Here is a 110,341-nt window from a genome sequence, read left to right as displayed (position 1 = left end):
GTTTTGAGGCTAGACAGTTGGTACAGCCCCGCTGCGATCATAACGCACCCGGCCGCCGTCCGGGAGCGGATGGTCATCATCGGGCCATCGGACAGTCCAACAACTTCCAACAGCCGTTGTGCGCCGGTTGCCAGCACGCTGAACAAGGCCCAGGCCACCAGATAACCGGCCAGAAAAAACAGGCTTAGCCGCGCCGTATTGGCCTTATCCGGCCCTACCCGTTTCAACGCCATGAACAGCAGAACAGTAGGGGCGGCGCTGGGTGTCATCATCGCGATCATCATCACCCACCACATTAGGAAGATCAGCACGGCATAAGCCGCCGTCCAATGCACATCGGTCGCCATCTGCATTGGGTTGCCAATTGGGCGGGCCATCCGCGTCATGTCTACAGCGGTCATGTTCATGCCAACCCCGGCAATCGTGTACCACGATGCCGCCAAAATGATCAGCGCGACACAGACCAGAACAACGCCACGGTCATGCCGAAGCACCCGATCGACCAAATGGCTCGGTGGTGGGGATTCAGTCATTGGACATCCTGCCTAAGCGCCCAGAACCCCGTGTCCTGAGATGTTGAGATGCGCCAGATGCGCGTGCGTTGCATCAAAGGCCAGGCTGATCGCCGCGCCCGTGGTCTGGGCCGAGCCCGAGGCCGCCTCGGCGGTGCGATATTCGAACCCGTTGGGCAGATGGAACGCCGCACGATGCGGATCGCCTGTTACGATATTGGGGATCGGTCTGACTTTCACATCGAACACACCGGTCACTTTCGCATAGCCGGTCCGGTCTTCGCGGCTCCAGTCCAGTTCGATCGGAACGTACAGAGTTTCGTGTTTCTTGGGCGCCATTGCGCTGAAGACGTACCACATAGTCGCCATTTCATCGGTGTCTTCGCCAGTCATGATGGCCTGCAACGCGGCGCGCTGATCGGCAGATGCGCTTTCGTCGATGATCAACTGCATCTGACCATTGCCTTCATGTATCGGGCCAGGCCAGTGATACACCCCTGCTGCCCGCACACCGGCAAGGTCTGTGTCGCCGTAGTGGCCGGATTCAATATCGAAGACCACGACAGCTTCGCAATTGCCATGGGTGGGTAGAACACTGAACTGGCAAGGGCAGCCGAAGTTGCAGTTACAATTGGCCAGCTCTTCGGCCTGCAGTTTCCATTCTGTCATGTTTAACCCCCAAACACGCTTAAACGTAATCTGCCGTATTAGGGTCGAGCCTGATATGTATGCCTCGAAGGCCGGGCTTGGCGCCGGCTTCTGGGTCGTTCGAATTGCGCGACCATATCACGAAAGCGTGATTGCACCAAATCCGGTGCGAGCGTGCAACTCAGCTTTTGTGCGCCTCACTTGCGGAATCCGGTTGACTCGGGCGCGCGACGGGGTAAAAGCGCACGCTCATAGGAATTCAACCGGAAGGCCCTGCCTTTTCGGACGCAGGAGATAACCATGGCGAAGCCGACGACAATCAAGATCCGCCTGAACTCGACCGCGGGCACGGGCCACTTCTACGTGACCAAGAAAAACGCGCGTACGATGACCGAGAAAATGACCATTCGTAAATACGACCCGGTCGTTCGGAAACATGTCGAGTACAAGGAAGGCAAGATTAAGTAATCTGCCGTTCCAATTGGACATTTTGAAAAGGGCTCTGAGTTGTCAGAGCCCTTTTTCTTTTGGACGCGTACGCTGGTGCGGCCATGCGAAGGGAACAGGTCCGTTGCAGGGACGCATCAGCGCCAGGCCCCTTCGCACCTGCCGCGGCTTGCTTTTTACATCTCGCTACCGCTACGGTTTAGCAAATCGCCACAAAATGTTGACCGTCATGAAAAAAATCTTGCTACCGACAATCGCTGTTTTGACTCTCACGGCTTGTGAAGACCCCTTCAATCGCCAAGGTGTCGGGTTCACCGGGATTGATGGTGAACCGCGCACGGTGTCCGATGTTCCGGGAGCCGTTGCCTTCTTACCGCCAGCGACCAATGTCCCGGCCGAGCTTGCGGAATTGCCCACCGTCTCGGTCCTGTCCGACAAGGTCGGGATCGATAGGATTGCCGGTGTGGCGATCGACAATGGCGGTCAGTCGCCTGCAAACGCAGTGGAACTATCAGGAAGCAGTCAGAACCTGTATCTGAGCACGGTGAATGTGAACGGTACCCTGTTCGGAGTCGTTCGGACTCGCTCAAACAGCACTCGGGTCGATAACTCTGTGGGGGCGGCGTTTGGTAGAGAGACCGAACGCTTTACCGGTTGCCTGCCTGCAGGAGATGTCTACAGCAAGGGCTCATCCGATCGCAGCTCGGGCTTTGCGGTTCCGCTGAACTGCAGCTGATCCGGTCAAAGATCAGTTGACGTGAAAAAGGGCGGGGATTTACCCGCCCTGTTCATTTGCACCGATAGCTATTCGTCCCAATCAAGGCGGTGTTAGCCATCCTCAAGGATGCGGGCGAGGTCGGGCCGGCGGAAAGCCGGACCTTTCAGCACCTTGCCATCTTCGCGCAGAACCGGTTTCCCATCGGCGCCCAGCTTGGACATGTTCGAGGCGTGGACTTCCTCCATCGCCGCTTGTTTGACACTGTGTAGGCCGAATTCCAGAAAGGTGCCGTCCAGCACATATTGGATGTCACACAGGGCATCTAGCACTTCGACCAGATTGCCATCCTCCACCGCAGCGCGCAGCTCCGCGACTTCCTCTTCGAGGATCGCCAACCGCATCTGCGCACGCGTCTCGGGGATTGCTGGCGTCTCCACGACCGGCACGTCGAAGGCTTCGTGCCAGTCCCGAACGATGGTCAGAGTGTCCTTTGCCATCAGAAATCCCAGTCTTCGTCCTCGGTCGCAACCGCCTTGCCGATGACATAGGAGGATCCGGAGCCCGAGAAGAAGTCGTGGTTCTCGCTGTCCGGGCTGAGGGCCGCCAGAATCGCCGGGTTGACCTCGGAGACTTCGGGCGGGAACAGGGCCTCAAAGCCGAGGTTTTGCAGCGCTTTGTTGGCGTTGTAGTGGAGGAAGACCTTCACATCCTCGGTCAGGCCGAGCTCATCATAGAGTTCCTCGGTGTACTGGTTCTCGATCCCGTAAAGCTCGAACATCAGGCCAAAGGCATAGTCCTTCAACTCCTGTTGTTCCGCCTCGGAGAGCTTCTCGTAACCGCGCTGGAACTTGTAGCCGATGTAATAACCATGCACGGCCTCATCCCGGATGATCAGGCGGATCAGGTCTGCGGTATTGGTCAGCTTGGCGCGACTGGACCAGTACATTGGCAGGTAGAAGCCGGAATAGAACAGGAAACTTTCCAGAAACACCGACGCTATCTTGCGTTTCAGCGGATCGTTGCCCGGAGCGTATGTGTTCAGGATCGCCTCAGCCTTGGCCTGCAGATGGGGATTCTCTTCGGACCAGCGGAACGCCTCGTCGATCTCCTTGGTCGAACAGAGCGTCGAAAAGATCGAGGAATAGCTGCGCGCGTGCACCGCCTCCATAAAGGCGATGTTGGTCAGCACGGCCTCTTCATGCGGAGTGACGGCATCGGGCATCAAAGCAGGGGCACCGACCGTGTTCTGGATCGTGTCCAGCAGGGTCAGGCCGGTGAAGACGCGGATGGTCAACTGCTTTTCGTGATCCGTCAGCGTTGCCCAGCTTTGGATATCGTTGGACAGCGGCACTTTCTCGGGCAGCCAGAAATTGACCGTCAGTCGGTTCCAGACCTCAAGGTCCTTGTCATCCTCCAGCCGGTTCCAGTTGATGGCGCGGGGGATCTTGGTATGGATCATGTCTTTCATATCGTTTCCCCTTACAACGAACAGGATACGCAGCCCTGCACCTCAGTCCCTTCAAGGGCCTCCTGGCGCAGACGCACGTAATAAATGGTTTTGATACCTTTCTTCCACGCGTAGATCTGCGCGCGGTTGATATCGCGGGTCGTGGCCTCGGCCGGGAAGAACAGGGTTAGCGACAGTCCCTGATCCACATGTTCGGTGGCCGCCGCGTAGGTGTCGATCAGCGCCTCAGGGCCGATCTCATAGGCATCGCGGTAGTATTCGAGGTTTTCATTGCTCATGAAAGCCGCCGGATAGTAGACGCGGCCGATCTTGCCCTCTTTACGGATTTCGATCTTCGAGACGATGGGGTGGATCGAAGAAGTCGAGTTGTTGATATAGCTGATCGACCCGGTTGGTGGCACGGCCTGAAGGTTGCGGTTATAGAGGCCGTGTTTCATCACATCGGCCTTCAACGCTGCCCAGTCGTCGCGTGTGGGCAGGGTCATGCCGTCGAACAGAGCCTTCACCCGCTCGCTTTCGGGCAGCCAGTCACGGGTGGTGTATTTGTCGAAGAAGGTGCCTGAGGCATAGTCGGAGGCCTCGAACCCCTTGAACGACGCCTTACGCTCCTGCGCCAGATCGCAGGAGGTGCGGATCGCGTGATAGGCCATGGCCGCGAAGTACACGGATGTGAACTCGACACCCTCGGGAGAGCCATAGTGGATATGTTCGCGCGCCAGAAACCCGTGCAGGTTCATCTGCCCCAGACCAATCGCGTGGCTTTCATCATTGCCACGACGCACCGAGGGGACCGAGTCGATTGCCGACATCTCGGACACCGCCGTCAGCGCGCGGATCGCAGCGCCAACAGTGCGGCCCAGATCGCCACCATCCATCGTCTTGGCGATGTTCAGCGAGCCGAGGTTGCAGGAGATATCCGTGCCCAGATGCGAATAGCTGAGGTCATCGTTGAACTCGGACGCTTCATTGACCTGCAAAATCTCGGAACACAGGTTCGACATGTTGATCCGGCCCGCGATGGGGTTCATCCGGTTCACCGTGTCTTCGAACATCACGTAGGGGTAACCGGATTCGAATTGAATCTCGGCAATGGTCTGGAAAAACTCACGCGCATTGACCTTGGATTTTCGGATGCGCTTGTCATCGACCATCTCGTGATACTTCTCGCTTACCGAGATTTCCGAGAACGGCACGCCATAGACCTTTTCCACGTCATGCGGCGAGAACAGGTACATGTCGGCGTTCTTTTTCGCCAGCTCGAACGTGATGTCGGGGATGACCACGCCAAGGCTCAGCGTTTTGATACGGATTTTCTCATCCGCGTTTTCGCGCTTGGTGTCGAGAAAGCGCATGATGTCCGGGTGGTGCGCGTTCAGATAGACCGCACCCGCGCCTTGCCGCGCACCCAGTTGGTTGGCGTAAGAGAAGCTGTCCTCCAGCAGTTTCATCACCGGGATCACGCCGGAGGATTGGTTCTCAATGCCCTTGATCGGCGCGCCGTGCTCGCGGATGTTGGTCAGCAGCAGCGCTACACCTCCACCGCGTTTGGACAGTTGCAGGGCCGAGTTGATGCCGCGTCCGATGCTCTCCATGTTGTCCTCAAGCCGCAGCAGGAAGCACGAGATCAACTCCCCGCGTGAGGCTTTGCCCGCGTTCAGGAAGGTGGGCGTGGCGGGCTGGAAGCGGCCGTCGAGGATTTCTTCCATGAAGGACAGGGCCAGCGCCTCATCACCGCGTGCCAGCGCCAGCGCGGTCATGACGACGCGATCCTCATAGCGTTCCAGGAACCGCTGCCCGTCACGGGTTTTCAGCGTATAAGAGGTGTAATATTTGAACGCGCCCAGAAAGGTCGGGAACCGGAACTTCTTGGCATAGGCCGCATCCCAGATCTTACGCATGAAGTTCTTGGAATACTGGTCCAGAATGGCCTCTTCATAATAGCCCTCGGAAACCAGATACCCGAGCTTTTCGTCCAGCGAGTGGAAGAACACGGTGTTCTGGTTGACGTGCTGCAGGAAGTACTGCCGCGCGGCCATACGATCGGCATCGAACCGGATCTTTCCCTCACCATCGTAGAGGTTCAGCATCGCGTTCAACGCGTGGTAGTCCTGCTCGTTTACGCTGCTGTCGAGCATAGGTGTCTCCCTAGTTTTTCCAGCCCGGCGCGGACGCGGGCGATGTCGGTCTCTGTTCCGGCCAGCTCGAGCGTGTAGAGCAGCGGTACGTTGCATTTCTGGGCGATGATGCGACCGGCCAAAGCGTAGGTCGCACCGAAATTGCGGTTGCCTGTGCCGATCACCCCAACGATCCCGGCACGTCTGTCCGGGTTGTTCAGGAACCGGATCACCTGTTTCGGAACCGCCCCGCGCCCTTCGCCATCGGCATAGGTGGGGCTTATCAGCACGTAAGGGTGTCCGGGGTCAGGCAGCGGGTCCATTCCATTCGGAATGCGGAAAGAGGTCAGGCCCAGCCGCGAGACAAAGCGGTGGGTGTTTCCGGATTTCGATGAGAAATAGACCAGCGCCGGGATCGGCGCGGCCATGGGTCAGGCCAGTTGGGCGATCATGTCCGGGCGGAAACCCGACCAGTGATCACTACCTGCCACAACGACAGGGGCCTGACGATAGCCCAACTCGGTCACATGGGTCATGGCGCTGTCGTCCTGGGTCAGGTCGATGACGTCATAGGTGATGCCTTTTGCATCCAGCGCGCGGGTGGTGGCGGTGCATTGTACGCATGCGGGTTTGGAATATACGGTAATGCTCATGTCGTCCTCTGTCCTTTTAATGAATGCCGAGGACGCTGCGGGCAAAATGACCCCTGAACACGCCCCCGAACCCTCCGTTCGCGGTTCTCTTTCTTTGCTTACGGCAGGTCTCCTGGCTCGCGGATTGACGTTCGAACTGGCCTTCCCAAAAGCACGCTTTCAGTGGCGTATTCAGTCGAACTCTCCGCTTACAGTTGCGGGGGCAGCGCCGGTTTTTCACCGGTTTCCCTCTTAGCTTTCAACAGGAATCGAAAGAACCGAAGCAACACCATATTGGGGTTGGTGGTGGCATGTTGTCAATATATGGTGTGGCGAAGAAAATAAATTTCTTCGCTTGCACAACCAGCCACGTGCGCTAAGGCGGTCTACCTTTTCCGCTTGGGCATCGCGTTGCCACCCTTCATCGCAGCCGCCCGCGCGCGGTTTTTCTTGCTGCTTGGCTTGCCTTTGGGCGGAGGCGGGCCTTTCGGACGGCGCGCGGGTTTCTTATGCTGATCGCCCGAGGGCACCTCTTCCCGTTTGGGGCGCGTTTCGGGCTTGGGTTTCTCGGCCGGTTTCCGGTGTGGTTTTGCGGGTTGAGGCTCAGCCGCGCGGGCCTGGCGTTCAGCACGTTCGGGGCGCTTCTTGCCTTTGAAGTCGCGCTTGGGGCCTTTGCGGCCACCACCGGAAAGGGCGGGCGGCGCGTCCAGTTGCACGATGGTCTTGGTGCCTTCGACCGTCATTTTGGGGCCGATGGCCTTCAGGAAACCTTCGACACTGCTTTCGCGAATCTCGATATAGCTTTCTGTGTCAGCAATGCGGATCGCGCCGATATCGTCTTTGGTGATCTTGCCCGCCTTACACAACATGGGCAGCAAATAGCGAGGCGAGGCGTTTTCGTTGTGTCCCTCCGACAGCGAAAACCACACGCTTGGGCCAAAGGGCACGTTCGGTTTTGCCGCTGCATCCGGCGTGTCGCTCAGCTCTTCGGGGGCGGAGTGCTTGCGCCCGTATTGACGCAGATAGGCCGCCGCCAGCTGTTGCGGCGAAAAGCGCGAGACCAGATCGTCGACCAGAGCACTTTCCCCCTCGGTCACATCCACGGTCCAATCATCCGAGCTGAAAATCCGCTGCATATCCTGCGCCTGAACCTCGTCGGCCGAGGGCGCAGACCCCCACTCGGCGGTCAGCTTAGCGAATTTCAGCAGGCGTTGCGCCTTTTTGAACGATGCAGGCGGTACGATCAGCGCGCTGACGCCTTTCCGCCCGGCGCGTCCGGTTCGCCCCGAGCGGTGCAGCAGCGTTTCATGGCTGTTCGGCAGTTCCGCATGGATCACCAGATCAAGGTTCGGCAGGTCGATGCCGCGCGCGGCCACATCGGTCGCCACACAGACGCGGGCGCGTCCGTCGCGCATGGCTTGTAGCGCGTTCGAACGTTCGCTTTGCGTCAGCTCGCCGGACAGGGCCACGACCGAGAATCCACGATTCGACAGCCGCGCCGTCAGGCGGCTGACCATGGCGCGGGTGTTGCAGAAGATGATGGCGTTGGGGGCCTCGTAGAACCGCAACACGTTGATGATTGCATTCTCACCATCGCGCGGGGCCACGTTCATCGCGCGGTATTCGATATCGGCATGTTGTGTGCGCTCGCTGACGGTGCTGACCCGCTCGGCATCGTGCTGATACCGCGCGGCGAGGGAGGCGATGGCGCGGGGAACCGTCGCGGAAAACAGCAGTGTCTGACGCTCGGACGGTGTCTGTTCCAGAATGAACTCAAGATCTTCGCGGAAGCCCAGGTCGAGCATTTCATCGGCTTCATCCAGAACCACGGCGCGCACAGCAGTCAGGTCAATCGACTCGCGCATGATATGGTCGCGCAGGCGGCCCGGCGTTGCGACCACGATATGCGCGCCACGGGCCAGCGCCCGCCGCTCGTCTCGCATATCCATGCCGCCGACACAGGACGCGATGAACGCGCCTGCATCCGCATAAAGCCATGCCAATTCGCGTTTGACCTGCATCGCCAATTCACGCGTCGGCGCGATGACCAGCGCCAAAGGCGCGCCAGCCCCATCGAATACATCCACGTCGCCCAGTATGGTCGGGGCGATGGCAAGGCCGAAGCCAATGGTTTTCCCCGATCCGGTCTGTGCCGAAACCAACATGTCGCGACCTTCTAAGTCGGGCGCGGATACGGCGGTTTGGACAGGGGTCAGCGTGTCATACCCTTTGCGATCAAGGGCGTCTTGAAGTGTCTGATTCATGGCTCGGCTCTTTGGGATGCTGCGGTCACCCTCAGAGCGTCTATTACGCGGATGATCGTCGAAGGGCACTCCTTACCGAGTGAGGCGCCGGATGTATAGTGTGGAAAGCGACCTGTGCGATCAAACAGAGCATAAACGCTTGATGAAGGTTCCTTCAGGAAAGTTGTAATCCGTCGCACTCCTCCCAATCTGTTGAACACAGCCAAAGATGGCACCGATTTCAGGGAGAAAGAGACCATGACCAGATTTATGACTGCCGGAGCAGCCGCTCTGGCCACGAGCCTAGCCCTTGGCACTGCCGCTGCCGCTGAAACCACACCTGATCTGCGCGGTATTTGGACGGCCAGCCAGACCACGGTTTCGCCGTCGAATTCGGCTACCGGCGATGCGCCGCGATTTAACCAGTCGGAATGGGTGCTCGAAATTCAGGCTCAGAACGACAATGTCTTCTGGGGGCCGAGTATGTGGCGTCGCAATGCCATGGATGACTGGACGATGTACGAGGCCACCGGTTCCATCAGCCAGGATGGCTCGGGAAAAATCGGGATCGTCGAAAGCTCGGCCGAGCCGGCGATTGGCGTGAACGCTTTGATCGACGCGCGCTACGAGGACGGGCGAATTTATGCGGATTTCCGTAGCCTGCGGACTGGAACTACCTACAGCACCGTTCTGGAACGTCAGGTGAACTGAAGCGTTTCCGGCCCGGCCGGACTGTAGGGGGTACAGACTGTCGCCTGATTTTGACGACGACAGAATAGTAGGTAAACCGTCCGGGTCGGAACGCTTCTCAATATCGGAATACTCGTCTCCACAGGGAGGAGGCGGACCGGCCGGTGATTTCGCCGCGCGCGACAGGATCCAGTATATGCCGGGTTTACACGCGGTGTTCCTCGGCCCGGGTTATTCGGATCTCGCGAACCTTCAGCGCGGGGTCGCGCGTGGTGAAATTTCGCCGTCCGGTCCAAGCTCCATTTCAGAAGTATGGCATCTTGTCCGCCGAATGCCGCAGATTCTGCTGGGAGGATTTGTCCAGTCGATCTTTTGCGAACATATCTGCTCTGCCTCCGCGACCGACGTCAGCACAGTCGGCGTTTTTAAATGCGTCGGTTAAGAAACAGTACCGGGCGCAGGCCTCACTCTGAAACCGTCTTTTACATATGCTCGACAGCGCAGGTGAGTATGTAGGGAATTTAGCCCTGTTTCAGTCCGAACGATTCGGTTTTGCGGACGGTGCGGCGTTGCCAGTTTCTGCAATTTGCGATCAGTTTGTCGTAGGTTGCCGTTTGCACCTGCAGCAAATCACAATTTTCCGGTCAGAGTTTGGCGAAAAGAGTTTTGCAATTCTAAACCTGCGTGGTTCTCGAGAAATCCGGAGTTATCCACAGTACCCTCCCGGCAGATATCAACAACTTATCCCCGTCTGATTTCCATGCTGCGGTGCTATTTTCTTGCCCGATAACGGGTGCAATGCAAGATTGGTTTCACCGCTGGAGTTCGTCGGATCAGAAGGCGGGATGCAAAGGCCAAGGGGGTCTGCGCAGGGAAGGCTGATCTTAGGATTGACGTTCTATTGCAAGGGCTTACCGGTGGGTGGTGCATCGAGTTGGGGCTTCGTGCCTTGGGTCGACGGATCATCTTCTCAAATGGGCTTTGTGCGTCGCGGCGACTTTCGAGTTTGTGGCGGCGGCTGCGGTTCCTTCGGGGGCCGGGGCAACTGGATCGAAGTGGTCTTAGGACAAACTTCGTCCGGGTAAGGCGTCAGGGGTTGCCCGCAAGGGCGCATGCAAAGACCGCGTCTGCGCACCTGACGCCTTTTCCCCCGCTGGCTTCATGCAGGCTACCACCCACCCCTCGTCAGAATGGGAACGGGGCTCTTTCGCATGTGCAAAAGAGCCCCGTGTTAACGTCAGATGATGCAATGCCGCGTCTATGCACCTGTCCTTGCACAATAGCCAGTTCAGCCTACCGCATCAACAACATATTGCGTGCGTCATCCTGCGATCCGCAAGATGAAGGCGTAAATCAGAGGTTTTCCTGCACGTCCGAGGCTGCGTTTTGGATCGCATCGCCCGCTTTTTCGATGTCTTTGCCCGCGCCTTTGGCGGTTTCGCAGGCGGTCAATGCAAATAGGCTCAGGCCAATCAGAATTGCGCGGATCATGTTTTTCTCCTTCATGCTCGATCAGGCCTTCGGTAGCAGTATCTTACTGAGGAGGCTAGCACTTTTGCGGTTTACCGGGGGTCGCGCTGCGTCTACGCCTGCGGCCTGCCGGGCAAACTGTTAGTGCCCTGTGTTTTCGCTGCAGAACAGCTCATAGACGGTTTCCAGCATCCGACGGGGCTTGTCATCGGCCAGTCGGTAATAGATCGCTTTGCCGTCGCGGCGGGGCGTCACCAGCCCTTCCAACCGCAAGCGCGACAATTGCTGCGACACGGCGGCCTGGCGGGCGGACAACAGAGTCTCAAGCTCGGTGACAGATTTCTCGCCCGACGCCAGATGGCACAGGATCATCAGACGCCCTTCGTGGCTAATCGCCTTCAGAAAATTCGCCGCCCGCGACGCGTTTTCGACCATGTGGTCAAGCTCTGCCGAGGGGGTGTCCTGGGTTACTTGGGGGAGTGCCATCTAAACTTCGTTCCTTACTATCCCGCTGTGGGTGGAGCCAGAGATATACTTCTTTCCGGATAAGTACATCCAATTTACTTATTTTGCACTTTTACGCCCATATGCATGCATCAAAATACTGTGATCAAAGAAGCGGTGAACAAAAAAGCGCCGTTTTCGGCCCCTGTGAGGTGGGACCTGAAGACAAGGGCCGCCGTATCTTGCGAACAGTTTGCAAGGTCGTTCTTGCTGGCCCCCCTTGCAGCCCCCCAGTGGCGACACTAAGACTCGGGTAACTCTTGTTGGGATAATGTCCCGATCCATAGCAAAGCAGGCAGGTTCCGAATGTTCGATCCAGTAGATACCTATATGAATACGCTCGTGCCCATGGTCGTTGAGCAGACCAGCCGGGGGGAGCGCGCCTATGACATTTTCTCGCGCCTGCTCAAAGAACGGATTATCTTCATTAACGGTCCGATTCACGACGGTATGAGCCATCTGATCGTCGCGCAGTTGCTGCACCTTGAGGCGGAAAACCCGAACAAGGAAATCTCGATCTACATCAACTCGCCCGGCGGTGTGGTGACCAGCGGTTTGTCGATTTACGACACAATGCAGTACATCAAGCCGAAATGTTCCACATTGGTCATCGGTCAGGCGGCCTCGATGGGGTCGGTTTTGCTGGCTGGCGGCGAGGCGGGCATGCGCTTTTCGCTGCCCAACAGCCGGATCATGGTTCACCAGCCCAGCGGCGGATATCAGGGTCAGGCCAGCGATATCATGATCCATGCCGCTGAAACACAGAAGCTGAAAGATCGCTTGTATGACATCTACGTACGTCACACCGGTCAGACCAAGAAGTCCGTTGAAAAGGCTCTGGATCGTGACAATTTCATGAGTCCCGAAGAGGCCAAGGATTGGGGTCACATCGACGAGATCGTCGAAAACCGTGCCAAGATGGATACGGAAGAGGCCTAAGAAACGCGTCCCGCGCGCCAAGCGCAGGGCCATTTTGAGATTGTAGCCGCCAGAGCGCTGGCCTAAGCTGCACGAACATGCGCAAGCGTGCCCCACAGGTAGGGGCGCAGAGACGAAGCCCGAAAGGTAGATCATGGCGACGAATTCAGGCGGTGACGGCAAAAACACGCTCTACTGCAGCTTTTGTGGAAAAAGCCAGCATGAGGTGCGCAAGCTGATCGCAGGCCCGACCGTTTTCATCTGTGATGAATGCGTCGAGCTGTGCATGGACATCATTCGCGAGGAAACAAAGGCCAGCGGTCTGAAATCCTCGGACGGGGTACCGACACCTAAGGATATCTGTGAGGTTCTGGACGACTATGTGATCGGTCAGGCCACAGCCAAGCGGGTTCTGTCGGTTGCGGTCCACAACCACTACAAGCGTCTGAACCACGCCCAGAAAGCGGGTAGTGATATTGAACTGGCCAAGTCGAACATCCTGCTGATCGGTCCGACCGGTTGCGGCAAGACGCTGCTAGCCCAGACGCTGGCACGTATTCTGGATGTGCCGTTCACTATGGCCGACGCGACGACGCTGACCGAAGCTGGCTATGTGGGTGAGGATGTTGAGAACATCATCCTGAAGCTGCTTCAGGCCAGCGAATACAATGTGGAACGCGCACAGCGCGGCATCGTCTATATTGACGAGGTCGACAAGATCACCCGTAAGTCCGAAAACCCCTCGATCACCCGTGACGTCTCGGGTGAAGGTGTGCAGCAGGCGCTGCTGAAACTGATGGAAGGCACCGTCGCCTCGGTTCCACCTCAGGGTGGACGTAAACATCCGCAGCAGGAGTTCCTGCAGGTCGACACCACCAATATCCTGTTCATCTGTGGCGGCGCCTTTGCCGGTCTGGATCGGATCATTGCGCAACGCGGCAAGGGTTCGGCAATGGGCTTTGGCGCTGACGTGCGCGACAATGACGAGCGTGGCGTTGGCGAAATCTTCCAGGATCTCGAGCCGGAAGATCTGCTGAAATTCGGGTTGATCCCGGAATTCGTCGGTCGTCTGCCGGTTCTGGCGACGTTGGAGGATCTGGACGAGGACGCTCTGGTCACCATCCTGACCAAACCCAAGAATGCTCTGGTCAAACAATACCAGCGTTTGTTCGAGCTGGAAGATGCTGAACTTTCCTTTACCGATGAGGCGCTGAAATCGATCGCCAAGAAAGCGATCGAGCGAAAAACCGGCGCTCGGGGGCTGCGTTCGATCCTCGAAGATATCCTGCTGGATACGATGTTTGAACTTCCGGGCCTCAAAAATGTGACCGAAGTGGTGGTAAACGAAGAAGCCGTGACCTCTGACTCGCAACCCTTGATCATCTATGCGGATGCCGTGCCAGAGTCGGCGTCAGCTGGTTAAGGGGTAAGGGGGCGCTGCCCCCGCCGCCCTTCAGGCGCGTCCCCCGAGGTATTTCCAACCAGATGAACAGGGGATCCTTTACTTCATCTGGCCATAAATATCCCGGAGCGCGAGGTAGAGCCTCGCAAAACCTCATGACATTCAAATTCTCGGAGAAATGAGCCGTGTCCGCAATCAAGCGTATCTCTTCAGGTGGTGAATTTGAGGGCAAGGTTGGCTATTGCCGAGCAGTGGTGGCCGGAGGGTGGGTTCACGTTTCCGGCACTGTTGGGCAGGGTAGTGGCGTTGTCGATCAATGCAGATCAGCATTGGACGTCATCGGGAAAGCCTTGGATGAGGCGGGCGCAGGTTTCGCCGATGTTGTTCGTGTGACCTACATGCTGCCCGACCGGACCGAGTTCGAGCCTTGCTGGCCCGTGTTATCCGAGGTTTTTGGAGCCAATCCTCCAGCCGCGACGATGATTGAATGCGGTTTGATCGACCCCAAATACCGGATCGAGATCGAAGTGACCGCTTTATTGCCGCAGTGACGCAGTCACGCGGCGGGTACTGGACCTTGGCGCGCCTTTGGGTCATACCTTCTCGGGACCGAATTGCCGGAGGCGGATCATGGGCATCCTGAACACTTTTTTGCGGGCCGTAACCTGGTGGAACGGGGCAACCCTGAACACGCAGATTTTCACCGCACGTAAAGGTGTTAAAGTTGGTGAGGACAATGAAGGCAACGTCTTCTATAGAACCGCCGATGACAGCAAACGCTGGGTAATTTTCAATGGTGAGGCTGAAGCCAGCAGGGTTGATCCAGATTGGCATGGTTGGCTTCACCGCACCTGGGATGAGCCGCCGACAGACAAACCGCTGGCGCACAAGGCCTGGGAAAAACCGCATCAGGAGAACCTGACAGGCACCGCGCTTGCTTACACCCCTGCGGGGTCATTGCGCCGGGCAGAGCCTGTTGAGCGCAAGGACTACGAGGCCTGGAGCCCGGAATAAGACGAGGCGAGCAATGTCGACCCACAACTGGACCGAAGTATTCGTCGGCGGTGCCGTCTTGGCCTGCGCCGTCGCGTTTGGTGTTTATGCCAGCCAATCCACCGGCCTGTCACAAGGCAGTGCCGGATATGAGCTTGGGGCGTCCTTCCGGTCGCTGGAAGGGGTCAATGTCGGAACCGATGTGCGCCTCGCGGGTGTCAAAATCGGGACCGTTACCGACGTGACCCTGAACCCTGAGACCTACCGCGCTGATACGACCTTTTCGGTCGCGGATGGTGTCCTCGTGCCAGATGACAGCGCCATCGTGATTTCTTCCGAAGGGCTGTTGGGGGGCAATTTTGTTGAGGTGATGCCAGGCGGTTCTCCGTTCTATTTTGAGCCCGGCGATCAAATCGAAGATACACAGGGCGCGGTCAGCCTGATCTCGTTGCTTGTGAAGTTCGTCGCCGGAGACGGCAGCGAATGATGCGCGCTTTGGCATTTGCTTTGACGCTGGCCGCGACATCCGCGACAGCTCAGCAAACGGTTCAGTCCGGACCCGGCGCGATGTTGCGCGGCTTGGATAAGGTCAACGGTCAGACCGTGGATGTTGAGCTGCAGACTGGTCAGACACAGGCCGTCTTTGGTCTGGATGTCGCTTTGGGGGATTGCCGCTATCCCGTCGATAACCCGACCGGGGATGCGTTTGCCTTCCTGACCATATGGGAACAGGGCAAGGCGGAGCAGTTGTTCGACGGTTGGATGATCGCGACCTCTCCGGCACTGAACGCCTTGGACCATTCGCGTTACGACGTTTGGGTGATCCGCTGTATCACTCCGTCGGCGGACTGAGGCACCTCGGCCGCAAACTCGGCGCTATCGCCAATCGCTTCTTCCAGCGCTTTTCTATAGTCACTCCGGGGGATTTCGATCGCGCCGAGTGAGGCCAGATGGGCAGTCAGAAACTGAGTATCGAACAGCTGAAAACCGGTCTGTCGCAGGCGGTCCACCAGATAAGCCAGCGCGATTTTCGAGGCGTCGGTGCGACGTGAGAACATGCTCTCACCAAAGAAGGCAGCGCCCAAGGCCACTCCGAAAACGCCTCCGACAAGCTGGTCATCTTCCCATACTTCCAGAGAATGTGCTTGGCCTGCGTTGTACACCTGTCGATACAGGTCGCGCAGCTCGGCGTTAATCCATGTGTCCGCACGATCGGCACACCCATCGACGACGCCTTCAAAATCCTGATTGATCGAGATGGAAAAGCCGCATCTTCGTATCCGCCTTGCAAGGCTGCGCGAGATGTGGAAACCGTCCAGCGGGAAAACGCCGCGGAATTTGGGGTCGACCCAGAACAGGTCCGGGTCATCACGATGCTCGGCCATCGGGAAGATGCCGATCGAATAGCCATGCAGCAAAAGTTCTGGTGACAGACTCATGAGGAACATCCAAGGGCCGGGCGGCGCATGCCAACCGGCCCTGTGGGGTTAGTCGGCCATATTCTCCGCAAGCCAATGCTCCAGCCAGTGGATATTGTAGTCGCCGCTATGGATGTCCGGCTCCTGCAACAGCGCGTGGAACAGAGGCACTGTGGTGTCGATGCCGTCTACGATCAGCTCGCCCAAGGCGCGCTCAAGACGGGCCAGAGCCTCGGCGCGGTCGCGGCCCTGAACGATCAGCTTGGCAATCAGCGAGTCGTAGTAGGGCGGGATCGAATAACCATCGTAAAGCGCAGAGTCCATCCGCACGCCCAAACCACCCGGCGCGTGATAGGCCGTGATCTTACCCGGGCAGGGCGAGAAGTTGGGCAGTTTTTCTGCGTTGATCCGAACCTCGATGGCGTGGCCGTTGATCTCAAGATCATCCTGTCCGAACGACATCGGCAAGCCTGAGGCCACGCGGATTTGTTCGCGCACCAGATCGACGCCGAAGATACCCTCGGTCACCGGGTGTTCCACCTGCAGGCGGGTGTTCATCTCGATGAAGTAGAACTCGCCTTTTTCGTACAGGAACTCGATGGTGCCCGCTCCGATATAGTTGATTTTGGCCACCGCGTCGGCGCAAATCTTGCCGATCTTGGCGCGTTCTTCGGGGGTGATGCAGGGGCCGGGGGCCTCTTCGAACACCTTCTGGTGACGACGCTGTAGTGAACAGTCGCGCTCACCCAGATGAACAGCGTTGCCTTTGCCGTCACCGAAGACCTGAATCTCGATATGGCGCGGTGTGGTAAGGTATTTCTCGATATAGACCTCATCGTTGCCAAAGGCTGCTTTACCTTCGGCACGTGCGGTCATGAAGGCGCTTTCCATCTCATCCGCGCTCATCGCGACTTTCATGCCGCGTCCGCCGCCACCGGCGGTGGCTTTGATTATAACGGGATAGCCGAATTCTTCACCGATACGCTTGGCGTCTTCCAACGTCGGAACGCCACCGTCGGAGCCGGGAACACATGGCACACCCAGCGCTTTCATCGTATCTTTGGCGGTGATCTTGTCGCCCATCACGCGGATATGTTCCGCAGTGGGGCCGATGAAGGTGATGTCGTGGTCTTCGACGATCTGCACGAACTCGGCGTTCTCGGATAGGAAGCCATAGCCGGGGTGGATCGCCTGCGCGCCGGTGATCTCACAGGCGGAGATGATCGCGGGGACAGACAGATAGCTTTGCGGGCTGGGCGGGGGGCCGATGCAGACCGATTCGTCCGCCATGCGCACATGCATCGCGTCGCTGTCGGCGGTGGAGTGGACGGCGACCGTCTTAATCCCCATCTCGCGCGCGGCGCGGATGACGCGCAGGGCGATCTCGCCTCGGTTGGCAATCAGGATCTTGTCGAACATGGGCCCGCCTTACTCGATGATGACCAGAGGGGTGCCGAATTCCACAGCGTCGCCGTCGCCGACCAGAATGCGTTTCACGGTGCCCGATTTGGGCGCGTGGATGTGGTTCATCGTCTTCATCGCTTCGACGATCAGCAGCGTGTCTCCTTCGGAAACAGACGCACCGACCGAAACGAAAGAGGGCGCACCGGGCTCGGGTTGCATGTAAACCGTGCCGACCATAGGCGAGGTCACAGCGCCGGGATGGCTGGCCGGGTCTTCCACATCTGCGGCCGGGGCTGCGGGGGCTGTTGCAGGGGCCGGCGCGGCAGCGACAGGTGCTGCGGCTGCAGCCGGAACGGCAACCTGAACCGGAGCGGCAACCGCTTGCGTTGCGCGGCTGACGCGCACGTTCAGGCTGTCTTCCTCGCCATATTCGCGTTTGACCTGCAGCTCGGTCAGGTCATTTTCGCGCAGCAGTTCGGCCAAGGCTTTGATGAACGCCACATCCGCTTCGTGTTTGGTATCTGTCATGAGTATCCTCGAAGGTTCCCCTTTGGCCCGTCTGTATCTACGCGGGCTTCGATCTGATTACGCAGCGTTATAAGCCAAGCGAGCAGCCATGAAAAGCGCCGTTTAAGCCTGAAAACAGGGGGTTTGGATGGTTTATTACGGGCGGTTGTTCTTACAGCGGCATGCCAGAGAGCTTTGCAACCAGTTCCGGCAGTTTCCTAGCGCCGAATTTTTCCAGTAGCCGGGCGCGGTAGGCCTCGATCGTGCGGTAGCTCAGGCCCAGCTCCATCCCGATTTCCTTAGCCGACAGGCCGCGACAAGACAGGATCGCCACTTCGCGCTCGCGCACGGTCAGTTCCACCAGCGGGCGCTCCTCGGAGATGTCGGAAAAGCTCCAGATTCCATGGCGAAACGGATCGTCAGGGGTCAGCGAGCGTCCTCGCGCGCGGCACCAGAACAGGTCTCCGTTCCGACGTCGCATCACACGTTCATCGGTGTAGTAGCCGGTATCGCGCATCACCTGCAGGCTGCGTTGCCCGATTCTCTCCCAATCCGCGACCGAAGGGTAGAGATGCAGCAAGGGCATATTATTGTATTCGGCTTCATCCCCGCCAAAGGTGCGCGCAAATTGCAAGTTGCACCGTCGGATGATGCGGTTTTCCAATTCGACAAGGCCGATGGGTGCATATTCAAAAGCTGGATCGCTCATACTCATATGGTGGCGGTAAATGCAGGAAATGAGAAGGGGCGAAGCGCGTCTGACGGTGCCATCGAGGACCGGACGTTGTTAATCTTGTCAACTCAATGTGAAAACTGGTGCATAACATTAGGAAAATGATAGAATAAACTGAAAATACAACTGCCCAGATATAGCAATACGTGACTGAGGACCTTGATCATGCGGGATTTGCTGACCGGTAGCCGGATCCGCGAACGACGGCAGATTGCGGGTCTAAGGCAGGCGGAACTTGCGCGTCAAGTGGGGATCTCGGCCTCTTATCTGAACTTGATCGAGCACAACCGCCGCCGGATCGGGGGCAAATTGCTGGTCGATATTGCAGGGGCGCTGGCAGTTGAGCCCTCCGTGTTGACGCAAGGGATCGAAGCGACCTTGATATCGGCCTTGCGCGAAGCGGCGGCCGATGCAGTTGGCCAGCAGGCCGAAATTGAAACGCTTGAGGAGTTTGCAGGCCGCTTTCCTGGTTGGTCGGGGGTTTTGGCGCAGATGCACCGGCGTGTCGTGTCGCTGGAACGGACGGTTGCAACGCTTTCGGACCGATTGACCCATGACCCGCATCTGGCAGCCTCGATGCACGAAGTGCTGTCGACCGCAGCGGCGATTCGGTCGACCGCAGCGATTCTGGCCGACCCGCAGGATATCGACGCCGAGTGGCAGGATCGGTTCCACCAGAACCTTCATCAGGATGCCGAGCGACTGGCCGACAGTTCAAAGGCGCTGGTGACCTACCTAGACGAATGCGATACGTCGAAAGACCCGCGTGGCGCACCGCTGGAAGAGGTTGAGGTGTTTCTTGAAGCGCGCGGCTATAGCTTTCCAGAACTCGACGCCGGGGAAGGGGCAGAGGTCATAGATCTAGAGGGTCTAAATACCTCGGCTGCACGGAACCTTGCAGGGGAATGGCTAAAGCAGAGTGAGGCTGACGCCAAGGCCATGCCGCTTGATGCCCTCAAAACCACGCTTGCAGATGTTGATCCGAACCCTATGGAACTGGCCCAGCGATTCTCGGTCGATCTGCCGACAGTGTTCCGACGCCTAGCCAGCCTGCCCGAAAAGGTGCTGAACCGCCCAGTAGGGCTGGTGATCTGCGACGGCTCGGGCAGTATCCTGTTCCTGAAACCTGTCACCGGCCTGTCGCTGCCGCGCCATGGCGAGGCCTGCCCGCATTGGCCGCTGTTTTCTGCGCTGAATCGGCCTCTGGTTCCGATCAGACGGCAGGTCGCGCAGCAGGGGCGTGCCGCCGCAATGTTCGAATGTCACGCCTATGCCTGGCCGCATGGCTTGTCCGGATACGACCAGGAACCCTCGTATCGCGCGGCCATGCTGATATGGCCGCTGGTCGAGGCCGAACCGAACCCAGAGGCGACACGGGTCGGGCCAAGCTGCCGGATTTGCCCAAGCGGCGATTGCGGTTCTCGTCGCGAGCCGTCAATTCTCAGCGAAGGCTTTTGACAGGTTCCCGAACAACCGCTTAATCTGGCGAAGACCGGTTCCGGGGTGGAGGCCAGTCATCGGGAGGATATACACAAATGAGCCGTAAGGTTCTGTTGATTGAGGATGAGCCCAACATTGCCGAGGCCATCCGATTCTTGCTGACTCGTGAGGGGTGGCAGGTCGAGACACATGGCGATGGCGCGGATGCGCTTCAGGTGATTCAGGGCGCACAGCCCGATCTGGTGATTCTGGACGTGATGCTACCGGGCAAGAGCGGGATGGACATCCTGCGCGATCTGCGTGCCTTGGACGACATGCAGGACTTGCCGGTTCTGATGCTGACCGCTCGCGGGCAGTCCAGAGATCGTGAGATGGCCGAGAATGCGGGTGTTAGCCGCTTCATGACCAAACCTTTTTCCAACGCTGAGGTGCTGACCGCCGTGCGCGATCTGCATGCGCAGGCAACGCAGTTATGACGTCGCCCGAGGGTCAGGACCGCACGTCGCGCGGTGCGCGGCCCTCGTTGTTTCTGGAACGGCAAAGCTATCGCCGGCGTAGGTTGGCGGATTCGGCTCGGTTACTACCATTTCTAGGCGGAGCGCTGTTGGTGTTGCCGCTGCTGTGGCCGGACGCCTATTCTGAAACCGGCGGTGTGCCGCTGTCGTCGGCGATCTTCTACATCTTCGCCTGCTGGATCGGTCTGATTCTGGTCAGCCTGATTTTTGGCTTCGTCGCCCGGCGCACCGGCGTGGATGACAGCTCTGACGCGGACGCTGGCTGATGGCAACATTGAACGTCCTGATTCTGGTCTGTCTGGGCTATGTCGTTCTGCTGTTCGGCGTGGCATTTGCCGCAGACAGGATGGCGGCGGCCGGACGGGGCAAATGGCTGCGCTCCCCTTTGATCTACACGCTGTCCCTATCGATCTACTGCACGGCTTGGACCTTTTACGGCGCGGTTGGCAATGCGGCGCGGTCGGGGTTGGAGTTCGTGACAATCTACCTCGGGCCGACGCTGGTTATGATCAGTTGGTGGTGGGGGCTGCGCAAACTGGTGCGCGTCGGGCGCAGCCAGCGCGTGACCTCGATCGCGGACCTTTTGTCCTCGCGCTATGGCAAGTCGAACACGCTGGCGGTGTGCGTCACGATTCTGGCCGTGATTGGCGGCACGCCCTATATCGCGTTGCAATTGCAGTCGATTACCCTGTCTTTCTCGATCTTTGCCGAGGCCGACCCCTCGGGCCTCTACCGCGAAGGCTCCAGCGTGTTTTGGGTGGCGGCTGGGCTGGCGATGTTCGCGATCCTGTTCGGCACCCGCAATCTGGATGCCAATGAACGCCACCATGGCGTGGTAACTGCCATTGCGGTCGAGTCAGTCGTCAAGCTGTTTGCGCTGGTGGCTGTCGGCATCTTCGTCGTCTGGGGCATTGCCGGTGGTTTTGGCCCGATGATGGAGCGGATCGACGCCTCGGAAATTGGCACGTGGCAAGTGGATGCCGGGCGCTGGACGACCTTTATTTTCCTGTCTGCCGCCGCCTTTGTCTGCTTGCCGCGCATGTTCCAGGTGATGGTGGTCGAGAATGATGACGAGGGCCATCTACGTACCGCCGCGTGGGCCTTTCCTCTCTACCTGCTACTGATGAGCCTGTTTGTCGTCCCCATCGCCGTTATCGGGCTCGATATGTTGCCGGAAGGGTCCAACCCGGATCTGTTCGTGCTGACCGTGCCGTTGTCGCAGGGCAAGGACGGCCTGGCTATGCTGTCCTTCATCGGAGGGTTCTCGTCAGCGACCTCGATGGTGATCGTGACGGCAATGGCCCTGTCGACGATGGTGTCGAACCACGTCGTAATGCCGATTTGGCTGAACACGCATGAGCGGGTCGGGTCTGTCCCCGGAGACGTGCGCAACATCGTATTGATGGCGCGGCGTATCTCAATCGCTGCGATAATGGCGCTGGGCTATTTCTACTACAGTCTGTCTGGCGGCGGCGCGGCGTTGGCCTCGATCGGGTTGGTGGCCTTTAGCGGTATTTCGCAAATCCTGCCCGCGATGGTCGGCGGATTGTTCTGGCGCGGAGCCACCAGAACCGGTGCCCTGGCAGGTTTGACCGTGGGTTTTGTGCTGTGGATCTACACGCTGCTTCTTCCCGGAATGGGGGCTGCGTGGATGCCCGAGAGTGTGTTGCTGAACGGACCATTTGGTATTGCATGGCTGCGACCTCAGGCCCTGTTCGGGATCGAAGGTATCGATCCAATGGTGCATTCCGTGATGTGGTCAATTTCCCTGAATGCGGTTGTGTTCTGTGTTGCGTCCCTGCTGAGCTTTCCCAGCCCGTTGGAGCGGCTTCAGGGCGCGCAATTCGTCAATGTCTTTGACCACTCGGTCGCGCCGCGCGGTTGGACCGGGTCGGTTGCGCAAAGCGAAGACCTGATGATCATGACCCAGCGCATTCTGGGCACATCGCCCGCCCAGGAATTGTTCCAGCGCGAGGCCGAACTTCAGGGCGGACGCTCGCCCTTGCCCGAGCCGACACCCGGATTTCTGGCCCGGCTTGAGAGGGAGCTCAGCGGCTCAGTAGGGGCGGCGACGGCGCATGCGATGATCGGGCAGATCGTGGGAGGAGCCTCGGTTTCGGTCGAGGACCTCCTGGCCGTTGCCGACGAATCTGCGCAATTGCTGGAATACTCCAGCCAGTTGGAAGAAAAATCTGCCGAACTTAGCCGCACGGCACGCCAGTTGCGCGATGCCAACGCCAAGCTAACCCAAATATCCGAGCAGAAAGACAGCTTTCTCAGCCAGGTCAGTCATGAATTGCGCACGCCCATGACCTCGATCCGGGCGTTTTCCGAGATAATGCGCGACACCGAAGGGCTGAGCGGTGAAGAACAGACCCGCTATGCCGCCATCATTCACGACGAGGCGCTGCGCCTGACACGTTTGTTGGACGATCTGCTCGACCTAAGCGTTCTTGAGAACGGACAGGTCAGGCTGAACCTTGGCGATGATACGTTGCGTTCGGTTCTGGATCGGTCGATCTCCAGCGCACTGGCGGGCACGGATCAGCGGCTCGCTGTGCGGCGCAGCAAGGCATCCGAGCGTATCCCCTTGCAAACGGATCTCGACCGCTTGGGGCAGGTGTTTATCAACCTCATCTCCAACGCGCGGAAATACTGTGATGCCGATGAACCCGTACTGACGATCTCGGCTCATGATGTGGGCGGGCAGCTGGTTGTGGATTTCATCGACAACGGCAGCGGTGTCCCGCCCGAGGCGCGGTCGATGATCTTTGAGAAATTCGCGCGGGTCGGAGGGGACAAGGCTGGCGGCGCCGGGCTGGGTTTGGCGATCTGCCGCGAGATCATGCACCGTTTGGGCGGCGATATCACCTATCTGCCCGGGCAGGGCGGTGCGGCGTTCCGCGTCAGCCTGCCTTTGGCCTACCGACAAGCGGCGCAATAGTTCGGTTTAAAGAAGTTCGTAACCTCTGCCGGGTTACACTAAGACTCACGACAAGAAATCGGATGGTACCGAAGCCATGGCACAATCGGTCGGCGCCGCTCTGGCGCGTAAATTGTCATTGGGGCAGGGGGATTTGGGGGATCGACCCCGCTCGATCCTGCGGGCGTTGCGTCTGGGCTTTGCGCGGGCCGCAGGTGAGCGTTTGAATCTTCCGCTGGCTATTATTGGTGCAAAGCAGGCAGACCGGGCGCAGGCTGGCCTTGCGGCCACATTGGCCGAGGATTGGCTGCTTCTGAAATTTACGGGGCCAGAGGGGGTTGCCGCGGCCTGTCTGGATTTGAACTGCGTCTCGGCCATCGTTCAGACCCAAACAATTGGTGAGGTTACTTCGGACGCGCCCGCCGCGAGAGGCTTTACGGATACGGACGCCGCCATGGCAGCCCCGCTGGTCGAGGATGCATTGCGCCGTGCCGTCGGTCTGGTCGATGCGGCAGATCAGCAGGGTTTGACAGGGTATGAGTATACCTCACGGGCGGCGGATTTGCGTGGTCTGATCTTATCGCTGGAGGCAGACAGCTGCCGAGTTTTTGACCTGACCGTGGAACTTGGAGGCGGGTTGCGTCAGGGCCAGATCACGATCGTGCTGCCTGATCCGCTCGCGCCCGACGAAGCTGAGGTCGAGCTGGATATCGACACTGGCCCTCGGCTGGAGCAGTCATCAGGCGTCGTCCGAGCCGAGCTGAACGCCGTGGTGTGCCGGATGAGGTTGCCGTTGGCACATCTTTCCACGCTTGAGGTAGGCAGCCTGTTGCCGCTGACCGGCGCACGCTTGGACCGGACTGAGGTTCTGACGATCGAACGCACCCGCGCCTCGGTCGGGCGTCTGGGGCAGTCGGGCGGGATGCGCGCCGTTCGGCTGAACGAAAACGTACCGCTGCCCGCGCTGGATGCTTTGGAGTCCGCCGAATTCATAGAAAGCCGACCGGCCAGTGTCCGGGGCGATATGGCTGACACGGACGTAGATATCCTGTCCGACCCTCTCGATCTGGTCGCGAGCCCCTCAGTTGCCGATCCGGTCGACGACGACCTGAGCCTTGTTGAACCCGATCTAATGGCTGCAGAAATCTCGCAACTGGCGGGCCTCGATGGCCCGAAGTATGGGGAGGTCTGATCTAGTCTGACGTGTTGCGCAGTTGATCCAGAGTAGGGCGCAGCTGCTCCAACTGATACCCGGCATTGGTGGTGGCAGTCAGAATCTCATCCGTACTCATCTGGTCGCATTGACCCAGAGCCCAAACAACCGAACAACGCGTGCCGGACGCGCAATATGCCAGAACCGGGCCAGAGCAACTTTCGGCCATATCCCTCTGCCGGGCGACATTCTCGGGTGTCATTGTCTGGTGGGTCAGTTCCAGCACCTCGTATTCCAGCCCTGCTGCGCGGACCGCGTCTCCGATCGCATCCGATTGCATGATCTCGGGGACCTCAGCATTGGGTCGGTTGCAGATAACCTTGACGAAGCCGGCCTCGGCAATGGCGGGCACGTCCTCGACAGTGATCTGCGGGGACACGGCGTAGCGGGGGGTTATAGGTCGAATCTCCATGCCAATTGATTAGGCCGCGTTGGCCGCCCTGTCCAGTTGCGCGCGCAGCCCCGGCGCCAACCGCATCCCCGCCGCCATCGCAACCAGAAAGACGGCGCTGCTGGTCCCGCCATAGGACAGTGCCGCCATGGCTGGGCCTGGGCATAGGCCGACCAATCCCCAGCCTGCGCCAAACAGGACTGAGCCGAGGATCAGCCCTCGGTCAAGTTCGGGCCGAGCAGGTGCGGGAAATGTGCCGCCAGTCACCGGTTGGCGGGTCTTGGTCATGCGCCACGCGACCAACATGGGCAGAATCGCGCCTCCCATGACGAAGGCCAGTGTCGGGTCCCATGCACCGAAGATATCCAACCAGCCCTGAACCTTTTGGGTATCCGTCATTCCCGATAGCAACAGCCCCGCGCCAAACATCGCGCCCGATAACAAAGCGATCAACAACCGCATCAGATCACCCCCAAACCGTGGCGGAACAGGGCCAAAACCACCGCTCCGGCAGCGATATAGATTAGGGTTGCAACAATCCCGCGCAGCGAAAACCGAGAGATGCCGCAGACCCCATGACCCGAAGTGCACCCGTTTGCCAGCCGCGTGCCGATGCCAACCAAAAGCCCGGCCACGACCAGAAGGCCTAGATTTTCCGTCAGGTGCGTTTCAGGCCGTTCGCTCATCAGACGGCTCATGATCAGCGGCATACCGATCAGCCCCAAGACAAATACCAGTTTCTCGCGCCTCGCCGGGCCGTCGATTAAACCTCCCAGAATGCCACTGGCCCCCATGATCCGGCCATTGCCAAGCAGGTAAAGCGCAGCGCCGCAGCCGATCAAGATGCCGCCACACAGGCCCCATATCCAGTCCGGGTTCATTCTATGTCCATCCTATACTGTTGGCGCGGGTCACAGCTTGTTGATCGGCAACTTCAGGAAAACATCGCCCTGTTCGTCGGCCGGGGGCATCTGGCCCGCGCGCATATTGACCTGAAGCGACGGCAGAATCAGCCGGGGTTTGGAGAGTGTCGCGTCGCGCGCATCCCGCATTTCCACAAACTCTTCGATGCTGCGACCTTGCCCGATATGGATGTTCAGCGCCTTTTGCTCGCCCACCGTGGTCTCCCACGCATACTCATCCCGCCCCGGAGCCTTGTAGTCGTGCCCCACAAAAATGCGGGTCTCATCGGGCAGAGACAGGATCTTCTGGATCGAAGCAAAAAGCACCTCGGACGAGCCGCCTGGGAAATCGCATCGTGCGGTGCCGAAGTCGGGCATGAACAAGGTGTCGCCGACAAAAGCGGCATCGCCGATCACATAGGTCAGGCAGGCCGGCGTATGACCGGGTGTGTGCAGCACATCGCCTCGCATCTGTCCGATGTGGAAACTGTCGCCCTCGCGGAAGAGGGCATCAAACTGGCTGCCATCTCGCTGGAACTCGGTCCCTTCATTGAAGATTTTGCCAAAGGTCTCCTGCACCTCGACGATGTGATGTCCGATCCCGATTTTGCCGTCCAGTTCCTGCTGCAGATATGGCGCAGCCGAGAGGTGGTCTGCATGCACATGGCTTTCCAAAATCCACTCGGTCTTAAGGTCTTTGGCGTGTACATAAGCGATGATCTGGTCGGCAGAGCTTGTCCCCGTCCGGCCCGAGGCATGATCGAAATCCAGAACGCTATCGATAATCGCACAAGCGCGGCTGCTGTCTTCGTGGACGACGTACGAGACCGTAAAGGTCTGGTCGTCGAAGAACGCTTTCACTTTTGGCTTCATGGTTTCCTCCACTTAGACGACATATAGGAAAATCAGAATGTGATACAAGAGTCAGTTCGGGTTTTGATGTCCGTCAAGGCACGACATATGAAATTTGCCTAAACTTTAACCCAGACGCGCAGATTTGCCGAACAGGCTATTTTAGCGGGCAATAAACCGCCATCGTTTCCGGTAGCATCTTCGTGTCGTATCCGCGTTACCTATATCGGGGATACTGACAATTGGGAGGATCACAATGACGACAGATAACCTCTATTTCGAAGCGCAAGAGCTAGAGCAAAAACTTCAGAACGCGTGTCTGGATACCCGATTGGCGCTGCAGCCCAGTTTCAGCAAGATCGTGGATCGCATGCGTCAGCAGGGGATGCATGTTCCGTCGCGCATGCGCCGACTTGATGCGGCCCTGTGCGAGGACGCGATGGAAGCGCGGTTTGACAATTTGCCGATCTGATCGGTCGGGTTATCCCAGCGATATGCCGAGGATGACCAGCATCAGTCCCATGACCGACAGAAACAACGCCCCAAGGTTCCAGGGCAGAACACCCTGAACAACAGCGCGCAGTTCGTCATCTGAAAGGCCCGCTTTTCGGGCCTTCATCACGCGCAGAATGCACCAGATCAGACCGACAAGCCCGGCCACTGACAGGGCGGCGCCGCCCCAGGTGATGATTTCGAACATGGTTGCCTGCCTCTGCTGGTGCCGTGTTTTTGCGCTTAGCGGATCAGGCGCCTGCCGACAAGCCCGCCCATGGGATTGGGTGCTTGCGACCCGGGCACCAGCGATGTATCCGGCACCATGCCCGATGTCTCAGCATCGCAATTCAGCCTCTGGGAGAGACCTACATGGAAGACATGACCGAAGATCAGGCCGCCGCCAACTACCGCGTGACAGCAGGCGAGCTGCGCCAGTTCATCGAACGGATCGAGCGTCTGGATGCCGAAAAGAAAGATCTGGCCGAGCAGCAGAAAGAGGTCATGGCCGAAGCGAAAGCGCGCGGCTACGACACCAAGGTCATGCGCAAACTGGTCGCTCTGCGCAAGCGCGACAAGGATGATATCGCCGAAGAAGAGGCGGTTCTCGAAATGTATAAGGAAGCTCTGGGTATGTAATGCGATGCAGCCCGTTTCAGGGCTGCAGCACCCTTACGCCCGGCATGGCGCGTAGTGCCGCGAGATCCTGTTCGTAGATCTCGGAAAACGCGCTGACCACATCGGAATTCCAACCCGAAATCTCAAGCTCTTCTTCGATCTGCGCCGGGTCGGCATGTTCATCAAACAGATGGGTCAGACTATCCCGTAGCATGTCTCGATCCTGCCACGCTATTTGTTCCAACAGTTGCGTCAGCTCTGCACGGCCCGCGTCCGTCAGCACAGAAGCAAGGAACGCGTATTCATGTTGCAGGGCCGCCTTGTCGGGTAGTCTGGCAAGCGTTCTGAGGATATCGCCCCAGATAAGCGGAGTGTCCTCATTCGCCCAGAGCGTGATCTGAACGTTCGGAGCTTTTTCTCGCAGGTCGTGGACCATGGTCAGCCAGTTCAGGTTGCTCAGGTCGGTGTTCCCCAGAACGGCTTTCCGCCGCTCTGCGGGCAGTGACATCAGCAATTTCGAGATGAAGCTCGCCGGGTTCACCAGCGCGAAACACAGCTCGATTTGATCCGCCTCTAGAACACGGTCCAGGAACGCAATCCGCTCGGCCGCATTCGGATAAAACTGCCCGTGCAGAATCGCGGCGCGTCTGGGGCCAAAAACCTTGTCGTTCGACAGGACAACGCGATCGCAGGTGTTGCGGTCGGGAAGAACCTCATTCAAACCTATCAAGACATCTGGTAGAGGCACTCCGGTCGTCATGGAATCCGAGGCGACTTTCACGAACTGCCGCCCCTGCGCGAGGTCCAGAGGGATGACCCGCTGCTGGTTCAAAACCGACGCGTTCGCCATAAGGGTTTCGATCAACCGGTCATTGTCGGAAAAGGCCACGCCTGCGTGGATAACAACCTGCATCTTCGTCCTGTTTTTGCCGGGCTCCTTTCTCCGGTGTTACAGCCTGCGCCTTCATCGGTAAATGCCGTAACCGGCAAGCGGGTGGTTAGCTGCTAGAATCGTTATTGAGACATCGAGATTTGGCGCGCGTCCGCAGAGGTCAGCTTGGACCACGCCCGCGTCGAATGCGGTGCCTTCTTTTGGCAAATCCCGGCAAGACGAACTATCCAGTCAAAACCTGCCGCTCGTACATAGGAGAGGGGGCCTCGGCCAACGGATCATCCTCGGGCGGGCAGAGCAATACCGCGAAAACAATCAACGCCGCCAGCAGTGCCGTCTTCATTTCTACCAAAGCCCTTGATTTCATCACGCGTCCCTTCGCCTTGTAAGCCTCATTACCCATTCAACGCATCAGCTCCGAATTTCCGTCGAAAGATTTTTGCAGGTTTTTGTCTTTTTCCGCTTGCAGGCTCGCGCGGGAATTTATACATCCCTCCTCACTCAACGGCGCGGGCGTAGCTCAGGGGTAGAGCATAACCTTGCCAAGGTTAGGGTCGGGCGTTCGAATCGCCTCGCCCGCTCCATTGAGTTAAGGTCTTCGGACCAACATGTGTATCTGATGCGGGCGTAGCTCAGGGGTAGAGCATAACCTTGCCAAGGTTAGGGTCGGGCGTTCGAATCGCCTCGCCCGCTCCAGATGCAAACTTTCCCAACTGATCAATTTCGATGCGAACGCGGTGCCTGAGCGTCTGTGTTCAGCTGTGGCCCGGATGTCTTTCGCTACCGGGCCGATTCTGTCGCATCAAGAGTGCAGGTTCAGATCAGAACGCTTTGAACGTCATCGTGGTCAAGGATCGTTCGATGTTTGGAATCACCAGCAGGTGTTCGTTGATGAAATGGCCCACATCCTCGGTTTCGGGGATATAGAGCTTCAGCAGCAGGTCGTATTCGCCGCTGGTGGAATAAAGCTCTGAGTGAATCTCGCGCAGGGCGATCTCTTCGGCGACCTTGTAGGTGGTGCCGGGTTTGCAGCGGATCTGGATAAAAACGCAGGTGGACATGTGCCGGGCCTTTTGACTTGAGTTTCCGGCAGGCTGGCATGGCCCGGACCTGTGTGCAATCCCCTGCAACAGTTTGTACCGATTGCGCTGCGGGCACTGGATCAACCCGCCCAACCCCGTCTATAAGCGCGCCTGTAGCAAAAGGAATTCGCCCATGCGCAGCGCAAAGATCAGCCGTCAGACCGCCGAGACCGAGATCTCGGTCGAGGTCAATCTGGACGGCACCGGCCAGTATGACAACCAGACCGGCGTTGGCTTCTTTGATCACATGCTGGATCAGTTGGCGCGTCATTCGCTGATCGACATGACGATCCGCGCCAAGGGCGACTATCACATAGACGACCACCACACGGTCGAAGACACCGGCATCGCGCTGGGTCAGGCTCTGACGCAGGCACTGGGCGACAAGAAAGGCATCCGCCGCTACGGCGAGTGTCACTTGCCCATGGACGACGCTCAGGTGCGTTGTGCGCTGGACCTGTCAGCGCGCCCGTTCCTGATCTGGAACGTGGACCTGCCAACCCAGAAGATCGGTACCTTCGACACCGAGCTGGTGCGCGAGTTCTTTCAGGCGCTTAGCACCCATGGCGGCATCACGCTGCACATCGACCAGTTGCATGGTTTCAACAGTCACCACATCGCTGAGGCTGCCTTTAAGGCCGTTGCCCGCGCCCTGCGGGATGCGGTTGAAACCGACCCGCGCAAGGCGGATGCGATCCCGTCAACGAAGGGCGCGTTGTAAGCGTAACCCGAAAAGTGGGCACCGGTTTTCGGACAAGTTGCGCACAGAAAGGACTCAAATGCTCACCGCGATTATCGACTACGAGAGCGGCAATCTGCACTCGGCCGAAAAAGCCTTTCAGCGTATGGCGAAAGAACTGAACGCGGGTGAGGTCGTTGTGACCTCGGACGCGGGTGTCGTCGCGTGCGCAGACAGGCTGGTGCTACCCGGGGACGGAGCTTTTCCGGCCTGCGCCGCCGAGCTGCGTGGCCACAAGGGCATCTATGACGCGATGGTTGAGGCGGTTGAACAGAAAGGCCGCCCTTTCCTTGGTATCTGCGTTGGGATGCAGTTGATGGCCTCAAAAGGCCATGAATACACCGAAACCGATGGTTTGGATTGGGTCGCTGGGGACGTGCTGCGGATTGAGCCTTCGGACGCTTCGCTCAAGGTGCCGCATATGGGCTGGAACGATCTTGTTCTGGATAGCGATCACCCGGTGTTTAATGGTGTGAAATCCGGCGATCATGTCTATTTCGTCCACTCCTACCATTTCCGTGTCACGGATCCGGCGCAACGGCTGGCTTATGTGGACTATGGGCAGGACGTCACGGCCGTGATTGGCCGCGACACGATGCTTGGGATGCAATTCCACCCCGAGAAAAGTCAGGATGTTGGTTTGCGCATGATCGGCAACTTCCTGACTTGGGCGCCTTAGGGCGTTATTGAATGCGGGTCCAGGTCTGCCCCCGGCAGACCAAACCACCTGCGACGCAGCCTTTGACTGTCAGCTGGTTCTGGCTGTCCAGCGTCATCTTCGAGTTGTAGGTCTTGTCGCGATCCGGGGCCCAGATCTTGCCGTTGTCATAGCTGCCGCTGCCTTCTGCAACCATGTCCCAGATGATCTGTTTACCGAGGTTTTCATAGTCCAGAATCTGATCGCCATTGCCATCAAAGGCGCTGTCAATGGTGCCGCAAATTGCGCTGCCGCATTCGCTGATCGACACGTGCAGGTATCCACCTGTGTCGCCGGGTTGTGTTTTCCATAGCCCATCCGCCGGATCTGCCGCCATCGCGCCTGTGGCCAGCGATGCAAAAGCAATCGAAAGTGCAAGTTTCTTCATGATAACCTCCCTGATTTGGGTTCACTCTGGCCCGGTGTCGGGCTACGGGCAAGATTGACTTTGCGTCGCTAACCCGCTTGTGCGATACGCCGCCCGTGTAACATTCAGATAAGGCCGCCCGACATGATCCTGTATCCCGCCATCGACCTGAAAGACGGCAACGCTGTTCGCCTGCTGCGCGGTGAAATGGACAAAGCCACCGTTTTCAACGAGGACCCCGCCGCGCAGGCCCGTGCCTTTGTTGATGCAGGATGTGAGTGGCTGCACCTTGTCGACCTGAACGGTGCCTTCGCGGGCGAGCCGGTCAATGCCGCCCCGGTTGAGGCGATCCTGAAGGCCTGCGACGTGCCCGCTCAGCTGGGTGGCGGTATCCGGGACATGGCCACCATCGAGACTTGGATCGAAAAGGGTTTGGCGCGGGTCATTCTGGGCACCGTTGCGGTCGAAAACCCCGATCTGGTGCGTGAGGCTGCAAAAGCCTTCCCCGGTAAGGTCGCAGTGGGCATCGACGCACGCAACGGCATGGTCGCCACCAAAGGCTGGGCCGAGGAAACTGACGTACAGGTCACCGATCTGGCCCGCAGCTTCGAAGATGTTGGCGTCGCGGCAATCATCTATACCGACATCAACCGCGACGGCGCGATGCAGGGCCCGAATATCGAAGCCACAGCCGCGCTGGCCCAAGCCGTCTCCATTCCGGTCATTGCCTCGGGTGGCGTAAGTTCATTGGACGATCTCATCGCCCTGCGCGATTGCGGAGTTGAGCTGAACGGCGCGATCTCGGGTAGGGCGCTGTATGATGGCGCGATTGACCTGGCTGAGGCCATTCGCGCCCTGAGCTAAACGCCTTACTGCGCGGCAGCCGAGGTCAGTTTCTTCAACGCGCCGCGCATTTTCTCGATCACGGGCGAGTTTTCGACCTCGTCAAGTTCATCCATCGTCTCTTTCGGGTCTTCATAGGCCAGCCAGACCTGCCCGTTCGCGTCTTCATAGGCCTGCACTTGCAACGGCAGGAACAGGCCTGCACGCGGGTCGATCTGCATCGCAGGCGTCCCCAGCGCCGGGTTGCCGAAGATCAGCACCTGATTGGGCGGAATCGGCGTACCGACCTTTTCGGCTCCTGCGGCATGGTCGATGCGCGCAAAGACCGTCGCGCCTGCGTTCCCCACTGCGGCTTCCAGGGCGTCCAGCGCCTCGGGAACAGATTTTGTGGTTTCTACTTTGATGATATCGTCAGCCATTGCGGCAACTGCTCCTGCAAAAAGGAAAGTGGTGGTCAGAATAAGGTTTCGCATCTTATTGATCTCCTGATGAATTTGGGGACAGTTTTCACAGGTTTGAGAGGGGTGACAATCACAAGTCTGGCATCGGCGGGGCTTTGCCGGTAAGGGTGCGGGCAACAAAGGAAAGCGCATGCTGAAAACCCGTATCATTCCCTGCCTGGATGTCGCCGATGGCCGCGTGGTCAAAGGTGTGAATTTCGTGGGTCTGCGCGATGCAGGCGACCCAGTGGAATCGGCCAAGGCCTATGACGCCGCCGGCGCGGATGAGATCTGTTTTCTAGACATTCATGCAACGCATGAGAACCGTGGCACCATGTTCGATGTGGTTCAGCGCACGGCCGAGCAATGCTTTGTTCCCCTGACCGTGGGTGGTGGCGTCCGTACCAAGGATGACGTGCGTGCCTTGCTGCTGGCAGGGGCTGACAAGGTCAGCTTCAACTCGGCCGCTGTCGCCAACCCGGATGTCATTGCCGAGGCGGCAGACCAGTTCGGCAGCCAGTGCATCGTCTGCGCGATCGACGCCAAAACCGTCAGACCCGGAAAATGGGAGATCTTCACTCATGGTGGCCGCAAGCCTACCGGCATCGACGCAGTAGAATTCGCGAAAACCGTGGTCGCCAAAGGTGCCGGAGAAATCCTGCTAACCTCGATGGATCGGGACGGAACAAAATCAGGGTTCAACCTGCCACTGACCCGCGCAATCAGCGACGCGGTGGATGTGCCGGTGATCGCCTCGGGAGGGGTTGGCAATCTGGACCATCTAGTCGAAGGCGTCACCGAAGGCGGGGCGAGTGCCGTTCTGGCCGCCTCGATCTTCCATTTTGGCGAACACACCATCCGCGAGGCCAAGGAACACATGGCCGCCGCCGGTATCCCGATGAGGCTGACATGAGTATCCTGCACGATCTGGCCGCCACAATCGAGGCGCGCAAAGGGGCGGACCCGGAGAGCAGTTGGACGGCAAAGCTGCTGGCCAAGGGCCCAGAAAAATGCGCTGAGAAATTCGGCGAGGAGGCCGTTGAGGCCATCATCGAAGCTATCAAGAACGACAAAGTCGGGCTGACGGCCGAGGCCGCCGACGTGCTGTATCACCTTCTGGTCATGCTGGCCTCGCGCGACGTTGCGCTGGACGATGTGCTGGCGGAGTTGGCGCGGCGTCAGGGCCTTAGCGGTATCGCCGAAAAGGCCGCACGCCCAAAAAGCTAAGCTCAGTCTTCCGTCCGCGCCGAAGCGGTTCTATGATCATGTTTCACGGTCTATCGGTCGAGGGACATCACAATGATCAGAGCTTTGGCCTGCGTTCTGGCCCTCGTGACTTTGGGCGCCTGTGCGGCCCCGCCACCGTCCACCGGTGATGAAGTTCAGCGTCTTGCCTCGGAAATCCAAAGCCTCGGTCCCGATATCGACCCGGCTGAGGCCAACCGGGCCGCCCGCATTGCATATTCCTACACCGCGCAGCTGGTGCAGGAATACGAGATCACCGACCCTCCGTTGATCCACAATGCCAAGGTCAACAAGGGCCTGCGCCCGCGTGGGTTATGCTGGCACTGGGCCGAAGATATCGAGCGGCGGTTGAAGCAAGAGAACTTCCAAACGCTGGACATGCATCGCGCCATCGCCAATGCCGACAATCCACTGCGAATCGACCACAGCACAGCCATTATCAGCGCGCGGGGCGAGTCGCTCTATGACGGCGTGGTTTTGGACCCGTGGCGCTATGGCGGGGTTCTTTTCTGGTCTCCACTGCAGGAAGACACAAGATATGACTGGGTCCCGCGCGAGGTTGTTCTGGAAAAGCGCAGGCAAGAGCAGGTGGCCCGCCTCAAGCCCTACCAGGCGCAGTGACGTTATAGCTTGGAAGAAATGATGCCGGTGCTGAAGCCGCCCATGCGTAGCTCTCCGAACAGGCGCTGATATTCGATCTTGGGGCATCGATTCATCACCACATCCACGCCGCGCGCCTCAGCCTTGGCGGCAGCCTCTGCGTGTTCAACACCGATTTGCATCCAGATGGTGCGCAGGGATGGGAATACCTCCAGCGCCTCATCCACGATCGGAGGCACAGCCTCAGAGCGGCGGAAGATATCCACCATATCAACATCTTCTGTGATATCTGACAGGCTGGCGCGCACGGTTTGGCCGAAAAGTTGCTTTCCCGCATGGCCGGGATTGACCGGGATCACGGTAAAGCCTTTCAGCGACAGATAGCGGGCCACGTAGAAACTCGGCCGTACCTCGTTCATGGACACTCCGACCACGGCAACGGTCTTGGTGCGCTTCAGAATGGATCTCAGGAACTTATCAGAATATTCAGCCATACCGCTACCCTATGCGACGGCTGAAAAAGAAAAAAGCGCCCAAGAAACCTTGGGCGCCAGTTGTTGGAACGAGGGACAGTGAAATGACCCGCGGCAGTTCCGTTCCGCGGTCACTGTGACATTTAGGCATGTTTTGGTTAAAAAAAAGAGGGCGTGCGCATTTTTGTGATGACTTTTCACAAACGGCGGAAGGTTGCCTATTCTCGATACAGAATCTCAGGCCAGTTCCCTTCGGCCTGATGGATGTATTCCAACTGATCCTCACGCCATTTCCGCTCAATTTCAGGCGAAAACGTCAAGTAGAGGCGCCCATCCACAACCTGCCAGGCCCCCGGATCGGTTCCCTTAAGGATGCCCTGAGCCATCGCATAGGAACAATACCCCCCGAACTGAGGGGCAAAGGCCCGCGGATTCGACTCAAACATCGCGCGGTTTTCGAGGGACGCGAAATGCCATTCGGCTCCCTTCCACGTCACTGAAATCTCGGGACGGCCCTGCACGGGTATGTCACCCTGAAAATAGGACACGGGATCGTATCCCGCCATCGCAGCCCCCTCGGGCGCGAAATACACGGGCATGGGCTGCGCAACAGCGGCAGAAGCGATAAGAGTGGCGCTCAGCGCGCCAATGAGAGCGTGGCGGATTGGCATAGGTACACCGGAATCATGGACTCAGCGTCTCAATCTGCAACGTTTTGCGCTGCGAGACACCCCAGATGACGTGGTTGTGAACACCCCGAAAGCGCGAAGGTCAGTCAAAGATATCCTCGATCACATCCCAGGCCTCATCCATCACGCGCGAAAACAGGGTTTTCTTCTTTTTCTTGCGCTTGGATTTCGGCTGGGCGGTATGGGATACCGCATGTTTCTTGGGCGCGCTTTCGGTCACCTTGCGCTTGGGCAGCATCTTGAGGTCATGTAACGGCGCACCGCAACTGGAACAGCTCAACTCATGCCGCTGCTTTCCCTTCAGGACAAGCGCCGCTCGGGTCCCGCAATAACAGCAGGTGGCGATTTTCGATGGGCCAGAAATGACGCGCTCCTATCCTGTGTACCGTGAGGCATATAGGGCAATCGCCGCCGCGTTTGAAACGTTCAAAGATCCGAAACCACCGGCTGCGTCAATTTTAACCAGTTTGTCCACGGTTTCCTTGGTCTTTTGCCGCAATCCAGGGCCTTCTGCACCCAGCACCAGCGCCACTGGACGATCACGTTGATCCCCTATGGCGGCCTCGATCGTATCCTCGGCCTCACCATCGAGACCCAGCACCAGAAAGCCCATGCCCTGCAACTCGACAATCGCGTCGGCCAGATTGCGGACCCGCAAATAGGGCTGACGCTCCAAAGCGCCGCTCGCGGTTTTGGCCAGCGCTCCAGTCTCAGGCGCGGAATGGTGCCGAGTCCCGATCACAGCACTGGCGCCCAGCACCTCGGCCGAGCGCAGAATCGCCCCGACATTGTGCGGGTCTGTCACCCGATCCAACAAAATCACACGTGGGTGTTCGCGCCCGATACAGTTTTCGGCCAATCCGCCCCATTCCAGCGGCTTGACCTCAAGGGCGGCACCCTGATGGACTGATCCCTGATCAATTGGAGCGTTGAACTTCCGTGGATCGACCATCTCGGCCTCGGTGCCCGCAAAATCAATGGCTTCTGCCAGCTTGTCACGGGCATTTCGGGTCACAATCAGGCGCAATTTCTGCCGTTTTGGGTTCATCAAAGCATCGCGCACGGCGTGCAGACCAAACAGCCAAACCGTTTCCGCAGCCGCTGCTTTACGCGCCTGTTCCTTTTCCACGACCCACTTGGGTTTCTTCATTTTATTGGCCTCCGGGCCGGGCGTTCGATTTCCTGCGTCAAAGCGGTATTTTCCTGTTGACGCTCCTTTGGTGCGCTAGTAATCACGCCTCCACGTCAGGTGCAACGCCTGACAGTGGGCGACAGGCCGCAAGGTGTGGCAGGGGACTGTAACTCCCTCGCGGAGACGCACGCCTGGTTCGATTCCAGGGTCGCCCACCACTTTCTCTAGCAGAAAATTTTGGCAAATCTATCAGTGCAGAAATCTATTAGTGTAGACTGAGAAGAACTTCGATATCGCGGCGGCTCAACCGACGCAGAAGTGCCCTGTCTTCTGCCAGAAGAGACTCACCGCCTTCGATCTGTTTCTCAAGAAACGCGGCGATTTCGCTTATGGGCTGATAGTAGAGGTCGATCTGCTGTTTACTCAGATCTTCAACCAACTTCCGGAGGAGTTGTTTCTGCTTTTCCGAGTCAAGATCTTTGCGCTTGTCTTCCAACATGGCCATTCGCTTCGTTTGTTCACACCCAAATTGTAGGACAGTGCGGGCGTTTGACAACGTCGTACCGCGCGGCTTCTACGCAAGCCCGAGTTGGGTCGGTAAGCGTGACATCGTGCCAAAAAAGACGGGGCGCGCTGGAAACAAAGCGCGCCCCTATCTCAGGGAGGAGAAACCGATCTCGCGTTCGAAACACACCATGAACGCTAACTCGTTATAGGCATGACTATGGCGGTTTTCGGTTTTGGGTTCTGTAGTGTTGTTCACATAGCGCACAAAGTTTTCAGTTTATTCGAATGCGCCAAGCCTTGTTGTAACCAAGCGCGCTTGATCTTTGCTCCACAAGATAGATCGAAATCGACCATGAGCGTAGATTAGCATACTGTTTTTGCTTTAAAGTGGTGCCCCCACACGGACTCGAACCGCGGACCTACTGATTACAAATCAGTTGCTCTACCAGCTGAGCTATAGGGGCACTTTTTCAACTTGGTCCTTCAGTGCAAAGCCAGATCTTTTTGTTCAGATCAAGCCACGAAAGGCTAAGTTTCAAAAGTTAGGGCGCTACCTTGAACATTTTGGTCTATGTTCGTTGGGCAACGGCCAACTGGATGAGCAGGCGTATATGGCAAAATTTTTTGGCCCGCAACCTGCTAATTTACTCAGTTTGCAACGTTGTTCATACACTCCGATTTTAACTGGAGGCAGCCAATGGAACCGTTGGCATCCTTCCGTCGTAGCTTGATCGCATCGGCTCGAAAAATATAGGCGTTCGCCAAAAAACGGATGCTTGGCTCAAAGCGCCAACACGAGGTTCGCAATTGCCGCAACGAGGATAGCTGTGAAGGTCAGGACCATCCCGATCTGGCGCAGAATCACGATCTGCGGGCTGCGGCCAAAGCCGTAGGCGTGCGACAAGCGACCGCCCAGCAGGCAGAGGCCCAACAGGTTCAGCATCAGCGCTCCGGCACCCTGAAGCTCGACCATGGTGATCAGCAGAAGGGCAAAGGGCGTGTATTCGATGAAGTTGGAGTGCGTCCGGATCACCTTGAGCATGTCCGGCTTGCCACCATCGCCATAGGAGACCTTGTCACTGCGGCGCTGGCTGATGACCAGGAAGCTCAGAACAATGTAAAGGATCGCCAGCAACGAGGCGTAGATTGGGGTGATGGACAGCATCGTGTTCCTCCTGAGTAGAAAAAGGCCGCCCGGTTCCCCGAGCGGCCCTTGTGCTTTCGAAAACTAGACTGGTTATTCCAGTTCGACCAGCAGGTCCTTTGCGTCAATTTGGCCGCCGGGCTGTACATGGACGGTAGCGACCACCGCGTCGCGTTCGGCGTGGATGCCGGTTTCCATCTTCATCGCCTCGATTGTCAGCAGGAGATCGCCTTCCTTGACTTCTTGGCCAGCGGTGACCGCAACAGTAGCCACAACACCCGGCATCGGCGCGCCGATGTGGTTGATATTTCCGACTTCGGCCTTCGGGCGGGCCTGCGTGGTGGCTGTCACAAGACGGTTGGGCACTCGAATGACGCGGGGCTGGCCGTTGAGTTCGAAGAACACTTTGACCTCGCCTTTCTCGTCGGTCTCACCGATCGCCTGACAGCGGATTTCCAGCGTCTTGCCCGGATCGATCTCAGCCGTAATCTCTTCGCCCGGCTCCATGCCGTAGAAGAAGGTACGGGTCGGCAGGGTGCGCACCGGACCATAGGTGCGGTGACGACCCATGTAGTCAAGGAACACCTTCGGATACATCAGGTAGCCGTTCAGATCCTCGTCATCGACCTCTTTGCCATCCAGCTGCTTAGAGAGGTCGGCGCGGGTGGCCTCGAGATCGACGGCGGGTACGTTCTTGCCCGGACGCTCGGTATTGGGGGCCTCATCCTTGAGAACCTTTTGCAGGATCGCAGGCGGGAAGCCACCGGGAGGCTGGCCCAGATTGCCGCGCATCATGTCCACGACCGAGTCGGGGAAGGCCACATCGGTTGCAGGGCTTTCCACTTCCTCTCGTGTCAGGCCCTGGCTGACCATCATCAGCGCCATGTCACCGACAACCTTGGACGACGGCGTCACCTTCACGATGTCACCGAACATCTGGTTCACGTCAGCATAGGTTTGCGCGACCTCGTGCCAGCGCTCTTCAAGCCCCAGAGAGCGCGCTTGAGCCTTGAGGTTGGTGAACTGGCCGCCGGGCATCTCGTGCAGATACACCTCGGAGGCCGGGGCCTGCAGGCTGGATTCAAAGGCCGCGTACTGGCCACGCACGGCCTCGAAGTAATCGCTGATCTCTCGGATCGACTTGATGTCGAGGCCAGTGTCCCGCTCGGTATGGCGCAGCGCTTCAACCACGGTGCCCAGCGTCGCCTGAGACGTGTTGCCTGAGAAGCTGTCCATCGCGCAATCCACCGCGTCGACGCCGGCCTCAGACGCCGCCAGAATGGTGGCGCTGGCGATGCCTGCGGTGTCATGTGTGTGGAAGTGGATCGGCAGGCCGACCTCTTCCTTCAGCGCGCGGATCAGGATCTTGGCCGAGGCCGGTTTCAGAAGACCTGCCATGTCTTTCAAGCCCAGAATATGCGCCCCTGCATCGCGCAGCTCTTTCGCCATGCCGACATAGTATTTCAGATCGTATTTCGAGCGATCCGGGTCCAGAATATCGCCAGTATAGCAAACGGTGCCTTCGCAGATCTTGCCGCTTTCAACGACTGCATCCATCGCAACGCGCATGTTTTCAACCCAGTTGAGCGAGTCGAACACGCGGAACACGTCGATCCCTTGCGAGGCCTGGCGCACAAACTCCTGCACCACATTGTCAGGGTAGTTGGTATAGCCGACACCGTTTGCGCCGCGCAGCAGCATCTGGGTCATCAGGTTCGGCATCCCCTCGCGCAGGTCACGCAGGCGTTGCCACGGGCATTCCTGCAAGAAGCGATAGGCCACGTCGAATGTCGCGCCACCCCAGCATTCCACTGAGAACAGCTGCGGCAGGTTCGCGGCATAGCTGGGCGCGACCTTGATCATATCGATCGAGCGCATCCGTGTCGCCAGCAACGACTGGTGACCGTCCCGCATGGTGGTGTCGGTGATCAGTAGCTGACGCTGGGCCTTCATCCAGTCGGCCACGGCCTGCGGGCCCTTTTGCTCCAGCAGGTTGCGGGTCCCCATCTGGGGTTCGGCTTTCTGAGCTGGGGCTTTCGCCTCTTTCAGGTCGGCGCGCGGCTCAGGGCGATCCTTGGTTTCGGGGTGACCGTTGACGGTGATGTCCGCGATATAGGTCAGAACCTTGGTGCCCCGGTCACGGCGCTTTTTGAAGGCGAACAGGTCCGGTGTCTCGTCGATGAATTTGGTGGTGTATTCATTCGACAGGAAGGTTGGGTGCTTCAGCAGGTTTTCCACAAATGCGATGTTGGTAGAGACGCCGCGCACGCGGAATTCACGCAGGGCACGGTCCATCCGGGCGATCGCCTTTTCGGGCGTCGGCGCCCAAGCAGTGACCTTGGTCAGCAGCGAGTCGTAGTAGCGCGTGATCACGCCGCCCGCATAGGCGGTGCCGCCGTCCAGACGGATGCCCATGCCAGTTGCCGAGCGATAGGCGGTGATGCGGCCATAGTCCGGGATGAAGTTGTTCAGCGGGTCTTCGGTGGTCACACGGGTCTGCAGCGCGTGGCCGTTCAGGCGGATCTCATCTTGGTTGGTTTTGCCAGTGGCCTCGGCCAGTGTCTTGCCCTCGGCGATCAGTATCTGAGCCTGAACGATGTCGATGCCAGTGACCTCTTCGGTGACGGTGTGTTCCACTTGAACGCGAGGGTTCACTTCAATGAAGTAGAACTTGCCGGTATTCATATCCATCAGGAATTCGACGGTGCCAGCGCATTCATAGTTCACATGGGCGCAGATGCGGCGGCCCAGTTCGCAAATCTCGGCGCGTTGTTCTTCGGTCAGATAGGGGGCAGGGGCGCGTTCAACCACCTTCTGGTTCCGGCGTTGGACCGAGCAGTCACGCTCATAGAGGTGATAGATCTCACCGTGCTTATCGCCGAGGATCTGAACCTCGACGTGACGGGCGCGGGTGATCATCTTTTCCAGATAGCCTTCGCCATTGCCAAATGCGGCCTCGGCCTCGCGGCGGCCTTCCAGAACTTTCTCTTCCAGCTCATCCTCGGACAGGATTGGGCGCATGCCGCGCCCACCGCCACCCCAGCTGGCCTTCAGCATCAATGGGTAGCCGATCTCGGCCGCCTCTTTCTTGATCGCGGCCATATCATCACCCAGAACCTCTGTGGCAGGGATAACCGGCACGTCGGCGGCAATCGCCACCTTGCGGGCGCTAGCCTTGTCGCCCAGGGCACGCATGGTTTCGGCCTTGGGGCCGATGAAGGTGATGCCGTTTTGAACACAGGCATCCACGAAGTCCGGGTTCTCGGACAACAGGCCGTAGCCGGGATGGATCGCGTCCGCACCCGATTCCTTGGCAACGCGGATGATCTCGTCAATCGACAGATATGCCGCGACAGGGCCAAGACCTTCGCCAATGCGATAGGCTTCGTCCGCCTTGAAGCGGTGCAGGCCTAACTTGTCTTCTTCGGCAAAGACCGCAACGGTGCGTTTACCCATCTCGTTGGCTGCGCGCATCACGCGAATGGCAATCTCGCCGCGATTGGCGATCAGGATCTTCTTGAAATCGGTCATTTTGGGTCCCGGTCTTGGTGTTTCGGCCGTGTTCATAGGCGGAGAATACGCGCAGGTGTATCAGTGGTTCTGGGTATAACCGGCATGTTAACGCTCGCAAACGGCCATTGTTCGCGCGTTTCTTGTAGCGTTGCTGCGCCGCAGCATCAATCTTCGTGATGAATCGTCTTGATTTGGGTCAGGTCGGCAAGGCCCATCTGTCCCATATTTGCGAGCATATCCTGCCGTAAGAGATCAATCACATGAGCTGGTCCTTTGGCGCCAAGTGCCGCCAGGCCATACAAAAAGGCCCGTCCAAGCATGACGAAATCGGCCCCCTTGGACAAAGCGCGAAGGATGTCCAACCCACCTTCGATGCCGCTGTCGAAGATCAGAGGCAGGCTGGTGACCCTGCGAATCCCCGGTAGAACTTCGATGCTGGCGGGGGCACCGTCAAATTGACGGCCTCCGTGGTTCGAGACCCAAAGCGCGTCCACCCCGGCTTGTTCAAGCATTTCGGCATCGTCGGGGCGCATGATTCCCTTGATTACGAAGGGCCCATCCCACTGATCGCGCAACCGTTTGACGTAATCCATGTCCGGTGACGTGCGCAGCAAGTATCCGACATGGGCCGTGAGCGGCATCGATTTTGTGTTGTCGATGTACTTGTCCAACGTGCGCATTTTGGGCATGCCCTGTCGCAGCATCCCAAACGCCCAAGCGGGGCGCCGCGCTACTTGGGCCAGCAATCTTGGCGTCAGCCTTGGCGGATGGGTCAGCCCTGAGCGTGTCTGACGCTCTCTGCGGGAGGCGACAGGAACATCGGCGGTAAGAACCAGCGTTTTAAACCCAGCATGTCGGGCGCGGGCCAGAAAATCTGCCCGAATCTCGGGATCCCTAGGCGGGTAAAGCTGGAACCACGCGTTTTCACCCAGATGAGGGGCCAGATCCTCCGGGGATTGGCTGGCCACCGTTGACAATGTGTAGGGCAGAGAGGCCTGCGCAGCCGCACGCGCCAATATGCCTTCTGCGTCCGGCCAGATCAGACCCGACATGCCGATCGGCGCGATTCCGAAAGGAAGTGGGCAGTCCTGCCCCAGAAAACGCGTGCTGGTATCGTATTCCAGTTCACCTTTTAGAATCGAGGGGCGCAGCCTCACCGCATCCAGCGCTGCTCGATTTCTAAGTAGGGCTGTTTCAGTACCGGTCCCGCTTTCGGTATATTCCCAAACAAAATGCGGCAGCCTCCGTCGGGCGCGGCGTTTCAGGTCGGCAATGCCGGGATAGGTGCTGTGCAGGTCCATGAGGTTTGATCCGACCTGCACTGCGATTCGGCAAGGGGATCACGCCGCATCAGGCCTCCCGTTGAGTGATTTTGGCCCCGGACGTTCAGCGGCCGAATCGGTATGACCACTTGCAACGCGCACCTGATTTCGGCCGTTGTCCTTGGCTGAATAGAGGGCGTCATCAGCCGCTCGCATCAGGTCTTGCGGCATTGTCCCATGTGCAGGGTAATGCGCTACTCCGACCGAGATCGTGATCCGAGGCAGGGACTTGTCACCATATCTGACCGATACGGCCTCGACCGCTTGGCGCAGGGTTTCAGCCCGTGTCACCGCATCATCTGGCGTGTTGTCGGGGAGAACCAGCATGAACTCCTCGCCACCGATGCGGCAGGCGATCTCATCGCGGTCGCACCCTTGTTCCAAGGCGGCGCCCACGGCGCGCAGAACCATATCACCCGCGTCATGCCCATGTGTGTCGTTGAATTTCTTGAAATGATCCACGTCCACTGCGATCAGGCTGAGCGGTGCTCCGGTTTGCTGGCTACGGCTGATTCCCCGGCGGAGGCTGTCGGTCATGTGGCGTCGGTTGAACAACCCTGTCAGTGGATCTCGCACTGACTGGTCATGCAACTGATCGCGCATCCGCACATTGGCAATCGCCATGCTTATCTGTTCCGCGCAGAGCTGCGCCAGTTTCTTGCTGGCGTGAAAGGCCTCGCACTTTCCTTCATGCGCGCGCAGGTGCAACAGACCGACCGTTTCGCCATGCGCGAGTATCGGAAAGCAGAAATAGGCCCGACCGTCATGGGGCTCGGCATGCTCGCAGACGAAATCAATCTCGGAGGCACCGAATTCATAGGTCCGCCCACGGCGCAGGCCCCAACAACCCTCGGGGTGGATATGCGTCTTGTGGGTGCCACCGTTCCAACTGGCGCATCCGTCCAGAACATCGCGCGAGTTGGAATAGACATAAACACTGCCCTCAGCCTCGGGCAGGATATGCGTCATGAATCGTGAGACCATGTCAAACAGCTCATCCAGAGAGCGGCTGGATTGCAGCCATTCATTCAACTCGCCCAGCAGGCGGACTTCGCGCGCGAGGCGCAGTTGGTCATCCATCAACTCTCGTTCTTTCTGCGCACGAACGCGAAGTACGCCCAACTGCCTGCGATTGTTGCGATGCACAATCAGAATTACGGCGGACAAAGCCAGTAGGACCACCGCACTGATCGCGATCAGCGACATTCGAACCCGATCAATGAACAGATTTCTCACATCCGTGATGTCGGAATAGAACTCAATCGCGCCGAGGAATTTTCCACTCTGAATCACAGGCGTATATATTTCGGCCACGTGGCGGGTGTTGCTGTCCAGATTCTCCAACTGGTCGGCGTTCAGCGAGTCCACCTCGGCGATGGGCTTTTCCTCATGCTTGTAGAACAGGTTGCCCATGGCAACTACGTCCGTGAAATAAGGTTTGGTATTCACCGAGCCGACATCGCCGTCCCGCGTAGACCAGAAAACCTCACCCGAGGAATCGAACAGTTTGAAGCGGTAGATATCTGAGGTTTCAGGCAGCAAGCTTAGAAAAGCCTCATCATGTTGGCTGAGGATATGCCGTTCAAAGCTGGTCTTGACGTCAAAAAGCTGACTTTCCACTTTCCTTTCAAGGCGTACGGCGTGATGCCGCAGATCCGATTCCAGCATGCGGTCCACAAGCGGGGCAGGCAGCGTATATATCCCCCAACCGGCCAAAACCGTCAGAGCGATCAGCACTGCCGTGCTGACAAAGACCTTCAGCTTGCCCATAAGGCGTGCTTTTGCTGTCTGTTCCATACCCGCGTTCTCCCACAAAGTGCAGAGCAGCATCGGCAACAGGTTTTGACAGAGTGTTAACTTCGTTGCATGTGCGGGTGCGAAAATGATTAAGATTTGTAAGACCCAGAAGGAAAATTCGTGCGAACAAGCCGTGAACAAACCCTTTTCCTTTTGGCCCATCCAGCGTAGTTTGCTGATATGAGCAGTTTTGACGAAATGGACGCCTTTGAGGGCGCATCGCTATCCCAAAAAGCAATGGCAGCGGGTAAGCGGTATGAATTGGGCTATCTCAATTCTGAGCAGCGCAAGGCCGCTGAGATGGTTAGTGGACCTGTTCTTATTTTGGCCGGTGCGGGTACCGGAAAAACTAGGACGCTGATGGCCCGTGTGACGTATCTGATACGAAACCATCTGGCGCGACCAAACGAAGTCTTGGCGGTAACGTTCACTAATAAAGCTGCTAGAGACATGAAAAAACGAATGGCGGATGATCCGTATAAACTTCAGCATCCCATTCCATGGATGGGAACGTTCCATTCAATATGCGCACAGTTGCTTCGACGCCACGCGGAACTTGTAGGGCTGAAATCAAATTTCACAATTCTTGATAGTGACGACCAACTTCGTTTGCTCAAGCAACTCATTCAGGCTGCCAACATAGACGAAAAACGTTGGCCGCCCCGCCTTTTGGCAGGGCATATCGACGAATGGAAAAATCGCGCATTGCTGCCTGAAAGTGTTCCTTCGGCGGATGCCGAGGCCTTTAACAAAAGGGGTATTGAACTCTACGCCCAATATCAGACCCGTTTGCGTGAACTTAATGCAGTGGATTTTGGGGATCTTCTGCTGCATATGATCCATATTCTTAGGACACATCGGGACCTGCAGCGACAATATCAGCGTTGGTTCAAATACATCGTGGTGGACGAGTATCAGGATACTAATGTCGCTCAATATCTTTGGCTTCGTTTACTGACCAATGACGATCGAAACATTTGTGTTGTTGGTGACGACGATCAGTCAATCTACGGATGGCGTGGGGCTGAAGTCGACAATATTTTGCGATTCGAGAAGGATTTCCCCGGCACGCATGTAGTTCGATTGGAGCAGAACTACCGCTCCACCCCGCATATTCTGGCGGCTGCGTCGAATGTGATCCGCGGCAACGAAAGCCGTTTGGGCAAAGAGCTTTGGACCGATGCCGAAGACGGTGAAAAAGTTCGACTGATCGGCCATTGGGATGGTGAGGAAGAGGCGCGCTGGATCGGGGAAGAGATCGACGCGATGCAGGGCGGCACGCGTGGTGTGCGCCCGATGAACCTCGACCAGATCGCCATACTGGTTCGCGCCTCACACCAGATGCGCGCGTTTGAGGATCGGTTTCTGACGATTGGTCTGCCTTACAAGGTGATTGGCGGCCCTCGTTTTTATGAGCGGATGGAGATTCGCGATGCCATGGCCTATTTCCGGCTGGTGGTCAGCCCTGAGGACGATCTGGCGTTCGAGCGGATCGTGAACACTCCCAAACGCGGCCTTGGTGACAAGGCGCAGCAGACGATTCAGGTTGTTGCGCGCCAAAACGGGGTATCTCTGGTCGAAGGGGCGCGGATTGCGGTTGAGAACCAGTTGATCAAGGGCAAGGGCGGTAAGGCTCTGCGCGAGTTGATCGACGGATTGGCGCGGTGGAATGGACTGACGCGAGGGCCTCGGATCGAGGTCGATGACGACTCGGTTATTGACGACGGGGTGTCGCCCATTCGCTATGGTGCGCCGGAGCACACGCATATCGAGCTGGCGCAGATCATCTTGGACGAATCTGGCTATACCGGGCATTGGCAAAACGACAAGACGCCCGAAGCGCCGGGCCGGTTGGAGAACCTCAAGGAACTGGTGAATCAGCTAGACAATTTTGAGAACCTGCAAGGGTTTTTGGAGCATGTCAGCCTGGTTATGGACAATGAACAAGAGGGCGATGGAGCGAAGGTTTCGATCATGACCTTGCACGCGGCAAAGGGGTTGGAGTTTCCCGCCGTGTTCCTGCCCGGGTGGGAGGACGGTTTGTTCCCTTCGCAACGCTCCATGGACGAATCGGGCCTCAAGGGCCTCGAGGAAGAACGCCGTCTCGCATATGTGGGCATTACCCGCGCTGAGGAGGTTTGCACGATTTCTTTCGCGGCCAATCGGCGGGTGTTCGGGCAATGGCAGAACGCGATGCCGTCGCGGTTTATCGACGAATTGCCCGAGGATCATGTGGAGGTTCTGACGCCTCCGGGGCTGTATGGCGGTGGGCAACCAGCTGCGACGATCGAAACCCGCGCGGCTGAGGCGAATGTCTATAACTCTCCGGGCTGGAAGCGGATGCAGGCACGGCAGGGCCAGTATGGGATGTCCCAGCCGAAAGAAAGCCGGAATACCGTGATTGACGCCACTGCGATTGCCAGTTTCACCTTGGGTGAGCGGGTGTTTCACCAGAAATTTGGCTACGGCGCGGTTACCGGCATCGAAGGTGATAAGGTCGAGGTCGATTTCTACAAAGCAGGCGTGAAAAAGGTCGTTTCCCGTTTCCTGACCGCGAAGGACGACGTTCCGTTCTGACCGCTAGAGACCTTCGACCAGCACCAGATTGGCCGTCGCTGTCTTGCGTCTGATCTTGGCCAACTCGATATAGTCCGGGTCGTCTTTCCACGCCCGGGCCGCGGCCATGTCCGGAAACTCCATCAGCACGATGCCTTCTTCGGCCCAACTGCCTTCGACGATCTCAACGGGTTTTGAAGAAATGGTCAGCAGGCGCCCACCGTGCCGGTCAAAGATGGGCATGAAGCCTTCAAGATATTTCTGATACCCGTCCGGGTCATGAATGGAAATCTGAGCGATGAAATAGGCGGCCATGACGCACTCCTGAATAATCGTAACTGCGCCGATCTTATTCCGTTTGCCCAAAAAGCAAAAACGGCGGTTTCCCAGGGAGGAGGAAGGGATACCGCCGTTCTTTTCTACATCAGGGCAGGGAGGAGGAGAGCCCCGATGTATCCGAACCCGGGTTTGAGCCCGGTATGAGGAAGACGCGGCGACGTCAGGGAGGAGGAAGACGTCACCGCGCGCTTTCAACACCGGGCAGGGAGGAGGAGAGCCCGGTGTGTCTTGGTCCGGCGTTGCGAGGCCGGTATTTGGTGCGGCGACGTCAGGGAGGAGGAGAGACGCCGCCGCTGATTACAGACCCTAAAGGGAGGAGGAAGGGTCTGATCTCGTGTATTCCTGTGCGCTTAGCGCGCTGTGAAGTCGTTTGCCGCCTGACTGGCCAGGCCGCGGATCATTGCACGGCTCAGGCCGAGATCGGCCAGCTCGCGGTTCGACAGCGCGGACAGCTCACTTACCGTCTGGCGGTACAGGCGGTAGCGGGCAAAACGTGTCTTTGCGGCCTCGATCATGGTGGTGATACCGCCAAATTGAGTGCCTTTAAGTGCCGGTGTGTTTGTTGCCATTGCCATCTTGTTATTCCGTTCATTCTTGTCTTGCTGACCGGTGCCAGCGTTTGCTTGAGGATGAAAATAAGTGAATGCTGCGATTGCACAATAGCTCGCAACGTCAATGCTGCTATGCAGCAAATGCATGGATATCAGAGCCTTGTCAGTCTCGGTTTGAAATCACCCATGATTTTTTGGGGTTTGCGGGACCTTGAGCGCTAAGTCTTGGTCGAGCAAAGTTTCCGTCTCACCATTCGACTTGCCCGGAGTTTGAGCGCAGCTGCGAAAGTTTGTGCGTTTGATGGACGTTTTGTTTCAACTCGATCACGGGAAAGCGATCTTGGATCGTGGCTTGGGAATTCGTGGGAGTAGATCAAAGCGGCCACATTCCACGCTGTTTCCTTCTGTGTGATTCTTTGTTTTTTGCGTTGCTGATGGGTCTCAGTCGGCAAAATTTCCAAGAATTTGAAATTTTTTTGGGAAATCATGGGTGATCGCGGGAGGTTCTTGAGGTTACCATATATAGCTATCGATTGACTTTGGGTGTCGATATGAGGTGTGTTGGTTCTAAAATTGGCTCAAAATTCGCCTTGTTTTCATAGCTCGTACTAGATGGTGCCCAAAAATTCCTATTGATTTCCATGAATTCCCATGTCATCCCTAATGCATCCGATGAGGACGAGGCAGCAGGGGCAGCAAACGACCCCAACCAAAAATAATCAGGTTTCATACAGGCATCTCGCTTTCATCACTCAAGAGATCCGGCGCGCGGGCGAGCAGACATCCCCCCAGGTGGCGCGTGCAGCTGGACATCCCGCAAAGCGGGCCAATGCGGCGGGTTGATCAGTGGCAGCAGATCAACCCGCCGTTTTTCATCCGGGGGGAACGTGAAATTCAAGTGGGGCGCAAGCGAAAGGGACAGTCGTCTTGGCGCGCAGGTTTAGAGGTGAAAGCCACCATAAGGTGGACACGAAGGGCAGGGTCTCGATCCCGGCCTCTTTTCGCCGTGTGCTTGAATCGTCTGACCCCAATTGGCAGCCCGGTGACAATCCTGAGCTTGTGATTGTCTATGGTGACCACCGCCGCAAATACCTTGAATGCTATACCATGCAGGCGATTGATGAGGTCGACGACAAGATCGACGCTCTGCCGCGTGGCTCGATGGAGCGTAAGATGCTTCAACGCATGTTCCATGGTCAGTCCTTTCCCACCAATGTGGATGAAACCGGACGTCTGGTTTTGCCGGCCAAGCTGCGCAACAAAATCGACCTAGAGAATGAGGCGTTCTTCATAGCAGCCGGTGACACCTTCCAGATCTGGAAGCCTGAGACCTATGAGGTCGAGGAGCTGGCCAAAGCCGAGGAATGGATGGACGATCTGCCGGATGATTTCGACCCGATGGTCTATCTCGATGGCGTTGGGGACGCGTAACGGCATGTCCGGCGCGGTCTCCTCATCTTCTAAGCCACATATTCCCGTCCTGCTGCGCCCTTTGCTGGCGGCGGTGTCTCCGGTGGAGGGCACTTGGCTGGACGGCACCTTCGGCGCAGGCGGCTATACTAGGGGTTTGCTTGAGGCCGGGGCTGAGAAAGTGATCGGCGTGGATCGCGATCCTCTTGCGTTTGAGATGGCCGCAGACTGGGCGGGTGACTATGGCGACCGACTAGTAATGCAGCCCGGAGTGTTCTCGCGCTTGGATGAGTATGCCCAGGATCTCGACGGTGTAGTGCTGGACCTTGGGGTTTCGTCCATGCAGCTGGATCTGGCCGAGCGCGGCTTTTCTTTCATGAAAGACGGCCCGCTCGACATGCGTATGAGCCAGGAGGGTGAAAGCGCCGCCGATCTGGTCAACACCGCGACTGAGGCGCAATTGGCTGACATCCTGTTCCACTACGGTGAGGAGCGTGCGAGTCGGCGTATCGCCAAGGCGATTGTCAAAGCGCGCGCCGAGGACCCCATCACTTCGACCTTGCGACTGGCCGAGATTATCGAATCCTGCTTGCCGCGCCCCAAGCCGGGACAATCGCACCCGGCGACGCGCAGTTTTCAGGGCCTGCGGATTGCAGTGAACGCCGAATATGATGAGTTGTTTAAAGGTCTTATGGCCGCCGAGCGGGCTTTGAAGCCCGGCGGGCAACTGGCCGTTGTGACCTTTCATTCCATCGAAGACCGCATGGTTAAACGGTTCTTCCAGTCTCGGGCTGGTAAGACTGGGCGGGCCAACCGCTATGCGCCCGAGATGGAACAGGAACTGCCGCAATTTACGCTCAAAACACGCAAGGCCGTCGGGCCGGACGAGCAGGAATTGCAGGAAAACCCGCGTGCGCGCTCGGCCAAGCTGCGTGTTGCGATCCGTACTGAGGCTCAGGCGGGGGAAATTGAGGCCCGCGCCATTGGTATGCCACAACTTGGGGGAAGGGCAAGATGAAGAGTATTCTGTATGTGTTGACCGCTCTGTCCGTGTTCGGATTGGCTCTGTGGGCTTATCAGGAGAACTACCGGACCCAGCAAGTTGTAAAGGAAATGCAGGCGCTGCAGGGTGAGATCGGCTTGGCGCAGGTTAAGCTGGCGGTTCTCAATGCCGAATGGGCCTATCTGAACCGCCCCGATCGTTTGCGTGAACTGGCTGATTTGAATTTCGAACGCATGGGCCTGCTGCCTTTACGGGCTGAGCAATTCGGACGTGCAGACCAGATCGCCTATGCCGAGGACCCCGACCTGCCGGTTGTCGACCCGATCGAGCTGCAGGCGATCACCGACATTCAGGCTTTGGGCGAGGTGCAGATTCCATGACCCGTACTCCCCTCCGCCCTCTGGCACGCGTTCTGGATGCCCGCGCGAAGGGCGAAAACCCAAAGGCCATTGAGCGCGAGAACATCCGCCAACGTCATGAAAAGATGAAAGACCGCGCCCGTGCTCGTGCCGAGGGGCGCCTTTTGGTTTTGGGTCTGTTTTTCTTCTGCGCTTTCTCGGTTGTGGGTGTCCGTATGGGAATGCTGGCGACGTCCGAGGCGCAAGAGCCGCTGGCCAGCGCGCCCGGTGCTTCGATTGCAATGCAGCGCGCCAATATCGTTGATCGCGAAGGCCGCATTCTGGCGACCAATCTGGATACCTACTCAGTCTACGCCCAACCGCCTTTGATGATTGATCCGATTGCGGCAGCCGATCAGCTGGTCGCGATTTTCCCGGATCTCGACAAAGAGCGTCTGGTCAAGGACTTCACCGGTAAACGCAAGTTCCTGTGGATCAAGAAACGCATCTCGCCCGAGCAGAAACAGGCGGTGCATGACATCGGCGATCCGGGCATCCTGTTCGGTCCGCGCGAAATGCGCCTATACCCGAATGGCAAGCTGGCGGCACATATTCTTGGCGGGTCAGGTTTTGGCCGCGAAGGCGTTAGTGCTGCCGAAGTGATCGGTGTTGCCGGGGTCGAGAAGAAGTTTGACGACTACCTGCGAGACCCGGCCAACGGCAGCAAGCCGTTGCAACTGTCGCTGGACCTGACCATTCAGGCAGCGGTCGAGCAGGTGTTGTATGGCGGGATGAAGATCATGAACGCCAAGGGGGCCTCGGCGGTTCTGATGAATGCACATACGGGTGAGGTGATCTCGGCCGCGTCTCTGCCTTCGTTTGACCCCAATGACCGTCCGCGCCCGCCAACCTCGGGCTTTGATCCGTCCGACAGCCCTCTGTTCAATCGTTATGTGCAGGGTGTCTATGAGCTTGGGTCGGTCTTCAAAATCTTTACCGCCGCACAGGCTGTGCAACTAGGATTGGTGAATTCGGACACCATCATCGACACTTCGGGCCCAATGAAGATCGGTCGATTCCCAATTGGCGAGTTCAACGGCAAGAACTATGGCAAGATCAGCGTGGCAGATGTGATCGTTCACAGTTCTAACCGGGGCACCGGGCGTCTGGCCTTGCAGATTGGTTCAAAACGCCAGCAGAGCTTTCTGGAAACGCTGGGAATGTTCGAACCCACCCCGTTCGAGATCGTCGAAGCGGCAGGCGGTGCGCCCCTCAAGCCCAAGAAATGGGGTGAGTTGAGCACGGTCACCATCTCTTACGGCCACGGTCTGTCGACCAGCCCGATGCATCTGGCGGCAGGGTATGCGGCGATTGCCAATGGCGGGCACTATGTCAGCCCAACGATCCTGCGCCGCAATGGTCCTCAATACGGGCCACGTGTGATGTCGGAAAACACCGCGCGTCAGGCGCAGAAGATGCTGCGCAAAGTGGTGACCGACGGCACGGCCAGTTTTGCCGAGGTCAATGGTTATGATGTGGCGGGCAAGACCGGTACCGCCGATAAGCCCAAACCGCGTGGTGGGTATTATGATGACAAGGTGATCGCGACCTTCGCGACCATCTTCCCGGCCTACGACCCGAAATACGTGCTTATCGTCACATTGGATGAACCCTCCATTCTGGCTTATGGAGAAAAGCGCCGGACTGCGGGCTGGACAGCGGTGCCCGTGGCGGCTGAGTTGATCGGCCGCGTCGCGCCCTTGTTGGGCCTGCGACCCCGGCTTGAGCCTGAGGCGAGCGCTGCTATAACCCTGACCTCGAATTAGGGTGCCAAAGAACAGGTGGGTCATGGGCGCAAGAACAAAGAAACTCAGCCAACTGGCCCTGACAGCACGCGGAGGCGCGAATCCCGACATCACCGGGCTGGCCGTCGATAGCCGAGAGGTCAAAGACGGTTTCCTTTTCGCAGCCCTTCCAGGTACGCGCGTCCATGGGGGTCAGTTTATCCAATTCGCTCTGCGCATGGGCGCTGCTGCTATTCTGACCGACGCTGAAGGCGCGCAGATCGCCGAGGCCGAACTGGCCGCATCCAACGCTGCCTTGGTGGTGGTTGAAGACCCGCGACAGGCATTGGCCGGGTCCGCTGCACTTTGGTTCGGTGCGCAACCGCAGACGATTGTTGCGGTCACCGGAACCAATGGCAAAACCTCGGTCGCCACATTCGTCCGCCAGATCTGGTCCGAGCTTGGTCACGCCGCCGTCAACCTAGGCACCACGGGGGTCGAAGGCGCATGGACGGCCCCGCTGGCCCATACAACGCCCGAACCGATCATTTTGCATCGCTGTCTGTCCGAGGCCGCCGAGAATGGCGTGACCCACGCGGCGATGGAGGCGTCCTCACACGGGCTGGAACAGCGCCGCCTTGACGGAGTGCATCTGGCCGCTGCTGGTTTCTCGAATTTCACGCAGGATCATCTGGACTATCACGAGACGTTCGAGGCGTATTTCGCAGCCAAAATGGGCCTGTTCGACCGTGTACTGCCTGAGGACGGCACCGCAGTCATCAACCTGAGCGACCCGAAGGGTGAGCAGGTGCGCAAGATTGCTGAAGCGCGGGGGCAGTCTGTGCTGACCGTCGGGCTGGGCGAGGCCGACCTGTGTCTGATGAACCAGCGGTTTGACTCGACCGGGCAGGATCTGCGGTTTTCGTGGCAGGGCAAGACCTTCCAGACGCGCCTGAACTTGATCGGAGGGTTCCAGGCCGAAAACATCCTGCTGGCTTGCGGACTGGTTATCGCGGCAGGCGACGACCCTGAGCGGGTGTTCGAGACCCTGCCGCATCTCACAACCGTCCGGGGCCGCATGCAGCTAGCCGCAACCCGCGACAATGGCGCGGCGGTGTTTGTGGATTATGCCCATACGCCGGATGCAGTCGCCACGGCTTTGAAAGCGTTGCGACCGCATGTGATGGGACGTCTGATCGCGATCATTGGCGCGGGCGGAGATCGCGACGCCACCAAGCGCCCGCTGATGGGAAAGGCCGCCGCCAATCACGCGGATATCGTCTTTGTCACTGACGACAACCCGCGCAGCGAAGACCCGGCCTCTATCCGCGCCGCCGTGATGGACGGTGCGCCAGAGGCGACCGAAGTAGGTGATCGCGCCGAGGCTATTCTGCGGGGTATTGACGCTTTGCAACCCGGCGATGCTCTACTGATTGCAGGCAAAGGTCACGAAACCGGCCAGATCGTAGGTGATCAGGTGCTACCCTTTGATGATGTGGAACAGGCGAGCATTTCCGTGGCCGCTCTGGACGGGAGGGTCGCATGACACTCTGGACTGCGGCAGAGGCCGCCGCTGCAACCGGCGGGCGCGCTACCAGTGAGTGGACTGTGGATGGCGTGTCGATTGATACGCGGATATTGCAACCGGGCGACTTGTTTGTCGCGTTGAAGGCCGCGCGCGACGGCCATGATTTTGTAGCTCAGGCGCTGGAGAAGGGCGCTGGCGCCGCCTTGGTGTCGTATGTCCCTGAAGGGGTGTCCGAAAATGCGCCTCTGTTGATTGTCGATGATGTGCAATCCGGGCTGGAAGCACTCGGACAGGCCGCCCGCGCCCGGACCGAGGCGCGTGTTGTGGGAGTGACAGGGAGTGTTGGCAAGACCTCAACCAAGGAAATGCTGGCCACCATTCTGGAAACGCAGGGCAAAACCCATGCCAGTGTCGCCAGCTATAACAATCACTGGGGTGTGCCACTGACGCTAGCACGTATGCCGCAAGACACTGAATTTGCAGTGATTGAGATCGGGATGAACCATCCGGGCGAGATTGCCCCGCTGGCTCGTCAGGCGCGCCCGCATGTGGGTTTGGTGACGACGGTGGCCGCTGTTCACCTCGAAGCGTTCGAGTCCGTTGCCGGTATCGCTCATGAGAAAGCGGCGATCTTTGAAGGGTTGGAGCCCGGTGGTGCAGCCATCGTGAACGCTGATGTCGAACATGCGGGTATATTGCGCCAGGCAGCACAAAACCTTGGCGCTGGAATCGTTGAGTTCGGTCGGCAAGGTGCAGATTACAAGCTGATCGAAGTGACTACCGGGTCCGAAACCGTTCAAGCACGGGCTGAGGTTGGTGACACTGTGTTTGCCTTCGACGTCCAATCGGCAGGTACGCATTTTGCGATGAATGCGCTGGGCGCGTTGGCCGCTTGTGTTGAGATGGGTGTCGGCTTGAATCAGGCAATAGACGGCCTGCGTCAATGGTCGCCAGTCAAGGGGCGCGGGGTCCGGGAGACTCTGCCGCTGGCGATTGGCGGTCAGATCGAATTATTGGACGACAGTTACAATGCCAACCCGACCTCGATGGAGGCTGCGCTGGACGTGTTGGCCGCCTCGAACGGAACGCGCCGTATCGCCTTTTTGGGCGACATGAAGGAGTTGGGTGCTCAAGAGGTCGCAATGCATGCAGGCATGGCCGAGGTGAGCGCGATGGCGCAGGTCGATCAGGTTCACTGCATCGGGCCGTTGATGAAAGCGCTGCACGAGGCTTTGCCGGATACAAAGAGGGGCCTGTGGTTCGAAACCAGCGCCGAGATGGCGGGACACCTGCCGGAATTGATTGAAAGTGGCGATACCGTGCTGGCGAAAGGCTCGCTCAGCATGGCGTTAGCCCGGATTGTTGACGGTCTACGGAAAATGGGGCAAGGGGGCGCGCTTGACGGGTAACGCGCCCGTGCGCCTCGTGTGAGAAAGGTACTGTAATGCTGTATTGGTTGACCGCCCTGTCGGACGGAGGGGATTTCTGGAACCTCTTCCGCTATATCACGTTCCGCGCGGGTGGGGCCTTTTTGACGGCGCTGATCTTTGGGTTTTTGTTTGGCAAGCCTCTGATCAACGTACTGCGCCGCAGGCAGGGCAAAGGCCAACCGATCCGTGATGACGGTCCCGAGGGCCATTTTTCCAAGGCCGGAACGCCGACCATGGGGGGCTTGCTGATCGTAGGCGCGCTGGTCACGTCAACGCTGCTCTGGGCGCGCTGGGATAATCCCTACGTCTGGATGGTGCTGTTTGTGACGTTGGCTTATGCGGCCATCGGGTTCGCCGATGATTATGCGAAGGTATCCAAGCAGAACACCAAAGGCGTATCGGGCAAAATGCGCTTGGCACTGGGAATCATCATCGCCGTATTGGCGGCCTTTTGGGCGTCTTTGCATCATCCGGAGGCTTTGCAGAACCAGCTGGCGGTGCCGATCTTCAAGGATACTCTGGTTAATCTAGGGATCCTCTACATCCCGTTTGCCATTATCGTGATTGTCGGCTCTGCCAATGCCGTGAACTTGACCGATGGTCTGGACGGTTTGGCGATCATGCCCGCGATGATTGCCGCCACAACGCTGGGGATTATCGCTTATGCGGTGGGTCGTGTCGACTTCACCGAGTATCTGGATGTGCACTACGTGCCCGGAACGGGCGAGATTCTGATCTTCACCTCGGCCCTGTTTGGCGGCGGCCTTGGGTTCCTGTGGTATAACGCACCGCCTGCGGCTGTGTTCATGGGCGATACCGGGTCACTGGCCTTGGGCGGTGCGCTGGGCGCGATTGCCGTGGCGACCAAGCACGAGTTGGTGCTGGCAGTGGTTGGCGGCCTCTTTGTGGTCGAGGCGCTGAGTGTGATTATTCAGGTTCTCTATTTCAAACGCACTGGCAAGCGCGTGTTCCTGATGGCTCCGATCCATCATCACTATGAGAAGAAAGGCTGGGCGGAACCTACCATCGTGATCCGGTTCTGGATCATTTCGCTGATCCTCGCGATGATCGGTTTGGCGACACTGAAAGTCCGGTAGCCCTCCCGCCAGGTTCAGAGGGCCTGCGGCCCTCTTGCCACCTGTTGGGCAAGGCTCGCGCTGGCGCGCGAGCCTGAAAGCGCCCTTGCCATCGGGTTTTTCTTCGGTGCAGTGTGGCGCGCATTCAAGTTGAAAAGAAGAGGGCGGCATGATCCCGGTCAAAGGTTTCTCAGGGCAAAAGGTCGCCGTTTTGGGCCTTGGTCGGTCGGGTTTGGCGACGGCGCGCGCGTTGCGTGCCGGTGGGGCCGAGGCGATCTGTTGGGACGACAATCCGGCTGCGCGCGAGACTGCTGAAGGGGAGGGGTTTCAATGCCTCGATCTGCGGCGCCACGGGGCGTTTGATGATATCGCCACGCTGATCGTCTCACCCGGTATTCCGCATCTTTACCCTCAACCGAACCCGATTGTCGCAGCCGCGTTGGAGGCCGGGGTACCAGTGGACAACGATATCGGCCTGTTCTTTATATCCTTTGCCGGGTCTGAGTGGAACAACTACGACATGCCGCCGCGCGTGATCGCGGTGACCGGGTCGAACGGCAAATCGACCACGGCGGCCCTGATCCATCACATCCTAACTGAAACTGGGCGTGAGGCGCAGTTGGCGGGCAATATCGGGCGCGGCGTGTTGGATATCGACCCCGGCGGCGATGGATCGGTCGTCGTGCTGGAGCTATCGAGCTATCAGACCGAGCTGGCCCGCGCATTGACGCCTGATGTAGCTGTTTTCACGAACCTGTCGCCGGACCATCTGGATCGCCACGGTGGAATGGGTGGGTATTTCGCCGCCAAGAGACGCCTCTTTGCCGAGGGTGGGCCAGACCGTGCCGTGATTGGCATTGATGAAGCCGAAGGCGCATTCCTGGCCGGACAATTGGCCGAGGGTCCGGCGGATGATCGGGTGATCCGCATCTCGGTTGAGCGCAAACTGACCGGTCCGGGATGGCAGGTCTTTGCCCGCAAAGGCTTCCTTTCGGAGTATCGCAAAGGGCGGCAGACCGGCTCGATTGATCTGCGCGGTATCAAGGGGTTGCCGGGCGCGCATAATCACCAGAACGCCTGTGCCGCCTATGCCGCTTGCCGGTCTCTGGGTCTGGCGCCGCGCGTGATCGAGGATGCCTTGCACAGCTATCCGGGCCTGCCGCATCGCAGTCAGATCATCGCCGAAGCGGGTGGGGTGACCTTTGTGAACGACTCCAAGGCAACGAATGTGGACAGTGCCGTGAAAGCTCTGAGTGCGTTCAAGAAAATCCGCTGGATTTGCGGTGGGTTGGAGAAAGAAGGCGGTATCGACTCCCTGAACGGTGCCTCGGATCAGGTGATCAAGGCCTATGTGATCGGGCGCGAGGCGGCGGGTTTCGCCATGCAGCTAAAGATCGAGGCGCAGGTCTGTACCACAATGGCCGCTGCCGTTGAGCAGGCCATAGCCGACAGCGAGGCAGGGGAGACCGTCTTGCTGGCCCCAGCAGCCGCCAGTTTTGACCAATATGACAATTTTGAGCAGCGCGGGGATGACTTCGCAGCGCAGGTTCAAAAGTGCCTAAACGCCTAGCCCGTTTGCAATTCCTTGCCGATTGGGCGACAGTTTGCGGGTATCGGCTTGAAGCCGTTTAAGGATTTGCTTTTCTGCTCGGAAATTCAAAAAGAGGTCATGAATATGCCTAACCCGAAATCCCTTCTGATCGTCCCGGCTCTGCTGCTGGCTGGGGCTTGCACGAATACAGGCGCAAACTACGTGCCCGTTATTGATGGCCCGGTTGGCCCCAACTACCAGTCGGACCTGCTGCAATGTCAGCAACTGGCGGCGTCTCAGGCAGCGGTCGATGGATCGACCGCGGGTAACGCGGCGATTGGTGCGGCCGGTGCTGCGGCGACCACTGCCATCATTCAGGACAGCAGCGACAATCTGGGTCGCGCTGCTGCGGCGGGGGCTCTGATCGGGGCCGGAGCTGACGTGATCGCGAAGAACCAGAATAAGGAAGTCATCGTGCGCAACTGCATGCGCGGACGCGGCTATAACGTCGTCGGCTGAGGCCGCGCAGTTAGTCGTGTCGGCTAACGCGCGGAAATGGCCTTTCCGGCGGCGTGGCCCGAGGACCACGCCCACTGGAAGTTATAGCCGCCAAGCCAACCGGTGACATCTACAGCTTCACCAATCGCATAGAGGCCGGGGACATCCCTGGCCTCCATCGTTTTTGACGACAGGTCATCTGTGTTAATTCCGCCCAGAGTGACTTCGGCGGTGCGATACCCTTCGGTCCCTGAGGGGGTCAGCTGCCATTCTGACAATGCCGAGATCAGATCGTTCAGCGCGGCGTCGGACTGATCGGCAAGGTTGCCCTTCATCGGGATATGCTGGGCGAGGTGATCCACCAACCGCGATGGCAAGTGCCGGGCGAGTTCGGTGGTCAGCGCCTTGCGCCCTCCGGTCTGTCGCTGATCGCGCAAAAGATCGAACAAAGGCAGGTCCGGGATCAGATTGACGCGGATCGCTTCTCCCTCATGCCAATATGACGAGAGTTGCAACACCGACGGCCCACTGAGGCCGCGATGGGTGAACAGAAGTGCTTCGTCAAAACTCGTGCGGTCGTTGGATAGGCGTACGGGCAGAGAGACGCCTGACAGCTCCTTGAACCTCCCGTCCGAGAAGGTTAACGGAACCAGCGCAGCGCGAGTATTCGTGACGCGTAGATTGAATTGCTGCGCGATGTCATAGGCCAGACCTGTCGCACCCATTTTGGGGATCGATTTGCCGCCGGTTGCCAGCACAAGATTGCGGCCGGTCAGGCTGTGCCGCGCACCTTCGCGGTCGACCTCAAGCGCGAATCCGGCTTCGGTCTTGCGCAGCGCTTTGACATCGGTCCGTAGCCATAAGTCAACCCCGGCCCGGGTCATCTCATCCAGCAGCATCTGCACGATTTGCTTCGAGGTGTCGTCGCAGAACAACTGCCCCAGCGTTTTCTCATGCCATGCGATGCCGTGACGCCCGACTAGATCGATGAAATCCCATTGCGTATAGCGCGCCAACGCGGATTTGCAGAAATGCGGGTTATGCGACTGGAAATTGGCAGGCCCCGCATACATATTGGTGAAGTTGCAGCGCCCGCCGCCCGAGATGCGGATCTTCTCGCCGGGGGCTTTTGCGTGATCGATCACCAGAACCCGCCCGCCGCAATGCGCCGCGCACATCATACCGGCAGCACCGGCCCCGAGGATGATCGTGTCATAGGTCATGCGCTGCGAATGGCGCGGATTGGCCCGGATGGCAAGCGCTGGTAAGACACCCGCTCAAAAACAGAGCGTGTCCAAAGGCCAGCTTCTATCAGGCGAAAGGCACAGTTTCCGCAGCCGAGAGCGCCTGAACAGCAACAGATTAATGTATTTTGAACCGTTGTGAGGCCTACCACCTGTTACCTTGGCCTGAGTGACGATAAAAAAGTGCCAAGTTCCGAGCTGTTTCCCGTTTTGCGGAGTGTATTCACTATGCCGACCAATGTTTTCGGTGCGTTCCGAACCGATACAGATCTGTCTGCGAATGACGTTACCTTCGATCCAACAGGCGTTGTCTTCGAGATTTCGGCCTACAGCCAGATCACTATCGAGGATGGGGCCGACGCTACAATCATCGATGGTGATGACCAGAACAACGAGTTTCCAAACGATCCAACGCAGACCTTCGATGGCAATGTGATCTTCTGGGACTTCACTATCGAAGTCACTGACGGCACCAATACGTACCAGATCGGTATCTTCGACTACGACATCGACGGCAATGGAAACTCGAACGTTATCAACGCGGAATCCGGGTTCTTCATTGGGTTTCTTGATGGCTCTGTTCCACCGCTGAACACGCCTCTGACCGTCAACGGGGTTATCGACAACGGCCCCGATATTGATGTTGATACGGTTGTGCCGTGTTTCGTTTCGGGCACGTTGATCGAAACACCTGATGGCCCACGATTGATTGACGATCTGAACCCAGGTGATTTGGTTCTCACTCAGGATAATGGTGCTCAACCGATCCGTTGGATCGGCACGCAGGACCTCGACAAAATAGATCTGACGCTGAAACCCAAGCTAAGGCCAATCCATATCGCGCAGGGTGCTTTGGGACAGGGCGTTCCTGCGCGTGATCTGTGTGTCTCGCCACAACACCGCATGCTGGTCAAGTCAGCCATTGCTGAGCGCATGTTCGCCAAAGATGAGGTCTTTGTCCCGGCCTGCAAACTGCTCGATCTGCCTGGCGTTTCAGTGCAGACGGGAGGCGCGACGGTTACGTATATCCACCTTCTCCTTGACCACCACGAGGTCATCTTTGCCGAGGGCGCGCCGACGGAAAGCCTGTTCACGGGGCCCGAAGCGCTTAGGGCGATTGGAAAGGATGCGGTCAAAGAATTGCGGCAAATTTTTCCGCAGTTGTTTTTAGACACCCACAAGCCGGAACCCGCGCGACTGGTCCCGAGGAGGGGGAGGCAAATGCGCAATCTGGTGCAGCGTCACGTGAAAAACGGTAAGCCAGTGGTTCAAGGAAAGGCTAAGGCTAGCAGGGGCGGATGACATCTCGTTAAGGCGCGGTTTTTCGTTTGCACGGCTCATTTCCCTAGCCCAAACGCCAATTTCGCTGTAGACTCTCAAACAGATCCCGAAAACGGGACGCGAGTGAGGCAGTAAGTGGCGGTATCTCATGACTGAGATGGTGTATGGCGCGGTCCAGGACCGGCGCGGGGAACCGATTCTACCGAAGTGGTGGCGGACGATTGATCGCTGGACGATGTCCTGCGTTCTGATTCTCTTTGTCATCGGATTGTTGCTTGGGCTGGCCTCATCGCCGCCTCTGGCCGGGCGTAACGGGTTTGATCCCTTCCACTATGTCGAGCGACAGGCTCTTTTCGGCGGATTGGCGCTGATCGCGATGCTGCTGACCTCGATGATGTCGCCGACACTGGTGCGTCGTCTGGCGGTGCTGGGCTTTCTAGGGGCCTTCGTGGCGCTGGCGTTCCTGCCGGTCTTCGGGACGGATTTCGGAAAAGGGGCCGTGCGCTGGTACTCGCTGGGGTTCGCCTCGTTGCAACCGTCCGAGTTTCTAAAGCCTGGATTTGTGGTCGTTGCGGCGTGGCTGCTGGCGGCTTCGCAAGAGATCAATGGCCCTCCGGGGCGGTTGTGGTCCTTTGCGCTGTGTATGGCGATTGTCGGCATGCTGGTGATGCAGCCTGACTTCGGGCAAGCCTGCCTGATCCTGTTCGGCTGGGGCGTGATGTATTTCGTGGCCGGAGCGCCGATGCTTCTGCTGGTTGGCATGGCCGGAGTGGTCGTGCTAGGCGGGATGTTCGCCTATTCCAACTCGGACCACTTTGCGCGCCGCATCGACGGATTTCTGAACCAGGAGGTCGATCCGACCACTCAGCTCGGCTACGCCACCAATGCCATCCGTGAGGGCGGTTTGTTCGGCGTTGGCGTGGGAGAGGGGCAGGTCAAATGGTCTCTGCCTGATGCGCATACGGATTTCATCATCGCCGTGGCGGCCGAGGAATATGGGCTGATCCTGGTGCTGATCATCATCGCGCTTTATTCGATCATCGTTGTGCGCTCGCTGATGCGCCTGATGCGTGAGCGGGATATGTTCATACGTCTGGCTGGGACGGGGTTGGCCTGCATGTTTGGCGTACAGGCGATGATCAATATGGGTGTGGCCGTGCGCCTGTTGCCCGCAAAGGGCATGACGCTGCCCTTTGTCAGCTATGGCGGCTCATCCCTGATCGCAGGTGGTATTGCAGTCGGTATGTTGCTGGCCTTCACACGCTCGCGCCCACAGGGTGAGCTTGGTGATATTCTGCGCGGACGATGCTGATGGGCAAACCTTACCTGTTGATCGCGGCTGGCGGCACCGGGGGCCACATGTTCCCGGCGCAGGCTCTGGCCGAGGCGATGTTGCAAAAAGGCTGGCGCGTGCGTCTGTCGACCGACCCGCGTGGCGCTCGCTATACCGGGGGCTTCCCGCACACGACCGAGATTGTCGAGGCGTCCTCGGCCACATTCGCACGCGGCGGTCTGGCCGCAAAGGCGTTGGTGGGGCCGAAGATTGTAGGCGGTGTGACCAGCATGGCGATGCAGATGTTGCGCGACCGTCCGGACGTGGTTGTGGGCTTTGGCGGCTACCCGTCGATCCCGGCGCTGGGCGCGGCAACGCTGCTGAAACTGCCGCGTATGATCCACGAACAGAACGGCGTTTTGGGGCGTGTGAACCAGCTCTTCGCCACACGCGTGGCCCAAGTGGCCTGCGGTGTTTGGCCGACCGATCTGCCCGAAGGGTCCAGCGGCATTCACACCGGTAACCCGGTCCGCGCCTCGGTGCTGGAGCGGGCCGGTGCGCCCTACATTCCGCCCGGCGAATATCCGATGTCGGTGCTGGTGATGGGTGGCAGTCAGGGTGCGCGTATCCTCAGCGATGTGGTGCCCGAAGCGATCGCGGCTTTGCCGGAATTTCTACGCGGGTTCATCCGCGTCTCGCATCAGGCCCGCGACGAGGATGGTGAGAGGGTCACGGCCTTCTACGCCGATCACGGCATTCGCGCGGATGTGCAGCCGTTCTTTGATGACGTTCCGCGCCGCATGTCGGATGCGCAACTGGTCATCAGCCGTTCGGGCGCGTCGAGCGTGGCCGATATCTCGGTCATCGGCCGCCCCTCAATCCTGATCCCATTTGCCGCCGCCGCAGGGGATCACCAAACCGCCAACGCCCGAGGGCTGGTGCAGGCGGGTGGGGCGATCATGATCCCCGAAAAGGCGCTTGACGTTCCCTCATTGACCGAGCAAATGACCACGGTTTTGACCAACCCCGAAGCCGCACAGAAAATGGCCCATGCCGCCCTCTCGACAGGAGCCCCCGACGCCACCGAGCGGCTGGTCGCCCTTGTCGAGCAACTGGCGCAGAAGGAGACCACATGAACCCCGCAACCAAACTGCCGCAGGACGTAGGACCGATCCATTTCGTTGGGATTGGCGGGATCGGGATGTCGGGGATCGCCGAGGTGTTGCTGAACCTTGGCTACAGGGTGCAGGGGTCGGACCTGAAAGCCTCGAAAATCACGGATCGGTTGGCGTCTCTGGGGGCCGAGATTTTTGTGGGGCAGAAGGCCGAAAACCTGCAGAACGCCGCCGTGGTCGTCACCTCGACCGCGATCAAACCGGGCAACCCGGAACTGGACGAGGCGCGCGCCCAAGGACTGCCGGTCGTTCGCCGCGCTGATATGCTGGCCGAATTGATGCGCCTGCGCTCGAACATTGCCATCGCCGGGACGCATGGCAAAACCACCACGACCACGATGATGGCCGAACTGATGGTGGCCGGAGACTTCGATCCTACCGTCATCAATGGCGGTATCATCCACGCCTATGGTTCGAACGCGCGGATGGGGCAGGGCGAATGGATGGTGGTCGAGGCCGACGAATCCGACGGCTCGTTCAACCGCCTGCCCGCAACCATCGCCATCGTCACCAATATCGACCCCGAGCATATGGAGCATTGGGGTGATTTCGATACGCTGCGCGACGGGTTCTATGAGTTCGTATCGAACCTGCCCTTCTACGGTTTGGCGGTGTGCTGCACGGATCATGCCGAAGTGCAGGCGCTGGTTGGGCGCATTACTGACCGCCGCGTTCGTACCTATGGCTTCAATGCGCAGGCCGATGTGCGGGCTGAGAACCTGACCTACAAAGCCGGCGTCGCGCATTTCGATATCCACCTGCAATATGAGGACAAGGTGATCGAAGGTTGCACCCTGCCGATGCCGGGTGACCACAATGTTTCGAACGCGTTGTCGGCTGTCGCTGTGGCGCGCCATCTGGGCATGAAGACCACTGAAATCCGCGAGGCGCTGGCCAACTTTGGTGGCGTCAACCGCCGCTTCACCAAGGTCGGAGAGGTCGACGGTGTCACCATCATCGACGATTACGGCCACCACCCGGTCGAAATCGCCGCCGTCCTGAAAGCCGCTCGCCAAGCGACCGAGGGCCGCGTGATCGCCGTTCACCAACCGCACCGCTATTCGCGTCTGTCCAACCTGTTCGACGATTTCTGCACCTGCTTCAACGACGCTGACGTGGTCGCCATCGCCGATATCTTCGCCGCCGGAGAAGACCCGATCGAGGGCGCCTCGCGCGATGATCTGGTGCAGGGCCTCATCCGTCACGGCCACCGCCATGCGCGGGCCTTGCTGGACGAAAACGATCTGGAGCGTCTGGTCCGCGAACAAGCCCGCCCGGGCGACATGGTCGTGTGTCTCGGCGCCGGGACAATCAGTGCATGGGCGAACGGGTTGCCTGAGCGGTTGCAACGAAAACAGGCTGTTTGACGGCTGATCTTATTTGCTGCACAACCTGAGGGTGTGTGACCTATTGCCAAGACCGCGTCCCAGGAGGGGACAATGGACTATTCGACCATATTTGCCGCCCTTTGGGTGATCAGCGCCACCATCGTGGCCTTGTTGCCGATGCGGCTGCAATTCCCTCCGGGGATTGTCCTGTTGCTCTGCGCGCCGGTGATGATCCTCTGGCTGGGTTATGACCATGGATGGGTCTGGTCGGCTCTCGCCTTCGGAGGTTTCGTCTCGATGTTCCGCAACCCGATCCGCTATTACTGGCGCAAATGGGTGCGCGGAGAGGTGATGGAATGACCTTCTCTCTTGCCCTCGCGGCCCTTTGGGGCCTTGTTGCGAACCTTCTGGCGATGATCCCCAGCAAGGACAACCACTGGACCCGCGCCTACATCCTGATCGCAGTCGGGATCCCTCTGCTTGGATATGTCACCTATGAGAACGGCCCGTGGATAGGGCTGATAGTCCTCGTGATGGGTATGTCGATCTTGCGCTGGCCGGTGATCTATCTGGGGCGGTGGCTGCGTAGGCGGATTTGACCGTTTCGCTGCGGATACAGGTTGCCAACTCCCTCTGAATCCGCGAGTTAGCAGCTATGACTGTTCTTCCTGTGCCTCGTGGCAAACTGTCCGAAAACCGAAGCCTCAGCGACCTGACATGGCTGCGTGTCGGCGGTCCGGCAGACTATTTGTTCCAACCTGCGGATGTTGAAGATCTGCAGGGCTTTTTGCGCGAACTTCCCGATGATGTCGTGATCTTTCCGATGGGAGTCGGCTCGAACCTCATTGTGCGCGATGGCGGTTTGCGCGCAGTGGTGATCCGGCTGGGCCGGGGCTTCAACGGGATTGAGATCGAGGGCACTACTGTCACCGCAGGTGCTGCGGCGTTGGATGCGCATGTGGCACGTAGAGCGGCGGATGCTGGTGTGGATCTGACCTTTTTGCGCACGATTCCGGGGTCAATCGGTGGGGCCGTGCGCATGAACGCAGGGTGTTATGGTAGCTACACGGCGGATGTTCTGAAAAAGGCCACTATCGTCACACGGCAAGGTGAGGTGATGGACCTTGACCCCGAGGACCTGAACTTTCGCTACCGTCAATCCGATCTGCCTGATGGCGCGGTGCTGATCTCGGCAAGTTTCGAAGGTCCCAAAGGTGACCCCGACGCGCTTCGTGCCCGAATGGCGGCGCAGTTGCAAAAGCGCGACGAAACCCAGCCCACCAAAGACCGCAGCGCCGGTTCGACCTTTCGCAATCCGGCTGGGTTCTCCTCGACGGGGAAGGCGGATGATGTGCATGACCTGAAGGCATGGAAGGTGATCGACGACGCGGGCATGCGTGGGGCCACGAAAGGTGGCGCGCAGATGAGCCCCAAGCACTCGAATTTCCTGATCAACACGGGCGATGCCACCGCCGCAGACCTAGAAGGTCTGGGTGAAGAGGTGCGAAAAAAGGTTTACGAAACAAGCGGCATCACGCTAGAGTGGGAAATCATGCGGGTCGGTGATCCGCTGGAAGAATAAAGCCCCAACCGTCAGACCATAACAGGCAATTAACGGCGACGGATCAAAGGCATAAACACAGTACGGACCACCACATAAGGTCCGGGGACATTGAGGCGCACGTTGGGTATGTCGAGCAAGACAAACCCCAAAGTGGCGGTATTGATGGGTGGCCCCTCGGCGGAACGCGAGGTGTCTCTCAGCTCTGGGCGCGAATGCGCAGCCGCCCTTGTGGGAGAAGGCTTTGAAGTGGTTGAGCTGGATGCAGGTCCCGACCTCTACGCGCGCCTTTTGAACATCAAACCGGATGTGGTCTTCAACGCTCTGCATGGCCGCTGGGGCGAGGATGGCTGTGTGCAGGGCCTGCTTGAGTGGATGCGCATTCCCTACACCCATTCGGGTGTTTTGGCCTCGGCGCTTGCAATGGACAAGCAGCGCAGCAAAGAGGTCTATCAGGCCGAAGGACTGCCCATTGTTCCCAGCGTGATCGTGCCCAAGGTCGAGGTGGTTGAGGTTCATGTGATGGAGCCGCCTTACGTCGCCAAGCCCAACAACGAAGGGTCGAGCGTCGGCATCTACATCGTCCACGAAGGGTCGAACGGTCCTCCGCAGTTGTCGGAGGATATGCCCGATCACATCATGGTCGAAAAATACGTTGCGGGACGTGAGTTGACGGTGACCGTGATGGGTGATCGCGCCCTGACCGTGACTGAGATCATGACGGATGGTGGTTGGTACGACTACGATGCCAAATACAAGCCCGGCGGCTCGTGGCATGTGCTGCCCGCTGACATCCCGCAGGATATCTTTGACCGCTGCATGGGCTACGCTTTGAAAGCGCACAACGCTTTGGGCTGCCGCGGCGTGACCCGTACCGACTACCGTTGGGACGACACTATGGGCGCGGATGGGTTGTTCCTTCTGGAAACGAACACCCAGCCCGGTATGACGCCAACCTCTCTGGTGCCGGAACAGGCAGAACATTGCGGGATGAGTTTCGGACAGCTCTGTGCCTGGATGGTGGAGGACGCTTCATGCGACCGCTAAGAGCCTCCCGCGCGCCGGTGATCCATCGGGCCAAACCTCTGGCCGGGCCGGATGCCGATTTCGAAGCCGCCGATACCGAATCCCATTATACGCAGCCTGTTCTGCGTTTGGGCGGGGTGAAGCTGTTCAAACGCACCGCGCGCCGGTCTGACCCGGCCCCCTCGCGCCTCAGCTACCGGTTCCAGCGCTGGATGCTGACACCGGGCATCCGCATGGGCGTCAAGCTGGGTCTGCCTGTCTGCGTTGTTGCGGCGGCCGTCGGGCTCTACTTTGCGTCCGAGGAACGGCGCGAGGCGCTCAATACCTATATCGCCGACATCCGGACCTCGATTCAGGAACGTCCTGAGTTCATGGTCAATCTGATGGCCATTGATGGCGCGGGCTCCGGCTTGTCGGATGACATTCGCGAGGTGGTGCCTCTGGATTTCCCGATCAGCTCTTGGGATCTGGATGTCGAACAGATGCGCGACACGATTATCGGCCTGGACCCGGTGAAATCGGCCACCGTGCGCATTCGGCCCGGTGGCATCCTGCAGGTGGACGTTGTCGAGCGTCAGCCTGTCATCGTGTGGCGCACCCGAAAGTCTATCGAGCTTTTGGATGAGACCGGCGTTCATGTGGACCTGATCGCGTCGCGCAAGGATCACATCGATCTGCCTTTGATCGCGGGCAAGGGCGCGGATGAGCATGTCGCTGAAGCGCTTGAGATTTTCCGCACCTCACGCAGCCTTGGCAGCCGTGTTCGGGGCCTTGTGCGCATTGGTGAGCGGCGCTGGGATCTGGTGCTGGATCGCGGCCAGCGCATCATGCTGCCGACGGACCGGCCAGTGCGCGCGCTCGAACGGGTGCTGGCCGTGAACGAAGTGCAGGATCTGTTGGAGCGAGACGTGTCCGTGGTGGATATGCGCCTCGGACAGCGGCCAACTATCAGAATGACCAAAGCCGCCAGCGAAGACTGGTGGAATACAAAAGTGACAGTGGGTAACGGGCAGTAACGACCATGATGACCGATCTCTATCAGTCCCAACGCGCCATGCGGCAAATGCGCAGACAAGCGATGCAGCGGGGCGTTATCGCCATTCTGGATGTGGGTAGCTCGAAAATCTCGTGCCTCGTGCTGCGGTTTGATGGCACCGGGCGGCTGAGTGAGGATAACACCATCGGCTCGATGGCCGGGCAGACCGGGTTCCGGGTCATTGGCGCGGCGACCACCCGCTCGCGCGGGGTGCAGTTCGGCGAAGTCACGGCCATGCAGGAAACCGAGCGTGCGATCCGCACCGCCCTGCAAGCCGCGCAGAAGATGGCCGATATCCGAGTCGATCATGTGATCGCTTGTTTCTCGGGTGCGAACCCACGTTCCTACGGTTTGGATGCGCAGGTCGATCTGGAAGGCCAGCTTGTGACCGAGGCCGAGGTCGGCCGTGTTCTGAACGCCTGCGACGTCCCGGATTACGGGGCAGGGCGCGAGGTTCTGCATGCCCAACCGGTGAATTTCGCATTGGACAACCGATCGGGGCTGATCGACCCGCGCGGGCAAATGGGACAATCTCTGGCCGTCGACATGCATATGCTGACCGTCGACGCGATTTCGATCCAGAACATCGTCCGCTGCATCAAGCGGTGCGATCTGGAGCTCGCAGGGATTGCGAACTCGGCCTATGTGTCGGGTATCTCGGCGCTGGTCGAGGATGAGCAGGAGCTGGGCGCGGCCTGTATCGACATGGGCGGCGGTACGACCAGCGTGTCGATCTTCATGAAGAAACACATGATCTACGCTGATTGCGTGCGCATGGGTGGTGATCACGTCACGCAGGATATCTCGATGGGTCTGGGTGTGCCAACCGCCGTGGCCGAGCGGATCAAGACCTTCAATGGCGGTGTCCACGCGACCGGAGCCGACGATCGCGACCTGATCGATATCGGCGGCGATACCGGCGATTGGGAACATGATCGCCGCACCGTCAGCCGGGCCGAGCTGATCGGGATCATGCGCCCTCGGGTCGAAGAGATTCTGGAAGAGGTTCGCGTCCGTCTGGATGCCGCCGGGTTCGAGCATATGCCCAGCCAGCAGATCGTGCTGACCGGTGGAGGCAGTCAGATCATGGGGCTGGACGGCCTCGCGACCCGTATACTTGGCCAGCGCGTCCGTTTGGGCCGCCCGCTGCGCGTTCACGGCCTGCCGCAATCCGCGACTGGTCCGGGCTTTTCCTCGGCCGTTGGTCTAAGCCTGTTTGCGGCGCATCCGCAGGATGAGTGGTGGGATTTCGAGGTCCCTGTCGACACCTATGCCGCGCGGCCGTTTAAGCGCGCCGTTCGGTGGTTCCGTGACAATTGGTAGAACTCTGCGCCGCGCCTTGTGCGTGGCGCTTGCGCCCGGCCTCGCTTCGGCGCAGTCCGTCATCTCACCTGAGAAGTTTCTGGATGCTGTGCTGGGCAAAACGGTGCAGTTCCACGAAATCCGCAGCGGTGATCTGGTGGGAACCGAGCAATTCCTGAACCGCAAGACCTCGGTCTGGCGGGTTGAAGGTGGGGCATGCGTCTACGGTCAGATCACAACACCGAATGGGCAGGTCTGTTTTCTCTATGATGATGATACAGACGGCATTCCTGTTTGCTGGTGGCCGTTCGAGTACGAGGGCCGTTTGATGGTCCGGCTGGCAGAGCTGGGCAATGGTGAAATCCAGGAGGTGCGCAGCATGACCAATCACAGCCTGAATTGTCCAAGTGCCCCAATCAGTTGAAAAACACCTTGCGGAGGCCTGCTTTATCCCTCAAGATATCCACAGGACCCGTCAGAGGTCTTGCGGCAGGACATTGAGCAGTTTTCCGCAGTAGTTTTGGTTCGAATTCGAGGCGTGACGCATAGGTCGTTCACTGCTCGGATGCTCTGTGTCTTGTAGTGATCCGCGTTGTTTCCGCTATATTTGGCAAAGCATGCGAAATGCCGCCGGTTGCTGCCTTATTTCGTCCATATTTTGTGGAATCACGTGATTTTTGACGTGACCTTTACGCATCACATCGCTAGAATCAAAGATGGATAGGTAAAGAAAAACACCGCTTTGGCGGAACAAAAATACAGGCGGACAGAGCATGACATTGAATCTTTCGATGCCCGGGCACGACGAACTGAAGCCTCGGATTACAGTATTTGGCGTTGGCGGTGCGGGCGGTAACGCAGTCAACAATATGATTGAGAAACAGCTGGACGGCGTGGATTTCGTCGTCGCGAACACCGACGCGCAGGCGCTGCAGCAAAGCCAGTCCTCGGCGCGGGTGCAGCTGGGTGTGAAAGTCACCGAAGGTCTGGGGGCAGGGGCCCGACCAACCGTTGGCGCCGCTGCCGCAGAAGAAAGCATTGAACAGATTGTCGACCATCTCGCGGGCGCGCACATGTGCTTCATCACTGCCGGTATGGGCGGTGGCACCGGGACGGGTGCTGCTCCGATCATCGCGCAGGCCGCGCGTGAGCTGGGCGTTCTGACCGTTGGCGTCGTTACCAAACCCTTCCAGTTTGAAGGGGCCAAGCGCATGCGTCAGGCCGAAGACGGCGTTGAGTCGCTTCAAAAGGTTGTCGACACGCTGATCATCATCCCCAACCAAAACCTGTTCCGTCTGGCCAATGAAAAGACCACCTTCACCGAGGCGTTCTCGATGGCGGACGACGTTCTGTATCAGGGTGTAAAGGGTGTGACCGATCTGATGGTCCGTCCGGGCCTGATCAACCTCGACTTCGCGGACGTGCGCGCCGTGATGGACGAGATGGGCAAGGCGATGATGGGCACAGGCGAAGCCACTGGCGAAGATCGCGCCATTCAGGCGGCGGAAAAGGCCATCGCCAACCCGCTGCTGGACGAAATCAGCCTCAAGGGCGCGAAGGGTGTGCTGATCAACATCACCGGGTCGCACGACCTGACGCTGTTCGAACTGGACGAAGCCGCCAACCGCATCCGTGAGGAAGTGGACCCCGAGGCGAACATTATCGTTGGCTCGACGCTGGATACCGCAATGGAAGGTGGCATGCGCGTTTCGGTCGTCGCAACTGGTATCGACGCCAGCGAGAAGACCTCGGAAGTTCCGGTCGCGCGCCGCTCGATGTCCGAGCCTCTGACTCGCACTGTTTCAGCTGAAGAGCCAGTCCAGGAAGAGGCACCCGCCGCAGCCGAGGCCGCGCCGGTTCAGACCGAAAACCGCGAACCGTCGTTGTTCGAAGCGGCGGAAGAGCCGGCCCCAAGCCAGTTCCAGCCGCAGGTTGAGCAGGATGATGATGGTCTTCCTCCCCCAGCCTACCAACCGCGCGTGGCCGAATTCGAGCCGCAGCCGGAACCGGTTGAAAAGACCCCCGAAACCTATACCGCGCCACATCAGCATTCTGCCGGCACCCCCTCGCCCGAGGCGCTGCAGCGCCTTCAGGCCGCCGTTCAGAATGTCCCCTCAGCGGCGCAACGCCTGACGGCTACTCGGCCTCAGGAACCAGCCCCTCAGCCGCAGGCAGAACACGAAGAGCGCCCCCGATTCGGGTTCAATCGTCTGATCGACCGGATGACCGGCCACGCGGCAGATACACCTGCGCAACCGCCGCGTCATCAGCCGCAAATGCGCCAGGCTGACGCTACGGTACCTGTGCAGGAAGAGGCTGATCCGGATCAGGATCGTATCGAAATTCCGGCCTTCCTGCGCCGTCAAGCGAACTAATCGCGGTAACAAAATCATCGTAAAGGGTCGCCAAAAGGCGGCCCTTTCTTCATGATTTACAGGATCTTAAATAGCCCTGAGCAGGGTTTTGCCGATCTGTCACATTCATGTTTCATTCAGTTGCAAAGAGTGAGTTGAGCCTGAGAGGCCTCTTCCTTAACTCAGTGTCCAACACAGCCCGCATAGGCTGGACACCACGCTCTGAGGCCCATTTTGCAACATACGCTCAAATCTCCGGTTACGTTTAAAGGCGTTGGACTGCATGGCGGTCAGCCTGCAATCATGGTTCTGAAACCGGCAGCTGCCGGTCACGGGATCTGGTTCAAACGGACGGATATTGAGCTGGGCAATGCGTTGATCCCTGCAGTTTACGACATGGTCGAGCGTACACCGCTTTGCACCCGTCTTGTGAATGACGCCGGTGTTTCCGTCTCGACCATTGAACATATCATGGCGGCGCTTGCCGGGTGTGGGGTCCACAACGCCCTGATCGAAATTGATGGTCCCGAAGTTCCGATTATGGATGGATCCTCGATCGACTTTGTACGGGGCATTATGGCGAAGGGCGTTCGCCGGCAGGCCAGCCCGGTTCTGGCCTACGAAGTGTTGAAGCCTGTGACGGCGTCTCGTGAAGGGGCCAGTGCCTCGATCAAGCCTGCGGACGGGCTGATCATCGACTTCCACATCGATTTCGAGGATGCGGCCATCGGGAGCCAAACGAAAACGCTGGATATGCGCAACGGGTCCTTCGTGCGCGAACTTAGCGATAGCCGCACCTTCTGCCGTCGGATCGACGTCGAAACCATGCGTGAGAACGGCTTGGCTTTGGGCGGGACGCTGGAAAACGCGGTGGTCGTTCAGGGCACCGAGATTCTTACACCGGGCGGTTTCCGCCACGCGGATGAAGCTGTGCGCCATAAGATGCTGGACGCGCTGGGCGATCTCTATCTGGCAGGCGGTCCGATTCTGGGTCACTTCACCGGCGACAAGTCGGGCCATTCCATGACCAACACGCTGCTGCGCACATTGTTCGAGACGCCTGGCGCGGTTCGTCCGATCCTTTGTACCCCCGAGCAGGCCGCCCGTCTGCCCGGTCAGGGCCTGATTGCCGCCGAAATCCCTGCCGTCGCCTGATCTGATCAACTCTGACGACATTTCCGCCATGAAGTGGATAATGCGTTTTGCACCAGAATTTTCTGTGCTAGACCGAGGCTCGATCCGGTTGGGATCCTGTGAGTAAGACGACTAAGGATGAGCGGTATGGTTGGCAACAAAGCGGCAGTCAGATTCGCAAGCGCGATTCTTCTGGCAGCAGTTTTGAGCGCCTGCGGCAACGGGGGAGGCCTGTTCGGTAGCAAAGGCGCGGATCGGGATCAGAACCTTGAGGGTTTCACGCCGGAACAGATCTATACGCGCGGTGAATATGAGCTGTCGCAGAATCGCTCGGACGACGCGGCGTGGTATTTCTCGGAAGTTGAGCGTCTGTATCCCTATTCCGATTGGGCCAAACGTGCGCTGATCATGCAGGCGTTTTCGTTCCACGCTGACAAGAATTACGAAGAAAGCCGGGCCGCGGCTCAGCGCTATATTGACTTCTACCCAACCGACGAAGATGCGGCCTACGCGCAGTATCTTCTGGCGCTCAGCTACTATGACCAGATTGACGAAGTTGGCCGCGATCAGGGTCTGACCTTTCAGGCCCTACAAGCGCTGCGCACCGTGATCGAGGTTTATCCGGACAGCGAATACACCACTTCTGCTGTGCTGAAATTCGATCTGGCCTTTGACCATCTGGCTGGCAAGGAGATGGAGATCGGGCGCTATTACCTGCGTCAGGATCACCACGTCGCGGCCATCAACCGGTTCCGCGTCGTCGTTGAGGATTTTCAGACCACCTCTCACACCGCCGAGGCGCTTTATCGCCTGATCGAGGCATATCTGTCTCTAGGCCTATTTGATGAGGCGCAGACAGCAGGTGCGATCCTCGGGTACAACTACCAGTCCTCGGAATGGTATGATGACGGGTACAAGCTGCTGACCTCGCGTGGGTTGGATCTAAAGAGCCGTGGTAACAACTGGCTCAGCACGATCTATCGCCAGACGATTAAAGGTGAGTGGTTGTAGTCGCCATGTCATCAGGCTTGGGACGTTAAAGACCCGATGCTGCGCGCCCTCGATATTCGCGACATGCTGATCATTGACCGGCTGGAATTGAGTTTTCAGCCGGGCTTGAACGCGTTGACCGGTGAAACTGGCGCGGGCAAGTCGATCCTTCTGGACTCACTGGGCTTTGTTCTAGGCTGGCGTGGACGGGCCGAGCTGGTTCGCCAAGGCGCTGCACAGGGCGAGGTTGTCGCCGAGTTCGAACTGCCTGAAGGCCACCCCGCCCATGCTGTTCTGTCTGAGGCCGGTTTGCCAGGTGGCGAAGAACTGATTCTGCGCCGGGTTAACACGGCAGAGGGCCGAAAAACCGCTTGGGTCAATGATCGCCGCTGTTCAGGTGAAGTCCTCCGCGCTTTGTCGGAAACGCTGATCGAATTGCATGGGCAGCATGATGACCGGGGACTGTTGAACCCTCGTGGGCACCGTGTGCTGCTGGATGACTACGCTCAGGTCTCGGAACTATTGGCCAAGGTACGTCAGGCGTGGTCCGAGATGTCGCGCAGCCGCAAAGCCCTAGCCGAGACTGAGGCCGCTTTGGCCGCCATGCGCGCCGAAGAGGAGTTCCTGCGCCATTCTGTGGCCGAGTTGGACAAGCTCGACCCGCAACCCGGCGAGGACGCAGATCTCGACGCTCGCCGCCGCATGATGCAGGGGGCGGAGCGTATCCGCGACGACGTCGCTCGTGCATTTGACCTACTGGGTGGCGACGGGGCCGAAGGCGCGATGTCGGATGCGATACGCTGGCTCGAGGGTGTGTCGGACTCTGCAGGCGGACAATTGGAGGAACCGATCGCAGCGCTTGGCCGGGCCATGATCGAATTGGGCGTGGCGCAGGATGGTGTGAACACCTGCCTTCAGGCGCTGGACTTCAACCCCGCCGAACTGGAAGCCGCCGAGGAGCGTTTGTTCGCCATCCGAGCACTGGCCCGTAAACATGATGTGGCCCCGGATGATTTGGGCACGTTTGCTGATACGCTGCGTGATCGTCTGGGCAAGCTTGATGCGGGCGATGCCGATCTGGCCGACCAACGTGCCGCGGTCGAGGCGGCCCAGGCGACCTATGATGCGGCTGCGGCAGATCTTAGCGCTGCGCGTCAAGCGGCGGCTGGACAATTGGATCAGGCCGTCATGGCCGAGCTTGCGCCGCTTAAAATGGAACGTGCGGTGTTTCGGACAGAGCTTACCGAGTCCGATCCCGGACCCGAGGGCACCGACGCGGTGGCCTTTACGGTTGCCACCAATCCAGGCGCACCATCGGGACCGCTGAACAAAATCGCCTCAGGCGGGGAACTCAGCCGTTTTCTGCTGGCATTGAAGGTTTGCCTGTCCGGCGATGACAGCGCCCGGACCATGATTTTTGATGAGATCGACCGGGGTGTGGGCGGCGCGACGGCCGATGCGGTGGGTCGCAGGCTGGCGTCTCTGGCGCAGGGCGGGCAGGTTCTGGTCGTCACGCATTCCCCTCAGGTCGCGGCGCGAGCAGCCCATCACTGGCGTGTGCAGAAGCAGGTCACCGATGGCCAAACGCTTTCAACCGTTGTGCCGCTGGCCGAAATAGATCGCGTGGACGAAATTGCCCGCATGGTCTCGGGCGATACGATCACAGAGGAAGCGCGGGCGGCTGCTCGCGCTTTGTTGGAGGCTTAGTGCGTCTTTGGCGCAATCCGCCGGCCTGACCGTCGCTATCTTACTTTTCTCAGACCTCGCCGTGGCTTACTAAGGGTTAAGTTATGATCCCCGAGAGCCAATGACCCAATCAACCCGCACCGTTCTGCGCAACCAGCTCAATCAGGCTCTTGCCGCGATCAAGGATGCGTTGCGGGTGATGCGTCGCCGAGGGCCGAGCCAAATCCAGTTCTGGTTTATCGCTCTGGCGATTGGGATTGCGGCAGGGTTCATGGCGCTTGGGTTCCGCAAAGCGATCCGAGGCTTGCAGGCCTATATTTACGATACCGAGGATATCCTGCTGCTGCACAGCCACGCTGAGAAGCTGCCTTGGTTCATCGTGCTGATCATTCCAATCATCGGCGGGGTGATCGTGGGGCTGATCCTCACGCGCTTTACTGATGATGGCCGAGTACGCTCGGTCGCGGATGTGATCGAAGGGGCGGCGGTCAGCGATGGACGGGTCGAGACCAAGGCTGGCGTCGCTTCGTTGTTCGCCTCTTTGATTACACTCAGCACAGGCGGCTCCACGGGTCGGGAAGGGCCTGTGGTGCATATGGCCGGGGTCATCTCGACCTGGGTCAGCGACCGCATCCATGCCGACGGAATCACCGGGCGCGACCTGTTGGGCTGCGCTGTAGCGGCTGCGGTTTCGGCCAGCTTTAATGCCCCCATTGCAGGAGCACTATTCGCGCTTGAGGTCGTTTTACGCCATTTCGCGGTCCACGCCTTTGCACCCATCGTCATTGCCTCGGTCGCGGGGACGGTGATCAACCGGCTGGAATATGGCGACGTCACCGAGTTCACGCTGGATACACCCGGTTCATTGCAATTCTACGTCGAACTGCCCGCTTTCCTAATCCTTGGGCTGATCTGCGGGTTGGTATCCTTGCTTCTGATGCGTTCGATCTTTTTCGCCGAGGATTTCGGCAATCATGTTCAAGCCCGACTTTCCCTGCCCGGATGGCTGCGCCCTGCGGTTTCGGGCGCGATGCTGGGCCTTCTCGCGATCTGGTTCCCGCACATTATTGGCGTTGGGTATGAAACGACGATCCGTGCCCTGACCGGTGATCTGGTGCTGACCACGGCGATCCTCTTCGCGGTCCTCAAGACAGTGGCTGTGGCTATAACCATGGGCGGGCGCATGGGCGGAGGGGTGTTTTCGCCTTCTCTGATGATCGGAGCGTTGACCGGACTGGCCTTTGGGCTGATCGCCACTGGATTGCTGCCGGATGTATCGGGCACACATACCCTTTACGCTTTTGCTGGTATGGGGGCCGTGGCCGCTGCGGTTCTGGGCGCTCCGATCTCGACCACTTTGATTGTGTTCGAATTGACCGGAGACTGGCAGATCGGTCTAGCGGTGATGGTATCAGTGTCGATGTCCACGGCTTTGGCCTCACGCCTTGTGGACCGGTCGTTCTTCCTGACCCAGCTGGAACGTCGTAATGTGCATCTGGCGGCGGGACCACAGGCCTATCTGTTGGCGATGCTGCGCGCCGGGGCGGTGATGCGACCGATTGGCGATGCGCGCTCGATCACCAAGGAGGAAGCGCGGGCACTGATCGAAAAAGGCCTCTGCGTCAAGGCAAGCGCGACACTCGAGGCGGCGATGCCCTATTTTGACCGCGATGATATTCCCTGTATTCCGGTGATCGTCATGGACGAAAACGGGACAGAGACGCCGGTTGGCGCGCTCTATCACATCGACGTTCTAAAGGCCTACAACCGGGCGCTGGCTGCGACAGCAGCCGAGGAACACTCCTAGCCGTTATACACGCTGGCCGCGTCGCCCAGATAGTTGTCCCACGCGAACCAGTACGAAATATGCCCGGCCACGCGCGGTAATTGCGTGCCATCTGGCCCGATCAGCATCTCTTCGGACAAGGTCCATTTGCGACCGCTCTCGTCGACCAGACCTCCGTCTGATGCTTTGAACCGGTGGCCCGCACGCTCATAGGCGCGCACTGTCCGCCGGTCTGAGTTGCCGATCAGAACCAAAGGCCGATCCGCAATCGCGTCGTTGATCACACGGGTCCGGTCGAAAGCGTCCAGCGGCCAGGCCCGCGCGGCGCCGAACTGGCGGATGGTGAAGATGTAGTCTTTCTGGCGATGCTCGGATTGATCCACCAAAGCCGGGAACATTAATTCGGGTGAGGCGAAATACTCGCGATACACCACGCCCGAGCCATAGTTGCGACGATGCCCGGTGCTGAGCGACAGGACGCGCGTGTCAGGGTGCGAGGTCTTCCAGCTGTCCCAGGTCGTGATCACCACAGGGCGTTGCTTCAGCTCGATCCCGCTATCTACCAGAGGGCCCACCACTGGTTTGCCGGTATATTGGTTCCACAGCGAATGCGTCTCGCGGTCGAACATCAGCTTGTTCGAGCGATACAGGAACCCCGAGGAACCGAAGACAAACGGTTTCCGCCGCCCCGGCACTTGCGTCTCAAACAGAATGCCGGACCCGCAGAGGGTGCAATAGGCCAGCGCCACCGGCACGCCGCCGATCACCTCGTTGAACATCTCGTGCCAGCCCATGATACGCAGCGGGTAAGCGCGCACGTCACCGTTGATCGAGACCCCAAAGACCAGATCATCCTCTTTCAGATAGTCGGCGTCCGAGGCCGAGATCAGCGTCGGATTGTCCAGCGAAGGGATGCCATCCTTGCGCACGCCGCCCCAGGTGATCTCCTCCAGCCGGATCTTCATCCGCTCGCGCTGCAGGTATTCGGGACGCAGGAACAGGTCGAAATTGTCGTCTATCCGCAGCAGGACCTCGCGTTTGAACGGGATCAACGAGGGGTGGGGGACGATCTGAGGGTTCTGCTCTTGCCACAGCATCCAGTCGAACCAGTCGGTGCCGCGTTGCTCGCCGGTCAGTGTCTCCATCACCTCGACGATATCGTCCCGCCGCCGGTCGGTGAAGCGCATGGCCGTCAACAGGGCAGGGACCACATCCGGGTTCCCACGCTGTACCAGAAAGGCCATCTTGGCTTCGAAATCCGTACGACCGCCGCGCAACGTGCTGTGCAGCGCGTCCAGCACAGGGTCTTCCTGCGCCCAGCTTGTTGAGGGTGACAGCGCGCTGGCTCCGACCATTCCAACAAATTGGCGACGAGAAACAGACATGGCACCCTCCGATCCTTTTTCGCGCTTAGTATGAGGGCAAATGCACCGCCTTGCATGAAACAGCTGCGTGATTGGCGCGTGATCACCCGCGATCGTTGATTTGAGGGGCTAGGTCTGAAAAACAGAGAGGGTATTTTCAGAGCAGATTTCCCATGACCAATGCGATGCTGGGTGGTCAGCCGTATCCCGCGCGCTCTGGCCGGCGGCGGGTTTTGTGTTTTGCCTTCCTTCGCGCATTGCCTTGCCTTCACCGCTTTGCCCATTTTCTATGTGCAATAGGTCGGACTTCCCTGTTATGCGCTCGATTTTGATCGCGACCTCTTTGCTGGCGGGGACAGCGGCTGAGGAACACTCATGAGGTTTTGGTGGCGGCCGGGCCACTATGGGCTTCTCTTTGAATTGAGCACGTTGTCTGAAAGTGCGGTGTCTCCTAGCCTAATTGACGAACTTCTCATTAAAGTCACTCTGATTGAGGTTTGGACATGTCTTACGAACGATTTTCTTGGCTGACAGCGGCGGTTGCGATCTCGATGATTGGTGCTGTCCCAGTTCGAGCGCAGGAGGCTCCGTATGTCACCGGCTTTCTCGGTATTACCGATATGGGCGACTATGATTTTGATTTCTTCCAAACGATTCCTTCAGTCGTGGTCGGTCAAGGCACCATCACAACCGACACTGGAATCTCCTACGGACTGGCCGTCGGAATGAAGGTCGCGCCTAATCTGCGGGCCGAATTCGAACTTTCACACGCCTCGAATGATACAAAGGAAATCGGCCGCCCGTTTACCCAGTACGACGGAAGCTTTGATGCGACATTCGGGATGGTAAACCTCTGGTATGACATCCCGGTGCAGGGCAGGTTCAAGCCCTATATTGGCGGGGGACTTGGGTTTGCGCGGGTTTCCCACGACGGTCAGTCCGGTGCTGGCGTCACATTGGTCGATGACAGTGACACCGCTATTGCAGGGCAATTGGGGTTTGGTGGCCGCTTCCAAGTAGGGGAACGCGGAAACATCGACATCGGGTACCGTTACAAGACGACCGGCGATCTTGATTTCACCACGACCCAAGTGTTCATCCCAACAGATCTCACGGATGGCCGCTACTCGTCGCACTCGCTCATTCTTGGGTACAGCTACAGTTTCTGACAGACGTAACTAAGTACTTCCGCCCCTCAAATCTGTTCGACCTTGATCGAGTCCACCGGGTAGAAAGCCAGATAGTCTTTGAGGCCGGCCATATCCTTACCGGGGGTCTCAAAGCTCCAGGCCGCGTTTTCGGTGACCGAGGATTTGTTCACGATCGAGAAATGCGTGGCATCGCCTTTGTGCGGGCAGTGAATCACCTTGTCCGTACGGTCCAGGAAGGCCATCGCAATGTCAGAACGGGGGAAATAGATCACGGGTTCCAGATCACCTTCGCGCAGCTCAAGCGCGTTTGAGCTTTCGCCCAGAATGGCCCCACCAGAGCGGACGCTCCATTTGCCGGGTGCTTCGGTGATCGTGATTTCAACCATGTCTTTTCCCTCGTTCTTGTCAGGGCTTCTCCTTTGCCCATTTTATGTGACAGTCTGATGTCAGACTGGCGCAGTTGCGGCATCCAACCACAGTTGAGCGTCCTCGCCCAGCCTTGGCCTGATTTTTTCCGCAACGTCGCGGTGATAGCTGTTCAGCCAATCCCGTTCCTGCGCGGTCAACAAGTCGACCAGGATCAGGCGGCGGTCAATGGGCACATAGGTTAGCGTGCGCCACTGCAACATAGCCCGTTCCGCATCGCCGTCGGGCAGCGATGGTGCTTCCTCCACGACAATCAAGTTCTCAATCCGAATGCCAAACGCGCCCTCGCGGTAATACCCGGGTTCGTTCGAAAGGATCATGCCGGGCTCAAACGGTACATGGCTGACACGCGACAGGCGTTGCGGGCCTTCATGCACGCTCAGATACGCGCCGACACCGTGACCGACGCCGTGGTTGAAGTCCTGCCCGGCCTGCCACAAAGGCACGCGCGCGACGCATTCGATATCGCGTCCGGCCAGACCGATTGGCCAGCGCAGCATCGACATGGCGATCATGCCTTTCAACACGCGAGTAAAGCAGGCCTTCTCGGTCTCACCAACCACACCTATTGCGATGGTGCGCGTGATGTCGGTGGTTCCGTCCAGATACTGCCCGCCGCTGTCCAGCACCAACAGATGACCGTCCTGCAAGGTGCTGTCGGTCTCTTCAGTCACACGGTAATGCATGATCGCCCCGTTGGGACCTGTGCCGGCGATCGTGTCGAATGAGATATCCTGTAGCGCATTGTCCCGCCGACGGGCCTCTTCCAACCGGGTCACGACCTGCGTTTCGCTGATCTGCCCCGGCGTTTGCTGATCCAGCCAGAACAGCGTTTCGACGACGGCAACGGCGTCGCGCAGGTGGGCCTCGGCGCTGCCTGCGATTTCGGCCGGGTTCTTGCGCGCTTTGGGCAGGGCGCAGGGGTCGCCACCGTCAACCATCCAGTCCCCAAGCGCATCCGCCACAATCTGAGGCACTGTGCCCGGATCGACCTGAACCTTACCTTCTAGGGCAGCAACGGCGTCCAGAAATCCATCAGGCTCATGAACCGAAACCTGAGGGCCCAGATGTTCTCCCACTTCGCCTAGTTTTGCTGCAGCCATGAACAGATCAACACGCCCGTCCGCATGCAGAATGGCAAAGCCATGGGCGACCGGGTTGTAAGCAATGTCCGAGCCGCGAATGTTCAACACCCACATGATCGAGTCGGGCAAAGTGATCACCGCCGCACTCCGCCCGCCGTCTCGTAGGCTTTCAGCCATTCGGGTGATTTTGCTCTCAGCGGTTTCCCCTGCAAACTCAATCGGATGTACCTTGACTGGGTTCATCGGAGGAGCAGGCTGATCCCGCCATATCCGGTCCACCAGATTGGCACAGCGCACCAACTCAATCCCGCTTCCCTCAAGGTCCGTCTGCGCTGCTTTGATCTGCCCTGCGGCATGAAGCCAGGGATCAAATCCGACCGATCCCCCGTTTGGCAACTGCTGTTTCAACCAACTGCTCAGGCTCACATCGGGCCAGGGCACCGGAGTGTAGTCGTCGGCCACCTGCGCCTTGACCTGCGTCCGATAGCGCCCATCGATGAACACCCCGGCCACGTCCCGCAGCGCGGCGCAAAACCCGGCCGAGCCGGTGAACCCGGTCAACCACGCCAGCCGTTCGTCCCGAGGGGCCACATACTCACCCTGATGCGCATCCGCGCGCGGCACCAGAAACCCGTCCAAACCTTCGCGCTCTAGTTCCTGCCGCAAAGCAGTCAATCGCGGAGGTCCCTGTTCGGGCCGTGCTGTTACCTCAAAAGACTGAAACATACCTGCCTCCCTCAAGCCAAAGTGTGGTTTCAAGCCACCTCTTTATCTTTTTGAAAAAATACCCGCCGGAGGCAAGGCCAGCCTCAGCTGGCCCTTTTCATCCCCATCACTCGGGCCCGCGCGCGCGGATCGCTGTCGAACAATGCCGCCAACTGTTCGGTCATGGCACCAGCCAATTGCTCCACATCGGTGATGGTCACCGCGCGATCATAGTACCGGGTCACGTCATGCCCGATCCCAATGGCCAACAATTCCACCATCTTGCGCTTTTCGACCATGGCGATCACGTCGCGCAGGTGTTTCTCCAGATAGTTCGCGGGGTTCACACTGAGCGTGGAATCATCGACCGGAGCACCGTCGGAAATCACCATCAGGATCTTACGCGCCTCGCGCCGCGCCAGCATCCGGCGATGGGCCCATTCCAGAGCCTCACCGTCGATGTTTTCCTTCAGCAGGCCTTCTTTCATCATCAGGCCCAGATTGGGCCGCGCCCGCCGCCATGGGGCATCGGCACCTTTGTAGATGATGTGACGCAGATCGTTCAGACGTCCCGGCTGCTGCGGGCGGCCTGCATTCAACCAAGCTTCACGGGCCTGACCGCCTTTCCAGGCGCGGGTCGTAAAGCCAAGGATTTCGACCTTCACGTTGCAACGCTCCAGCGTGCGGGCCAGAACATCCGCGCAGATGGCTGCAATCGAAATCGGACGCCCTCGCATCGATCCCGAGTTGTCCAGAAGCAGTGTCACCACGGTATCGCGGAATTCGGTGTCCTTTTCGACCTTGAAGCTCAGCGGTGTGGTCGGGTTGGCAACCACGCGTGCCAGACGACCGGCGTCCAGAATACCTTCCTCGCGATCGAACTCCCACGACCGGTTCTGCTGTGCCTGCAAGCGGCGCTGCAACTTGTTGGCCAAGCGGCTGACCGCACCCTTCAACGGCTCAAGTTGTTGATCCAAATAGGCCCGCAACCGTTCCAGTTCAGCAGGCTCTGCCAAATCCTCGGCAGCGATCTCCTCGTCATGGGTGTTTAGATAGACCTTGTACTCCGGATCAGCCTCGGACGCAGGCGGAGGGGCAGGCGGCTCCAGCGGAGCCTCGCCCTCGGGCATCTCGGCCTCATCCCCCATCTCATCCTCGGCTATCTCGTCCATCGAGACTTGGGCCTGAGATTGATCCTGCTGCTCTTCCTGTGACTGCTCGGGCGTGGCGTCAGGATCCTGTTCCTCCTGATCATCCTGTCCGGTGCTGTCGGGATCGGGCTGATCTTCGGCGTTTTCTTCAGCCTGATCTTCCTGCTCTTCGTCCAGCTCATCAGGATCATCGCCCAGCTGGTCGCCATAGCCCAAATCCTTGATCACCTGGCGAGTGAACTTGGCAAACTCTGCCTGATCCGAGAGGATTTCGTCGAGCTTCTCAAGCGTGCCACCGGCCTGTTCCTCGATGTATCCACGCCAGAGGTTCATGACATTATTGGCCGCCGGCGGCAGGTCACGCCCGGTCGCCAGATGCCGGATCAGATAGCCCGCAGCAACCGACAAAGGCGCATCGGCGGGTTGCTTGCACTGGTCATAACCGCGCCGTAAGGCTTCATGGCTGATCTTGACATCAATGTTTGAGGCCGTGCCGGGCATATCCCGCGCGCCCATCGCCTCGCACCGAGCGGTTTCCATCGCTTCATAGAGGTCTCGCGCCATATCTCCGGGTGGGGCATAGCGCGTATGGGTTGCGTCATCGTGATAGCGGCGCTGCAAGGCCAAGGCATCGGCAGTTCCGCGCGCCAGCAAAACCTCTTCGCGCGTCATCCGGCGGGATACCTGAGGCAACCGCATTGCCTCACCAGAAAGGCCCGAGGGGTCGACGGTGTAACTTACCGAAAGCTCCGGATCATCGGCCATGACTTTGGTGGCCTCAGCGAGAGCTTTCTTGAACGGATCAGCAGGGTTGTCGTTCTTTTGTGCCATGTCCCCAAGCCTTTCACAGTGCCGTCCCGATTTCCACCAAACAGGAAGCCGGATCCGCCTTCATCTGGCTAAAAATACCTCCGCCGGAGGCACTGCGCCCGAAACCGGGCGCAATTCGGCGTTAGCCCAAGCTCACGCTCGCCGCGCTTTCCGGCAGTTCTTCGTCAAAGCAGCGCTGATAGAACTCGGCCACGGTCTGGCGCTCAAGCTCATCACATTTGTTCAGGAAGGACAGGCGGAACGCATAGCCCACATTGCGGAAAATCTCTGCGTTTTGGGCCCAGTTGATCACGGTCCGGGGGCTCATCACGGTCGACAGGTCGCCGTTCATGAAGGCGGTCCGGGTGAGGTCGGCAACGGTGACCATCTGGCTGACGGTCTTGCGGCCTTCAGCAGTGTTATACAGCGGTGCTTTCGACAGAACGATCATCGTCTCGGCATCGTGGCTGAGGTAGTTCAGCGTCGAAACCAGCGACCAGCGGTCCATCTGTGCCTGGTTGATCTGCTGCGTGCCGTGATAGAGGCCGGTCGTATCGCCCAGACCCACGGTGTTCGCGGTGGCGAACAGGCGGAAATTCGGGTTCGGCGTGATGATCTCGTTCTGGTCCAGCAGGGTCAGCTTGCCGTCATGCTCCAGCACGCGTTGGATCACGAACATCACATCGGCACGGCCCGCATCGTATTCGTCGAACACAATGGCCACGGGGTTGCGCAGGGCCCAGGGAAGGATGCCTTCGTGGAATTCGGTCACCTGCTTGCCGTCACGCAACTTGATCGCATCCTTACCGATCAGGTCGATCCGGCTGATGTGGCTATCCAAGTTCACACGCACGGCGGGCCAGTTCAGACGGGCGGCAACCTGTTCGATATGGGTCGACTTACCTGTGCCGTGATAGCCCTGGATCATCACACGACGGTTATGCGCAAAACCTGCCAGGATCGCCAAAGTCGTCTCTGGGTCGAACTTGTAGGTCGGGTCAATCGCGGGCACCCGGTCGCTACGTTCCGCAAAACCTTTGACCGCCATGTCGGTATCAATGCCGAACACGTCACGGACCGAGATCTCTTCGGTGGGTTTTGCGTTGATATCAATCGATCCGTCAGCCATTCGCCTTGTCCTTATCCTTAGGCCCGTCTTGCCGGGTTTGAACCCGTGTGTGGTGCAACATATTCCGACCAAGGGCAAGGGAAAGCCGCGCGCTAAAAACGCTGACAGGATGTTTCTTATCAACTGGCCTTATCTGCGGGAAGGGCGGGGTAACGTTAGAGTGTCGATGAGCAAGCGGCTCTGGTTGGGTTCTTCAATAAATCGTCAACCTTAGGCAAACCCGATGTCTCTATTCGCGCGGCAACTACAAAAAGTCGCGGTCTGGGCTCGGGCTTGAGTTCCTGCTCAAGGACAAGTTTGAGAGCCCGTTCATTCAATCATCGTTTAGAGGACGCCTCACTCCGAGACGGATAGGGATTTAAATTCAAGAAAATAAATATTTCTTTGAATGGGCCTAACTGAAGGGTAAAATGAGCAAAGTCCGCATGTGTAGTGGGCTATATGTAGGGGGTTAAGGTGTTCGCGATATCCTCTGTTAAATCAGGGCGGCTTCAATTGTTACCTGTTGGCGACGGGCAAGGTGCAGTGAATGCCTTTTGACGCGACCCTCTACTCGGTGAATGAGACCGGCGGCACTGGTAACCTTATAGTTCAGGGATCAACGACACCTGCGATTATCTCAGGTCAAACGGTTTCTTTCGACGGCGGCACGACCTTCGTACCCTACACATATCTTGGTCAGGGGAACTATCGCGGGACCAGTGAAACCGCGGATTTTATCCAAGTAGGTGGGCAGATTTACGCTTTCAATAGTGTCGATCCGACCGGGTCTCTCAGCACCGGGAATTGGGAGATCACCGTAAGTGACCTCGACCCGGTCAACCCGCCTTGTTTTGTAACCGGAACGCTGATTGACACAGAAATTGGGCCACGCCCTGTAGACTCTTTGATGGCTGGGGATCGGGTCTGTGTGGAAGGCGGGCATACCTTGCCGATCATCTGGATAGGCAAAAGAACTCTGAGCGCGAAAGTGTTGCGCAAAAATCCAAAGTTCAGGCCCGTCCGGATTCAGCGCGGCGCTTTGGGTGATGACCTGCCCAGCCAAGACTTATTTGTTTCCCCCCAGCATCGAATTGTGCTGGAAGGTTGGCGAGCAGAGCTTCTTTTTGGTGAGCCCCGGGTTTTTTGTGCCGCAATACACTTGGTGAACGACGTTTTGATCCGTCAGATGCCACCTGAAGCACCAGTAACTTACTTCCACATTGCCTGTAGTCGGCATGTGGTCCTTTCGTCACATGGTTTGCAAAGCGAAAGCTTGTTTCTGGGTGATCTTGCGTTGAAATCATTCCAACGCGAAGACGTCGAGGAATTGCGTGCCTTGTTTCCCGAGCTTCGAAATCCGGCTTCAGTGCAGCGACAGCGCACATACTTGCGTTGTCTGAAGCGACCCGAAGCAGAAGTATTGCGGGATTTTTTGCCAGGGTAAGAGCGGTCTACTTAAAGTTCCGGCTGTCCTTGATCTGATCCCAGGCCCAGACGACCTCTTGCAGTTGCTCTTCCTGAGACCGGTCGCCGCCGTTCATATCCGGGTGCAGCACCTTGATCAGCTTTTTGTAAGCCTTGCGAACCTCGGCCTTGGACCAACTGTCATTGGCCTCCAGAATCTCAATCGCGCGGCGTTCGGTGGGGGGTAGGCGGCGGCCACCGCCACCCGAGGTGCGGCCTTTGTTCTGGGTGCTGTTTGCCCCCAGCACCTGGTGTGGGTCTTCGATGCCCAGCCGCGCCCAGGCGCGTGCCTCGGGGTCGCCCATGGGCTTGGTTTCACGCTCCCAGACTTTGTCCTTCGTGCGTTGTGCGTTCAGCTCGGCCTCGGTCGTGCCGTCGAAGAAGTTCCACTTCTGATTGTACTCGCGCACATGCTGCTGGCAGAACCAGTAGAAGTCATCCAGAACGTCCGGGGCCTTGGGGGCACGGTACTTGCCCGCCTCTTCGCAGCCCGGATGATCACAGATTCGCACCGAGGTCTCAGATGCGCCCGACATCCCCCGACGCCCGCGCGGGTTCTTTTTCTTGGCGCTGGAGACGGACATATCGAATCCGAAAGGGTCTGATTTCGTCATGCTGTGATCCTTAAGAACGCATCTTCTCGACTCGGAGGCAGCAGTTTAGTCTAAGCAGCCGAAAGTAGAAGAGGGGGGCGGCAAGTTTTTTGCCGTTGAGCGTAAAAATGACTGTGACTGACGAAATCCGAACCCGACTGCAGGCCGCCTTTGATCCGCGTGAGCTTGAGGTGGTGGATGACAGCGAAAGCCATCGGGGCCATGCCGGGTTTCAGGAAGGTGGCGAGAGCCATTTCAACGTCCGCATCCGCTCCGCCGCATTCGAAGGCCAATCTCGCGTGGCCCGACATCGCGCCGTTCACAAAGCGCTAGGGGACGTTGTGACGCGTATCCATGCCTTGGCGTTGGATATTGGCGTTTAATTTCGTCTAAAACCGGAGTCGAAAGGCGAGCCCGACCAAAGGTGCTGTGTCATAGCTCTGGCGGCTGATTTCGTTGCCGTTTTCGTCCTCCAGTGTCAGTCGGCCATCGAATTCGGCCCCAGCAAAGACGGTTAAAGACACGCCCGGATTCGGAGCATAGCTGAGCGACGCAACCACGGGGAGGCTCTTGTCTTCGCCGATCCCGTTCGGTGCCAGCTCCGCGTCGTCCAGCCGGAAGCGGATTTTTTCGGATCGGGCCGACAGTGAGAGGCTGAAATCGTCATTCAACGCGTAGCTGAGGGTGAGACCCGGCCCGCGAGTCGCACCGATTCCGGAGCCGGTGTTCAGGTTCCAGCGATCATTGATGTCCCAATCCACCAAAAGCGCGGGAAAGAAATCGACACCACTATCTTCCAATTGCGTGAAGGCGCCAAAGGCCGGTCCTATGGTCAGGCTTTCGCTGATCTGCCACGCAACGCCCGCAAAAACACCATAGGTACGACCATCCGAAGATGCGGCGCCTTTCTGATAGTCCCATCTGACCTGAGGCGACACGAACACACTGACCCGCTGTCCAGCCTGGAACCGCAGAGGAGCCGATATTCGGATGTCACGAATGTCGTTCCAGGGCTGGTTGTCAGCCGCGCTGAAGTCATAGTCCAGCTGCCCGTAGCTGACTGAAATGCCAAGTGACGTTTCGCTATCAAATCGGTAAAGTCCGGTGGCCCGCAGGAACGATCGCGTCGCGCTGAAGTCTCCGCCTTGATCCAGATCGGCGCTGCCCTGATATGCGGCGAGCCCGTCGATCTGGCTGACCCAACCCAGACGTTGTTGTGCGGTGGCAGGCAGCGCGATCTGGCAGGCGAATGCGGAGAGGAAACAAAGAAGAGCGGTGCAAGGTTTCATCGCGACCGTGGTCCTGTTCTGTGACGAAGGATGTTTTGGAACGATACGAGCAAAACTCAGGAACGGATGACCGCCTGAGTCTCGTTGGCTCAATCCGTGTTATCTAAACCACACCCTCTGGTCCGTGCGGTCTGGATGCGTTTTACTTGGCCTCTTCGCTCGGTTTCAACGTCAACGGCGGCTCATCTACTTCGGCTGAAATTGGTTCCGGGGCTTGAACCGCATCTGGCCCGGGAACGGGCTGAGCCAAGGGCACCCCCTCGGGCGTTTCGGTTGGCGATGGTGTGGCCACGGGGGCCACTACCTCGGTGGCGTCGGCCTCAATCACCCGCCGAAAAACCAGCACGTTGCGCCAATTTGTGGTCGATCCGGTCAGACCCGAGCGTTCCTCGCTGGGCAGCAACTCGGCGCGCTGGTATTCCCATCCCTGTTGGCCCATTTCGTTCAGCACCTGCTCGACCGAGGTGGCAAAGCGGCCCTCGGGCGTTTTGACGCCTTTGGCCTTCGCGCCCTTTTGCGGGGCCGGAATGACTTTGTATTCGTAGCGCGGCATCGACTGTTCCCTTGTACCTTTAGTCGACAACTTATCACGCAGGTCGCCGGGTGAAAGAGACGTTGCGCAAGTGGCGCAAATCAGCCGGTTCTCTGCGCCGCCTTGGCCACAACCGAGAGGCAAAGCTCGGTCGCCAGCGCCATGTCCTGCACCGAAATCCACTCCAACGGTCCGTGAATGCACTGCATACCAGTGAAGAGGTTGGGGCAGGGTGTGCCGAATTCGGTCAGGCGAGAGCCATCGGTGCCGCCGCGGATCGGAACCGAGAGCGGCTCGATCCCCAATTCCTGACAGGCTTCGCGCGCCAAATCGACGGGGGTCATGTCATTCTCAAGCCAATAGCGCATGTTGCGGTATTGATGGCTGATATCGCAGGTGATGGTCGCGCGAGGCTCGGAGGCCTGAACGGCGTCGCAGACCTTGCGCACCAGGTCGCGCTGGGCCTCAAGACCTTCCATCTCGAAATCCCGAAGGATCAGCTTGATTTCCATCTCGGACGAGCCGCCATTCATGTCGGTGACATGGATGAACCCTTCGCGCCCATCGGTGACTTCCGGGGTCAACGTCGCCTGCGGCAGTGTCTGTACGATCTTTGCGGCGAGATGAGTGGCATTGACCATCTTTTCCTTTGCTAAACCGGGATGGATCGAAACGCCGGTGATCTTGATCACCGCACGGTCGGCCGAAAAGCTTTCATATTCGATTTCCCCCACTTCCTGCCCGTCCAGCGTGTATGCGAAATCGGCCTTGAGGTCCTTTGGCAGTTGCTCGGTCACGCCGCGTCCGATTTCTTCGTCCGGAGTGAAAGCAATGCGGATGGGCCCGTGTGGAATGTCTGGATTTTCGATCAGGTGCCGCGCCATGGTCATCAGGATGGACACGCCGGCCTTGTCATCAGCGCCCAACAGAGTGGTGCCCGAAGCGGTGATCAGATCATGGCCGATCTTTTCGGCTAGGTAAGGGTGTTCGTCCGGGGACAGAACCAGATCGGGATCATCGGGAAAGGTGATCTCACCGCCATTATAGCCTTTGATGACGCGCGGTTTGACGCCGGTTGCGTTAAATTGAGGGGCGGTGTCGACATGGGCGAGGAACCCCACGGTCGGCCCTTCGGCGGTGCCAGGAATGGTCGCCACAACGACGCTGTCGCCGGTTATCTCGACATCCTGCGCGCCGATCTCGGTGAGTTCCTGCCTGAGCAGGTTCAGCATGTCGAACTGAATGGGCGTACTGGGGGTCGAAGGCGATGTCTCATCGCTTTGGCTGTCGATGGCCGCGTAGCGCATCAGCCGGTCTTCAAGTTCCTGATCGAATTTTCTGGTCATGGCACCTCTCCTGCGCGGAAGAAAGGGCGCAAAAGAAAAGGGAGTCAAGCAGGTGGCCTGACTCCGTCGCATAACTTTGAAAACGGGCTTACGAACCCAGCTTTTGGGCAACCAGCTCGTTAACGGCCTTGGGGTTGGCTTTGCCGCCGGTGGCTTTCATTACCTGACCGACAAACCAGCCTGCCAGCTTCGGGTTTACCTTGGCCTTTTCAACTTGCGCCGGGTTGGCTGCGATGATCTCGTCCAAAGCGGCCTCGATGGCGCCCGTGTCGGTGACCTGCTTCATGCCGCGCTCTTCGACGATCTGCGCCGGGTCGCCGCCTTCGGTGTAGACGATTTCGAACAGATCCTTGGCGATCTTGCCCGAGATGGCATCCGATGAAATCAGATCGATGATCCCACCCAACTGCGCTGGAGATACGGGCGAGTCGGTGATGTCGTGATCTTCTTTTTTCAGGCGTCCAAACAGCTCGTTGATGACCCAGTTCGCGGCCAGCTTGCCGTTGCGGCCTTTTGCGACCTCTTCGAAATACGCGGCGCTTTCGACCTCGGCGGTCAGGACTGAGGCGTCATAGTCGGTCAGGCCGAACGCTTCGATGAACCGCGCTTTTTTCTCGTCGGGCAATTCCGGCAACTTGGCGGCGATGTCATCGACCCATGCCTGTTCGATCTCTAGCGGCAGCAGGTCAGGGTCCGGGAAATAGCGGTAGTCATGCGCTTCTTCCTTGGACCGCATCGAGCGGGTCTCACCCTTGTCCGGATCGTATAGGCGGGTTTCTTGATCGACTTTACCACCGCCTTCGACGATCGCGATCTGACGGCGGGCTTCGACCTCAATCGCCTGCTGAATAAAGCGCATCGAGTTCATGTTCTTGATCTCGCAGCGGGTGCCGAGATGCGAGAAGTCCTGCGTTTCCTGATACTTTTCATAAGCACCCGGCAAACAGATCGAGACGTTCACGTCCGCCCGCAGGTTGCCGTTCTGCATGTTGCCATCACAGGTACCCAGATAGCGCATGATCTGACGCAGCTTGGCGATATAGGCGGCGGCTTCTTCGGGGCCGCGGATGTCGGGGCGCGAGACGATCTCCATCAGGCAGACGCCGGTCCGGTTCAGGTCCACGAACGACATATGCGGGTCCATGTCGTGGATCGACTTGCCCGCGTCCTGCTCCATGTGGATGCGTTCGATGCGAACCATGCGCGCGGTGCCGTCGCCCATCTCAACCAGCACTTCACCTTCACCCACGATCGGGTGATAAAGCTGCGAGATCTGGTAGCCCTGCGGTAGGTCAGGGTAGAAATAGTTCTTGCGGTCAAAAGCCGATTTCAGGTTGATATCCGCTTTCAGGCCAAGACCCGTGCGCACGGCCTGTTCCACGCAATATTCGTTGATCACTGGCAGCATGCCCGGCATCGCCGCGTCAACGAAAGCCACGTTCGAGTTCGGCTCGGCCCCGAATTGGGTCGACGCGCCGGAAAACAGCTTGGCATTGGATGAGACCTGAGCGTGCACCTCCATCCCGATCACCAGTTCCCAATCGTGCTTGGCCCCGGCAATGGTTTTGATTTTCGGCATTTCGTATGTCAGGTCGAGCATGGCGCGCCTCTAATTTCCGCAGAAGTCTAGGCTTGCGTATTAGGCCCGGCGCGCCAAAGGGGCAAGGGGTTAGTTCCCTGAGACTTGCAACCCTGTCGGCGTGAAGGTCACGCTTTGACCACTGCGCAGTTCCTCGCGCAGTTGATTGGCGATCGCGCGCAGCGCATCCCGGCGGCCACGGGCGGCGAACCGCTCGGTCGAGTTGATGCGCAGGCTGTTGCTAAACCCGTTCGCCGCATGGGCCCAGATCAGGGGGTGCAACTCGGTCAGGTGATCGCGGATCAGCCAGTTTGCAGCCTCGCAAATCTGTTTGCGGGCGATGTCGGCCTTTGGGCTGCGGCCCATCCCGTTTTGCAGCGTGACCGAACAATAGGCCGCCAACAGGTTGATCGTCTGCTGGTCGGGGCGGCGTTCAACGATGTCGTGCAGACCTTCCAGAAAATACTCGACATCCACACGCGCGCAGGCTTCGTCATCCAATGCAATGGCATCGAACTGGACCCAGGTATATCCGCCAGCACCCCATGTTTTCTGAGTGCGCGCGGCGTTGCGTAGGGCCTGAACTTCTAGCTGGTCGTAGGTCCCGAACCTGCGTGGCAAAAGATGGCTGCCCATTGCGCGCATGTGGCGATGGTTTCGCGGGTCAAGCGTGATCAGCGCTTCGTATTTGTCCGCTACACGGGTGCGCGGGCTGATGTGGCCCGACAAAAGGGCACAATCCGCAGCGGCAATTGCTGGGCTGTTCGGCATTTCAGAGCGACAGCCCTTCAGCAAATCCGCAGCGCGGTCGAAATGCGCGGCGCACCGGGATTGATGCAGGGCAGGCAGGTCTTTGGGGTCTGCTGTCCCACGCCATGCCCAAGCCAAATCAATATGAGCCAATGCCACCACAAGGGCGATCATAGGATCATCGGGGTGGTTCTGAATTTCACCCTCCAGTTCAGAGATGCCCGCCAGAAAATCATAGTCCGACTGAGTTCTGCCATCCGACAGGGCATGTTCCGCAGCCAGCACAACATCTGCCCGGGCTCCGAACCCCAACAGGTCGGCAACCGGTTGGCCGCAGGGTGTTGTTTCGCGTGCGTCATCCGCGGCCCGCATCTCTTTTGAGAGTTCGACCCACATATCCTGACGCGCCAGATGGCGTCCGCGTTCGATCACCTGATGACCGGCGGTGTCATCTGTTTCCGCAATAGGGATGTTCAACTGCCCCGAGGCGACAAGCCACGCGGTTGCATCCGCGACCGACGCAGGCAAAGGCGTAGAGGTGGGACTGGAAGAGCCGAAAATACGGGCGGCAACCACCCTGAAAGACCGAAACATGGCAAAACTCGAACTGTAACAAACGTGTAACGCGTCCAGTTTGCCAAAAACTGTGTCTATTTCAAGGAGTCGTTGCGCGCGTAAGTCCGGGGTGTGATCAATTACCCCATGGGCTTGGGATTGTTTCAAAAAACCCTAAAATGATGACGTTCAACGGTAAATCCCGCCTGCTGCAACACGTCTTCAAGCTCTTTGTGTGGGGGCAGCGACTCATCCGGTAGGCGGACGCGCTTGTCTGACTTAAGCACTGCCGAAACGCGAACCGAGAAATCCCAGCGGGTGTCAAATCGGAATCGATCAACCTCGGACAGGTCCAGTTCACCGCTGCGTTGGCCGGTGAACCACCGCAGTTTCTCGCCGGTCAGTTCGACCCCGGCGCTGGTGTCTTTCACAACATCCCAAACCGCCGGGAGTGTTGCCAGCGCGAGCAACGCCATCAACCACCATGCCGCGTTCAGGAAAATGATCAGGCCGATCAGCACCGCGTAGATGCAGATCAGCAAAATCACCACACGCGGGTTCCGGTTTTGCCGTGTAAAGCTGAACGAAGTCATGCGCCGAGGATGCGCGAGACCATCTCGGTCGTGTCGCGTGACAGGTCGGGCGTGTCTGCGATCCGGCGCAGCTGCGCGCGCATGAGCGCCTGACGGTCGGCGTCATATCGTTTCCACGTCTGGAACGCTGAACACATACGCGCCGTGGTCTGCGGGTTCACCGGGTCCAACCGGATAAGCCAGTCCGCAAGCAGGGCGTAGCCCGCTCCGTCTGCCTGATGGAAACCCGCGTGATTCATGGCCAGCGATCCCATCAAGGCACGGAACCGGTTGGGGTTTTTCCAATTGAAATCAGGATGCTCTGTCAGGGTCCGCGCGGCCTCTACTGTTCTCTGAGGGGCGGCCATCGAGACCTGCAGGCCAAACCATTTGTCGACCACCAGCCGGTCATGTTTCCACTGGTCATAGAACGCGCTCAGTTCAGCTTCACCTTTGCCCGCACGCAGCACGCAGGACAGGGCGGTCAGTTGCAGTGTCATATTGTCGGCAGTTTGGTACGCGTCTGCCGCCTTGCTGCCGCCGTCGAGACGAGCGGTAAGAGCCAGCGCTGCTCCGCCCAATGCACGCTTGCCGGATTGCGCCGCGTCCGGTTGATAAGGGGCGTCCACAAGTGTTTCGCTGTGCAGCTTGGGCAGAAGGTCCTGAACATGTTGCGCGGTGGCTTGACGGAGAGTCTCTACGGCGGTCCAGATAGCCATCGGGTCGGGCGTTACGCCTCTGTCGTATAGGGCGGCGGCGAGTTCGGATTGGGTCGGAAGGCCCAACATCAAAGCCCGATAAGCCGGGTCCAGTGTTTCATCGCGCAGCACAGCCAACAGGCCATCAAGATAATCGGACTCCGGCGTCGCCTCTTCGGTGATCATGCGCAGCAGAGTGTCCTCGGCAAGCGAGCGCCCCGCCTGCCAGCGGTTGAACGGATCGGTGTCATGGGCCAGCAGAAAGGCGCGCTCGGCATTCGATGTGGCATGTTCAAGGATCACAGGGGCCGAGAAATCGCGCAGGATCGAGGGCACGGGTTTGGCAGCAAGCCCGGTGAAGGAAAAGCTCTGCTCGGCCTCGGTCAGCTCCAGCACTTGGGTTGCGTGAACCTCGTCGCCGTTCGGGCACAGCAAGCCGACAGCGACGGGAATGACCTGTGGCTGCTTGTCCTTCTGTCCCGGAGTCGGCTCGGTGCGTTGGCTCAGCGTCAGCGTGTAGGTGCCATCCGTCCAATCCTCGGCCACGGACACGCGCGGGGTGCCGGACTGGCTGTACCAGCGTTTGAACTGGCTCAGGTCGCGGCCTGTTGTGTCCTCGAAGACTTGCAGCCAATGCTCGATCGTACAGGCCTGCCCGTCATGGCGGTCGAAATACAGATCCAGCGCCTTGCTATAGGCCTCATCCCCGACCAAGCGTTTCAGCATGCCGATGACCTCGGCACCTTTCTCATAGACGGTTGAGGTGTAGAAGTTGTTGATTTCCTGAAAACTCTCGGGCCGGACCGGGTGCGATAGCGGGCCATTGTCCTCGGGGAACTGCCTTGCGCGCAGGTCGATGGCGTCGTGGATGCGCTTGACCGGAGCCGAGCGCATGTCCGAGGTGAACTGCGCATCGCGGAAAACGGTCAGGCCCTCTTTGAGGCACAGCTGAAACCAGTCGCGGCAGGTGATGCGGTTGCCGGTCCAGTTGTGGAAATATTCATGCGCAATGATCGCCTCGATCCGTTCGAAATTCACATCGGTCGAGGTTTCCGGGCTGGCCAGAACGGCTGAAGAGTTGAAGATGTTCAGCCCCTTGTTCTCCATCGCGCCCATGTTGAAATCATCCACGGCGACGATGTTGAACACGTCCAGATCGTATTCACGGCCGTAGACGTCCTCATCCCATTTCATAGACTTCTTGAGCGCCTCCATCCCGAAGGCACATTTGCCTTCATCGCCGGGGCGAACCCATAGGTTCAGTTCGACATCGCGACCGGACATGGTAGTGAACTGGCCCGGATGAGCGATGAGGTCTCCAGCGACCAGAGCAAACAGATAGGCGGGTTTGGGCCATGGGTCCGTCCATTCAGCCCAGCCTTCGCCTTTGCCCGACGGGTTGCCGTTGGACAGCAGCACCGGAAGGTCGCCATTGATACGCACCGTGAAGGTCGACATCACGTCGGGGCGGTCCGGGTAGTAGGTGATCTTGCGGAAACCCTCGGCCTCGCACTGGGTGCAATACATGCCGTTCGACATATAGAGCCCTTCAAGCGCGGTGTTATTGCCGGGGTCGATCTCGACCTCCGCCTCCCAGACAAAGGGGGCGTTGGGGGCGGCAACCGTCAGCCCCTCAGGCGTGAGGTTTGGGGACACTTGGGCACCGTCGATGGAGGCGCGGATCAGCTTCAGTTGCTCGCCATGCAGGAAAAAGGTGCGATCGCTGGCCTCTGGATTTGGACGAAAGGCGATGCGGGATGTGACGCGGGTGGCATTTGCTGCCAGATCAAACGTCAGATGCACATTGTCCACGAGATACCCGAATGGGGTGTAGTCTTTGAGATAGATCGTGGTGGGGGCGGCGTCGCGCATCGGGGGCCTCATGAAGGTTGGGTCGACGGCGACGTTAGGGGCATCGCGGCAGGGCTGCAAGTCGCCTATATCCGCTGTCAGTGGTGGTGATCTGCCATTTTGGTAAGATTTTCTTACCAGAACGTAGCGGCATACGTTGCCTATCGGAAACTTTCGCTCTACATGCTGGCGGCATACAGTGGCGTACATTCGTGGGAGAGGAAGAAAATGGCCAGCAGACAGACACGCAGCGGACTTCAGGTCGATCCGGTTCTGGTCGCATTCATCGAAGGTCAGGCTTTGCCCGGAACCGGTGTCACCGCCGAGACCTTCTGGAACGGCCTGTCGCGGATGGTATCCGAACTGGGCCCCAAGAACCGCGCCTTCCTTACCAAACGTCAAGAGATTCAAAGCCAACTGGACGCATGGCACCTGGAGCACAAAGGTGAGGCCCACGACGCCGATGCTTATAAAGCGTTCCTGCACGAGATCGGGTATCTGGTCGACGAGGGTGAAGACTTTCAGATCGAAACCGCCAATGTCGACCCCGAGATCGCCGCAACGCCCGGCCCTCAGCTGGTTGTGCCAATCACCAATGCGCGCTTTGCTCTGAATGCTGCGAATGCCCGGTGGGGCAGCTTGTATGACGCGCTCTATGGCACGGATGCGATGGGTGATCTGCCTGCGGGCGGCGGCTATGATGCCGCCCGCGGCGCGCGTGTCATTGCATGGGCCAAAGCGTTTCTCGACGATGCTGTGCCATTGGCCAGCGGGTCTTGGGCGGATGTCACAAAGCTGAGCGTTGAGGCAGGCGAATTGGTTCCTGCTCTGGCGGATGCCTCGAGGTTTGTGGGCCATGGCGGCGCCGCTGAAAAGCCCGAGTTCATCCTATTGAAAAACAACGGTCTTCACATTCAGATCATGATCGACCCAATCAGCGCGATCGGCGCTGCTGATCCGGCCAACATCTCGGACCTTCGGCTCGAGTCCGCGTTGTCGACGATCATGGATTGTGAGGATTCCGTGGCCTGTGTGGATGCAGCGGATAAGGTTGTTGCCTACGGTAACTGGCTGGGTCTGATGAAGGGTGACCTGACCGAAGAGGTCAGCAAATCCGGCAAGACATTTACCCGCCGGTTGGCAGCTGATCTGTACTTCACAGACGCGAACGGCGCTGAGGCGCGTCTGAAAGGCCGCTCGTTGATGCTGGTGCGCAATGTGGGTCATCTGATGACCAACCCGGCCGTGCTGGATGCCGAAGGCAACGAGATCGGCGAGGGCCTCATGGACGCTCTCTGCACCACGTTGATCGCCATGCATGATCTGGCGCGCGACGGCGGAAACTCGGTCACCGGGTCGGTCTATGTGGTGAAGCCCAAGATGCATGGTCCTGAAGAGGTCGGGTTCTCGGTCGAGATTTTCGATATGGTCGAAGACATCCTGGGCTTGCCGCGCAGCACGGTGAAGGTGGGCATCATGGATGAGGAACGGCGCACTTCCGCCAACCTCAAGGAATGTATCCGGGCCGCGAAATCGCGCGTGGCCTTCATCAACACCGGCTTCCTTGATCGGACCGGGGACGAGATCCACACCTCGATGGAGGCAGGCCCGATGCTGCCCAAGGGCGACATCAAAAACACACCATGGATCGCGTCCTACGAGGATCGCAACGTCGATATCGGTCTGGCCTGCGGCCTGAAAGGCAAGGCGCAGATTGGTAAAGGTATGTGGGCCATGCCTGATCGCATGGGCGATATGCTGGAGGCTAAGATCGGCCATCCGCAATCCGGTGCCACTTGCGCATGGGTTCCCTCGCCAACCGCTGCGACGTTGCACGCCACGCACTATCACAAGGTCGACGTTCTGGCCCGTCAGGACGAGCTGGCCGCAGGTGGGGCACGCGGCACGTTGGAGGATTTGCTGACCGTTCCGCTGCTGGGTGGCCGCAACCTCAGTGATGATGAGATCACCCGCGAGGTCGAGAACAACGCGCAGGGTATTCTGGGCTACGTTGTGCGTTGGGTCGATCAGGGCGTCGGATGCTCGAAAGTGCCGGACCTGAACGACATTGGATTGATGGAAGATCGCGCGACCTGTCGGATTTCCAGCCAAGCGCTGGCCAACTGGTTGCACCACGGTGTTGTCAGCGAAGAACAGGTAATGGCGGCGATGCAGAAGATGGCCGCCGTTGTGGACCGTCAGAACGAAGGTGACGCTGCATATCATCCGATGGCGCCCGGCTTTGAAAGCATTGCCTTTCAGGCGGCCTGCGATCTGGTGTTCAAAGGGCGTTTGCAACCGTCCGGTTATACTGAGCCGGTTCTGCACGCCCGCCGTTTGGAGTTGAAAGCCAGCTTGGGTTAAGTGGATAGGCCGGGACCGAGGGGGCTGTCTGCCCACTCGCGCTTCCCCGAGGATATTTTTAGCCAGATGAAAGGGATCAGGGATGGCAATTTCCTTGCGCAAGGCGCGCACCATCATTCGTAAAGCGCTGGAAGAGGGGCGCCGGTTGGAATTGAAACCGCTTTCGGTCGTTGTGCTGGATGCGGGCGGTCATGTCATTGCGTTCGAGCGCGAAGATGGCGCGGCCCCCGGACGGTTTGGAATTGCGCAGGGCAAGGCCTATGGTTCGGTCATGCTGGGGATGGCAGGTACAGCTCAGATGCAGCGGGCCGAAGCGCAGGCCTATTTCATGGCGGCAGTGAACGGAGTTTATGGCGGTAAGGTCATTCCGGTGCCGGGTGGCGTGCTGTTGCGCGACAAGAAAGGTGCCGTGATTGGCGCCGTTGGCGTGACAGGCGACACATCGGACAATGACGTGCTTGCTGCGATGGCAGGGATCGAAGCCGCGAACCTTGTTGGCGAAAGCTGATTTCCTTGAAGAAGGGGAGAGCCTGCGCTGGCTCTCTCGCCCAAATTGGACTTTTTGCATTGCACGTTTAGCGGGCAATGAGAGTCCGATTGTGACAATGTCCCGTCGGATGCATATATGTGCGACATTGAACAGGTACTTGCGCTGACACACAGGGCCTGTGCTATTGCGCGCTGTTGTCCCTGCCGATAGCTTTTCCACACGTTTAGGAAACAAATTGGGAAAGCAGAATGTCTCGACCCGTCGTCGGTATCATCGGCAACTCTTACTTGATGAATGACAACTACCCGACGCATGCCGGTGGCACGATGAACTCGGATGCCGTTGCGAATGTTTCAGGGTGTTTGCCACTGCTGATCCCGGCTGATCCACGTTACGTCTCGGTCGAGGAGTTGCTGGACGCGTGCGACGGGTTTCTTCTGACGGGCGGGCGCCCCAATGTGCACCCCGAGGAATATGGTGAGCCGCCGACCGAAGCGCATGGCGATTTCGACCGGGCGCGCGATGCGATTACCTTGCCGCTGGTACGCGCATGTGTTGAGCGCGGCCAGCCGTTCTTTGGAATCTGCCGCGGGTTCCAAGAGGTTAACGTGGCGATGGGCGGGACGCTCTATCCCGAGATCCGCGACCTTCCGGGGCGGCAGAACCACCGGATGCCACCGGATGGAACGCTTGAGGAAAAGTTCGCCCTGCGCCATGTCGTAACTCTGAACGAAGGCGGCGTGTTCCATCGGCTGTTCGGTGCACGCGAAGTGATGACCAATACGCTGCACGGTCAGGGGATCAAGGCCGTAGGCCAGAATGTTGTGATCGACGGCCACGCACCGGATGGCACGCCCGAGGCGATTTATGTCAAAGATGCGCCGGGCTTTACCCTCTCGGTCCAATGGCACCCGGAATGGGATGCTGCAAATGACCCGGTCTCGCGCCCGTTGTTTGAGGCGTTTGGCGCGGCCGTCAAAGCCTGGTCTGCAGGATCAAGCACGCGGTTCCTACAGCAAACAGCGTAAGTTTTGGCACCGGTCCGTCCGGGAGGGGATGCCGGACCGGTGCGTCGCGATCAAATCAGTAGGTCGAACTGATTGATCAGCGGCAGGGTTCGCGCGCGTTCTCCGGTCAGATCAAACAGCGCATTACCTAAGGCCGGCATTGAGGGGGGTGTACCGGGCTCACCTGCGCCGCCCATATGGCGGTTGGTCTCGAGAACGCGCACTTCGACCTGCGGAGCCGTGTGCATGCGAATTGCGTCATAGTCGGGGAAGTTGAACTGCTCGACTTCGCCCTCGGCAAAGGTGATTTCGCCGTAGCAAGCGGCGCTCAGGCCATACATCATTCCACCGAACATCTGCGCCTTGACGTTTTCTGGGTCCAACGCGAGACCCATGTCACAGGCGATCCACGCCTTGTTGATGCGGATGGTGCCGTCTTCGTCGACCACCTCGATCACCTGCGCGACCGGAGTGCCAAAGCTGTAGGTAAAGGCAACGCCGCGACCGACGCCAGCCGGGGTTTGGCCGGTCCAGCCCGACATCTCTTTCACAGCTTCAAGGCAACCTGCCGAGGGGGTGTGTTCGGTCTTCATCAACTCCAGCCGGAATTCCAGCGGGTCGCGTCCTGCGGCATGGGCCATCTCATCCATGAAGGTTTCGTGGAAAAAGCCGTTGTGGCTATTGCCGACCGAGCGCCAGAAGCCAACAGGCACGTCGAGCTTCGCGATATGGCCGCTCATCCGGTAGTTCGGAACCGCATAGGGTTGGTTGAAGAAGCCCTCGACCAGAACCTTGTCGGGCCCTGCACCGGGCATACCGGTATAGCGCTCAACCGCTTGCTGCGTGCAGGATTGCGCGGCAACCGCGCCGTCGATCAGCACCGCTTTGCCATCCTTCACAGCACCGCGCAGCCGAGCGATCGCGCCAGGGCGGTAGTAGTCGTGGCGCATGTCTTCTTCACGGCTCCAGGTCGTCTGGACCGGAGTGCCGGGCACGGCCATGGCGACCTTGGTGGCGATCTCGCCGAAATCCAGTTCCCCACGACGACCAAACCCACCGCCCAGATAGGTGGTGTGGATCTGCACCGCATCCGTATCCAGACCGGCGGTATTGGCGACGCGGAATTGGATCAGAGTCGGGGCCTGATTGCCGCACCACAGTTCCAGAGTGTCGCCGGTGTAGAGCGCGGTGGCATTCATCGGCTCCATCGTGGCGTGGGCCAGATAGGGCAGGCGGTATTCGGCGGTGATTTCGGTCGCGCCTTCGGGTGTGACGCTGACGTCGCCGTCGTCACGCATGGTCGAGTTCGGGGCGTCGTTAAACGCCTCGGCGATCTTGGCGAAGATGCCGTCGGTTTCCGGCGGGTAGGTGGCATCCCCCCAATCAACGTCGATCGCTTCGACCGCTTGATTGGCAAGCCATGTGTTTTTGGCGATGACCGCAACGCCAGTGCCCAGATCAACGATCTGTTCGACCCCCGCCATGTCTTTTGCAGCGCTGTCGTAATAGCCGTTCATCGCGCCGCCCAGCTTGGGGTTCATACGCACGGCTGCAAATTTCATACCGGGCAGGCGGACATCTACGCCGAATTCTGCGGTGCCAGTCGCCTTGCCAACCATGTCCAGACGCGGTTGGGTCTGACCCAGATACCGCCACTCGGACGGGTCACGCAGAGGCACCTCGACCGGCTCAAGACCGGCCGCATCCATCGCAAGGTCGGCATAGGCGATCTTGTCACCATTGGGTGCGATGACGTGCCCCGATGCCGTCTGCAATTGCGACGGGTCAACCCCCAGACGGTCGGCAGCGGCCCGCTTCAGCGTCTCACGCGCCGATGCTCCGGCCTGCCGCATCCGCTCGAACCCGTCCTTCATCGAGGTCGAGCCACCGGTGACCTGAAGGCTCAGCGCTTTGCTGAGGACACCCAGCGCCTCGCCCAGATTGTGCTGGAAGTTCGAGATGTCGTAGCCTTTGTTTGGCAGCCCTTCGCCAACCAATGCGGAGTTATAGTACGCCGCCGCAGCCGGGCCATGCAGCACGTTGATCTGATCAAGATCGACGTCCAACTCCTCGGCGATCAAAGCAGCCCAGGTTGTCCTTACGCCCTGTCCCATTTCGGCACGCGGGGCGAAGAGGGTGACGCCATTCTGGTCGATCAGAATGAATGGGTTCAGCGCGGCCTCACCCTCGCCGGGTTTCAGCGGGTTCGGGGCGGGACGGGTGACGTAGTAGGCACCAAAGGCCACACCGCCGACAATCGCGGCCGAGCCGATCAGGAAAGTGCGGCGCAGAATTTTTCCAACTTTGCCCATGTCTTAAGCCTCCTGCAACTTGCCAGCGGCATCTTGGATCGCGGCGCGGATGCGGGGATAGGTGCCACAACGGCACAGGTTGCCCTGCATCGCGTCATCTATATCCGCATCTGTTGGGGCGGGGTTTTCGGCCAACAAAGCCGCCGCCTGCATGATCTGACCGGACTGACAGTAACCGCATTGCGCGACTTGATGATCCACCCAAGCCTGCTGGATCACGGCCATCGCCTCGGGCGAGCCGATGCCTTCGATTGTGGTGACATCGCCCCAGACATCGGACAGCGACACCTGGCACGAGCGCACGGCCTCTCCGTCGATATGCACGGTGCAGGCGCCGCAAGCAGCTACGCCGCAGCCGAATTTGGTTCCGGTCAGGCCGACCTCATCCCGGAGGACCCAAAGCAGGGGGACGTCGTCGGGCAGGTCAACCTGATGTTGCTTGCCGTTGATCTTCAGCGCGGTTGCCATGGCACACCTCTCGTAGCTGTGGCGGTTTCTGACATAATTGTCTGAAAGTGTCAGTATGTCAATTGACAAATTAAACGAAAAGTGTCAGATCGGTTTCATGACGGAAAAACAGGACGATCCGCGGCAACAGGCCATTCTTGCGTCGGCGCTTGAGGCGTTCGCGGCCTATGGGTTCCGCAAAACCTCGATGGACGACATCGCCAAAGGGGCGGGCATGTCGCGCCCAGCCGTGTATTTGCAGTACAAGAACAAAGAGGCGATCGTGCGCAGCCTGACGCGCGCGCATTACGCCGAGAAAACCGCAAACGTATCGCGGGCCTTGTCGGGCAATGGTAGCGTGTCCCAGCGTTTGGCGCGCGCGATTGACGGCCAGATCAAGGGGTTGGCTGAGATACTGACCTCTCCCCACGGGCGAGAGATGCTGGACACCAGCAAATCGACTGCCTCGGACATTCTGGCCGAGGGTGAGGCGGAAATGACCGCGCTCTATGCCGACTGGTTGCGTCGCGAAGACAGCGCCGGACGCGTTCGCCTGCCAAACGGCCCGGAAGAGACCGCGAAGACCATCACCGCGACCCTGATGGGCGTCAAGATGACCGCGACCAACGCGGCTGAATTCGAGCAGCGCATCTCGCAATTGGCTGAATTGCTGGGTGCCGGACTCGAAGTCAAGTAACCCGCTGGCGGATTTTGTACTCGGGTTGGTCCCACAGGTTATTGGTGATTATGTCCGCAAGAGTCTCTGCGGCCTGTTCCACGTCGCTTTCATCAACATAAAGTGGCGTGAAGCCAAAGCGCATGATGTCTGGCGCGCGGAAATCTCCGATCACGCCGCGGGCAATCAGTGCCTGCATGGCGGCATAGCCTTCGGCAAAGTGGAATGAGACCTGACTACCGCGCCGCGCCGGATCGCGTGGGCTGGCGAGGGTTAGGCCGGGGCAGGTGGCCTCGACCTTTGCGATGAACAATTCGGTCAGTTCGATGGATTTCGCCCGGACATCGGCCATCTCGGCCATGTCCCAGACATCCATCGCCGCAGACAGCGCGGTCATTTGCAGGACCGGAGGGGTACCGACCCGCATCCTCTCGATCCCTGAACCGGGACGATAGTCGAGATCGAAGGCAAACGGTGCTTCGTGCCCCAGCCATCCCGAAAGCGCCGGGCGCACACGGTCGGACAGGCGCGGAGCAACGTAAATGAACGCGGGCGCACCGGGGCCGCCGTTGAGGTATTTGTAGGTACAACCGACCGCAAAATCGGCGTTGCACCCGGCCAGGTCGACCGGAATTGCACCGGCGGAATGGGCCAAATCCCAGACCGTCACCACACCTTTGGCATGGGCCAATTCGGTCAGCGCCTTCATGTCGTGCATACGGCCAGTGCGATAGTCGACCTCGGTCAGCATCAGAACGGCGACCTCTTCGGAGATGCTTTCAGCGACCTCTTCCGGGGCGACAACGCGCAATTCGTACTCCGCGCCCAGAGAGCGCAGCAATCCGTCCGCCATATACAGATCGGATGGGAAATTGCCGTTGTCCGACAGCACAACCTTGCGGTTCGGGTTCAGCTCCAACGCCGAAGCAACGGCCTGATAGACTTTGATCGACAGCGTGTCACCCACCACAACGCTGCCTGCCTCTGCCCCGATCAGGCATCCGATCCGATCCCCCAGACCCGTGGGCAATCCCATCCATCCGGCCTTGTTCCAACCGGTAATCAGCATCTGCCCCCATTCCTGCGTCGCCGTCTGGTGCAGACGCGCATCAACCGCCTTTGGCAACGGACCCAGAGAGTTGCCGTCAAGATAGAGAATGCCTTCGGGCAGTTCGAACATGGCTTTGGTTGCTTTGAAGTCGGTCATTCCGGCTGGGCCCTGTTGTTTATTTTGGTTATATCCGTTGGCTATCGGATGCGCTAAGCGCTGTCTACCGATGCATATCTCCGAAATAAATTGCCGCGACCTTTTGATGTTTTGATCTTAAGGTCGGAAAGCGGTAGACAAACTGTCGAAAACGACACTTTCTTTGAGAGATATCGACAGGTAATCAGCGCGAATGCAGAAAATCGACATCCCTCCGATCTGGTTGCTGGGGGCGGCTTGCCTCGCGTGGTTTCAAGCGCGACACCTGTCCTTTGGACTGTCCCTTGAAGGGTGGTTGACTGATCTTGCCAGCGGCGTGCTAGTCGGGGGCGGTATTCTTTTGGCTGTTCTGGCGGTCGTCGAATTCCGCCGCCATCAGACGACGGTAATGCCACACCAGACCCCATCCAGCATGGTGCAAAGCGGAATTTTCAAACGCAGCCGGAACCCAATCTATCTGGGGGACGTTCTTATCCTGACCGGTTTGATCCTGCGCTTCGATGCGGTCTTGTCGCTGGTTCTCGTGCCGATTTTCGTCTGGATCCTGGAACGCCGCTTTATCGAGCCGGAAGAGGATCGCTTGCGCCGCAAATTTCGCGCTGACTTCGCCCGTTATGCGCAAAAGACGCGGCGTTGGATTTGAAGGTGTACTGCCAATGACACAACGTAACGAATGCTGCAGTTGCGAAATAATCTTTCGCAATGTAGGTGGGGATTGAACGAAAGATGCAAAGAACTCGCGCGAACATATCGAAAGTAAAGGAGGCTCTCCGTTGAAGATAGGAACGCCAAAAGAAGTTTTTGACGGTGAGAACCGGGTGGCGATGACGCCGGACTCGGCGCGCCAGCTGCAAAAACTGGGCTATGACTGCCTGATCGAAAAGGGTGCCGGTGCTGCGGCAGGCTTTTCTGATGCGGCTTATGAAGAGGCCGGTGTCGAGGTTATGAAAACCGCGGCGTCGCTTTGGAAAGCTGCGGATATCGTCGCCAAGGTGCGCCAGCCGAATGAGACCGAGCTGAAGCGTCTGACCAAAGGCAAGACGCTGATCTCTTTCTTCAACCCGGCCGGGAACGAAGAAGGGATGGAGGCTGCCAAGTCCAAAGGCGCGAATGTCATCGCGATGGAGATGGTTCCGCGTATTTCCCGTGCGCAAAAGATGGACGCTTTGTCCTCGATGGCGAATATCGCTGGGTATCGCGCGGTAATCGAGGCGGGCAACAACTTTGGTCGTTTCTTCACCGGTCAGGTGACGGCGGCGGGTAAGGTGCCCCCTGCCAAGGTGCTGATCGTGGGGGCCGGTGTGGCTGGTCTGGCCGCGATCGGGACGTCGACGTCGCTGGGTGCGATCACCTATGCGTTCGACGTGCGCCCCGAAGTGGCCGAACAGGTCGAGTCGATGGGGGCCGAGTTTGTCTATCTGGACTTTGAAGAAGACCAGCAGGACGGCGCGGCCACTGGCGGCTATGCATCGGTTCAGTCGGAGGAGTTCCGCGAAGCGCAGTTGGCCAAGTTCCGTGAATTGGCGCCCGAGATGGACATCGTGATCACCACCGCGCTGATCCCGAACCGCGAAGCGCCCGAGCTTTGGACCAAGGATATGGTCGAAGCGATGAAGCCGGGCTCTGTCATCGTCGATTTGGCGGCGGAGAAAGGCGGCAACTGTAAGCTTACCGTCGCGGACGAGAAGATCGTGACCGACAATGGCGTGACCATCATCGGCTATACCGACTTCCCCAGCCGGATGGCGGCGCAGGCGTCGTCTCTGTATGCGACCAACATCCGCCACATGATGGCAGACCTGACGCCTGAGAAGGACGGTCAGATCAATCACGACATGGAAGATGACGTGATCCGCGGCGCGACCGTGACCCATGAGGGTGAGATCACCTTCCCGCCGCCGCCGCCCAAGGTGCAGGCGATTGCGGCGCAGAAAAAGCCCGAGGTCAAGGAACTGACCCCGGAAGAGAAGAAGGCGCAGGAAATCGCAGCCTTCAAGGCGCAGACCAAGCAGCAGTTCACCCTGCTGGGTGTTGGTGGCGCGCTGATGTTGCTGGTGGGGCTGATCGCTCCGGCAAGCTTCATGCAGCACTTTATCGTCTTTGTTTTGGCGATCTTTGTGGGCTTCCAGGTGATCTGGGGCGTTGCGCACAGCTTGCACACACCGCTGATGGCGATCACCAACGCGATCTCGTCGATCATTATCGTTGGGGCGTTGATGCAGATTGGGTCCGGGTCGTTCCTGGTTATTCTGCTGGCGGCACTGTCCGTGTTCATGGCCGGGATCAATATCTTCGGCGGCTTCCTCGTAACCCGGCGCATGCTCGCCATGTTCCAGAAATCCTAAGGAGGTCGGGCATATGATTGGCTTCACTTCTGCCGCTTATGTTGTTGCGGCTGTCCTATTCATCCTGTCGCTCGGCGGCCTTTCGAACCAGGAAAGCGCCAAGCGCGCGGTCTGGTACGGTATCGTTGGTATGGCGTTGGCGGTTTTCGCCACACTGGTCGGTCCGGGTTCGGGCTTGTGGCTGCTGTCCATCCTGTTGATCATCGGCGGCGGTTTGATCGGTCAATACGTGGCGCAGCGCGTCCAGATGACCGAGATGCCTCAGCTAGTTGCCGCAATGCACTCGCTGGTTGGTCTGGCGGCTGTGTTCGTCGGCTTCAACGCGCATTTCGAGATCGGAAACGTGGCTCAGGTCATGGCGATCAAAGATAGCGCGGGTCAGGCGGACCTGTCCGACCTTGGCGCCTTTGCCAAGTTGATCGCCAAGAAGACTCCGGCGGAACTGGCGATCCTACATGTTGAGCTGTTCCTGGGCATCTTCATCGGTGCGATCACCTTTACCGGCTCGGTCGTGGCTTATGGCAAGCTGGCCGGAAAAGTGACCTCGGCGGCGACCAAACTGCCCGGTGGTCACATGTTGAACGCAGCAGCGGCGGGGCTCTCGCTGATCTGTCTGATTTGGTACACCAGCTCGGGCGGTCTGTTCCCGCTGTTCCTGATGACACTGGCGGCGTTGTTCATAGGCTATCACCTGATCATGGGCATCGGTGGTGCTGACATGCCGGTGGTTGTGTCGATGCTGAACTCGTATTCGGGTTGGGCGGCAGCCGCGATCGGCTTCAGCCTTGGCAACGACCTGCTGATCGTTGTTGGCGCTCTGGTCGGCTCGTCGGGTGCGATCCTGTCCTACATCATGTGTAAGGCGATGAACCGTCACTTTGTCAGCGTGATCCTGGGCGGTTTCGGTGGCCCGCAGGGCGAGCAAATGGCTGTCGAAGGTGAACAAATCGCGATTGAGGCTGACGGCGTTGCCGCTGCGCTGAACGATGCGGACAGCATTGTCATCATCCCGGGTTACGGCATGGCTGTCGCTCAGGCACAGCAATCGGTGTCCGAGCTGGTCCGCAAGCTGCGCGCCAAGGGCAAAGAGGTGCGCTTTGCGATCCACCCCGTTGCCGGACGTCTGCCGGGCCACATGAACGTTCTGCTGGCCGAGGCCAAGGTGCCGTATGACATCGTGCTGGAGATGGATGAGATCAACGACGATTTCCCGGACACGGACGTGGCCATCGTCATCGGCTCGAACGACATCGTGAACCCTGCGGCGCAGGAGGATCCCAACAGCCCCATCGCCGGTATGCCGGTTCTGGAATGCTGGAAGGCCAAGCAAGTCTTTGTGTCCAAGCGCGGTCAGGGTACTGGCTATTCGGGCATCGAGAACCCACTGTTCTTCAAAGAGAACACGCGCATGTTCTATGGCGATGCCAAGCAGTCTCTGGATAAGCTGCTGCCGATGATCGAGTGATCAAAACGCACAATTCAATTGCAAAGGGCGCCTGCGGGCCAAGCCACTATAGGTAAATGTTGACGAGCTATCGACCAGCAGCTAACCTGCTGGTCGTTTTCGTTTAGAAATAAGAGCTTGTGACATG

The 110,341-nt window shown here is 58.8% G+C and carries 110 protein-coding genes, 4 tRNA genes and 1 riboswitch (1 of these 115 cut by a window edge); of the genes, 61 read left to right on the top strand and 53 right to left on the bottom strand.

Features of this window, described 5'->3' with window-relative positions:
- Both ACR0KL_RS16880 and ACR0KL_RS16875 read right to left on the bottom strand, forming a co-directional pair.
- Positions 1-533, bottom strand: the 5' portion of a protein-coding gene (locus ACR0KL_RS16880) for a DUF2182 domain-containing protein (protein ID WP_480777294.1). Its footprint begins 289 nt before the window's first position; 533 of the gene's 822 nt are visible here — the first part of the coding sequence; the start codon lies at positions 531-533; its stop codon lies beyond the left edge, outside the window.
- Positions 534-545: 12 nt separating this feature from the next.
- On the bottom strand, positions 546-1,181 hold the full coding sequence (locus tag ACR0KL_RS16875) for a DUF1326 domain-containing protein (RefSeq protein WP_170678302.1): 636 nt from the start codon (positions 1,179-1,181) through the stop codon (positions 546-548).
- Between the two features lie 279 nt (positions 1,182-1,460).
- Here ACR0KL_RS16875 and rpmG point away from each other — a divergent pair, with 279 nt between their 5' ends.
- Both rpmG and ACR0KL_RS16865 read left to right on the top strand, forming a co-directional pair.
- Positions 1,461-1,628: a 50S ribosomal protein L33 gene (gene rpmG, locus ACR0KL_RS16870; protein WP_037309480.1), complete on the top strand. Its 168-nt coding sequence runs from the start codon at positions 1,461-1,463 to the stop codon at positions 1,626-1,628.
- Between the two features lie 208 nt (positions 1,629-1,836).
- Positions 1,837-2,343: a lipoprotein gene (locus ACR0KL_RS16865; protein ID WP_170678304.1), complete on the top strand. Its 507-nt coding sequence runs from the start codon at positions 1,837-1,839 to the stop codon at positions 2,341-2,343.
- A 92-nt stretch (positions 2,344-2,435) separates the two neighbouring features.
- On the opposite strand, the gene ACR0KL_RS16860 is transcribed toward ACR0KL_RS16865, so the two are convergent.
- From ACR0KL_RS16860 to ACR0KL_RS16835, 6 genes are all read right to left on the bottom strand, one after another.
- On the bottom strand, positions 2,436-2,822 hold the full coding sequence (locus ACR0KL_RS16860; RefSeq protein WP_170768505.1) for a nucleoside triphosphate pyrophosphohydrolase family protein: 387 nt from the start codon (positions 2,820-2,822) through the stop codon (positions 2,436-2,438).
- Positions 2,822-3,793: a class 1b ribonucleoside-diphosphate reductase subunit beta gene (nrdF, locus tag ACR0KL_RS16855; protein WP_480777293.1), complete on the bottom strand. Its 972-nt coding sequence runs from the start codon at positions 3,791-3,793 to the stop codon at positions 2,822-2,824. Before nrdF ends, ACR0KL_RS16860 begins: the two co-directional genes overlap by 1 nt.
- 11 nt (positions 3,794-3,804) lie before the next feature.
- On the bottom strand, positions 3,805-5,928 hold the full coding sequence (gene nrdE / locus ACR0KL_RS16850; protein ID WP_480777292.1) for a class 1b ribonucleoside-diphosphate reductase subunit alpha: 2,124 nt from the start codon (positions 5,926-5,928) through the stop codon (positions 3,805-3,807).
- A complete protein-coding gene (gene nrdI / locus ACR0KL_RS16845) occupies positions 5,910-6,323 on the bottom strand; it encodes a class Ib ribonucleoside-diphosphate reductase assembly flavoprotein NrdI (protein ID WP_480777305.1) in 414 nt (137 codons plus the stop codon). The genes nrdE and nrdI overlap by 19 nt, the downstream gene beginning before the upstream one ends.
- A 15-nt stretch (positions 6,324-6,338) precedes the next feature.
- Positions 6,339-6,560 (bottom strand): glutaredoxin-like protein NrdH, encoded by a 222-nt coding sequence (nrdH, locus tag ACR0KL_RS16840; protein WP_170374861.1) that lies wholly within the window; start codon positions 6,558-6,560, stop codon positions 6,339-6,341.
- An 85-nt stretch (positions 6,561-6,645) separates the two neighbouring features.
- Positions 6,646-6,837, bottom strand: a riboswitch (cobalamin riboswitch).
- A gap of 88 nt (positions 6,838-6,925) precedes the next feature.
- On the bottom strand, positions 6,926-8,803 hold the full coding sequence (locus tag ACR0KL_RS16835) for a DEAD/DEAH box helicase (protein WP_170678314.1): 1,878 nt from the start codon (positions 8,801-8,803) through the stop codon (positions 6,926-6,928).
- A 237-nt stretch (positions 8,804-9,040) separates the two neighbouring features.
- On the opposite strand from ACR0KL_RS16835, the gene ACR0KL_RS16830 reads away from it, so the two are divergent.
- Positions 9,041-9,493 (top strand): hypothetical protein, encoded by a 453-nt coding sequence (locus ACR0KL_RS16830; protein WP_170637311.1) that lies wholly within the window; start codon positions 9,041-9,043, stop codon positions 9,491-9,493.
- 1,332 nt (positions 9,494-10,825) lie between these two features.
- On the opposite strand, the gene ACR0KL_RS16825 is transcribed toward ACR0KL_RS16830, so the two are convergent.
- Both ACR0KL_RS16825 and ACR0KL_RS16820 read right to left on the bottom strand, forming a co-directional pair.
- On the bottom strand, positions 10,826-10,963 hold the full coding sequence (locus tag ACR0KL_RS16825; protein WP_170374868.1) for an entericidin A/B family lipoprotein: 138 nt from the start codon (positions 10,961-10,963) through the stop codon (positions 10,826-10,828).
- Positions 10,964-11,083: 120 nt separating this feature from the next.
- The gene (locus ACR0KL_RS16820; protein ID WP_170374870.1) at positions 11,084-11,428 is read right to left on the bottom strand and encodes a metalloregulator ArsR/SmtB family transcription factor; all 345 of its coding nucleotides are present in this window, start codon (positions 11,426-11,428) and stop codon (positions 11,084-11,086) included.
- Positions 11,429-11,752: 324 nt separating this feature from the next.
- Here ACR0KL_RS16820 and ACR0KL_RS16815 point away from each other — a divergent pair, with 324 nt between their 5' ends.
- From ACR0KL_RS16815 to ACR0KL_RS16790, 6 genes are all read left to right on the top strand, one after another.
- Complete coding sequence (locus ACR0KL_RS16815; RefSeq protein ID WP_170374872.1) at positions 11,753-12,385, top strand: ATP-dependent Clp protease proteolytic subunit; 633 nt, start codon at positions 11,753-11,755, stop codon at positions 12,383-12,385.
- Between the two features lie 133 nt (positions 12,386-12,518).
- Complete coding sequence (gene clpX / locus ACR0KL_RS16810) at positions 12,519-13,787, top strand: ATP-dependent Clp protease ATP-binding subunit ClpX (protein WP_170374874.1); 1,269 nt, start codon at positions 12,519-12,521, stop codon at positions 13,785-13,787.
- Positions 13,788-13,951: 164 nt separating this feature from the next.
- On the top strand, positions 13,952-14,317 hold the full coding sequence (locus tag ACR0KL_RS16805; protein ID WP_170678318.1) for a RidA family protein: 366 nt from the start codon (positions 13,952-13,954) through the stop codon (positions 14,315-14,317).
- Between the two features lie 79 nt (positions 14,318-14,396).
- Positions 14,397-14,780: an NADH:ubiquinone oxidoreductase subunit NDUFA12 gene (locus ACR0KL_RS16800; RefSeq protein WP_170468109.1), complete on the top strand. Its 384-nt coding sequence runs from the start codon at positions 14,397-14,399 to the stop codon at positions 14,778-14,780.
- Positions 14,781-14,793: 13 nt separating this feature from the next.
- A complete protein-coding gene (gene mlaD / locus ACR0KL_RS16795; protein ID WP_170468107.1) occupies positions 14,794-15,246 on the top strand; it encodes an outer membrane lipid asymmetry maintenance protein MlaD in 453 nt (150 codons plus the stop codon).
- A complete protein-coding gene (locus tag ACR0KL_RS16790) occupies positions 15,243-15,611 on the top strand; it encodes a DUF2155 domain-containing protein (protein WP_170643074.1) in 369 nt (122 codons plus the stop codon). Before mlaD ends, ACR0KL_RS16790 begins: the two co-directional genes overlap by 4 nt.
- On the opposite strand, the gene aat is transcribed toward ACR0KL_RS16790, so the two are convergent.
- From aat to ACR0KL_RS16770, 4 genes are all read right to left on the bottom strand, one after another.
- Positions 15,566-16,198: a leucyl/phenylalanyl-tRNA--protein transferase gene (aat, locus tag ACR0KL_RS16785; protein ID WP_170678320.1), complete on the bottom strand. Its 633-nt coding sequence runs from the start codon at positions 16,196-16,198 to the stop codon at positions 15,566-15,568. The two genes, ACR0KL_RS16790 and aat, sit on opposite strands and share 46 nt — an antisense overlap.
- A gap of 48 nt (positions 16,199-16,246) precedes the next feature.
- On the bottom strand, positions 16,247-17,596 hold the full coding sequence (accC, locus tag ACR0KL_RS16780) for an acetyl-CoA carboxylase biotin carboxylase subunit (protein ID WP_170374885.1): 1,350 nt from the start codon (positions 17,594-17,596) through the stop codon (positions 16,247-16,249).
- A 9-nt stretch (positions 17,597-17,605) separates the two neighbouring features.
- The gene (gene accB, locus ACR0KL_RS16775) at positions 17,606-18,109 is read right to left on the bottom strand and encodes an acetyl-CoA carboxylase biotin carboxyl carrier protein (protein ID WP_170678322.1); all 504 of its coding nucleotides are present in this window, start codon (positions 18,107-18,109) and stop codon (positions 17,606-17,608) included.
- Between the two features lie 151 nt (positions 18,110-18,260).
- Positions 18,261-18,797: a LuxR C-terminal-related transcriptional regulator gene (locus ACR0KL_RS16770; protein WP_170460784.1), complete on the bottom strand. Its 537-nt coding sequence runs from the start codon at positions 18,795-18,797 to the stop codon at positions 18,261-18,263.
- A gap of 189 nt (positions 18,798-18,986) precedes the next feature.
- On the opposite strand from ACR0KL_RS16770, the gene ACR0KL_RS16765 reads away from it, so the two are divergent.
- From ACR0KL_RS16765 to ACR0KL_RS16745, 5 genes are all read left to right on the top strand, one after another.
- The gene (locus tag ACR0KL_RS16765; RefSeq protein ID WP_170678324.1) at positions 18,987-20,279 is read left to right on the top strand and encodes a helix-turn-helix domain-containing protein; all 1,293 of its coding nucleotides are present in this window, start codon (positions 18,987-18,989) and stop codon (positions 20,277-20,279) included.
- A gap of 77 nt (positions 20,280-20,356) precedes the next feature.
- Positions 20,357-20,737, top strand: coding sequence for a response regulator (locus ACR0KL_RS16760; protein ID WP_170468096.1), 381 nt, complete (start codon positions 20,357-20,359; stop codon positions 20,735-20,737).
- A complete protein-coding gene (locus tag ACR0KL_RS16755) occupies positions 20,734-21,042 on the top strand; it encodes a hypothetical protein (protein WP_170678326.1) in 309 nt (102 codons plus the stop codon). The genes ACR0KL_RS16760 and ACR0KL_RS16755 overlap by 4 nt, the downstream gene beginning before the upstream one ends.
- Entirely contained in the window at positions 21,042-23,720 is a 2,679-nt protein-coding gene (locus tag ACR0KL_RS16750) for an ATP-binding protein (RefSeq protein WP_170678327.1), read from the top strand. The genes ACR0KL_RS16755 and ACR0KL_RS16750 overlap by 1 nt, the downstream gene beginning before the upstream one ends.
- Positions 23,721-23,796: 76 nt before the next feature.
- A complete protein-coding gene (locus ACR0KL_RS16745) occupies positions 23,797-24,891 on the top strand; it encodes a FliM/FliN family flagellar motor C-terminal domain-containing protein (protein WP_170678329.1) in 1,095 nt (364 codons plus the stop codon).
- 1 nt (position 24,892) lies between these two features.
- On the opposite strand, the gene ACR0KL_RS16740 is transcribed toward ACR0KL_RS16745, so the two are convergent.
- Genes ACR0KL_RS16740 through ACR0KL_RS16725 form a run of 4 tightly spaced genes read right to left on the bottom strand, consistent with a single transcriptional unit; the run spans position 24,893 to position 27,078 of the window.
- Positions 24,893-25,324, bottom strand: coding sequence for a protein tyrosine phosphatase family protein (locus ACR0KL_RS16740; protein WP_170678331.1), 432 nt, complete (start codon positions 25,322-25,324; stop codon positions 24,893-24,895).
- A gap of 9 nt (positions 25,325-25,333) precedes the next feature.
- The gene (locus ACR0KL_RS16735) at positions 25,334-25,765 is read right to left on the bottom strand and encodes a DUF6691 family protein (protein ID WP_480777291.1); all 432 of its coding nucleotides are present in this window, start codon (positions 25,763-25,765) and stop codon (positions 25,334-25,336) included.
- Positions 25,765-26,184, bottom strand: a complete 420-nt coding sequence (locus ACR0KL_RS16730; RefSeq protein ID WP_170678336.1) for a YeeE/YedE thiosulfate transporter family protein — start codon at positions 26,182-26,184, stop codon at positions 25,765-25,767. Before ACR0KL_RS16730 ends, ACR0KL_RS16735 begins: the two co-directional genes overlap by 1 nt.
- A gap of 30 nt (positions 26,185-26,214) precedes the next feature.
- Positions 26,215-27,078, bottom strand: coding sequence for an MBL fold metallo-hydrolase (locus tag ACR0KL_RS16725; protein ID WP_170678338.1), 864 nt, complete (start codon positions 27,076-27,078; stop codon positions 26,215-26,217).
- A gap of 235 nt (positions 27,079-27,313) precedes the next feature.
- Here ACR0KL_RS16725 and ACR0KL_RS16720 point away from each other — a divergent pair, with 235 nt between their 5' ends.
- Positions 27,314-27,529 carry a hypothetical protein gene (locus ACR0KL_RS16720; protein ID WP_170468079.1) on the top strand — a complete coding sequence of 72 codons (216 nt, stop codon included), beginning with the start codon at positions 27,314-27,316 and terminating at the stop codon, positions 27,527-27,529.
- A gap of 9 nt (positions 27,530-27,538) precedes the next feature.
- On the opposite strand, the gene ACR0KL_RS16715 is transcribed toward ACR0KL_RS16720, so the two are convergent.
- Positions 27,539-27,757, bottom strand: a complete 219-nt coding sequence (locus ACR0KL_RS16715; RefSeq protein WP_170468076.1) for a hypothetical protein — start codon at positions 27,755-27,757, stop codon at positions 27,539-27,541.
- 164 nt (positions 27,758-27,921) lie between these two features.
- On the opposite strand from ACR0KL_RS16715, the gene ACR0KL_RS16710 reads away from it, so the two are divergent.
- A complete protein-coding gene (locus ACR0KL_RS16710) occupies positions 27,922-28,188 on the top strand; it encodes a DUF2312 domain-containing protein (RefSeq protein WP_170374913.1) in 267 nt (88 codons plus the stop codon).
- 16 nt (positions 28,189-28,204) lie between these two features.
- Here ACR0KL_RS16710 and ACR0KL_RS16705 read toward each other — a convergent pair whose 3' ends face one another.
- Positions 28,205-29,080 (bottom strand): hypothetical protein, encoded by an 876-nt coding sequence (locus tag ACR0KL_RS16705; protein WP_170678340.1) that lies wholly within the window; start codon positions 29,078-29,080, stop codon positions 28,205-28,207.
- Between the two features lie 202 nt (positions 29,081-29,282).
- Positions 29,283-29,462: a hypothetical protein gene (locus ACR0KL_RS16700; protein ID WP_170678342.1), complete on the bottom strand. Its 180-nt coding sequence runs from the start codon at positions 29,460-29,462 to the stop codon at positions 29,283-29,285.
- 106 nt (positions 29,463-29,568) lie between these two features.
- On the opposite strand from ACR0KL_RS16700, the gene ACR0KL_RS16695 reads away from it, so the two are divergent.
- A tRNA-Gly gene (locus ACR0KL_RS16695) sits at positions 29,569-29,643 on the top strand.
- Between the two features lie 37 nt (positions 29,644-29,680).
- A tRNA-Gly gene (locus tag ACR0KL_RS16690) sits at positions 29,681-29,755 on the top strand.
- 125 nt (positions 29,756-29,880) lie between these two features.
- Here the strand turns inward: ACR0KL_RS16690 and ACR0KL_RS16685 are convergent.
- Positions 29,881-30,120, bottom strand: coding sequence for an Lrp/AsnC family transcriptional regulator (locus ACR0KL_RS16685; RefSeq protein ID WP_050602861.1), 240 nt, complete (start codon positions 30,118-30,120; stop codon positions 29,881-29,883).
- Positions 30,121-30,274: 154 nt separating this feature from the next.
- Here ACR0KL_RS16685 and hisB point away from each other — a divergent pair, with 154 nt between their 5' ends.
- A complete protein-coding gene (gene hisB, locus ACR0KL_RS16680; RefSeq protein ID WP_170374919.1) occupies positions 30,275-30,862 on the top strand; it encodes an imidazoleglycerol-phosphate dehydratase HisB in 588 nt (195 codons plus the stop codon).
- A 58-nt stretch (positions 30,863-30,920) separates the two neighbouring features.
- On the top strand, positions 30,921-31,559 hold the full coding sequence (gene hisH, locus ACR0KL_RS16675; RefSeq protein WP_170678344.1) for an imidazole glycerol phosphate synthase subunit HisH: 639 nt from the start codon (positions 30,921-30,923) through the stop codon (positions 31,557-31,559).
- 4 nt (positions 31,560-31,563) lie between these two features.
- Here hisH and ACR0KL_RS16670 read toward each other — a convergent pair whose 3' ends face one another.
- Positions 31,564-31,965 carry a DUF2147 domain-containing protein gene (locus ACR0KL_RS16670; protein WP_170374923.1) on the bottom strand — a complete coding sequence of 134 codons (402 nt, stop codon included), beginning with the start codon at positions 31,963-31,965 and terminating at the stop codon, positions 31,564-31,566.
- 123 nt (positions 31,966-32,088) lie between these two features.
- Here ACR0KL_RS16670 and hisA point away from each other — a divergent pair, with 123 nt between their 5' ends.
- Positions 32,089-32,808 carry a 1-(5-phosphoribosyl)-5-[(5-phosphoribosylamino)methylideneamino]imidazole-4-carboxamide isomerase gene (hisA, locus tag ACR0KL_RS16665; protein WP_170678348.1) on the top strand — a complete coding sequence of 240 codons (720 nt, stop codon included), beginning with the start codon at positions 32,089-32,091 and terminating at the stop codon, positions 32,806-32,808.
- Positions 32,809-32,813: 5 nt separating this feature from the next.
- Here the strand turns inward: hisA and ACR0KL_RS16660 are convergent, their stop codons facing one another.
- Positions 32,814-33,260, bottom strand: a complete 447-nt coding sequence (locus ACR0KL_RS16660; protein WP_480554872.1) for a DUF302 domain-containing protein — start codon at positions 33,258-33,260, stop codon at positions 32,814-32,816.
- 118 nt (positions 33,261-33,378) lie between these two features.
- On the opposite strand from ACR0KL_RS16660, the gene hisF reads away from it, so the two are divergent.
- The 3 genes from hisF (at position 33,379) to ACR0KL_RS16645 (ending at position 35,093) form a co-directional block, all read left to right on the top strand.
- Entirely contained in the window at positions 33,379-34,140 is a 762-nt protein-coding gene (hisF, locus tag ACR0KL_RS16655) for an imidazole glycerol phosphate synthase subunit HisF (RefSeq protein ID WP_170678350.1), read from the top strand.
- Positions 34,137-34,454, top strand: coding sequence for a phosphoribosyl-ATP diphosphatase (locus tag ACR0KL_RS16650; protein WP_170678352.1), 318 nt, complete (start codon positions 34,137-34,139; stop codon positions 34,452-34,454). The genes hisF and ACR0KL_RS16650 overlap by 4 nt, the downstream gene beginning before the upstream one ends.
- A gap of 72 nt (positions 34,455-34,526) precedes the next feature.
- Positions 34,527-35,093 (top strand): hypothetical protein, encoded by a 567-nt coding sequence (locus ACR0KL_RS16645; protein ID WP_170374931.1) that lies wholly within the window; start codon positions 34,527-34,529, stop codon positions 35,091-35,093.
- Positions 35,094-35,095: 2 nt separating this feature from the next.
- Here ACR0KL_RS16645 and ACR0KL_RS16640 read toward each other — a convergent pair whose 3' ends face one another.
- The 4 genes from ACR0KL_RS16640 to rlmB all read right to left on the bottom strand — a co-directional run bounded on the left by ACR0KL_RS16640 (position 35,096) and on the right by rlmB (position 37,384).
- Entirely contained in the window at positions 35,096-35,566 is a 471-nt protein-coding gene (locus tag ACR0KL_RS16640) for a CoA-binding protein (RefSeq protein ID WP_170678354.1), read from the bottom strand.
- A 197-nt stretch (positions 35,567-35,763) separates the two neighbouring features.
- On the bottom strand, positions 35,764-36,216 hold the full coding sequence (locus ACR0KL_RS16635; protein WP_480554875.1) for a YHS domain-containing (seleno)protein: 453 nt from the start codon (positions 36,214-36,216) through the stop codon (positions 35,764-35,766).
- 100 nt (positions 36,217-36,316) lie between these two features.
- Entirely contained in the window at positions 36,317-36,598 is a 282-nt protein-coding gene (locus tag ACR0KL_RS16630) for a hypothetical protein (RefSeq protein WP_170554427.1), read from the bottom strand.
- 9 nt (positions 36,599-36,607) lie between these two features.
- Positions 36,608-37,384: a 23S rRNA (guanosine(2251)-2'-O)-methyltransferase RlmB gene (rlmB, locus tag ACR0KL_RS16625; RefSeq protein ID WP_170480235.1), complete on the bottom strand. Its 777-nt coding sequence runs from the start codon at positions 37,382-37,384 to the stop codon at positions 36,608-36,610.
- A 116-nt stretch (positions 37,385-37,500) separates the two neighbouring features.
- Between rlmB and ACR0KL_RS16620 the strand changes: the two genes are divergently transcribed.
- Positions 37,501-37,584 (top strand) — tRNA-Tyr (locus tag ACR0KL_RS16620).
- A 47-nt stretch (positions 37,585-37,631) separates the two neighbouring features.
- Here ACR0KL_RS16620 and ACR0KL_RS16615 read toward each other — a convergent pair.
- From ACR0KL_RS16615 to ACR0KL_RS16590, 6 genes are all read right to left on the bottom strand, one after another.
- Positions 37,632-37,865 (bottom strand): hypothetical protein, encoded by a 234-nt coding sequence (locus tag ACR0KL_RS16615; protein WP_170678356.1) that lies wholly within the window; start codon positions 37,863-37,865, stop codon positions 37,632-37,634.
- Between the two features lie 396 nt (positions 37,866-38,261).
- Positions 38,262-38,337 (bottom strand) — tRNA-Thr (locus ACR0KL_RS16610).
- 317 nt (positions 38,338-38,654) lie between these two features.
- Positions 38,655-39,038 carry an MAPEG family protein gene (locus tag ACR0KL_RS16605; protein WP_170554180.1) on the bottom strand — a complete coding sequence of 128 codons (384 nt, stop codon included), beginning with the start codon at positions 39,036-39,038 and terminating at the stop codon, positions 38,655-38,657.
- A 72-nt stretch (positions 39,039-39,110) separates the two neighbouring features.
- On the bottom strand, positions 39,111-42,548 hold the full coding sequence (locus tag ACR0KL_RS16600; RefSeq protein WP_170678408.1) for a pyruvate carboxylase: 3,438 nt from the start codon (positions 42,546-42,548) through the stop codon (positions 39,111-39,113).
- Between the two features lie 146 nt (positions 42,549-42,694).
- Positions 42,695-43,831, bottom strand: a complete 1,137-nt coding sequence (locus ACR0KL_RS16595; protein ID WP_170678410.1) for an alpha-hydroxy acid oxidase — start codon at positions 43,829-43,831, stop codon at positions 42,695-42,697.
- Between the two features lie 39 nt (positions 43,832-43,870).
- Positions 43,871-45,649: a sensor domain-containing diguanylate cyclase gene (locus ACR0KL_RS16590; RefSeq protein WP_170678412.1), complete on the bottom strand. Its 1,779-nt coding sequence runs from the start codon at positions 45,647-45,649 to the stop codon at positions 43,871-43,873.
- Positions 45,650-45,829: 180 nt separating this feature from the next.
- Between ACR0KL_RS16590 and ACR0KL_RS16585 the strand changes: the two genes are divergently transcribed.
- Entirely contained in the window at positions 45,830-48,226 is a 2,397-nt protein-coding gene (locus tag ACR0KL_RS16585) for a UvrD-helicase domain-containing protein (protein WP_170678413.1), read from the top strand.
- Positions 48,227-48,229: 3 nt separating this feature from the next.
- On the opposite strand, the gene ACR0KL_RS16580 is transcribed toward ACR0KL_RS16585, so the two are convergent.
- Both ACR0KL_RS16580 and ACR0KL_RS16575 read right to left on the bottom strand, forming a co-directional pair.
- Positions 48,230-48,520: a DUF1330 domain-containing protein gene (locus tag ACR0KL_RS16580; RefSeq protein WP_170643049.1), complete on the bottom strand. Its 291-nt coding sequence runs from the start codon at positions 48,518-48,520 to the stop codon at positions 48,230-48,232.
- Between the two features lie 374 nt (positions 48,521-48,894).
- The gene (locus ACR0KL_RS16575) at positions 48,895-49,242 is read right to left on the bottom strand and encodes a DUF1127 domain-containing protein (protein ID WP_480554898.1); all 348 of its coding nucleotides are present in this window, start codon (positions 49,240-49,242) and stop codon (positions 48,895-48,897) included.
- Positions 49,243-50,022: 780 nt separating this feature from the next.
- Between ACR0KL_RS16575 and mraZ the strand changes: the two genes are divergently transcribed.
- The 9 genes from mraZ (at position 50,023) to ACR0KL_RS16530 (ending at position 59,714) form a co-directional block, all read left to right on the top strand.
- Complete coding sequence (mraZ, locus tag ACR0KL_RS16570; protein ID WP_170460901.1) at positions 50,023-50,526, top strand: division/cell wall cluster transcriptional repressor MraZ; 504 nt, start codon at positions 50,023-50,025, stop codon at positions 50,524-50,526.
- A gap of 4 nt (positions 50,527-50,530) precedes the next feature.
- Positions 50,531-51,523 carry a 16S rRNA (cytosine(1402)-N(4))-methyltransferase RsmH gene (gene rsmH / locus ACR0KL_RS16565; protein ID WP_170678606.1) on the top strand — a complete coding sequence of 331 codons (993 nt, stop codon included), beginning with the start codon at positions 50,531-50,533 and terminating at the stop codon, positions 51,521-51,523.
- Positions 51,520-51,888: a cell division protein FtsL gene (gene ftsL, locus ACR0KL_RS16560; RefSeq protein ID WP_170468027.1), complete on the top strand. Its 369-nt coding sequence runs from the start codon at positions 51,520-51,522 to the stop codon at positions 51,886-51,888. The genes rsmH and ftsL overlap by 4 nt, the downstream gene beginning before the upstream one ends.
- The gene (locus tag ACR0KL_RS16555) at positions 51,885-53,672 is read left to right on the top strand and encodes a peptidoglycan D,D-transpeptidase FtsI family protein (protein WP_170678415.1); all 1,788 of its coding nucleotides are present in this window, start codon (positions 51,885-51,887) and stop codon (positions 53,670-53,672) included. Before ftsL ends, ACR0KL_RS16555 begins: the two co-directional genes overlap by 4 nt.
- A 22-nt stretch (positions 53,673-53,694) precedes the next feature.
- Complete coding sequence (locus ACR0KL_RS16550) at positions 53,695-55,176, top strand: UDP-N-acetylmuramoyl-L-alanyl-D-glutamate--2,6-diaminopimelate ligase (RefSeq protein WP_480777290.1); 1,482 nt, start codon at positions 53,695-53,697, stop codon at positions 55,174-55,176.
- Positions 55,173-56,567, top strand: a complete 1,395-nt coding sequence (locus tag ACR0KL_RS16545; protein WP_480777289.1) for a UDP-N-acetylmuramoyl-tripeptide--D-alanyl-D-alanine ligase — start codon at positions 55,173-55,175, stop codon at positions 56,565-56,567. Before ACR0KL_RS16550 ends, ACR0KL_RS16545 begins: the two co-directional genes overlap by 4 nt.
- A 35-nt stretch (positions 56,568-56,602) precedes the next feature.
- Entirely contained in the window at positions 56,603-57,685 is a 1,083-nt protein-coding gene (mraY, locus tag ACR0KL_RS16540) for a phospho-N-acetylmuramoyl-pentapeptide-transferase (protein ID WP_170678421.1), read from the top strand.
- A 148-nt stretch (positions 57,686-57,833) separates the two neighbouring features.
- Positions 57,834-59,234, top strand: a complete 1,401-nt coding sequence (murD, locus tag ACR0KL_RS16535; protein WP_170678423.1) for a UDP-N-acetylmuramoyl-L-alanine--D-glutamate ligase — start codon at positions 57,834-57,836, stop codon at positions 59,232-59,234.
- A gap of 105 nt (positions 59,235-59,339) precedes the next feature.
- Positions 59,340-59,714: a glycine zipper family protein gene (locus ACR0KL_RS16530; RefSeq protein WP_170702515.1), complete on the top strand. Its 375-nt coding sequence runs from the start codon at positions 59,340-59,342 to the stop codon at positions 59,712-59,714.
- Between the two features lie 23 nt (positions 59,715-59,737).
- Here the strand turns inward: ACR0KL_RS16530 and ACR0KL_RS16525 are convergent, their stop codons facing one another.
- Positions 59,738-60,916 (bottom strand): BaiN/RdsA family NAD(P)/FAD-dependent oxidoreductase, encoded by a 1,179-nt coding sequence (locus tag ACR0KL_RS16525; RefSeq protein ID WP_170678425.1) that lies wholly within the window; start codon positions 60,914-60,916, stop codon positions 59,738-59,740.
- A gap of 249 nt (positions 60,917-61,165) precedes the next feature.
- Here ACR0KL_RS16525 and ACR0KL_RS16520 point away from each other — a divergent pair, with 249 nt between their 5' ends.
- The 16 genes from ACR0KL_RS16520 (at position 61,166) to ACR0KL_RS16445 (ending at position 78,890) form a co-directional block, all read left to right on the top strand.
- Positions 61,166-62,239 (top strand): Hint domain-containing protein, encoded by a 1,074-nt coding sequence (locus tag ACR0KL_RS16520; protein ID WP_170678427.1) that lies wholly within the window; start codon positions 61,166-61,168, stop codon positions 62,237-62,239.
- A gap of 127 nt (positions 62,240-62,366) precedes the next feature.
- Positions 62,367-63,530, top strand: coding sequence for a putative lipid II flippase FtsW (ftsW, locus tag ACR0KL_RS16515; RefSeq protein ID WP_170678429.1), 1,164 nt, complete (start codon positions 62,367-62,369; stop codon positions 63,528-63,530).
- Positions 63,530-64,627 (top strand): UDP-N-acetylglucosamine--N-acetylmuramyl-(pentapeptide) pyrophosphoryl-undecaprenol N-acetylglucosamine transferase, encoded by a 1,098-nt coding sequence (locus ACR0KL_RS16510; RefSeq protein ID WP_170527133.1) that lies wholly within the window; start codon positions 63,530-63,532, stop codon positions 64,625-64,627. The genes ftsW and ACR0KL_RS16510 overlap by 1 nt, the downstream gene beginning before the upstream one ends.
- Positions 64,624-66,033, top strand: a complete 1,410-nt coding sequence (murC, locus tag ACR0KL_RS16505) for a UDP-N-acetylmuramate--L-alanine ligase (protein ID WP_170678431.1) — start codon at positions 64,624-64,626, stop codon at positions 66,031-66,033. Before ACR0KL_RS16510 ends, murC begins: the two co-directional genes overlap by 4 nt.
- A 72-nt stretch (positions 66,034-66,105) precedes the next feature.
- A complete protein-coding gene (locus ACR0KL_RS16500) occupies positions 66,106-66,354 on the top strand; it encodes a DUF2484 family protein (RefSeq protein ID WP_170678433.1) in 249 nt (82 codons plus the stop codon).
- Positions 66,351-66,593 (top strand): DUF2484 family protein, encoded by a 243-nt coding sequence (locus ACR0KL_RS16495; RefSeq protein WP_170374999.1) that lies wholly within the window; start codon positions 66,351-66,353, stop codon positions 66,591-66,593. The genes ACR0KL_RS16500 and ACR0KL_RS16495 overlap by 4 nt, the downstream gene beginning before the upstream one ends.
- A 56-nt stretch (positions 66,594-66,649) precedes the next feature.
- Entirely contained in the window at positions 66,650-67,576 is a 927-nt protein-coding gene (murB, locus tag ACR0KL_RS16490; protein WP_170678435.1) for a UDP-N-acetylmuramate dehydrogenase, read from the top strand.
- Between the two features lie 108 nt (positions 67,577-67,684).
- Positions 67,685-68,602: a D-alanine--D-alanine ligase gene (locus tag ACR0KL_RS16485; protein ID WP_480777288.1), complete on the top strand. Its 918-nt coding sequence runs from the start codon at positions 67,685-67,687 to the stop codon at positions 68,600-68,602.
- Positions 68,590-69,597 (top strand): cell division protein FtsQ/DivIB, encoded by a 1,008-nt coding sequence (locus ACR0KL_RS16480; RefSeq protein WP_480777287.1) that lies wholly within the window; start codon positions 68,590-68,592, stop codon positions 69,595-69,597. Before ACR0KL_RS16485 ends, ACR0KL_RS16480 begins: the two co-directional genes overlap by 13 nt.
- 8 nt (positions 69,598-69,605) lie before the next feature.
- Positions 69,606-70,940, top strand: a complete 1,335-nt coding sequence (ftsA, locus tag ACR0KL_RS16475) for a cell division protein FtsA (RefSeq protein WP_170678608.1) — start codon at positions 69,606-69,608, stop codon at positions 70,938-70,940.
- Positions 70,927-71,343 (top strand): hypothetical protein, encoded by a 417-nt coding sequence (locus ACR0KL_RS16470; RefSeq protein WP_170678441.1) that lies wholly within the window; start codon positions 70,927-70,929, stop codon positions 71,341-71,343. The genes ftsA and ACR0KL_RS16470 overlap by 14 nt, the downstream gene beginning before the upstream one ends.
- Before the next feature lie 349 nt (positions 71,344-71,692).
- Complete coding sequence (gene ftsZ, locus ACR0KL_RS16465) at positions 71,693-73,294, top strand: cell division protein FtsZ (protein ID WP_480777286.1); 1,602 nt, start codon at positions 71,693-71,695, stop codon at positions 73,292-73,294.
- A 213-nt stretch (positions 73,295-73,507) separates the two neighbouring features.
- A complete protein-coding gene (lpxC, locus tag ACR0KL_RS16460; RefSeq protein ID WP_170678445.1) occupies positions 73,508-74,428 on the top strand; it encodes a UDP-3-O-acyl-N-acetylglucosamine deacetylase in 921 nt (306 codons plus the stop codon).
- A gap of 126 nt (positions 74,429-74,554) precedes the next feature.
- Positions 74,555-75,418, top strand: coding sequence for an outer membrane protein assembly factor BamD (locus ACR0KL_RS16455; protein ID WP_480777304.1), 864 nt, complete (start codon positions 74,555-74,557; stop codon positions 75,416-75,418).
- Positions 75,419-75,454: 36 nt separating this feature from the next.
- Positions 75,455-77,104 (top strand): DNA repair protein RecN, encoded by a 1,650-nt coding sequence (gene recN / locus ACR0KL_RS16450; protein WP_480777285.1) that lies wholly within the window; start codon positions 75,455-75,457, stop codon positions 77,102-77,104.
- A gap of 100 nt (positions 77,105-77,204) precedes the next feature.
- Positions 77,205-78,890, top strand: a complete 1,686-nt coding sequence (locus ACR0KL_RS16445; protein WP_170678449.1) for a chloride channel protein — start codon at positions 77,205-77,207, stop codon at positions 78,888-78,890.
- On the opposite strand, the gene ACR0KL_RS16440 is transcribed toward ACR0KL_RS16445, so the two are convergent.
- Positions 78,887-80,254 carry a DUF3179 domain-containing protein gene (locus ACR0KL_RS16440; protein ID WP_170678451.1) on the bottom strand — a complete coding sequence of 456 codons (1,368 nt, stop codon included), beginning with the start codon at positions 80,252-80,254 and terminating at the stop codon, positions 78,887-78,889. The two genes, ACR0KL_RS16445 and ACR0KL_RS16440, sit on opposite strands and share 4 nt — an antisense overlap.
- A 482-nt stretch (positions 80,255-80,736) precedes the next feature.
- Here ACR0KL_RS16440 and ACR0KL_RS16435 point away from each other — a divergent pair, with 482 nt between their 5' ends.
- Complete coding sequence (locus ACR0KL_RS16435; protein WP_170678453.1) at positions 80,737-81,402, top strand: outer membrane beta-barrel protein; 666 nt, start codon at positions 80,737-80,739, stop codon at positions 81,400-81,402.
- A 26-nt stretch (positions 81,403-81,428) separates the two neighbouring features.
- On the opposite strand, the gene ACR0KL_RS16430 is transcribed toward ACR0KL_RS16435, so the two are convergent.
- The 4 genes from ACR0KL_RS16430 to cobS all read right to left on the bottom strand — a co-directional run bounded on the left by ACR0KL_RS16430 (position 81,429) and on the right by cobS (position 86,690).
- Positions 81,429-81,770 carry a DUF427 domain-containing protein gene (locus tag ACR0KL_RS16430; RefSeq protein ID WP_170678455.1) on the bottom strand — a complete coding sequence of 114 codons (342 nt, stop codon included), beginning with the start codon at positions 81,768-81,770 and terminating at the stop codon, positions 81,429-81,431.
- Between the two features lie 60 nt (positions 81,771-81,830).
- Positions 81,831-83,621, bottom strand: coding sequence for an aminopeptidase P family protein (locus tag ACR0KL_RS16425; protein WP_170678457.1), 1,791 nt, complete (start codon positions 83,619-83,621; stop codon positions 81,831-81,833).
- 83 nt (positions 83,622-83,704) lie between these two features.
- The gene (gene cobT, locus ACR0KL_RS16420; RefSeq protein ID WP_170678459.1) at positions 83,705-85,582 is read right to left on the bottom strand and encodes a cobaltochelatase subunit CobT; all 1,878 of its coding nucleotides are present in this window, start codon (positions 85,580-85,582) and stop codon (positions 83,705-83,707) included.
- 121 nt (positions 85,583-85,703) lie between these two features.
- Entirely contained in the window at positions 85,704-86,690 is a 987-nt protein-coding gene (gene cobS / locus ACR0KL_RS16415) for a cobaltochelatase subunit CobS (protein WP_170375030.1), read from the bottom strand.
- Positions 86,691-87,219: 529 nt separating this feature from the next.
- Between cobS and ACR0KL_RS16410 the strand changes: the two genes are divergently transcribed.
- Positions 87,220-88,116 carry a Hint domain-containing protein gene (locus ACR0KL_RS16410; RefSeq protein WP_170678462.1) on the top strand — a complete coding sequence of 299 codons (897 nt, stop codon included), beginning with the start codon at positions 87,220-87,222 and terminating at the stop codon, positions 88,114-88,116.
- Between the two features lie 7 nt (positions 88,117-88,123).
- Here the strand turns inward: ACR0KL_RS16410 and ACR0KL_RS16405 are convergent, their stop codons facing one another.
- Positions 88,124-88,750: a J domain-containing protein gene (locus ACR0KL_RS16405; RefSeq protein WP_170375034.1), complete on the bottom strand. Its 627-nt coding sequence runs from the start codon at positions 88,748-88,750 to the stop codon at positions 88,124-88,126.
- A gap of 107 nt (positions 88,751-88,857) precedes the next feature.
- On the opposite strand from ACR0KL_RS16405, the gene ACR0KL_RS16400 reads away from it, so the two are divergent.
- Entirely contained in the window at positions 88,858-89,112 is a 255-nt protein-coding gene (locus tag ACR0KL_RS16400) for a BolA family protein (protein ID WP_170678464.1), read from the top strand.
- 6 nt (positions 89,113-89,118) lie between these two features.
- Here ACR0KL_RS16400 and ACR0KL_RS16395 read toward each other — a convergent pair whose 3' ends face one another.
- The 7 genes from ACR0KL_RS16395 to pepN all read right to left on the bottom strand — a co-directional run bounded on the left by ACR0KL_RS16395 (position 89,119) and on the right by pepN (position 97,922).
- Positions 89,119-90,018 carry a hypothetical protein gene (locus ACR0KL_RS16395; RefSeq protein WP_480777284.1) on the bottom strand — a complete coding sequence of 300 codons (900 nt, stop codon included), beginning with the start codon at positions 90,016-90,018 and terminating at the stop codon, positions 89,119-89,121.
- A gap of 142 nt (positions 90,019-90,160) precedes the next feature.
- Positions 90,161-90,571 (bottom strand): DUF4177 domain-containing protein, encoded by a 411-nt coding sequence (locus ACR0KL_RS16390; RefSeq protein WP_480777283.1) that lies wholly within the window; start codon positions 90,569-90,571, stop codon positions 90,161-90,163.
- An 80-nt stretch (positions 90,572-90,651) separates the two neighbouring features.
- Entirely contained in the window at positions 90,652-91,896 is a 1,245-nt protein-coding gene (pepT, locus tag ACR0KL_RS16385) for a peptidase T (RefSeq protein WP_170678468.1), read from the bottom strand.
- 88 nt (positions 91,897-91,984) lie between these two features.
- Entirely contained in the window at positions 91,985-93,496 is a 1,512-nt protein-coding gene (gatB, locus tag ACR0KL_RS16380) for an Asp-tRNA(Asn)/Glu-tRNA(Gln) amidotransferase subunit GatB (RefSeq protein WP_170678470.1), read from the bottom strand.
- A 69-nt stretch (positions 93,497-93,565) separates the two neighbouring features.
- The gene (locus ACR0KL_RS16375; protein ID WP_170678472.1) at positions 93,566-94,819 is read right to left on the bottom strand and encodes a hypothetical protein; all 1,254 of its coding nucleotides are present in this window, start codon (positions 94,817-94,819) and stop codon (positions 93,566-93,568) included.
- Between the two features lie 125 nt (positions 94,820-94,944).
- Complete coding sequence (locus ACR0KL_RS16370) at positions 94,945-95,373, bottom strand: hypothetical protein (RefSeq protein ID WP_170678475.1); 429 nt, start codon at positions 95,371-95,373, stop codon at positions 94,945-94,947.
- Positions 95,370-97,922, bottom strand: coding sequence for an aminopeptidase N (gene pepN, locus ACR0KL_RS16365; RefSeq protein WP_480777282.1), 2,553 nt, complete (start codon positions 97,920-97,922; stop codon positions 95,370-95,372). The genes ACR0KL_RS16370 and pepN overlap by 4 nt, the downstream gene beginning before the upstream one ends.
- A 207-nt stretch (positions 97,923-98,129) precedes the next feature.
- Between pepN and ACR0KL_RS16360 the strand changes: the two genes are divergently transcribed.
- The 3 genes from ACR0KL_RS16360 to ACR0KL_RS16350 all read left to right on the top strand — a co-directional run bounded on the left by ACR0KL_RS16360 (position 98,130) and on the right by ACR0KL_RS16350 (position 101,783).
- The gene (locus tag ACR0KL_RS16360; RefSeq protein WP_480777281.1) at positions 98,130-100,265 is read left to right on the top strand and encodes a malate synthase G; all 2,136 of its coding nucleotides are present in this window, start codon (positions 98,130-98,132) and stop codon (positions 100,263-100,265) included.
- Positions 100,266-100,347: 82 nt separating this feature from the next.
- Positions 100,348-100,773 carry a GlcG/HbpS family heme-binding protein gene (locus ACR0KL_RS16355; protein WP_170467956.1) on the top strand — a complete coding sequence of 142 codons (426 nt, stop codon included), beginning with the start codon at positions 100,348-100,350 and terminating at the stop codon, positions 100,771-100,773.
- A 230-nt stretch (positions 100,774-101,003) separates the two neighbouring features.
- Complete coding sequence (locus ACR0KL_RS16350; protein WP_170678481.1) at positions 101,004-101,783, top strand: gamma-glutamyl-gamma-aminobutyrate hydrolase family protein; 780 nt, start codon at positions 101,004-101,006, stop codon at positions 101,781-101,783.
- A 50-nt stretch (positions 101,784-101,833) separates the two neighbouring features.
- Here the strand turns inward: ACR0KL_RS16350 and ACR0KL_RS16345 are convergent, their stop codons facing one another.
- Positions 101,834-104,074 carry a xanthine dehydrogenase family protein molybdopterin-binding subunit gene (locus ACR0KL_RS16345; RefSeq protein WP_480777280.1) on the bottom strand — a complete coding sequence of 747 codons (2,241 nt, stop codon included), beginning with the start codon at positions 104,072-104,074 and terminating at the stop codon, positions 101,834-101,836.
- A 3-nt stretch (positions 104,075-104,077) separates the two neighbouring features.
- The gene (locus ACR0KL_RS16340) at positions 104,078-104,542 is read right to left on the bottom strand and encodes a (2Fe-2S)-binding protein (RefSeq protein ID WP_170375059.1); all 465 of its coding nucleotides are present in this window, start codon (positions 104,540-104,542) and stop codon (positions 104,078-104,080) included.
- Positions 104,543-104,639: 97 nt separating this feature from the next.
- Here ACR0KL_RS16340 and ACR0KL_RS16335 point away from each other — a divergent pair, with 97 nt between their 5' ends.
- Positions 104,640-105,218, top strand: coding sequence for a TetR/AcrR family transcriptional regulator (locus ACR0KL_RS16335; protein WP_170678485.1), 579 nt, complete (start codon positions 104,640-104,642; stop codon positions 105,216-105,218).
- On the opposite strand, the gene kynU is transcribed toward ACR0KL_RS16335, so the two are convergent.
- A complete protein-coding gene (gene kynU, locus ACR0KL_RS16330) occupies positions 105,211-106,404 on the bottom strand; it encodes a kynureninase (RefSeq protein WP_170678487.1) in 1,194 nt (397 codons plus the stop codon). The two genes, ACR0KL_RS16335 and kynU, sit on opposite strands and share 8 nt — an antisense overlap.
- A 193-nt stretch (positions 106,405-106,597) precedes the next feature.
- On the opposite strand from kynU, the gene ACR0KL_RS16325 reads away from it, so the two are divergent.
- From ACR0KL_RS16325 to ACR0KL_RS16315, 3 genes are all read left to right on the top strand, one after another.
- Entirely contained in the window at positions 106,598-107,047 is a 450-nt protein-coding gene (locus ACR0KL_RS16325) for a methyltransferase family protein (protein WP_170678489.1), read from the top strand.
- Positions 107,048-107,177: 130 nt separating this feature from the next.
- On the top strand, positions 107,178-108,749 hold the full coding sequence (locus ACR0KL_RS16320) for a Re/Si-specific NAD(P)(+) transhydrogenase subunit alpha (RefSeq protein WP_170554269.1): 1,572 nt from the start codon (positions 107,178-107,180) through the stop codon (positions 108,747-108,749).
- A gap of 13 nt (positions 108,750-108,762) precedes the next feature.
- Entirely contained in the window at positions 108,763-110,214 is a 1,452-nt protein-coding gene (locus ACR0KL_RS16315) for an NAD(P)(+) transhydrogenase (Re/Si-specific) subunit beta (protein WP_170375069.1), read from the top strand.
- Positions 110,215-110,341 lie beyond the last annotated feature (127 nt).

It is taken from the genome of Ruegeria sp. C8 (genome assembly GCF_056537565.1).
Note: the sequence above shows the minus strand (reverse complement) of the source record. Positions and strands in the feature narration are given on the sequence as shown.

Excerpts from the sequence above, each read along its gene's own strand:
- ACR0KL_RS16755 (WP_170678326.1), top strand. The coding sequence starts at position 20,734 with ATGACGTCGCCCGAGGGTCAGGACCGCACGTCGCGCGGTGCGCGGCCC.
- cobT (WP_170678459.1), bottom strand. The coding sequence starts at position 85,582 with ATGGCACAAAAGAACGACAACCCTGCTGATCCGTTCAAGAAAGCTCTC.
- ACR0KL_RS16750 (WP_170678327.1), top strand. The coding sequence starts at position 21,042 with ATGGCAACATTGAACGTCCTGATTCTGGTCTGTCTGGGCTATGTCGTT.
- ACR0KL_RS16590 (WP_170678412.1), bottom strand. The coding sequence starts at position 45,649 with ATGGAACAGACAGCAAAAGCACGCCTTATGGGCAAGCTGAAGGTCTTT.
- ACR0KL_RS16495 (WP_170374999.1), top strand. The coding sequence starts at position 66,351 with ATGACCTTCTCTCTTGCCCTCGCGGCCCTTTGGGGCCTTGTTGCGAAC.
- ACR0KL_RS16650 (WP_170678352.1), top strand. The coding sequence starts at position 34,137 with ATGAGTATCCTGCACGATCTGGCCGCCACAATCGAGGCGCGCAAAGGG.
- rsmH (WP_170678606.1), top strand. The coding sequence starts at position 50,531 with ATGTCCGGCGCGGTCTCCTCATCTTCTAAGCCACATATTCCCGTCCTG.
- ACR0KL_RS16865 (WP_170678304.1), top strand. The coding sequence starts at position 1,837 with ATGAAAAAAATCTTGCTACCGACAATCGCTGTTTTGACTCTCACGGCT.
- rpmG (WP_037309480.1), top strand. The coding sequence starts at position 1,461 with ATGGCGAAGCCGACGACAATCAAGATCCGCCTGAACTCGACCGCGGGC.
- ACR0KL_RS16730 (WP_170678336.1), bottom strand. The coding sequence starts at position 26,184 with ATGAACCCGGACTGGATATGGGGCCTGTGTGGCGGCATCTTGATCGGC.
- ACR0KL_RS16435 (WP_170678453.1), top strand. The coding sequence starts at position 80,737 with ATGTCTTACGAACGATTTTCTTGGCTGACAGCGGCGGTTGCGATCTCG.
- ACR0KL_RS16605 (WP_170554180.1), bottom strand. The coding sequence starts at position 39,038 with ATGCTGTCCATCACCCCAATCTACGCCTCGTTGCTGGCGATCCTTTAC.
- ACR0KL_RS16355 (WP_170467956.1), top strand. The coding sequence starts at position 100,348 with ATGGCAATTTCCTTGCGCAAGGCGCGCACCATCATTCGTAAAGCGCTG.
- ACR0KL_RS16400 (WP_170678464.1), top strand. The coding sequence starts at position 88,858 with ATGACTGTGACTGACGAAATCCGAACCCGACTGCAGGCCGCCTTTGAT.
- ACR0KL_RS16815 (WP_170374872.1), top strand. The coding sequence starts at position 11,753 with ATGTTCGATCCAGTAGATACCTATATGAATACGCTCGTGCCCATGGTC.
- pepN (WP_480777282.1), bottom strand. The coding sequence starts at position 97,922 with ATGCGCGACGCCGCCCCCACCACGATCTATCTCAAAGACTACACCCCA.
- hisA (WP_170678348.1), top strand. The coding sequence starts at position 32,089 with ATGATCCTGTATCCCGCCATCGACCTGAAAGACGGCAACGCTGTTCGC.
- murC (WP_170678431.1), top strand. The coding sequence starts at position 64,624 with ATGAACCCCGCAACCAAACTGCCGCAGGACGTAGGACCGATCCATTTC.
- murB (WP_170678435.1), top strand. The coding sequence starts at position 66,650 with ATGACTGTTCTTCCTGTGCCTCGTGGCAAACTGTCCGAAAACCGAAGC.
- ACR0KL_RS16835 (WP_170678314.1), bottom strand. The coding sequence starts at position 8,803 with ATGAATCAGACACTTCAAGACGCCCTTGATCGCAAAGGGTATGACACG.
- ACR0KL_RS16325 (WP_170678489.1), top strand. The coding sequence starts at position 106,598 with ATGCAGAAAATCGACATCCCTCCGATCTGGTTGCTGGGGGCGGCTTGC.
- ACR0KL_RS16685 (WP_050602861.1), bottom strand. The coding sequence starts at position 30,120 with ATGTCCACCTGCGTTTTTATCCAGATCCGCTGCAAACCCGGCACCACC.
- ACR0KL_RS16645 (WP_170374931.1), top strand. The coding sequence starts at position 34,527 with ATGATCAGAGCTTTGGCCTGCGTTCTGGCCCTCGTGACTTTGGGCGCC.
- ACR0KL_RS16635 (WP_480554875.1), bottom strand. The coding sequence starts at position 36,216 with ATGCCAATCCGCCACGCTCTCATTGGCGCGCTGAGCGCCACTCTTATC.
- rlmB (WP_170480235.1), bottom strand. The coding sequence starts at position 37,384 with ATGAAGAAACCCAAGTGGGTCGTGGAAAAGGAACAGGCGCGTAAAGCA.
- ACR0KL_RS16595 (WP_170678410.1), bottom strand. The coding sequence starts at position 43,831 with ATGGACCTGCACAGCACCTATCCCGGCATTGCCGACCTGAAACGCCGC.
- hisF (WP_170678350.1), top strand. The coding sequence starts at position 33,379 with ATGCTGAAAACCCGTATCATTCCCTGCCTGGATGTCGCCGATGGCCGC.
- ACR0KL_RS16370 (WP_170678475.1), bottom strand. The coding sequence starts at position 95,373 with ATGACTTCGTTCAGCTTTACACGGCAAAACCGGAACCCGCGTGTGGTG.
- ACR0KL_RS16710 (WP_170374913.1), top strand. The coding sequence starts at position 27,922 with ATGGAAGACATGACCGAAGATCAGGCCGCCGCCAACTACCGCGTGACA.
- mraY (WP_170678421.1), top strand. The coding sequence starts at position 56,603 with ATGCTGTATTGGTTGACCGCCCTGTCGGACGGAGGGGATTTCTGGAAC.
- pepT (WP_170678468.1), bottom strand. The coding sequence starts at position 91,896 with ATGACCAGAAAATTCGATCAGGAACTTGAAGACCGGCTGATGCGCTAC.
- ACR0KL_RS16405 (WP_170375034.1), bottom strand. The coding sequence starts at position 88,750 with ATGACGAAATCAGACCCTTTCGGATTCGATATGTCCGTCTCCAGCGCC.
- ACR0KL_RS16735 (WP_480777291.1), bottom strand. The coding sequence starts at position 25,765 with ATGCGGTTGTTGATCGCTTTGTTATCGGGCGCGATGTTTGGCGCGGGG.
- ACR0KL_RS16455 (WP_480777304.1), top strand. The coding sequence starts at position 74,555 with ATGGTTGGCAACAAAGCGGCAGTCAGATTCGCAAGCGCGATTCTTCTG.
- ACR0KL_RS16720 (WP_170468079.1), top strand. The coding sequence starts at position 27,314 with ATGACGACAGATAACCTCTATTTCGAAGCGCAAGAGCTAGAGCAAAAA.
- ACR0KL_RS16530 (WP_170702515.1), top strand. The coding sequence starts at position 59,340 with ATGCCTAACCCGAAATCCCTTCTGATCGTCCCGGCTCTGCTGCTGGCT.
- nrdE (WP_480777292.1), bottom strand. The coding sequence starts at position 5,928 with ATGCTCGACAGCAGCGTAAACGAGCAGGACTACCACGCGTTGAACGCG.
- ACR0KL_RS16500 (WP_170678433.1), top strand. The coding sequence starts at position 66,106 with ATGGACTATTCGACCATATTTGCCGCCCTTTGGGTGATCAGCGCCACC.
- ACR0KL_RS16725 (WP_170678338.1), bottom strand. The coding sequence starts at position 27,078 with ATGAAGCCAAAAGTGAAAGCGTTCTTCGACGACCAGACCTTTACGGTC.
- ACR0KL_RS16640 (WP_170678354.1), bottom strand. The coding sequence starts at position 35,566 with ATGGCTGAATATTCTGATAAGTTCCTGAGATCCATTCTGAAGCGCACC.
- ACR0KL_RS16830 (WP_170637311.1), top strand. The coding sequence starts at position 9,041 with ATGACCAGATTTATGACTGCCGGAGCAGCCGCTCTGGCCACGAGCCTA.
- ACR0KL_RS16875 (WP_170678302.1), bottom strand. The coding sequence starts at position 1,181 with ATGACAGAATGGAAACTGCAGGCCGAAGAGCTGGCCAATTGTAACTGC.
- ACR0KL_RS16740 (WP_170678331.1), bottom strand. The coding sequence starts at position 25,324 with ATGGAGATTCGACCTATAACCCCCCGCTACGCCGTGTCCCCGCAGATC.
- ACR0KL_RS16660 (WP_480554872.1), bottom strand. The coding sequence starts at position 33,260 with ATGCGAAACCTTATTCTGACCACCACTTTCCTTTTTGCAGGAGCAGTT.
- ACR0KL_RS16525 (WP_170678425.1), bottom strand. The coding sequence starts at position 60,916 with ATGACCTATGACACGATCATCCTCGGGGCCGGTGCTGCCGGTATGATG.
- ACR0KL_RS16770 (WP_170460784.1), bottom strand. The coding sequence starts at position 18,797 with ATGAGCGATCCAGCTTTTGAATATGCACCCATCGGCCTTGTCGAATTG.
- ACR0KL_RS16670 (WP_170374923.1), bottom strand. The coding sequence starts at position 31,965 with ATGAAGAAACTTGCACTTTCGATTGCTTTTGCATCGCTGGCCACAGGC.
- ACR0KL_RS16765 (WP_170678324.1), top strand. The coding sequence starts at position 18,987 with ATGCGGGATTTGCTGACCGGTAGCCGGATCCGCGAACGACGGCAGATT.
- ACR0KL_RS16820 (WP_170374870.1), bottom strand. The coding sequence starts at position 11,428 with ATGGCACTCCCCCAAGTAACCCAGGACACCCCCTCGGCAGAGCTTGAC.
- ACR0KL_RS16705 (WP_170678340.1), bottom strand. The coding sequence starts at position 29,080 with ATGCAGGTTGTTATCCACGCAGGCGTGGCCTTTTCCGACAATGACCGG.
- ACR0KL_RS16585 (WP_170678413.1), top strand. The coding sequence starts at position 45,830 with ATGAGCAGTTTTGACGAAATGGACGCCTTTGAGGGCGCATCGCTATCC.
- ACR0KL_RS16600 (WP_170678408.1), bottom strand. The coding sequence starts at position 42,548 with ATGACCGATTTCAAGAAGATCCTGATCGCCAATCGCGGCGAGATTGCC.
- gatB (WP_170678470.1), bottom strand. The coding sequence starts at position 93,496 with ATGCTCGACCTGACATACGAAATGCCGAAAATCAAAACCATTGCCGGG.
- ACR0KL_RS16520 (WP_170678427.1), top strand. The coding sequence starts at position 61,166 with ATGCCGACCAATGTTTTCGGTGCGTTCCGAACCGATACAGATCTGTCT.
- murD (WP_170678423.1), top strand. The coding sequence starts at position 57,834 with ATGATCCCGGTCAAAGGTTTCTCAGGGCAAAAGGTCGCCGTTTTGGGC.
- ACR0KL_RS16340 (WP_170375059.1), bottom strand. The coding sequence starts at position 104,542 with ATGGCAACCGCGCTGAAGATCAACGGCAAGCAACATCAGGTTGACCTG.
- clpX (WP_170374874.1), top strand. The coding sequence starts at position 12,519 with ATGGCGACGAATTCAGGCGGTGACGGCAAAAACACGCTCTACTGCAGC.
- accC (WP_170374885.1), bottom strand. The coding sequence starts at position 17,596 with ATGTTCGACAAGATCCTGATTGCCAACCGAGGCGAGATCGCCCTGCGC.
- ACR0KL_RS16390 (WP_480777283.1), bottom strand. The coding sequence starts at position 90,571 with ATGCCGCGCTACGAATACAAAGTCATTCCGGCCCCGCAAAAGGGCGCG.
- ACR0KL_RS16545 (WP_480777289.1), top strand. The coding sequence starts at position 55,173 with ATGACACTCTGGACTGCGGCAGAGGCCGCCGCTGCAACCGGCGGGCGC.
- nrdH (WP_170374861.1), bottom strand. The coding sequence starts at position 6,560 with ATGAGCATTACCGTATATTCCAAACCCGCATGCGTACAATGCACCGCC.
- ACR0KL_RS16360 (WP_480777281.1), top strand. The coding sequence starts at position 98,130 with ATGGCCAGCAGACAGACACGCAGCGGACTTCAGGTCGATCCGGTTCTG.
- mlaD (WP_170468107.1), top strand. The coding sequence starts at position 14,794 with ATGTCGACCCACAACTGGACCGAAGTATTCGTCGGCGGTGCCGTCTTG.
- nrdF (WP_480777293.1), bottom strand. The coding sequence starts at position 3,793 with ATGAAAGACATGATCCATACCAAGATCCCCCGCGCCATCAACTGGAAC.
- aat (WP_170678320.1), bottom strand. The coding sequence starts at position 16,198 with ATGAGTCTGTCACCAGAACTTTTGCTGCATGGCTATTCGATCGGCATC.
- ACR0KL_RS16510 (WP_170527133.1), top strand. The coding sequence starts at position 63,530 with ATGGGCAAACCTTACCTGTTGATCGCGGCTGGCGGCACCGGGGGCCAC.
- ACR0KL_RS16715 (WP_170468076.1), bottom strand. The coding sequence starts at position 27,757 with ATGTTCGAAATCATCACCTGGGGCGGCGCCGCCCTGTCAGTGGCCGGG.
- ACR0KL_RS16825 (WP_170374868.1), bottom strand. The coding sequence starts at position 10,963 with ATGATCCGCGCAATTCTGATTGGCCTGAGCCTATTTGCATTGACCGCC.
- ACR0KL_RS16700 (WP_170678342.1), bottom strand. The coding sequence starts at position 29,462 with ATGGGTAATGAGGCTTACAAGGCGAAGGGACGCGTGATGAAATCAAGG.
- recN (WP_480777285.1), top strand. The coding sequence starts at position 75,455 with ATGCTGCGCGCCCTCGATATTCGCGACATGCTGATCATTGACCGGCTG.
- ACR0KL_RS16345 (WP_480777280.1), bottom strand. The coding sequence starts at position 104,074 with ATGGGCAAAGTTGGAAAAATTCTGCGCCGCACTTTCCTGATCGGCTCG.
- ACR0KL_RS16350 (WP_170678481.1), top strand. The coding sequence starts at position 101,004 with ATGTCTCGACCCGTCGTCGGTATCATCGGCAACTCTTACTTGATGAAT.
- ftsL (WP_170468027.1), top strand. The coding sequence starts at position 51,520 with ATGAAGAGTATTCTGTATGTGTTGACCGCTCTGTCCGTGTTCGGATTG.
- ACR0KL_RS16800 (WP_170468109.1), top strand. The coding sequence starts at position 14,397 with ATGGGCATCCTGAACACTTTTTTGCGGGCCGTAACCTGGTGGAACGGG.
- ACR0KL_RS16790 (WP_170643074.1), top strand. The coding sequence starts at position 15,243 with ATGATGCGCGCTTTGGCATTTGCTTTGACGCTGGCCGCGACATCCGCG.
- cobS (WP_170375030.1), bottom strand. The coding sequence starts at position 86,690 with ATGGCTGACGGATCGATTGATATCAACGCAAAACCCACCGAAGAGATC.
- ACR0KL_RS16335 (WP_170678485.1), top strand. The coding sequence starts at position 104,640 with ATGACGGAAAAACAGGACGATCCGCGGCAACAGGCCATTCTTGCGTCG.
- ACR0KL_RS16760 (WP_170468096.1), top strand. The coding sequence starts at position 20,357 with ATGAGCCGTAAGGTTCTGTTGATTGAGGATGAGCCCAACATTGCCGAG.
- kynU (WP_170678487.1), bottom strand. The coding sequence starts at position 106,404 with ATGACCGACTTCAAAGCAACCAAAGCCATGTTCGAACTGCCCGAAGGC.
- ACR0KL_RS16550 (WP_480777290.1), top strand. The coding sequence starts at position 53,695 with ATGGGCGCAAGAACAAAGAAACTCAGCCAACTGGCCCTGACAGCACGC.
- ACR0KL_RS16375 (WP_170678472.1), bottom strand. The coding sequence starts at position 94,819 with ATGTTTCGGTCTTTCAGGGTGGTTGCCGCCCGTATTTTCGGCTCTTCC.
- ACR0KL_RS16425 (WP_170678457.1), bottom strand. The coding sequence starts at position 83,621 with ATGTTTCAGTCTTTTGAGGTAACAGCACGGCCCGAACAGGGACCTCCG.
- ACR0KL_RS16575 (WP_480554898.1), bottom strand. The coding sequence starts at position 49,242 with ATGCATTTGCTGCATAGCAGCATTGACGTTGCGAGCTATTGTGCAATC.
- ACR0KL_RS16430 (WP_170678455.1), bottom strand. The coding sequence starts at position 81,770 with ATGGTTGAAATCACGATCACCGAAGCACCCGGCAAATGGAGCGTCCGC.
- hisH (WP_170678344.1), top strand. The coding sequence starts at position 30,921 with ATGCTCACCGCGATTATCGACTACGAGAGCGGCAATCTGCACTCGGCC.
- ACR0KL_RS16745 (WP_170678329.1), top strand. The coding sequence starts at position 23,797 with ATGGCACAATCGGTCGGCGCCGCTCTGGCGCGTAAATTGTCATTGGGG.
- ACR0KL_RS16440 (WP_170678451.1), bottom strand. The coding sequence starts at position 80,254 with ATGTCTGTTTCTCGTCGCCAATTTGTTGGAATGGTCGGAGCCAGCGCG.
- ACR0KL_RS16860 (WP_170768505.1), bottom strand. The coding sequence starts at position 2,822 with ATGGCAAAGGACACTCTGACCATCGTTCGGGACTGGCACGAAGCCTTC.
- ACR0KL_RS16445 (WP_170678449.1), top strand. The coding sequence starts at position 77,205 with ATGACCCAATCAACCCGCACCGTTCTGCGCAACCAGCTCAATCAGGCT.
- ACR0KL_RS16615 (WP_170678356.1), bottom strand. The coding sequence starts at position 37,865 with ATGTTGGAAGACAAGCGCAAAGATCTTGACTCGGAAAAGCAGAAACAA.
- ACR0KL_RS16395 (WP_480777284.1), bottom strand. The coding sequence starts at position 90,018 with ATGAAACCTTGCACCGCTCTTCTTTGTTTCCTCTCCGCATTCGCCTGC.
- ACR0KL_RS16410 (WP_170678462.1), top strand. The coding sequence starts at position 87,220 with ATGCCTTTTGACGCGACCCTCTACTCGGTGAATGAGACCGGCGGCACT.
- hisB (WP_170374919.1), top strand. The coding sequence starts at position 30,275 with ATGCGCAGCGCAAAGATCAGCCGTCAGACCGCCGAGACCGAGATCTCG.
- ftsA (WP_170678608.1), top strand. The coding sequence starts at position 69,606 with ATGACCGATCTCTATCAGTCCCAACGCGCCATGCGGCAAATGCGCAGA.
- accB (WP_170678322.1), bottom strand. The coding sequence starts at position 18,109 with ATGACAGATACCAAACACGAAGCGGATGTGGCGTTCATCAAAGCCTTG.
- ACR0KL_RS16480 (WP_480777287.1), top strand. The coding sequence starts at position 68,590 with ATGCGACCGCTAAGAGCCTCCCGCGCGCCGGTGATCCATCGGGCCAAA.
- ACR0KL_RS16555 (WP_170678415.1), top strand. The coding sequence starts at position 51,885 with ATGACCCGTACTCCCCTCCGCCCTCTGGCACGCGTTCTGGATGCCCGC.
- ACR0KL_RS16485 (WP_480777288.1), top strand. The coding sequence starts at position 67,685 with ATGTCGAGCAAGACAAACCCCAAAGTGGCGGTATTGATGGGTGGCCCC.
- ftsW (WP_170678429.1), top strand. The coding sequence starts at position 62,367 with ATGACTGAGATGGTGTATGGCGCGGTCCAGGACCGGCGCGGGGAACCG.
- ACR0KL_RS16315 (WP_170375069.1), top strand. The coding sequence starts at position 108,763 with ATGATTGGCTTCACTTCTGCCGCTTATGTTGTTGCGGCTGTCCTATTC.
- ftsZ (WP_480777286.1), top strand. The coding sequence starts at position 71,693 with ATGACATTGAATCTTTCGATGCCCGGGCACGACGAACTGAAGCCTCGG.
- ACR0KL_RS16580 (WP_170643049.1), bottom strand. The coding sequence starts at position 48,520 with ATGGCCGCCTATTTCATCGCTCAGATTTCCATTCATGACCCGGACGGG.